Annotated in this window: 104 protein-coding genes and 1 pseudogene (2 of these 105 cut by a window edge); 49 read left to right on the top strand and 56 right to left on the bottom strand. The window is 55.7% G+C overall.

The window, feature by feature from the left end; all coding sequences use genetic code 11:
* From hisZ to P0119_12705, 7 genes and pseudogenes are all read left to right on the top strand, one after another.
* Positions 1-576: the final stretch of an ATP phosphoribosyltransferase regulatory subunit gene (hisZ, locus tag P0119_12735; GenBank protein MDF0666923.1), read on the top strand. It extends 738 nt beyond the left edge of the window; only the last 576 of its 1,314 coding nucleotides appear in the window; its start codon lies beyond the left edge, outside the window; the stop codon is at positions 574-576.
* Positions 573-1,925, top strand: a complete 1,353-nt coding sequence (dnaB, locus tag P0119_12730) for a replicative DNA helicase (protein MDF0666922.1) — start codon at positions 573-575, stop codon at positions 1,923-1,925. The genes hisZ and dnaB overlap by 4 nt, the downstream gene beginning before the upstream one ends.
* A gap of 158 nt (positions 1,926-2,083) precedes the next feature.
* Positions 2,084-3,862 (top strand): tetratricopeptide repeat protein, encoded by a 1,779-nt coding sequence (locus P0119_12725; protein MDF0666921.1) that lies wholly within the window; start codon positions 2,084-2,086, stop codon positions 3,860-3,862.
* A 349-nt stretch (positions 3,863-4,211) separates the two neighbouring features.
* Positions 4,212-4,301: pseudogene (locus P0119_12720) on the top strand (prepilin-type N-terminal cleavage/methylation domain-containing protein).
* Between the two features lie 577 nt (positions 4,302-4,878).
* Positions 4,879-5,862: a hypothetical protein gene (locus tag P0119_12715; protein MDF0666920.1), complete on the top strand. Its 984-nt coding sequence runs from the start codon at positions 4,879-4,881 to the stop codon at positions 5,860-5,862.
* Between the two features lie 5 nt (positions 5,863-5,867).
* The gene (locus P0119_12710; GenBank protein MDF0666919.1) at positions 5,868-6,830 is read left to right on the top strand and encodes an ABC transporter ATP-binding protein; all 963 of its coding nucleotides are present in this window, start codon (positions 5,868-5,870) and stop codon (positions 6,828-6,830) included.
* Positions 6,827-7,588, top strand: coding sequence for an ABC transporter permease (locus P0119_12705; protein MDF0666918.1), 762 nt, complete (start codon positions 6,827-6,829; stop codon positions 7,586-7,588). Before P0119_12710 ends, P0119_12705 begins: the two co-directional genes overlap by 4 nt.
* A gap of 7 nt (positions 7,589-7,595) precedes the next feature.
* Here P0119_12705 and ilvD read toward each other — a convergent pair whose 3' ends face one another.
* The 4 genes from ilvD to P0119_12685 all read right to left on the bottom strand — a co-directional run bounded on the left by ilvD (position 7,596) and on the right by P0119_12685 (position 12,118).
* Positions 7,596-9,269: a dihydroxy-acid dehydratase gene (gene ilvD, locus P0119_12700; GenBank protein ID MDF0666917.1), complete on the bottom strand. Its 1,674-nt coding sequence runs from the start codon at positions 9,267-9,269 to the stop codon at positions 7,596-7,598.
* Positions 9,270-9,286: 17 nt separating this feature from the next.
* Positions 9,287-9,937, bottom strand: a complete 651-nt coding sequence (locus P0119_12695) for a periplasmic heavy metal sensor (GenBank protein MDF0666916.1) — start codon at positions 9,935-9,937, stop codon at positions 9,287-9,289.
* 107 nt (positions 9,938-10,044) lie between these two features.
* Positions 10,045-11,106 (bottom strand): DnaJ C-terminal domain-containing protein, encoded by a 1,062-nt coding sequence (locus tag P0119_12690; protein ID MDF0666915.1) that lies wholly within the window; start codon positions 11,104-11,106, stop codon positions 10,045-10,047.
* Between the two features lie 76 nt (positions 11,107-11,182).
* Positions 11,183-12,118, bottom strand: coding sequence for an ATP-binding protein (locus P0119_12685; protein ID MDF0666914.1), 936 nt, complete (start codon positions 12,116-12,118; stop codon positions 11,183-11,185).
* A gap of 239 nt (positions 12,119-12,357) precedes the next feature.
* Between P0119_12685 and P0119_12680 the strand changes: the two genes are divergently transcribed.
* Together P0119_12680 and P0119_12675 are read left to right on the top strand one after the other, a co-directional pair.
* Positions 12,358-13,011, top strand: coding sequence for a TrkA C-terminal domain-containing protein (locus tag P0119_12680; protein MDF0666913.1), 654 nt, complete (start codon positions 12,358-12,360; stop codon positions 13,009-13,011).
* 112 nt (positions 13,012-13,123) lie between these two features.
* Positions 13,124-14,458 carry a Do family serine endopeptidase gene (locus P0119_12675; GenBank protein MDF0666912.1) on the top strand — a complete coding sequence of 445 codons (1,335 nt, stop codon included), beginning with the start codon at positions 13,124-13,126 and terminating at the stop codon, positions 14,456-14,458.
* A 5-nt stretch (positions 14,459-14,463) separates the two neighbouring features.
* On the opposite strand, the gene fusA is transcribed toward P0119_12675, so the two are convergent.
* Together fusA and radC are read right to left on the bottom strand one after the other, a co-directional pair.
* A complete protein-coding gene (gene fusA / locus P0119_12670; protein ID MDF0666911.1) occupies positions 14,464-16,566 on the bottom strand; it encodes an elongation factor G in 2,103 nt (700 codons plus the stop codon).
* Positions 16,567-16,647: 81 nt separating this feature from the next.
* The gene (radC, locus tag P0119_12665; protein ID MDF0666910.1) at positions 16,648-17,373 is read right to left on the bottom strand and encodes a DNA repair protein RadC; all 726 of its coding nucleotides are present in this window, start codon (positions 17,371-17,373) and stop codon (positions 16,648-16,650) included.
* Between the two features lie 185 nt (positions 17,374-17,558).
* Between radC and P0119_12660 the strand changes: the two genes are divergently transcribed.
* The 4 genes from P0119_12660 (at position 17,559) to P0119_12645 (ending at position 20,231) form a co-directional block, all read left to right on the top strand.
* Positions 17,559-17,732 carry a hypothetical protein gene (locus P0119_12660; GenBank protein MDF0666909.1) on the top strand — a complete coding sequence of 58 codons (174 nt, stop codon included), beginning with the start codon at positions 17,559-17,561 and terminating at the stop codon, positions 17,730-17,732.
* A gap of 251 nt (positions 17,733-17,983) precedes the next feature.
* Positions 17,984-18,556 (top strand): 16S rRNA (guanine(966)-N(2))-methyltransferase RsmD, encoded by a 573-nt coding sequence (gene rsmD / locus P0119_12655; GenBank protein MDF0666908.1) that lies wholly within the window; start codon positions 17,984-17,986, stop codon positions 18,554-18,556.
* Positions 18,553-19,041: a pantetheine-phosphate adenylyltransferase gene (gene coaD, locus P0119_12650; GenBank protein MDF0666907.1), complete on the top strand. Its 489-nt coding sequence runs from the start codon at positions 18,553-18,555 to the stop codon at positions 19,039-19,041. The genes rsmD and coaD overlap by 4 nt, the downstream gene beginning before the upstream one ends.
* Positions 19,038-20,231: a pyridoxal phosphate-dependent aminotransferase gene (locus tag P0119_12645; GenBank protein MDF0666906.1), complete on the top strand. Its 1,194-nt coding sequence runs from the start codon at positions 19,038-19,040 to the stop codon at positions 20,229-20,231. Before coaD ends, P0119_12645 begins: the two co-directional genes overlap by 4 nt.
* 217 nt (positions 20,232-20,448) lie before the next feature.
* On the opposite strand, the gene P0119_12640 is transcribed toward P0119_12645, so the two are convergent.
* The 4 genes from P0119_12640 to purH all read right to left on the bottom strand — a co-directional run bounded on the left by P0119_12640 (position 20,449) and on the right by purH (position 24,297).
* Complete coding sequence (locus P0119_12640) at positions 20,449-20,613, bottom strand: hypothetical protein (protein ID MDF0666905.1); 165 nt, start codon at positions 20,611-20,613, stop codon at positions 20,449-20,451.
* Between the two features lie 47 nt (positions 20,614-20,660).
* Positions 20,661-21,098 carry a hypothetical protein gene (locus P0119_12635; protein MDF0666904.1) on the bottom strand — a complete coding sequence of 146 codons (438 nt, stop codon included), beginning with the start codon at positions 21,096-21,098 and terminating at the stop codon, positions 20,661-20,663.
* 219 nt (positions 21,099-21,317) lie between these two features.
* Positions 21,318-22,592 carry a phosphoribosylamine--glycine ligase gene (purD, locus tag P0119_12630; protein ID MDF0666903.1) on the bottom strand — a complete coding sequence of 425 codons (1,275 nt, stop codon included), beginning with the start codon at positions 22,590-22,592 and terminating at the stop codon, positions 21,318-21,320.
* A 151-nt stretch (positions 22,593-22,743) separates the two neighbouring features.
* On the bottom strand, positions 22,744-24,297 hold the full coding sequence (gene purH, locus P0119_12625) for a bifunctional phosphoribosylaminoimidazolecarboxamide formyltransferase/IMP cyclohydrolase (protein ID MDF0666902.1): 1,554 nt from the start codon (positions 24,295-24,297) through the stop codon (positions 22,744-22,746).
* Between the two features lie 344 nt (positions 24,298-24,641).
* Between purH and P0119_12620 the strand changes: the two genes are divergently transcribed.
* Entirely contained in the window at positions 24,642-25,127 is a 486-nt protein-coding gene (locus P0119_12620) for a hypothetical protein (protein ID MDF0666901.1), read from the top strand.
* A 164-nt stretch (positions 25,128-25,291) separates the two neighbouring features.
* Here the strand turns inward: P0119_12620 and P0119_12615 are convergent, their stop codons facing one another.
* The 3 genes from P0119_12615 to P0119_12605 all read right to left on the bottom strand — a co-directional run bounded on the left by P0119_12615 (position 25,292) and on the right by P0119_12605 (position 28,227).
* Positions 25,292-26,011 carry an SDR family NAD(P)-dependent oxidoreductase gene (locus P0119_12615; GenBank protein MDF0666900.1) on the bottom strand — a complete coding sequence of 240 codons (720 nt, stop codon included), beginning with the start codon at positions 26,009-26,011 and terminating at the stop codon, positions 25,292-25,294.
* A gap of 417 nt (positions 26,012-26,428) precedes the next feature.
* On the bottom strand, positions 26,429-27,685 hold the full coding sequence (gene soxC, locus P0119_12610) for a sulfite dehydrogenase (GenBank protein ID MDF0666899.1): 1,257 nt from the start codon (positions 27,683-27,685) through the stop codon (positions 26,429-26,431).
* 65 nt (positions 27,686-27,750) lie between these two features.
* Positions 27,751-28,227: a hypothetical protein gene (locus P0119_12605; protein MDF0666898.1), complete on the bottom strand. Its 477-nt coding sequence runs from the start codon at positions 28,225-28,227 to the stop codon at positions 27,751-27,753.
* 310 nt (positions 28,228-28,537) lie between these two features.
* Here P0119_12605 and P0119_12600 point away from each other — a divergent pair, with 310 nt between their 5' ends.
* The 4 genes from P0119_12600 (at position 28,538) to P0119_12585 (ending at position 34,061) form a co-directional block, all read left to right on the top strand.
* Positions 28,538-28,741 (top strand): hypothetical protein, encoded by a 204-nt coding sequence (locus tag P0119_12600; protein ID MDF0666897.1) that lies wholly within the window; start codon positions 28,538-28,540, stop codon positions 28,739-28,741.
* Positions 28,742-28,769: 28 nt separating this feature from the next.
* Positions 28,770-31,253 carry a hypothetical protein gene (locus P0119_12595; protein MDF0666896.1) on the top strand — a complete coding sequence of 828 codons (2,484 nt, stop codon included), beginning with the start codon at positions 28,770-28,772 and terminating at the stop codon, positions 31,251-31,253.
* A gap of 304 nt (positions 31,254-31,557) precedes the next feature.
* Positions 31,558-32,418, top strand: coding sequence for an OmpA family protein (locus tag P0119_12590; protein ID MDF0666895.1), 861 nt, complete (start codon positions 31,558-31,560; stop codon positions 32,416-32,418).
* Positions 32,419-32,432: 14 nt separating this feature from the next.
* On the top strand, positions 32,433-34,061 hold the full coding sequence (locus P0119_12585; GenBank protein MDF0666894.1) for a hypothetical protein: 1,629 nt from the start codon (positions 32,433-32,435) through the stop codon (positions 34,059-34,061).
* Here P0119_12585 and P0119_12580 read toward each other — a convergent pair whose 3' ends face one another.
* The 3 genes from P0119_12580 to P0119_12570 all read right to left on the bottom strand — a co-directional run bounded on the left by P0119_12580 (position 34,062) and on the right by P0119_12570 (position 36,459).
* Entirely contained in the window at positions 34,062-34,355 is a 294-nt protein-coding gene (locus P0119_12580; protein ID MDF0666893.1) for a hypothetical protein, read from the bottom strand.
* Entirely contained in the window at positions 34,352-34,678 is a 327-nt protein-coding gene (locus P0119_12575) for a hypothetical protein (GenBank protein MDF0666892.1), read from the bottom strand. Before P0119_12575 ends, P0119_12580 begins: the two co-directional genes overlap by 4 nt.
* Before the next feature lie 767 nt (positions 34,679-35,445).
* Entirely contained in the window at positions 35,446-36,459 is a 1,014-nt protein-coding gene (locus P0119_12570; protein ID MDF0666891.1) for a toll/interleukin-1 receptor domain-containing protein, read from the bottom strand.
* 427 nt (positions 36,460-36,886) lie between these two features.
* Between P0119_12570 and P0119_12565 the strand changes: the two genes are divergently transcribed.
* The gene (locus P0119_12565; GenBank protein ID MDF0666890.1) at positions 36,887-40,351 is read left to right on the top strand and encodes a DNA polymerase III subunit alpha; all 3,465 of its coding nucleotides are present in this window, start codon (positions 36,887-36,889) and stop codon (positions 40,349-40,351) included.
* A gap of 52 nt (positions 40,352-40,403) precedes the next feature.
* Entirely contained in the window at positions 40,404-41,375 is a 972-nt protein-coding gene (locus P0119_12560) for an acetyl-CoA carboxylase carboxyltransferase subunit alpha (GenBank protein ID MDF0666889.1), read from the top strand.
* Positions 41,376-41,545: 170 nt separating this feature from the next.
* Here the strand turns inward: P0119_12560 and P0119_12555 are convergent, their stop codons facing one another.
* Positions 41,546-42,172: a hypothetical protein gene (locus tag P0119_12555; GenBank protein MDF0666888.1), complete on the bottom strand. Its 627-nt coding sequence runs from the start codon at positions 42,170-42,172 to the stop codon at positions 41,546-41,548.
* 137 nt (positions 42,173-42,309) lie between these two features.
* Here P0119_12555 and P0119_12550 point away from each other — a divergent pair, with 137 nt between their 5' ends.
* The gene (locus tag P0119_12550; GenBank protein MDF0666887.1) at positions 42,310-43,026 is read left to right on the top strand and encodes a hypothetical protein; all 717 of its coding nucleotides are present in this window, start codon (positions 42,310-42,312) and stop codon (positions 43,024-43,026) included.
* Positions 43,027-43,127: 101 nt separating this feature from the next.
* Here P0119_12550 and P0119_12545 read toward each other — a convergent pair whose 3' ends face one another.
* The 3 genes from P0119_12545 to P0119_12535 all read right to left on the bottom strand — a co-directional run bounded on the left by P0119_12545 (position 43,128) and on the right by P0119_12535 (position 46,361).
* Positions 43,128-43,883, bottom strand: coding sequence for an SDR family oxidoreductase (locus P0119_12545; protein MDF0666886.1), 756 nt, complete (start codon positions 43,881-43,883; stop codon positions 43,128-43,130).
* A 142-nt stretch (positions 43,884-44,025) separates the two neighbouring features.
* Entirely contained in the window at positions 44,026-44,934 is a 909-nt protein-coding gene (locus P0119_12540; GenBank protein MDF0666885.1) for an AraC family transcriptional regulator, read from the bottom strand.
* 185 nt (positions 44,935-45,119) lie between these two features.
* A complete protein-coding gene (locus tag P0119_12535) occupies positions 45,120-46,361 on the bottom strand; it encodes a TIGR03862 family flavoprotein (GenBank protein ID MDF0666884.1) in 1,242 nt (413 codons plus the stop codon).
* Between the two features lie 291 nt (positions 46,362-46,652).
* On the opposite strand from P0119_12535, the gene P0119_12530 reads away from it, so the two are divergent.
* Positions 46,653-48,275 (top strand): heme peroxidase family protein, encoded by a 1,623-nt coding sequence (locus P0119_12530; GenBank protein ID MDF0666883.1) that lies wholly within the window; start codon positions 46,653-46,655, stop codon positions 48,273-48,275.
* Positions 48,276-48,336: 61 nt separating this feature from the next.
* On the opposite strand, the gene sigZ is transcribed toward P0119_12530, so the two are convergent.
* Positions 48,337-48,963, bottom strand: a complete 627-nt coding sequence (sigZ, locus tag P0119_12525) for an RNA polymerase sigma factor SigZ (protein MDF0666882.1) — start codon at positions 48,961-48,963, stop codon at positions 48,337-48,339.
* A gap of 43 nt (positions 48,964-49,006) precedes the next feature.
* Positions 49,007-49,450, bottom strand: a complete 444-nt coding sequence (locus P0119_12520; protein ID MDF0666881.1) for an ArsI/CadI family heavy metal resistance metalloenzyme — start codon at positions 49,448-49,450, stop codon at positions 49,007-49,009.
* Positions 49,451-49,697: 247 nt separating this feature from the next.
* On the opposite strand from P0119_12520, the gene tenA reads away from it, so the two are divergent.
* On the top strand, positions 49,698-50,366 hold the full coding sequence (tenA, locus tag P0119_12515) for a thiaminase II (GenBank protein MDF0666880.1): 669 nt from the start codon (positions 49,698-49,700) through the stop codon (positions 50,364-50,366).
* A 90-nt stretch (positions 50,367-50,456) separates the two neighbouring features.
* Here the strand turns inward: tenA and P0119_12510 are convergent, their stop codons facing one another.
* The 5 genes from P0119_12510 to P0119_12490 all read right to left on the bottom strand — a co-directional run bounded on the left by P0119_12510 (position 50,457) and on the right by P0119_12490 (position 56,141).
* Positions 50,457-50,639, bottom strand: a complete 183-nt coding sequence (locus P0119_12510; protein ID MDF0666879.1) for a hypothetical protein — start codon at positions 50,637-50,639, stop codon at positions 50,457-50,459.
* A gap of 48 nt (positions 50,640-50,687) precedes the next feature.
* Complete coding sequence (locus P0119_12505) at positions 50,688-53,090, bottom strand: Tex family protein (protein MDF0666878.1); 2,403 nt, start codon at positions 53,088-53,090, stop codon at positions 50,688-50,690.
* A 138-nt stretch (positions 53,091-53,228) separates the two neighbouring features.
* On the bottom strand, positions 53,229-53,822 hold the full coding sequence (locus tag P0119_12500) for a CHAP domain-containing protein (protein ID MDF0666877.1): 594 nt from the start codon (positions 53,820-53,822) through the stop codon (positions 53,229-53,231).
* A 172-nt stretch (positions 53,823-53,994) separates the two neighbouring features.
* A complete protein-coding gene (locus P0119_12495; protein ID MDF0666876.1) occupies positions 53,995-55,431 on the bottom strand; it encodes a class II fumarate hydratase in 1,437 nt (478 codons plus the stop codon).
* Between the two features lie 437 nt (positions 55,432-55,868).
* Positions 55,869-56,141 carry a hypothetical protein gene (locus P0119_12490; GenBank protein MDF0666875.1) on the bottom strand — a complete coding sequence of 91 codons (273 nt, stop codon included), beginning with the start codon at positions 56,139-56,141 and terminating at the stop codon, positions 55,869-55,871.
* A gap of 939 nt (positions 56,142-57,080) precedes the next feature.
* Between P0119_12490 and P0119_12485 the strand changes: the two genes are divergently transcribed.
* The 7 genes from P0119_12485 to P0119_12455 all read left to right on the top strand — a co-directional run bounded on the left by P0119_12485 (position 57,081) and on the right by P0119_12455 (position 65,853).
* Complete coding sequence (locus P0119_12485; GenBank protein MDF0666874.1) at positions 57,081-58,250, top strand: sensor histidine kinase; 1,170 nt, start codon at positions 57,081-57,083, stop codon at positions 58,248-58,250.
* On the top strand, positions 58,243-58,887 hold the full coding sequence (locus tag P0119_12480; GenBank protein ID MDF0666873.1) for a response regulator transcription factor: 645 nt from the start codon (positions 58,243-58,245) through the stop codon (positions 58,885-58,887). The genes P0119_12485 and P0119_12480 overlap by 8 nt, the downstream gene beginning before the upstream one ends.
* A 283-nt stretch (positions 58,888-59,170) precedes the next feature.
* Positions 59,171-62,350: an efflux RND transporter permease subunit gene (locus P0119_12475; GenBank protein MDF0666872.1), complete on the top strand. Its 3,180-nt coding sequence runs from the start codon at positions 59,171-59,173 to the stop codon at positions 62,348-62,350.
* Complete coding sequence (locus P0119_12470) at positions 62,347-63,528, top strand: efflux RND transporter periplasmic adaptor subunit (GenBank protein ID MDF0666871.1); 1,182 nt, start codon at positions 62,347-62,349, stop codon at positions 63,526-63,528. The genes P0119_12475 and P0119_12470 overlap by 4 nt, the downstream gene beginning before the upstream one ends.
* 117 nt (positions 63,529-63,645) lie before the next feature.
* Positions 63,646-64,398: a hypothetical protein gene (locus tag P0119_12465; GenBank protein MDF0666870.1), complete on the top strand. Its 753-nt coding sequence runs from the start codon at positions 63,646-63,648 to the stop codon at positions 64,396-64,398.
* A 134-nt stretch (positions 64,399-64,532) separates the two neighbouring features.
* Complete coding sequence (locus tag P0119_12460) at positions 64,533-65,018, top strand: hypothetical protein (GenBank protein ID MDF0666869.1); 486 nt, start codon at positions 64,533-64,535, stop codon at positions 65,016-65,018.
* Positions 65,019-65,181: 163 nt separating this feature from the next.
* Complete coding sequence (locus P0119_12455) at positions 65,182-65,853, top strand: transposase (protein ID MDF0666868.1); 672 nt, start codon at positions 65,182-65,184, stop codon at positions 65,851-65,853.
* Between the two features lie 80 nt (positions 65,854-65,933).
* On the opposite strand, the gene tmpT is transcribed toward P0119_12455, so the two are convergent.
* Positions 65,934-66,581 (bottom strand): thiopurine S-methyltransferase, encoded by a 648-nt coding sequence (tmpT, locus tag P0119_12450; protein ID MDF0666867.1) that lies wholly within the window; start codon positions 66,579-66,581, stop codon positions 65,934-65,936.
* 243 nt (positions 66,582-66,824) lie between these two features.
* Between tmpT and P0119_12445 the strand changes: the two genes are divergently transcribed.
* Positions 66,825-67,850: a methyltransferase gene (locus P0119_12445; protein MDF0666866.1), complete on the top strand. Its 1,026-nt coding sequence runs from the start codon at positions 66,825-66,827 to the stop codon at positions 67,848-67,850.
* 957 nt (positions 67,851-68,807) lie between these two features.
* Here P0119_12445 and P0119_12440 read toward each other — a convergent pair.
* The 10 genes from P0119_12440 to P0119_12395 all read right to left on the bottom strand — a co-directional run bounded on the left by P0119_12440 (position 68,808) and on the right by P0119_12395 (position 78,164).
* Positions 68,808-70,049 (bottom strand): hypothetical protein, encoded by a 1,242-nt coding sequence (locus P0119_12440; protein MDF0666865.1) that lies wholly within the window; start codon positions 70,047-70,049, stop codon positions 68,808-68,810.
* Positions 70,050-70,855: 806 nt separating this feature from the next.
* Positions 70,856-71,584, bottom strand: coding sequence for an inorganic pyrophosphatase (locus P0119_12435; protein MDF0666864.1), 729 nt, complete (start codon positions 71,582-71,584; stop codon positions 70,856-70,858).
* A 199-nt stretch (positions 71,585-71,783) separates the two neighbouring features.
* Positions 71,784-72,374: a molybdopterin-dependent oxidoreductase gene (locus P0119_12430; protein MDF0666863.1), complete on the bottom strand. Its 591-nt coding sequence runs from the start codon at positions 72,372-72,374 to the stop codon at positions 71,784-71,786.
* Positions 72,313-73,176, bottom strand: coding sequence for a cytochrome b/b6 domain-containing protein (locus tag P0119_12425; protein MDF0666862.1), 864 nt, complete (start codon positions 73,174-73,176; stop codon positions 72,313-72,315). The genes P0119_12430 and P0119_12425 overlap by 62 nt, the downstream gene beginning before the upstream one ends.
* Complete coding sequence (locus P0119_12420; protein ID MDF0666861.1) at positions 73,152-73,469, bottom strand: cytochrome b/b6 domain-containing protein; 318 nt, start codon at positions 73,467-73,469, stop codon at positions 73,152-73,154. Before P0119_12420 ends, P0119_12425 begins: the two co-directional genes overlap by 25 nt.
* A 165-nt stretch (positions 73,470-73,634) precedes the next feature.
* Complete coding sequence (locus P0119_12415) at positions 73,635-73,952, bottom strand: hypothetical protein (GenBank protein ID MDF0666860.1); 318 nt, start codon at positions 73,950-73,952, stop codon at positions 73,635-73,637.
* A 244-nt stretch (positions 73,953-74,196) separates the two neighbouring features.
* Complete coding sequence (locus P0119_12410) at positions 74,197-74,481, bottom strand: zf-HC2 domain-containing protein (GenBank protein ID MDF0666859.1); 285 nt, start codon at positions 74,479-74,481, stop codon at positions 74,197-74,199.
* A 50-nt stretch (positions 74,482-74,531) separates the two neighbouring features.
* Positions 74,532-75,260 carry a sigma-70 family RNA polymerase sigma factor gene (locus P0119_12405; GenBank protein MDF0666858.1) on the bottom strand — a complete coding sequence of 243 codons (729 nt, stop codon included), beginning with the start codon at positions 75,258-75,260 and terminating at the stop codon, positions 74,532-74,534.
* Complete coding sequence (locus tag P0119_12400) at positions 75,257-75,526, bottom strand: hypothetical protein (GenBank protein ID MDF0666857.1); 270 nt, start codon at positions 75,524-75,526, stop codon at positions 75,257-75,259. The genes P0119_12405 and P0119_12400 overlap by 4 nt, the downstream gene beginning before the upstream one ends.
* Before the next feature lie 232 nt (positions 75,527-75,758).
* Positions 75,759-78,164 carry a sigma 54-interacting transcriptional regulator gene (locus P0119_12395; GenBank protein ID MDF0666856.1) on the bottom strand — a complete coding sequence of 802 codons (2,406 nt, stop codon included), beginning with the start codon at positions 78,162-78,164 and terminating at the stop codon, positions 75,759-75,761.
* 246 nt (positions 78,165-78,410) lie between these two features.
* On the opposite strand from P0119_12395, the gene P0119_12390 reads away from it, so the two are divergent.
* A complete protein-coding gene (locus P0119_12390) occupies positions 78,411-78,722 on the top strand; it encodes a YajD family HNH nuclease (protein ID MDF0666855.1) in 312 nt (103 codons plus the stop codon).
* 159 nt (positions 78,723-78,881) lie between these two features.
* Here the strand turns inward: P0119_12390 and P0119_12385 are convergent, their stop codons facing one another.
* Together P0119_12385 and P0119_12380 are read right to left on the bottom strand one after the other, a co-directional pair.
* Positions 78,882-80,573 (bottom strand): tetratricopeptide repeat protein, encoded by a 1,692-nt coding sequence (locus P0119_12385; protein MDF0666854.1) that lies wholly within the window; start codon positions 80,571-80,573, stop codon positions 78,882-78,884.
* A 106-nt stretch (positions 80,574-80,679) separates the two neighbouring features.
* Positions 80,680-81,498, bottom strand: coding sequence for a methyltransferase domain-containing protein (locus P0119_12380; GenBank protein ID MDF0666853.1), 819 nt, complete (start codon positions 81,496-81,498; stop codon positions 80,680-80,682).
* A 195-nt stretch (positions 81,499-81,693) separates the two neighbouring features.
* Between P0119_12380 and P0119_12375 the strand changes: the two genes are divergently transcribed.
* The 4 genes from P0119_12375 (at position 81,694) to P0119_12360 (ending at position 84,817) form a co-directional block, all read left to right on the top strand.
* Positions 81,694-82,710 carry an AraC family transcriptional regulator gene (locus P0119_12375; GenBank protein MDF0666852.1) on the top strand — a complete coding sequence of 339 codons (1,017 nt, stop codon included), beginning with the start codon at positions 81,694-81,696 and terminating at the stop codon, positions 82,708-82,710.
* A 190-nt stretch (positions 82,711-82,900) separates the two neighbouring features.
* The gene (locus P0119_12370) at positions 82,901-83,359 is read left to right on the top strand and encodes a rhodanese-like domain-containing protein (GenBank protein ID MDF0666851.1); all 459 of its coding nucleotides are present in this window, start codon (positions 82,901-82,903) and stop codon (positions 83,357-83,359) included.
* Between the two features lie 73 nt (positions 83,360-83,432).
* On the top strand, positions 83,433-83,735 hold the full coding sequence (locus P0119_12365; GenBank protein ID MDF0666850.1) for a putative quinol monooxygenase: 303 nt from the start codon (positions 83,433-83,435) through the stop codon (positions 83,733-83,735).
* Between the two features lie 86 nt (positions 83,736-83,821).
* Entirely contained in the window at positions 83,822-84,817 is a 996-nt protein-coding gene (locus P0119_12360; GenBank protein MDF0666849.1) for a hypothetical protein, read from the top strand.
* Between the two features lie 88 nt (positions 84,818-84,905).
* On the opposite strand, the gene P0119_12355 is transcribed toward P0119_12360, so the two are convergent.
* A complete protein-coding gene (locus tag P0119_12355; GenBank protein MDF0666848.1) occupies positions 84,906-85,076 on the bottom strand; it encodes a hypothetical protein in 171 nt (56 codons plus the stop codon).
* Between the two features lie 167 nt (positions 85,077-85,243).
* Here P0119_12355 and P0119_12350 point away from each other — a divergent pair, with 167 nt between their 5' ends.
* Both P0119_12350 and P0119_12345 read left to right on the top strand, forming a co-directional pair.
* Positions 85,244-86,119, top strand: a complete 876-nt coding sequence (locus tag P0119_12350; protein ID MDF0666847.1) for an alpha/beta hydrolase — start codon at positions 85,244-85,246, stop codon at positions 86,117-86,119.
* Between the two features lie 133 nt (positions 86,120-86,252).
* Complete coding sequence (locus P0119_12345; GenBank protein ID MDF0666846.1) at positions 86,253-87,077, top strand: hypothetical protein; 825 nt, start codon at positions 86,253-86,255, stop codon at positions 87,075-87,077.
* Here P0119_12345 and P0119_12340 read toward each other — a convergent pair.
* Positions 87,052-88,581 carry a type II CAAX endopeptidase family protein gene (locus tag P0119_12340; GenBank protein MDF0666845.1) on the bottom strand — a complete coding sequence of 510 codons (1,530 nt, stop codon included), beginning with the start codon at positions 88,579-88,581 and terminating at the stop codon, positions 87,052-87,054. The genes P0119_12345 and P0119_12340 overlap by 26 nt on opposite strands.
* Positions 88,582-88,689: 108 nt before the next feature.
* On the opposite strand from P0119_12340, the gene P0119_12335 reads away from it, so the two are divergent.
* From P0119_12335 to P0119_12325, 3 genes are read left to right on the top strand one after another with little or no spacing between them, the layout of a single operon-like run.
* Positions 88,690-89,874 carry an alanine--glyoxylate aminotransferase family protein gene (locus P0119_12335; GenBank protein ID MDF0666844.1) on the top strand — a complete coding sequence of 395 codons (1,185 nt, stop codon included), beginning with the start codon at positions 88,690-88,692 and terminating at the stop codon, positions 89,872-89,874.
* Positions 89,871-91,079: an amidohydrolase family protein gene (locus tag P0119_12330; GenBank protein MDF0666843.1), complete on the top strand. Its 1,209-nt coding sequence runs from the start codon at positions 89,871-89,873 to the stop codon at positions 91,077-91,079. The genes P0119_12335 and P0119_12330 overlap by 4 nt, the downstream gene beginning before the upstream one ends.
* 22 nt (positions 91,080-91,101) lie before the next feature.
* Positions 91,102-91,257 (top strand): hypothetical protein, encoded by a 156-nt coding sequence (locus P0119_12325; GenBank protein ID MDF0666842.1) that lies wholly within the window; start codon positions 91,102-91,104, stop codon positions 91,255-91,257.
* A 462-nt stretch (positions 91,258-91,719) separates the two neighbouring features.
* On the opposite strand, the gene P0119_12320 is transcribed toward P0119_12325, so the two are convergent.
* The 7 genes from P0119_12320 to P0119_12290 form a co-directional block, all read right to left on the bottom strand.
* Positions 91,720-92,085: a hypothetical protein gene (locus P0119_12320; GenBank protein MDF0666841.1), complete on the bottom strand. Its 366-nt coding sequence runs from the start codon at positions 92,083-92,085 to the stop codon at positions 91,720-91,722.
* Positions 92,086-92,160: 75 nt separating this feature from the next.
* Positions 92,161-93,810: a PLAT/LH2 domain-containing protein gene (locus tag P0119_12315; protein ID MDF0666840.1), complete on the bottom strand. Its 1,650-nt coding sequence runs from the start codon at positions 93,808-93,810 to the stop codon at positions 92,161-92,163.
* A 233-nt stretch (positions 93,811-94,043) separates the two neighbouring features.
* Positions 94,044-94,607 (bottom strand): hypothetical protein, encoded by a 564-nt coding sequence (locus tag P0119_12310; GenBank protein ID MDF0666839.1) that lies wholly within the window; start codon positions 94,605-94,607, stop codon positions 94,044-94,046.
* Positions 94,608-94,623: 16 nt separating this feature from the next.
* Complete coding sequence (locus P0119_12305) at positions 94,624-97,050, bottom strand: CHAT domain-containing protein (GenBank protein MDF0666838.1); 2,427 nt, start codon at positions 97,048-97,050, stop codon at positions 94,624-94,626.
* A 232-nt stretch (positions 97,051-97,282) separates the two neighbouring features.
* Positions 97,283-97,876 (bottom strand): DUF3365 domain-containing protein, encoded by a 594-nt coding sequence (locus tag P0119_12300; GenBank protein ID MDF0666837.1) that lies wholly within the window; start codon positions 97,874-97,876, stop codon positions 97,283-97,285.
* Between the two features lie 343 nt (positions 97,877-98,219).
* On the bottom strand, positions 98,220-101,411 hold the full coding sequence (locus P0119_12295) for a BTAD domain-containing putative transcriptional regulator (protein ID MDF0666836.1): 3,192 nt from the start codon (positions 101,409-101,411) through the stop codon (positions 98,220-98,222).
* A 52-nt stretch (positions 101,412-101,463) separates the two neighbouring features.
* Positions 101,464-104,535, bottom strand: a complete 3,072-nt coding sequence (locus tag P0119_12290) for a BTAD domain-containing putative transcriptional regulator (GenBank protein MDF0666835.1) — start codon at positions 104,533-104,535, stop codon at positions 101,464-101,466.
* Between the two features lie 168 nt (positions 104,536-104,703).
* On the opposite strand from P0119_12290, the gene P0119_12285 reads away from it, so the two are divergent.
* Both P0119_12285 and P0119_12280 read left to right on the top strand, forming a co-directional pair.
* Positions 104,704-106,065 (top strand): outer membrane protein transport protein, encoded by a 1,362-nt coding sequence (locus tag P0119_12285; GenBank protein ID MDF0666834.1) that lies wholly within the window; start codon positions 104,704-104,706, stop codon positions 106,063-106,065.
* 338 nt (positions 106,066-106,403) lie between these two features.
* Positions 106,404-106,643 carry a hypothetical protein gene (locus tag P0119_12280; protein MDF0666833.1) on the top strand — a complete coding sequence of 80 codons (240 nt, stop codon included), beginning with the start codon at positions 106,404-106,406 and terminating at the stop codon, positions 106,641-106,643.
* A 5-nt stretch (positions 106,644-106,648) separates the two neighbouring features.
* Here the strand turns inward: P0119_12280 and P0119_12275 are convergent, their stop codons facing one another.
* Positions 106,649-107,278 carry a DnaJ domain-containing protein gene (locus tag P0119_12275; protein MDF0666832.1) on the bottom strand — a complete coding sequence of 210 codons (630 nt, stop codon included), beginning with the start codon at positions 107,276-107,278 and terminating at the stop codon, positions 106,649-106,651.
* Between the two features lie 120 nt (positions 107,279-107,398).
* On the opposite strand from P0119_12275, the gene P0119_12270 reads away from it, so the two are divergent.
* The 6 genes from P0119_12270 (at position 107,399) to P0119_12245 (ending at position 111,507) form a co-directional block, all read left to right on the top strand.
* Positions 107,399-108,664, top strand: a complete 1,266-nt coding sequence (locus P0119_12270) for an MFS transporter (protein ID MDF0666831.1) — start codon at positions 107,399-107,401, stop codon at positions 108,662-108,664.
* 37 nt (positions 108,665-108,701) lie between these two features.
* Entirely contained in the window at positions 108,702-109,388 is a 687-nt protein-coding gene (locus P0119_12265; protein MDF0666830.1) for a hypothetical protein, read from the top strand.
* Between the two features lie 233 nt (positions 109,389-109,621).
* The gene (locus P0119_12260) at positions 109,622-109,990 is read left to right on the top strand and encodes a type II toxin-antitoxin system RelE/ParE family toxin (protein ID MDF0666829.1); all 369 of its coding nucleotides are present in this window, start codon (positions 109,622-109,624) and stop codon (positions 109,988-109,990) included.
* Positions 109,991-109,992: 2 nt separating this feature from the next.
* On the top strand, positions 109,993-110,331 hold the full coding sequence (locus P0119_12255; GenBank protein MDF0666828.1) for a helix-turn-helix transcriptional regulator: 339 nt from the start codon (positions 109,993-109,995) through the stop codon (positions 110,329-110,331).
* Between the two features lie 529 nt (positions 110,332-110,860).
* On the top strand, positions 110,861-111,097 hold the full coding sequence (locus P0119_12250; protein MDF0666827.1) for an antitoxin family protein: 237 nt from the start codon (positions 110,861-110,863) through the stop codon (positions 111,095-111,097).
* On the top strand, positions 111,097-111,507 hold the full coding sequence (locus P0119_12245; protein ID MDF0666826.1) for a type II toxin-antitoxin system VapC family toxin: 411 nt from the start codon (positions 111,097-111,099) through the stop codon (positions 111,505-111,507). The genes P0119_12250 and P0119_12245 overlap by 1 nt, the downstream gene beginning before the upstream one ends.
* A 416-nt stretch (positions 111,508-111,923) precedes the next feature.
* On the opposite strand, the gene P0119_12240 is transcribed toward P0119_12245, so the two are convergent.
* From P0119_12240 to P0119_12215, 6 genes are all read right to left on the bottom strand, one after another.
* The gene (locus P0119_12240; protein MDF0666825.1) at positions 111,924-112,097 is read right to left on the bottom strand and encodes a hypothetical protein; all 174 of its coding nucleotides are present in this window, start codon (positions 112,095-112,097) and stop codon (positions 111,924-111,926) included.
* Entirely contained in the window at positions 112,094-112,573 is a 480-nt protein-coding gene (locus tag P0119_12235; GenBank protein MDF0666824.1) for a type II toxin-antitoxin system VapC family toxin, read from the bottom strand. Before P0119_12235 ends, P0119_12240 begins: the two co-directional genes overlap by 4 nt.
* Before the next feature lie 139 nt (positions 112,574-112,712).
* Positions 112,713-112,943, bottom strand: coding sequence for a hypothetical protein (locus P0119_12230; GenBank protein MDF0666823.1), 231 nt, complete (start codon positions 112,941-112,943; stop codon positions 112,713-112,715).
* 378 nt (positions 112,944-113,321) lie between these two features.
* Positions 113,322-113,648 carry a DUF5615 family PIN-like protein gene (locus P0119_12225; GenBank protein MDF0666822.1) on the bottom strand — a complete coding sequence of 109 codons (327 nt, stop codon included), beginning with the start codon at positions 113,646-113,648 and terminating at the stop codon, positions 113,322-113,324.
* Positions 113,645-113,866 (bottom strand): DUF433 domain-containing protein, encoded by a 222-nt coding sequence (locus tag P0119_12220; protein ID MDF0666821.1) that lies wholly within the window; start codon positions 113,864-113,866, stop codon positions 113,645-113,647. The genes P0119_12225 and P0119_12220 overlap by 4 nt, the downstream gene beginning before the upstream one ends.
* Positions 113,867-113,978: 112 nt before the next feature.
* On the bottom strand, positions 113,979-115,343 hold the 3' portion of the coding sequence (locus tag P0119_12215; protein MDF0666820.1) for an NADH-quinone oxidoreductase subunit N. Its footprint extends 123 nt past the window's final position; only the last 1,365 of its 1,488 coding nucleotides appear in the window; its start codon lies off the right edge, out of view; the stop codon is at positions 113,979-113,981.

Here is a 115,343-nt window from a genome sequence, read left to right as displayed (position 1 = left end):
ACTGGCTTTCAAGAGGCCATCCTGCTGGATCTAGGAGAATTCCGAGGGTTTGACTACTATGACGGCATTGTCTTTGATGTCTTTACCGATGGGATTGGGGTGGAGCTAGGCGGTGGTGGGCGCTATGATCACTTAATCGGACGATTCGGTCGGAACCTTCCGTCAACCGGGTTTGCGCTGAGTGTGGACCGGCTCTTCCGCGGGCTAAATCTGTCCGAGACGACGAAGGCTGTGGACCCGGAGGTCTTGGTTGTTGCTCCCTTGGAAGAATCGATGCGACTGGTTTCGGTCGCTCAACAACTCCGTCGGGGCGGAATACGAACGGTTCAACGATCCGTAGATCCAACGGGGCGGGACTTGATCGGTGCCGCGGTCAAGGCTGGTCGTGAAGCAGAAATCGATACGATTATCGTCGTCGGTGCGGACAGCCTTGCATCCGAGCAGGTCGTCGTCCTTCATCAGGGCGACCGCCGGCGAGTCGCAGGATCGAGCAACCGCGCTCATGCTCGCAAGAGGACTGTGTCGGTCGAAGGTCTCATCGCAAGTTTGCGTGCCGACCTCGAAGAGGCGTTATGAATTCCCTCGGGACGGTGGATCTCTCCCAACCAAAACTACCCCCGCAGAACTTGGAGGCGGAGCAATCGGTGCTCGGCGCCATCCTGCTCGATAACGTTGCCATGCCGAAGGCAATGGAACTGCTGGTGGAGGAGGATTTCTATCGAACGGCCCACAAAAAAGTCTATCAAGCCATGCTTGAGTTGTCCGATACCGGCGAAGTGATCGATCAGATCACGCTGACCGAGCGATTGAAATCGCGCGGTGAGCTCGAGACCATTGGAGGCGCGGCCTATCTGGCTGAACTCGTCCAAGTCGTTCCCAGTTCGGCCAATATTCGGTATCACTGCAAAATCGTCCGAGATAAAGCCGTGCTCCGTCAGTTAATCAGCACCTCCACCGAGGTGCTGACCAGGGGTTATGAAGGCAGCGCTTCAATCGATGACCTGCTCGATTTTGCCGAACGGTCGGTCTTCAGTATTGCGCAAGGCAAACTCGAACGGTCGTTTAGCCCGATCAGTCAGGTCATCAAGGAAAGTCTGGATGTCATCGATAAACTCTCGAAGCGAAAGGAACACGTCACCGGAGTACCCACGGGGTACTACGACCTCGACGATATTACCGCAGGGCTTCAGGCCTCTGACTTGGTGGTGGTGGCCGGGCGGCCGAGCATGGGTAAGACGAGCCTTGCCCTAGGGTTTGCGACGCATGCCGCCATTCACGCCGATGCGGTGGTGGGAGTCTTCAGCTTGGAAATGTCCAAGCCGCAGATCGTCCTGCGCATGCTCAGTTCTGAAGCGAGAGTCGATTCACATGCATTGAGGACGGGGAAACTTCAAAAGGAAGATTGGTGGCGACTGGCGGAGGCGGCCGGCCGATTAGAACAGGCACCGATCTATATCGACGACACGGGCGGCATTACCGTCCAACAGATGCGCGGCAAAGCCCGCCGACTGAAGGCTGAGAAAGGACTTGATCTTCTCATCGTGGATTACCTCCAACTCATGCAAGGGCGAAGCGACTCAGAGTCTCGTCAGCAAGAGATCTCCGACATTTCCCGCTCATTAAAAGCGTTGGCGAAGGAATTGAACGTGCCGGTTGTGGCCCTGTCCCAGTTGAGTCGTGCGGTGGAGGCACGTAAGCCGCCGATCCCCATGTTGGCCGATCTGCGAGAGAGCGGTGCGATCGAGCAGGATGCCGATGTGGTTATCTTCATTTACCGAGAGGACGTGTACGACCAGAATTCCGAGCGCAAAGGGATTGCGGACATCATCGTCAGTAAACATCGTAACGGGCCTATTGGGAAAAAGGAGTTGTTTTTCCAGGACCGATTCGCCAAATTCGAAAGTCTCGATCTTCGCGAAGCATAGCCGGAGAGTCATTTGCGCATCGTCTTGACACTCGGTATAATCACTTCATAAAGCCGCTCTCTACAAGTCCTGATGTAAGGTTGTGCGGAACACACGAACGGTGTAGTACGGTTTGTATCTCAGATAGAAATGGTATACCCATGTTCATATTGAGGACGATGCTGCTCTCGCTGTTTCTCTCCGGTGTCATTGTCGGCTGCGCAACTTCTACTCCGTCACAAACAACGCTTCCTCCAACCGCCACAGAATTGTCACCTCCAGCCGCGGCACCTGAGTCAGATGCCACCTACCATTTTATGATGGGGCATCAAGCGGAACTCGCTCAGGATCTCGATACCGCATTAAAGGAATATCATGCCGCCCTGAAAGTCGACCCCAAATCTCGCGAGGTTAAATCGCGTTTGGCCGCTCTGTATTTCGCGTTGGGCGATGTGCCTCAAGCAGTCCAGTACGCGGATGAAGTCGGAGAAGGAACGGGACAAGAACCGCAAATGCTGACCCACATGGCCGGTATCTTAGCCAGTGCGGGGAAGCCGGAGCGGGCGTTGGAGCTATTGGACAAGGGCATCGAGCGCGATCCGGAAAGAGGTGAATCCTACTTTCCAAAGGGACTCATTCTCTTGAACCAAAAACGAATTGCTGAAGCGGAACAGGTCGTTAAGAAAGGGTTGCAGTATACCTCGGATTCGCCGATCGGCTACTACTATCTGGGCCGCATTTCAATAGAAGCGGGAAATGCCGAACAGGCCGTGGCCAACTTCGATCGGGCCATCGCGGTGAACCCGGCGTTCGAGCCCGCCTATTTAGCCCAGGCGTCAGTCCATGAATCACGTCAAGAGAAGGGCAAAGCCATCGACGTCCTCCAAAAGTATCTCCAACAGGTGAATCCTCGGAACCGGGATATTCGACAACACCTCGTCCAGTTGTATATTGCGACCAAGGACTATGCTGGAGGTCTTGCGGAACTCGAAAAGCTGTTGGAGGACAACCCCGGCGACCTCGATGCTCAGTTACGCATGGCGCTGATCTATGGGGAGAAAAAGGAATTTGCGAAGGCGATCAGACAATTGACCGAGATCTTAACAGCCAAGCCAGCTGAACTCAAAGTGAGAGATTACCTTGGGTATTTATACGAAGAGACCAAGGATTTTCCAAAGGCGATGGAAACCTATCGCTATAATATTCATCTGGATCCAAAATTCGCCGACAGCCATATTCATCTGGGCATTCTCCTCTATCGTCTCAAACAATTCCCGGAGGCGGTGACCCATCTCGATGAAGCCGTTCACCTCACCCCGACACAACCTGAACCGCATATCGTCCTAGGTTTGGCACATTTCCAGAGTGAGCAATTCGAAAAGGCGTCACAGGCGTTTGAAGAGGGGATTCGGCACAATCCGAAGAGCGCCGATTTGCATTTCAACCTCGGCACGGCCTACGACAAGCTGAATCGGTTTGACGATGTGGAGCGTGCTATGGAAACCGCGCTCTCCCTTGACCCGCATCACGCTGATGCCTTGAACTACCTCGGCTATAGTTATGCGGAACGAGGCATTAAGATCGACCAAGCCTTGTCCTTGACGAAACGTGCCGTGGCGCTCAAGCCTGAGAACGGCTATTATGTCGATAGTCTTGGGTGGGCTTTTTACAAATCCGGCATGCTTACCGAGGCGCTCTCGGAGATCAAAAAAGCCGTAGCGATGGTCGGTGATGATCCCGTCATTTACGAGCATTTGGGAGAGATTTATTTGAAGCAGCGGAAGGTTGCCGATGCTCGCGAAGCCTGGCTCCACTCACTGGAAATCGACCCCTCCAATGAAAAGCTGCTCCAACGCTTTCGCGAGCAGGGCCTGGCCAATCCGGCCTATGAAAACCGCATCCAGCAAGCCAAACGCCGCGCATCAGAAAAAGCCCAGGCTCAGCAAGCTATTCCTTAATCCTTCCCTCAGCGGTCCCTTCAACAGAACATCCGGATCATCACCAATCTGCTGAAAGCGGCATTATCGCTTTGATGCCGAAGATGTCATATGGGTACAAGTCTGAGGGAATTGCCAATTCTTGGCACTCTGAAGCACATTGCGGAAGGATAACGGGCTCATCACAGACCAATCGCCTGCTGATTCCTCGTAAGTTGTTGCATAGTCAAGGATCAATGCTAGGCTAGGTCTTGTCATTGATCGGCACCAAACCTGCTAGAGGGACCAGTAGGCGGCAATATGGCGCCGCAGGTTATCAACCGGGCCGTCAGTGAACCATCAACAAGGAGGCAGTACGATGTTGAAGGTATTGCGAAAACAAGAGGGGTTCACCCTCATTGAGTTGATGATCGTCGTGGCGATCATCGGAATCCTGGCGGCCATCGCCATTCCCAACTTCTTGCAGTATCAGATGAAGTCTCGGCAGTCGGAGGCCAAGACGAATCTCCAGGCCATCCGGACCTCTCAGATTGCCTTTCAAGGCGAGCGAGGCTGCTTCATCGGTCTTGGCCAATATGGTGTTGTTGCCCCGGCTGGTGGTACGAAGACGGTCCCATTTCCATGGGCGCAAGGTCCTGGCGTGACACCTGGTTTGCCTGTCTGGTGCGCAGGAGCTGGTGCAGTAGCTCTGGGTACGTTCAATGACATCGGATTTGTTGCAACTGGCAACACATACTTTCGGTATGTTGCCGATTCGTATCAGGCTGCGGCCATCCCAGTCACGCCGGCTGTGTCCTGTGCTTTGGCACTTGCCCCTCCTGCTGGTGCTGGTGCATTAGTGCAGAACAGCTTTGTTGCTGCTGCATTATCCAATCTTGACGGAGATAACAACGCACCAAACGGCGGTGTCTCTGTGTGGGATGCCACCAATGACCATGGAGCAACAGACTGCACGGTCGGTGGATTCTAGGTTCCGCTGATGTAGGCGAAATCCCGGCAGGCATTCATAAAGGCTGCCGGGATTTCCATTTCCAGACTTGGCCAATTCCATGATGTCTGTTTCCATCGCTCCCTCACTCAATAGTCAAATTTCTCGTCTTACCATCCAATCAATACTTGGGCTTGTTAGTCTTGCCTTGCTAGCGACTGTCGGATGGTTGCAAGAGTTTCTCGATACTAACCAGGATCAGACTTCGCTGCAGATAGATGAGCTTGCCAGGCTTCCCAAAGGCGAGCATTTGAAACCAGCATTACTTGGCTATCATCATCTTGGTGCTGATTCTCTTTGGCTTAAGCTGATTCAGATAATCGGCCAAAAACAGAATGACGAAGATGAGTACCAGTGGATATATACGGCATTGGACGTCATCACAACTCTCGACCCTCATTATGCGTACGCCTACTATGTTGGGGGGAATATTCTCGGAGATCTCGCCCAACGTCCGGACTTGAGTAATCGGCTGCTTGAAAAAGGATCTGGTGCAAATCCTCAGGTTTGGTACATTCCCTTCTTGCTGGGGTACAACTATTATTTCCTCATGGGTGACCCACAAAAAGGGGCCGAGTACATTATGCAAGCTGCCAATCTTCCTGGCGGTCCCTCGTATCTACCTGGGCTCGCGACGCGGATGGCAGCGGAAGGAGGGAAGCCAGAAACGGCTCTCCTATTTCTGGAAACTCGTGTGCGTGAGACGAACGATCTTGACGAACGAACGTATTTTGTCAATCGAATGAAAGAAGTGCTCATTGAGCGAGACATCCGCGTTTTGGAAGAAGCAGTAGGAATGTACCTGGCTAAATATCAGACTTTCCCGATGACACTCACAGACCTAGTGAAGACGCGGATTATTCTATTTTTGCCGAGAGAGCCGTTTGAGGGAACATATGTGCTCGATCAAAGAACAGGGACTGTCTCCAGCTCAACACACCCAGAGCGGTTGCGCACATTTCATAAACGCAAGCAACCACTTGTTGTGTACCCTCAAATAAAGCCCTCCTATGTTTTTCCGAAAACATGGTAGCGACGATGGATAACCACGATCTTGCTGTTCAAATTCAGCAGTTGCGCAAGATCTTCCACGTCGGCTTTTGGAGCCGACGTGTGACTGCTGTTGACGGAGTATCACTTGATGTGAGACAAGGCGAAGTCTTTGGCTTTCTCGGACCGAACGGCGCGGGAAAAACGACAACGATCAAGATGCTGATGGGCTTGATATATCCGTCTGGGGGAACAGCAACCTTGTTTGGCCGACCTATTGACGATCCATCCGGAAAAGCTAAAGTCGGATTTCTTCCGGAATCGCCGTATTTTTATGACTATCTCACCAGCCGAGAATTCTTGCGATTCTATGGGCACCTTTTTGGGTTGTTGGGATCTGTGCTCGATAAACGCATCGATGAATTGCTGGATCTCGTTGGAATGGCCCATGCGCGCGATCTGCAATTGCGGAAGTTCTCGAAGGGCATGTTGCAACGCATAGGGATCGCTCAGGCCTTGATCAATGATCCAGAGCTGGTCATCTTGGATGAACCCATGTCGGGACTGGATCCAATCGGGCGAAAGGAAGTGCGCGACCTCATTTTGAGGCTTAAAGAAACCGGCAAGACTGTGATGTTCAGTTCTCACATCCTGCATGATGCGGAACTGCTGTGTGATCGTGTGGCGATGATCATGAAGGGGAGATTGGTTGCCTGTGGGCTGGTCAGCGATTTGGTCGGACAGAGTGCCACGCAATCCGTGGAGATGGTCGTCGAGAGGCTCAGTGACGAAGGCATGGAGCACTTACGTCCCTTCGCGAAGAAGGTCTTGACGCAGGGGACTCAAACGTTGATTGTGCTGAAGGACCAGCATCAAGTGAGGCAGGCTCTCGAAGTCGTGCGAGCAACCAAAGGCGAATTGGTCTCGCTGACTCCTCATCGCAGCTCTCTGGAGGATCTCTTCATCCGAATGGCCACGGGACTGGAGTCTCGCTTGCAGGAGGCGGCATGAAAGTCTGGTCGATCGCCTTCAACACCTTCCGGGAAAACCTTCGGGATAAACTTCTGTACAACCTCATAATCTTCGCCCTGCTGATGATCGGAAGTTCGCTGCTGTTGATGCGGCTCACGCTTGGGGAGTTTCATCGCCTCATTTTGGACATTGGGCTGGGCAGCATCAACTTTTTCGGTGTCCTGATCGCTATCTTCGTCGGCATCGGCTTGGTCAGCAAGGAAATCGACAAAAAAACGATCTATACGATCGTGTCCAAGCCTGTCGCGAGGTATCAGTTCCTCTTAGGGAAGTACCTCGGACTCAGTCTGACGCTGGTGATCAATACAGCGATTATGGCGGCGGGGTTGTTGGCGGTGTTGTATTTCCAGGACGTTCCTGTTCATGCCGTGCTCTTCAAGGCGCTTGGGATGATCGTGCTGGAATTCATGGTCATCACAGCGGTGGCACTGCTATTTTCAACTTTCTCAAGTGCGACCCTCAGCGCAATCTTCACGTTGGCCATTTATGTGATCGGCCATCTGACGCCTGACTTGAAAGCGTTCGGTCAGAAAATGGAAGGTGTAGGACGGACGGTATTGGAGGGCATGTACTATGTCCTGCCAAATCTGGATCGGTTCAATCTAAAGGGGAACGTGACTCACCAACTAGACGTGCCAACTGGTGAGCTGTTGATGGTCGCCGCCTATGGAATGGCTTATACAGCGTTCCTTCTGATGCTCGCGTCGGTCATCTTTCAGCGACGGGATTTCCGCTAATTCTTTCCTAAGTCGTCACAGCTCCTTCCGAGGCAGACAAGACGTGTCGAGCATATTTCCCCATCACGCCAGAGGTATAGCGTGGTACTGGTGGTTTGACCTTCTTCAGGCGCGACGTTATTTCCTTTTGAGATAAGGCAACATCCAGGCGGCGTTTGGGAATATCAAAGGTGATCGTATCGCCGGTTTTGACCGCCGCGATCGGTCCTCCCTTCGCGGCTTCAGGGGCTACGTGCCCGGCCATCAATCCATGCGTTGCTCCGGAGAATCGACCGTCGGTCAATAGTGCGACGGAGTCGCCAAGTCCGGCGCCGACGATCGCGGCTGTTACACCCAGCATCTCACGCATGCCTGGCCCTCCCGCCGGGCCTTCATACCGAATGACGACGACGTCGCCAGGCCTGATCTGGCCAGCCTTGACCGCTACGAACGCATCTTCTTCCCGGTCGTAAACCTTTGCCGGTCCCTGAAATTTGGTCATCGAATGACCGGCAACCTTCACTACGCAACCTTCCGGTGCCAAATTGCCCTTTAGTATGACAAGCCCCCCTGTTGGTTTGATGGGGTGGGCCAGGGGACGCAAGACTTGTTGCCCAGGCGTTTCACGAGCCTGTGATGCCTCTTCACCAATTGTTCGACCTGTGACGGTGGGCTGATTCTGATGGAGGAGGCCTGCCTCCAGCAATCGCTTCGCCACTAGAGTTGTGCCGCCTGCCGCATAGAGATCGGCTGCGGCGAAGCGGCCCCCCGGCTTGAGGTCGGCGAGTAGAGGGACCTTGCGGTTGATCTTGTCGAAGTCGTCGATGGTCAGCTTGATTCCGGACTCACGGGCAATGGCAAGGAGATGCAATACGGCGTTCGTTGAACCTCCGGTCGTGGCGACGGCAGCAATGGCGTTCTCCAGCGACCTTCGGGTGATAATCTGACGCGGGCGCAGATCCTGCTTCACAAGCTCCATCACCATCTTGCCGCATTCAAAGGCAACATCGTCTTTCCGACCATCCATGGCGGGAACCCCATTGCGACCCATCGGTGAAATGCCCAGGAACTCAAACGCAATGGCCATGGTATTGGCCGTGAACTGGCCTCCGCAAGCTCCAGGCCCAGGGCACGCGTGATCTTCCAAGTCCTTCAGCTCGGCGTCGGTCATCTTTCCCGACGCATGTTTGCCGACTGCTTCAAAGACATCCTGAATGGTCACGTCATGTCCCTGAAACTGTCCCGGCAGGATCGAGCCGCCGTAGAGCATGAGCGACGGCACGTTCAATCGAGCAAGGGCCATGACCGTCCCGGGAATCGTTTTGTCGCAACCCGACAGGGCGACGACGGCATCAAACAAATGTCCACGCGCAACGAGCTCGATCGAATCCGCGATGACCTCGCGACTGATCAGGGAAGCCTTCATCCCTTCCGTTCCCATCGAGATCCCATCGGATACCGCGATGGTGTTGTATTCAACAGGAGTACCCCCGGCCGCTCTGACCCCTGCTTTCACCCTCTCGGAAAGCCGCCGCAAGTGAAAATTACACGGCATGATCTCGATCCATGTATTGGCCACACCAACGAGAGGTTTCGACAGGTCGTCGTCCGTAAAGCCGACGGCTTTCAACATGGCCCTCGCTGGAGCACGACCAGCCCCGACCAGAAGATCATGACTCCGAAGTCGAACTTCTTTTTTCATCGGTCCTTGTGTTCCCATTACTGGACAGACATGTTGCCGGGCGTGGTAGGGGGTACGGCCTCATGAGGATTCTTGCCATGCGGATTACCACCATACGGATTACTTCCATGAGGATTGCCCCCATGTGGGTAAGCGCCATAGGACATTCCACCACCATGAGGAGTTCCATAGCCTTTGTGCTGCTGCATCATTTTGTCATGCTCGGAGTGTTCTTTCGCACGTTGTTCCGGGGTCAGCAGGCTCATCACCTCACGACGTGTCTTGATGGAAGTCATCCGCAGGCCGACTTGCAAATCTTCGCTCTGCTTGAGCTTGGTTTCGATCGCAGCGAGATCGGATTTCTCTTCATCGGTTAGCGCTCTCAGTTCACGCTCCGCGATTTGGATCTCGGCCTCGGCCTTGATGCGTGTTTTGTCGAGATCGAGCTGGATGTCTTTCAGCTTGGTGACTTGGTCGGTTGTGAGTCCGATGTCCTTTTCGTGCTTGAGCAGGTGTCGGATCAAATGCCCGGTGCCGCTGTGCATCATCCCTTTTCCATAGCCATGTCCTCCTCCAGCATGGCCATGACCATAGCTGGGATCATTCGCCCAGAGGCTGGGGACGCCCAACACCATCAGACATACTGAAACTACCGCAGAGGCAGCGGTGGCCTTTATTGCAGACTTCATGCATTCCTCCTTGGTTGAGAGACCTCAAAGGTAAAGCTTGCCATAGCAATCAGCGCAACGCAAGCGAGTCTGTCGACTCACAACCATTGTCTACGCCGATCGTATTCTCAACGCCGTTGGGCACTGTAGAGAAGCTCCGTTCGCGGATCCGGATGTCGTTCCTTGCTCAAACGCTCGTACAGTATCCGTTCATCTTCGCTGATACCGACGGGTAGGACAATTTGCAGCGTCAGAAAAAGATCCCCATGCCCGCCTGTAGCGGAGGGAAGCCCCTTCCCCTTGAGCCGGAGTTTCCCGTCGGCCTTGCTGCCTGGTGGAACTTTGACTTTCACCGGTTCGGCTAAGGTAGGAGTGGTGACCTCTGCTCCTAGGATGGCTTCCCAAGGATAGACGGGCAGGGTGACATGTAAGTCCGAACCTTGCCGACGAAAGATGGGATCGGAGAGAATGACCACGTGGAGATAGAGGTCCCCGCGTTTTCCGCCATTTGTTCCAGGCTGGCCCTTTCCGGCGACTCTGACGCGCGTTCCGTCTTGAACTCCAGCAGGAATCCGCACTTCTATGGTTTTGTATTCGCTCATCATTCCGGTTCCCTGACAGGTCGCGCAAGGTCCGCCACGCGCGGTACCGCTTCCTTGGCAGGTCGAACACGTCCGGGGTTCACGCAGATTCACGCGCTTGGTGACGCCGGTCAACACTTCACGTAATCCCAATTGAACGTCAGTCTCGATGTCCTCTCCCGGCATTCCAGAACTAGCACGTCCGGCTCCACCGCGGCCGCGGTTTCCAAACAGGTTCTCAAAAAAATCGGAGAAGTGGTCGTTTCCGGATCCGCTACTGCTTTGACCGGCGTAGTCTCCTTCGGAACCCCATGGCCCGCCGAACCCTTGTGTCCTAGCCTGTTGACGAGCAGCTTTCTCAAAGGCTTGTGCTTGATCCCAATCGGCCCCATACTGATCATACTTCTTCCGCTTCTCCGGGTCGGTCAGAACCTCCTGTGCCTCATTGAGTTCTTTAAATTTCTTTTCCATCTCTGCCTTCTTCGCACCCGAGTGGAGATCGGGATGGTACTGGCGAGCCAGGCGTCGAAAAGCTTTTTTAATGTCGTCGGGCGAGGCGGTTCGGGGCACGCCCAGAATGTGATAGTAGTCGCGTGGGGTCGTGGCCATACGTGATTACGAGTGGGAAACGTGATGCTAGGATCAGCTTACGGAGTGTAGAAGCGGTTTGCAAGGGCCGAATGGATCAGCGAGCTGGCGAAGTCTTCGCCCGGGCCATCAGCTTACAGTAGGAGCAGGTCTCAGCCGTGGTCGGCTGCCCACAGTTGGAACAGGGGTACAGCGATGAGCGATCTTTTTCCGCGATAGTCGTGGATGTCTCGGTCGTGCCAGATTTTTCAAGAAACCCCCAGTAAAACATCTGCTTGGTGCCGGGCGACTCGGTTTCCAGGCGATTCAAAACTTCTTTGTAGAGGAGCGTGCGTGCTCCTTGCGCCATCGGACATTCCTCAACCACATAGTCGATCTTGTTCAGGACGCAATAGGCTGCCAATTCGCGCTCAGTCAATCGATACAGAGGCTTCACCTTCTTGGCGAATCCATCGACGGAGGCGGGCAGGCTGGGGCCTTGCTTTCCAAGGTATTCGGTCTGCCAATGCAACACATTCCCGAGCAACCGAGCCGCTTCATCATCCAAATTATGTCCCGTCGCCATGACATCATACCCATGCCGGATTGCCGCATGGTTGAATTGATAGCGTTTGATCGTGCCGCATGTCGAGCAAGTCGGACGGTTGGCTATGATGGCCAGCTCGCGAATGCCGGCGCCTTCTTCTCGGTCGACCGTATGGACATGGAGCACGGCGTCGTATTCCGCGGCCACGGTCTCGGAAAAGTGCACGACTTTCTGCCGTGATGATTCGGAATAGCCTCCGATCCCAAGGTTCACATACAGCGCATCGGTCTTGTAGCCTAGCTTCAGAAGAATGTCCCAGAGGGCCAAACTATCCTTGCCGCCTGAAACAGCGACAAGGAGACGGTCTGTCTTTTCGAACATCTTCTGAGATCGAATCGCTTTGTGCACCTGGTCATATACAAAACTGTTAAAGCAAGTCTTGCAGAATGCTGCATGGTGGCGGGGTAACTTGAGGGCTGCTTTGGTCTTACACTTCGTACAGTTCATCGCCCGGATCATACGGTGTAGCCGGGGTGATTGCAAACCGGTACCGCCACGGTATGAAGCAAAATGCTGAACGATCGAATGGGGCAAGCACCAGTGTCACGAACCATAAAAAATCTCCTGCACGATTGACCTCCGAATCATGATCCGCTATGAAGATACCGGTGGGAGAGGAGTTAGAAAAAGTCGGTGGGGGTAAGGGACAAAAAATTGTAAGTTTACATAATATAACTTATCAGACTATGACCTTCGAACTTCTCGGCCGTGTGCATCAAGAACTTTCAATTACCGGACATGCGTTCTACGAAACTATTCTCTCTATTTCTGAGCTGGTCAACCGAAAGGTTCAGGTTATTCGTCTCCATTGGCAGGCTTCCATTTTGCTGCAGCAAATTGACGATGTCGCTGCAAAAGTCGGTCAACAAATCGTCGCGCGGGTTTCTGATCGACTTCTGTACGAGAATCACACCGATTTGGTTGTCGGCGCGATCGATCAGATGCTTGCTGATACCACCTCACGCGTTCAAGAGTTAAAGCGGTCGTTGATCGGAGTTGATGCCCAGATACGTGAGCTCAAAATCGAGTCGGTCCGCCAGGACCTGCTCTCCCTCCAACGTGATTTGGCGCTTCGTTCGGGAGGTATGGAACGGCTGACCATCGTTCGTGGCGCTGCCGCCGCCGGGCAGCCACTCAGCGCGCTTCCACGCTATTCCGCTTCCTCCGCTTACGTGGCCGTGGTGTTTCGAGGACCTTTTCTGGTGGCTCCGACCAACGATCTCCTCTTCCGGCCCGGTGACATCGTAGTCTTGATTGGCGCTCAAGCCGAACTCGATCAACTCGTCTCATGGTTTACCGGCCAACGTCCCCTGACACCGTCGCTCACGAGATCGGCGTAGAAGATCGGCGTAGAAGAGTAGGCACATCGATAGAGATCGGCTACAATAACACTCGATGTCAGCTGCAGCATTTCCACGCTCATGCGTTTTACTCGCTTGTGTTTCTCTCCTCTTGTCCGCTGTCATCGGAGGCGTCCGAGCCGAGGCATTCTCGACCGACTCACCCGGCCTTCGCATGCTAGAGGAGATCCAAACCGTCATTACCGAACTTGCGGAGCAGACCAAGCCTTCTGTCGTCAACCTGTTTCCCATTACCAGAGCCGGTAGGCTCCGCGGAGGGCCTGGCGAACGTACGCCGAATGCGTCAGGTTCCGGTTCGGGCCTGATTGTCGACGATGAGGGCCATATCGTGACGAACAACCATGTGATCGGGGATGCAACTGAAATCGAAGTGCGGTTTTCCGATAAGACGATGCTCAAGGCTCAGGTGATCGGCAAAGATCCGGATACCGATTTAGCGGTGCTCAAAGTAAACACTGATCGACGGTTGCCTAGTGCTCGGTTCGGTGACTCTGCCGGCGTCAAGGTCGGCCAATGGGTGTTGGCTGTCGGGAATCCGTTCGGGTTGGACCAGACCGTGACGCTCGGTGTGGTCAGCGGCATTGGTCGTGAAAACATCAACCTTTCACGCTATGAAAATTTCATTCAGACTGACGCCTCGATTAACCCAGGAAATTCAGGAGGCCCGCTCTTTAACCTCCGGGGTGAAGTGATTGGTATCAATACGGCGATCATCAATTTTGCCCAGGGAATTGGATTCGCGATTCCCTCGAATATGGCCAAGCAGGTCATCGAGCAGTTGCTGGCCAAGGGCAAGGTCATGCGGGGTTGGCTCGGAGTCGGAATTCAGCCGTTGACGGCTGACTTAGCGAAACAATTTGGAGTGGCTGAAGGCGAAGGAGTACTGGTGAACGAAGTGTTCGAGAAAGACCCTGCGGCCCTGGCTGGGATCAAACCAGGCGATGTCATCGTCCGGATCGACGGTGTTGTCGTCGATTCACCAAATAAACTGTCTCGTCTCATCGCGACGGTGACTCCAGGTGCCAAGTCAAAGATAGAAATAGTCCGGGATCTAAAACGCTTGACGATGGACGTGCCCCTCACGGAACGGCGAGATACCCCTGTTGTTGCATCGGTTCCTCAACCAGAGGAGAAGCTAGGAGTCAGGCTTGGTCTTGACCTCCAAGACTTGACCGCCGCCCTGTCGGAGCGGTTCAAGCTCGGTGAGGCGAAAGGTGTGCTGATCGCAAAGGTTGAACCCAACAGCCTTGCTCAAGCCGAAGGTCTCCGTGAGGGCGACCTCATCAAAGAAGTCAACCGTATGGACGTGTCCTCCGTAGGAGAATTTAGGTCAGCCATTGCGCGATTCAGGCGTGGCGATGCACTGTTGCTCCGTGTACTTCGTGAAAACCACGCATTTTATGTCGTGCTTAAACCCTCCGACTGAAGATTTCAATGGGCCGTGGCGGCTTGCCCTTCTGCCTTATGTCGCTCGATGACCCGTACAGCCAACTCTCGTGGCACTTCATCATACTGCGCGAAATCCATGACATAGCTGCCCCGTCCTCCGGTCATGGCGTTGAGGGCCGTCGCATATCGAAGGAGCTCAGCAAGTGGAACCAACGCCGTAATCTGTTCCGCATGGTCTTGCGCGTTCACAGTCACGATCCGACCCCGTCGGGCGCTCAAGTCGCCCATGACAGCTCCAACCGCGTCGGTCGGTGTATCGATTTCGATCGTCATGACAGGCTCAAGTAACACCGGATGCGCCGTCTCGATCGCTTTCTTGAACGCCATCGATCCCGCGATCTTGAACGACATCTCAGATGAATCAACCACATGATAGGATCCGTCATAGACGGCTACCCGCACATCGACGACCGGAAAGCCGCTCAACGGTCCATCCTGCATGGCTTCGATGACCCCTTTTTCAACGGCGGGAATGAAATTTCGAGGAATCGCTCCTCCTACCACGCGATTCTCAAATGCATACCCGTTACCGCGCGGGAGCGGCGCCACTTCAATCCAACAATCGCCGTATTGCCCGTGCCCGCCGGTTTGCTTCTTGTACTTGCCCTGTGCCTGTGATTTCGTCTTGAGCGTTTCTCGGTACGGGACCTTCGGAGTGTGTAGGACGACATCCGCTCCGAACTTTCGATGGAGCTTCTCGAGCGCCAAATCGATGTGGAACTGCCCCATGCCGCTGAGCACCATTTCCTTGGTTTCGGCATTGCGCGCAAATTCCAGCGTCGGATCTTCTTCGATGAGTTTGTGAAGGCCAAGACTCACTTTATCGATGTCGGTCTTGGACTTGGCTTCGATCGCGAACGACAAGATCGGCTTTGGTAGGCTCAGCATAGGGTAGCAGATGGGAGCATTTTCTTGACACAACGTGTCACCGGTATGTGTATCTTTGAGTTTTGCGATGGCCACGATCTCTCCCCCTCTTGCAGAGTCGATGGCCGTGTGACGTTTGCCCAGGACCCTGTAGAAATGGCCGAGCTTCTCCCTCACATGTTTTGAAGCATTCAGCACCGTCGCATCGGTATGGATTGTTCCCGACAAGACCCGGCAATAGGACAACCGACCGATGAATGGGTCGATGATCGTTTTGAAGACATAGGCTGAAAACGGTTCCTGCTGACTCCCCTTCCGTTCACACACTTCATGAGTCTCTGGGTGGATCCCTTGCCATGGACGGGCCAGACCACGCTCGGAGGGTGCCGGCAATAAGGTCACAATGGCATCCAGCAGGGACCAGACTCCGACATTCTGGGTTGCGGAGCCGGCGTACACGGGAAGAAATTGCTGCGTGTGGATGTCGCGACGGAGTCCTTGTAACAGATCTTCCTGGTTTAAATCGCCCTGAGTTAAGTAGGTCTCCAATAAAGTTTCTCCGCTCTCCGCGACTGCCTCCACGAGCTGCTTGCGCGTTCCGCTAAGAATTCCTTCCAGGTCACTTGAAATCGGGAGCTGCTCGACGTGCGCGGAACTCGGTCCAGACCGTACAAGCTTCTCATGCCGCACATCAATGACGCCGTATAAATTCACGCCGGGGCTGACCGGCACCGTCATCGGGATGGGAGGACGACCGAGCTGCTGGCGGCAGATCTCCAGAACGTTCTCGAATGAGGCGCCTTCCTTATCAAGTCCGTTCACGAACACGAGACAGGGAAGATCCAAGGCTTTGATTCTTGCCCACAGCCGTGTCAGCTCCGTCCTCACCCCCATGTTTCCGCTCAGAAGAAGAATGACCGCATCAACGGCCTGCAGGGCGGCAAGCGATTCTCCAAGAAGATCGAGGGCACCCGGAGGGTCAAGTAAATTGATGCTGGCGTGATTCCACGAAAACTGCAGGAGACTGGTACTGGTCGAATTACGATGACGAAGCTCCTCCGGTTCGAAATCAGAAACGGTAGTACCCTGTGTCACAGAACCAAGCATGGGAATCGCTCCACCGGTATAGAGTAGGGCCTCACTGAGCGAGGTCTTTCCCGCGCCGGCACTGGATACGATCGCCACGTTTCTGATGGGCTCCAGACGGGCTGTTTCCATAGTCTACCCTCCTTGCTAAGTCGGGGTTTAGGCCATTCGCTTCCTCATATTCCTCGGGCCGTTGTTTCAGCCAACATGATTTCAGGGGCGCTCGTACTCGTTGCTTTGTCCTGTCATCCATCCTTCGTCAGCGAAGCTCACGTACCGACCATCTCCAATAATCAGATGGTCCAATACGCGGATCCCCAACAGTTTGCCCGCCGTTGCGAGTCGATCGGTCAATCGTCGATCCTCGGGGCTTGGAGTCGGATCTCCGCTGGGATGATTGTGAAGAAAAATGACGGCGGCGGCCGATTCACGCACCGCGAGCGCAAAGACTTCACGTGGATGCACGATACTGAGTGTGAGGCTTCCCTCTGAGATCGTGGTCTCTCTGATCACCATATTTTTTGCGTCCAGTAGCACGACTTTGAAAAGCTCGTGTTTTACATCGCGGAGTGCAGGGTGAAAATGTTTGAACAGATCCGCACTTGAGGCAATACGAGTGCCGGTAGACATTGGAACGGCCAACGACCGTCGCCCTAATGCCAACGCAGCCTTGAGTTGGGCGGCCTTGGCGGGACCAACACCGGGGATGGCGCAGAGTTCTTTAGTGCCGCAGGCCGCCAATCCTCCCAGCCCACCTACCCGCTCAAGGAGTTCGATGGCTACTTGCACGGCGGATGAATCGCGACGGCCGGTTCTCAGGAGGATGGCGAGAAGATGGGCGTCCGATAAGGCCTCAGGTCCCTTGGCAAGAAGACGCTCACGTGGACGTTCGGTTTTTGGCCAGTAGGCAATGCTTTTTCTCGGTCCCGTGTCTGCCACAAAAACCCTCAGGTGACAAAAAATTGACGGTCCGGACTCTTTTGTACCGACAAATCAGTGAAAATTACCTGCCTGCGGCAAATACGTAATTCATAACTCGTTGAAATATTGAAACACGACAAATTGGTGCAGCTCTTGCTTAACTTTGCCAACAGCTGTGAACGTAGTCACCTTGGGAGGGATCAATGGAATGTCCAAAGTGCAAGGGGATGATGATGTTGGAACGGTTCTCTGATTTCTTTCTTGTGTTCTATGCATGGAAATGTATCAATTGCGGTGCCATTATTGATCGCACGATCTCTAACAACCGTAGAAAGAGTCTCGCCGCCCGCGAATCTCAGAGTGTCGCGGCTCGGTGAATTTACACTTCGTACCATGAACCCTGGCCCTCGCTGAGGGCCGGCAGGGACTCGCAGGTCAATCATGTTCTCTTTGATCTACCAGGAGAGAACGATCGCATTATAGTCTTCCGTAAGCAGACGGTCAAAAGAGTACCGCTGATCCTCCTGGAATCAGTCGTGGCTCACTCCGACAGCCATCCCTTCCGCATTTCTTGACCCCTGCAAAAACGCTATGTTAGAGTCTGACGCTCACGACGATGTTGTCTTCCATGCGTGTAATCGCCGGGACCCTCCGAGGTCATCGACTCTACGGGCCTCGAAAATTGGCTCTTCGTCCAACCTCCGACCGGGTTCGGGAGGCCCTGTTTTCAATTCTCGGTAATCGGCTTACGAACAGCCGGCTCTTGGACCTGTATGCGGGGACCGGAGCCGTGGGAATTGAAGCCGTTAGCCGTGGTGCCAAGCACGTGACCTCCGTCGAGTCGAACCGGGATGCACTGAACCTGCTGCGGAAAAATCTGGAGCTCTGCCATATTGGTGGTGATAAAATAGCCGTGCTGGGTTGCACTGTCCAACAATTCCTGAATCGCCCCGAAGAGTGGAACGGTCCCTATGATCTTGTCTTTGCCGACCCACCCTATGACGAGGCGTCGGCGCTCCCATCATTATTTGCTGAGTCCAGGACCGATGAGCTGTTTGCCCTGGACTCATGGCTGGTCATCGAACACACTGCGAAGATCGCCTTACCCACGCCGCTAGGATGCACCACGTTTTTGCGACTCTATCGCTACGGTGATACCGCCTTGTCTCTCTACTCGTACCTCCACGCTGTGCAGGCATGAAAATCGGTATTTATCCAGGGACATTTGATCCCATTACACATGGTCACACGGACATCATCACACGCAGCCTCCGAGTGTTCGACAAGGTGGTGGTCGCTGTCGCTCCGAATCCTTCCAAACATCCACTCTTCAATTTGGCGGAACGCCTTGATATGGTAAAGCTGGTCGTGAAGGATGTAGGACATGTCGAGGTGACACCGTTCGACGGATTGCTCGTCGACTATGTCGAGCGTTCAGGTGCCCATGCGATCATCCGTGGCCTGCGTGCCATTTCCGACTTTGAACATGAGTTTCAGATGGCGCTCGTCAACCGAAAGCTTGCCAAGACGGTGGAGACCGTGTTCTTAATGCCCAGCGAAGAGTACTCGTACTTGTCCTCGACCATCATCAAAGACGTGGCACAACACGATGGAAGTTTAATGCACTTTCTTCATCCGGAAGTAGCTCGGCGCCTACAAGCTCGTATCAGGAGTCTCAAACCATGAGATTGGCAGCACGTGTGGGTCGTATTGCACCCTCTCCGACGTTGGCGATGGCTGCAACCGCCAAGGCCATGGCCGCGCAAGGGCTGGACGTCATCGACTTTTCTGCCGGAGAACCGGATTTTGACACGCCGGAACCGGTGAAGGCCGCAGCAGAAGCGGCCATGCGCGAGGGGTTTACCAAGTACACCCCGTCGTCCGGGATCGATGAACTGCGAGGAGCGATTATCGACAAGCTCCAGGCTGAACTGGCTCTTCGGTATGAAAAATCTCAAATCCTCGTCTCCTGCGGGGCGAAGCATTCGCTCTACAATTTAGCAGAAGCCTTGCTCGAAGCAGGTGACGAGATCATCATCCCGATCCCCTACTGGGTTTCCTATTCGGATCAGGCACTTCTCAACGATGCCACACCGGTCCTGTTGCCGACTAAGGAGGAGGACGGTTACGCAGTCCATGCATCAGAGTTGGAACGACTCATTACACCGAGAACGAAAGCCATCATCGTGAATAGCCCGTGCAACCCTACCGGCGCAACCTATGATCGGGCGGCGCTGGAGCAGATCGCGTCAGCCGCGGTCCGGCATGACCTTCTTGTCATTTCGGATGAGATTTATGAAAAGGTGCTCTACGATGGAGCCACGCATCTCAGTATTGCATCATTGGGATCGGAGATTGCTGCGCGAACGGTCATTATCAACGGGGTATCGAAATCGTATGCCATGACAGGGTGGCGAATCGGATACGCGGCTGGTCCCAAAGATCTGATCACGGCGATGGCCAATATCCAGAGTCAGAGCACCTCGAATCCCTGCTCGATCTCACAGAAGGCCGCGGTCGCTGCCTTGCGTCTTGGGGAATCCTTCACTCGCAACATGGTGGAAGAATTTTCCCGTCGCCGAATCACCATTGTGAAAGGATTGAACAAGATTCCGGGAGTGTCCTGTCGAATGCCGAGCGGGGCTTTTTATGCTTTCCCGAATATCAAGGGTATATTGGGGAAGCGCGGTCCCTCGGGTGTACTCAAGACTCCCAATGATGTGGCTCATTATCTCTTGAATGATTCCCGGATTGCGGTCGTTCCGGGTGAACCCTTTGGAAGTCCGGAGCATCTCCGGCTGTCCTATGCTACCAGCATGACGAACATTACCCGAGGACTTGAGCGACTGGAGCAAGCGTTCGCGAAGTTAGGGTAAGTGAGGACTGGGTTATCTCGCGCTATGCAAAGCCAAGAGGGAGGGAAGCAGTGCCGATTTACGAATATCAGTGTGACGGCTGTTCGTATCGTTTTGAAGTGAAGCAGAGCATCAAGGACGATCCGCTCTCAATATGTGAGCGGTGTGGAAAGACGGTCAGGCGGCTGATTTCATCGCCTGGAATCATGTTTAAAGGAAGTGGCTGGTACGTCACCGACTACTCCGATAAACTCAAACCGCCGTCGATCTCAGGTAATGAAACCGGTACGACGAAGACGGAAGAGAAGAAGGAGTCGGCCCCTTCAGCGCCCGCACCCACAACATCTTCAGCTCCAGCTGCGACGCCGGCGGCATCGGCCGGCTCGTCATCATCCACATCCAATACGACGACGTCTTCCTCTTCACAATAGGAAGGAGGATCGAGGGCTGTTATCGGATGCCGACTGCCTTTGGAGCCGGACTTTTGTTGGCCGGTGCCTTGGGCGCCGTTTTGGAAGCCGGTCTGGCTGCGGCCTTCGCAGCGGGTTTTGCTGGTTTTTTATGGGGCGATGTCTTCGGAGCCATCGCTTTCAACGCCCTCGCGCGAGTCGCATCCAACTGATTTTGAAGACTGGTGATCATTCCGGTTTTCTCCCGGTTGATGCGACTCAGTTCATCGACCTGCCCCTGCAGTTCCTGTTTGATCTTGGACAAGTCGGCGACCTGAGCCTGAAGCTGAGTCGTCTCCATCGTCAGGGTTTGGATCTCAGAACGCAATTGTTCGATCTCGGCTTGCAAGGCTGGAGGCCAATAATCGCATCCCACAAGGCCTAGGGCGAAGCTGAAACCGACAACTGTTTGGATCAACCGCATCAGCTGGCATTTCATGGCCCCTCCCATTTCATCAGAAATGATCACTCCACACAACGTGTTGGTATCGTCGTGGGAGGGTATTCTAACAGATCATATGAATTGGCTAAGAAAAAGAACGGCCCAGGCTGTTTGGATCTAGGTGTGCTGGGATAAGTAGCTCTATGTTGGCAGCCGATGGGACGCGATCGACGTCATCGCTGAATCGGTCGTTCGAGAATGGTGGACTGTCCGTGCTTATATCGTGAGAGCCCGGTGTGCGATGTCCGTCCGGAAGTGACAACCTTCAAAGGAGATCATCTTGACGACTCGGTAGGCTTCGCGTTGTGCCTCAGATAAGGTGCCTCCTCGACCGAGAACGCCGAGGACGCGGCCTCCGGCTGTCACAACCCCATCCCCCTGCTGTGCCGTTCCTGCGTGAAAGACCACCGAAGAGTCCGATGAAATGGGTGTCGGAGGGAGTCCGGAGAGTGGCATTCCTTGCTGATAGGAGCCTGGATAGCCGCCCGATGCCATCACCACGCAGACCGTCGCGGTGGGATGCCACTCAACGGAAAGTTGGTCCAGCCGATGTTCGACCACCGATTCGATGATGTCGAGAAAATCGGTCTTGAGCAAGGGTAGCACAACTTGTGCTTCAGGATCGCCCATGCGAGCGTTAAATTCGAGCACGTAGGGTGTTCCTCTCACCACCATCAATCCGGCGTAGAGAACTCCCTGAAACGGAGAGCCAAGACGCGCCATGGCATCCACCACCGGCTGTAAGACCTCGCGACGGACTCGATCTTGGAGCTCGGGAGTTCCCAACGGCGCCGGGCAATAGGCTCCCATCCCTCCGGTGTTCAGGCCCGTGTCACCATCACTCACCCGCTTATGATCCTGCGCGGGCGGCATCGGTATGACCGTGTTGCCATCGGTAAACGCCATGATCGTCAGTTCCTCTCCGTCGAGATACTGCTCGACCAACACCTGTTTACCGGCTTGACCGAACAGGGCCTTCTGCATCGAATCCACGATCGCCTGCTGTGCCTGTTGGTGTGTGGTCGCAATGATTACGCCTTTCCCTTGAGCCAGCCCATCCGCTTTGATGACGATCGGTAATTCCTGCCCTTCGACATAGGCAAGTGCGTTCGCGAGCTTTTCGAAACTCTTGGCGTGGGCCGTCCGGATCTTCGCTTGTGCCATGATCTCCTTCGAGAAGATCTTGCTGGCTTCCAAACGAGCGGCGTTCCTGGTCGGCCCAAACACTCTAAGCCGAGCTTTGCGAAATTCGTCAACGATCCCCAACGCAAGCGGTGCTTCAGGCCCAATTACCGTCAGATCAATCTGTTTTCGAAGGGCGAAGTCTTTCAGACCTGCAACGTCGTCCGACTTAATTGGGATGCATTCCGCCAATGACGCAATTCCCGCATTGCCGGGGGCACAGAAAAGGACCGGCCTGCGGGGACTCTGCGCGAGTTTCCATACCATCGCATGCTCACGTCCTCCGCCGCCGACCACGAGTATTTTCATAGATTTTCTTTAGGTAGGAAAGATAAGGAGGTTGCTCAAAATGGCCTGTCGCAAGCCCGCAGGAAGCTCGGGCACCGAGGCGTACGTTTTCTGGCACGTTGAGGTGGACGGGCGACCGAGAATGCAGCGGGAGGCCATTGTCAGCTGCCGATCAATGGCGGAAATGGCGCATGCCGGTGAGAATCATCGCCATCCCATGTTCATCCGCAGCTTTGACCACTTCTGCGTCTCGGATCGATCCGCCCGGTTGAATGACGGCCGTCACGCCGACTTCGGCTGCGGCATCCAGGCCATCGCGGAACGGAAAGAACGCATCCGAAGCCATGACACAGTCCTTGACCGGTATTTGCGCTTTCATGGCCGCCAGCTTCACGGAATCCACGCGACTCATCTGTCCGGCCCCGATGCCGACGGTCTGGCCAGGCTTGGCATAGATGATGGCATTGGACTTGACGTGTTTACAAACTTTCCAGGCAAACGCACAAGCGGCATATTCGTCATCCGTCGGTTTCCGGATGGTCGGCACGGCGAGCGTCCGAAGATCCGACAAGACACCGAGGTCCCGATCCTGTACGATGAGCCCGCCGACAAGTTTTTTCAGATCGAACCCTTCCTGCTTCACCTTCGTCAACGGGCCCACATCCAACAAACGCAGATCCTTCTTTCGCCTCAATTCGGCCAATGCCTCTTCAGCAAACCCTGGAGCAATCACGACCTCAACAAACGTGGAGGTGATTTCTTTGGCAGTTGCCAAATCCACGGGTCGGTTGAAGGCAATCACACCGCCGAAGGCAGACACGGGATCTGTCTCCCTGGCCTTGACGTAGGCCTCCACCGGTGTCCCACCGAGCGCCACCCCACAGGGATTATTGTGCTTGATGATCGCGACCGCCGTCTCTTCATACTCCTTCACCAACTCGAGTGCGGAATTCGCATCGAGGAAGTTATTGTAGGACATCGCCTTGCCGTGCAAGATCTTCCCACGAGAAACAGAAGGCTCCTTGCTGTCCAATTCTCGGTAGAACGCGCCTTGCTGGTGAGGATTCTCCCCGTAGCGGAGGGACTCAGCCAACTCAAACTGAAGCGACAACACTTTCGGGAACTTGACCTCCCCGCCTTTCGCATGTTGCTCCAAATAACCCGCGATCAATCCATCATAGCGTGACGTATGTTGGAAGACTTTCATCGCCAACTCACGGCGCAACGCCGGTGTCACCGTCTTGCTGTTCACCGCCTCCAACACCCGAGAATAATCGGCTGGATCGACGACGACCAACACATCGTCATGATTCTTGGCTGCCGACCGCAACATGGACGGGCCGCCGATATCGATATTTTCGATGGCGTCCTCGAAACGGCAATCTGGTTTGGCGATGGTGGCTTCGAAGGGGTAGAGGTTGACTACCACCACATCGATCGGGCCGATCCCATGTCGATTCATCTGCTCGACATGCGCCGGAAGCGACCGGCGTCCCAGCAAACCGCCATGAATCTTGGGGTGTAACGTTTTCACCCGACCATCGAGAATTTCCGGTGATCCCGTATAGGCCGCGACATCCGTGACGTTCACTCCCGCGTCGCGCAACGCTTTGGCCGTTCCTCCCGTGGACAAAATTTCCGCGCCAAGCGCTTCCAGCCCCTTGGCCATCTCGATGACTCCGGTCTTATCTGAAACACTGATCAACGCCCGCTTGATGCCGGCCATGTGAGTACTCCTTCAGAATCGTGTGTGATGTGGAAGAGATCCGTCGGCTACGAATGGTGAGCGAAGGATAGCAAATGGGTGGGGTAAGTTCAAGGCGACCTGTGGCCGGCTGCCCTATCTGAATGGAACTCCTTATGTCAGGATGGGGTCGCCGGAGCCGGTCGAAGCTGGTGTTTCCCTCACATCGCAGGTCCTCGTACATCGAGGCGGGAATAGGGCATTTACGAGTCTCAACCCCGGCAAACGTGTCATTGACGTTGGTGCTATCATTCAAGTAATGTTTCCTCGGCGATGAGGAATCCCCACGCATTCCATTACATAACCACGCACCATGGAGGTACGTTATGCTGGCTGGCCGGCTGGTGAAACTGATCGAGAAAAACTCCGAACAGCTTGCTCGCGAGCTCAGCGAGAAAGTGTGGAGCTCTCACCGCTGTAGCGATCTGCGCAAGGTTCCACCAAACGAACTCCAAGCGCGCACCCGTGAGATCTACCAGAACTTGAATAATTGGTTGATGGATATGACGGAGGCCGAAATCGAGCGCCGCTACACAGAGCTGGGCGCCCGTCGGGCCTCGCAAGGTGTTGCCTACAGCCATTTCCTCTGGGCGATCACCGCGACCAGGGAGCACATGGTGGCCTTTGTCAGGCGCGAAGGGTTGTCCGACAGCGCTGTCGAGTTGCACGGTGAGTTGGAACTCATGCAGGTGCTCAGTCAGTTTTTTGATCGTACGCTGTACTATACGGCCCTCGGGTATGAAACAGAGCGGGCCCGCATCGGAACGAACCTTCGCAGACGGAGGGACGATCATCAGAAAGTGCGCACGTAAGGTTCTGCTCGAGCGAAATTCGTGTTATCACCACACCGACGGGCTCGCTGCTTGAAGGGTGAGCCCATACCTATCTCAACCGAGCTGTTCTCCCAGTGATGGCGACCTCCTGTAGCCCGTCATTGCCATCAGGACAGAGAAGTCTCGTTCTCGTTTGAGCCCCTTCACCACTCAGCGCCTAACCGATCAATAACAATCTGATGTACCACAGCATACTTTCCCAGCGTCGAGAGGAACACCGCAGCTTCAGCCACATCGAACGGGCCGATCTTTTCGCTGCGCTCGATGTCCGCTGGAGATGCGTCTACCAGCTCGTCTGCAACGCCGCCTGGACAGATGGCGCTGACTTTGATGTGATAGGGTCGGCCTTCATCGGCCAATGATTTGGTCAATGCCATAATGCCGTGTTTTGAGGCGCTGTAGGTTCCGGTGCCAGCCCAGGCTTGCAGCCCGGCCACGCTCGACATGTTGATAATCACGCCGCCGCCCTGCTGCTTCATCTGCCGGAAGCCGGCCCGGCAGCAGAAGAAGGTGCCTCGCAAATTGACGTTCATCACCCGATCGAAGGCCTCGGTGCTTGTGTCAGCCAAACGCCCCCCACCGCCGATCCCAGCATTGTTCACAAGAATATCGATCCGGCCATAGCGGACCACTGTGTCAGCAATCAATCGTTCGACCTGTCGCTCGTCGGCGACATCGGTCTGGATCGGCCAGGCTTCCCCACCCTGCTTCTTGATTTGTGAAACGGTCTGCTCACACAAAGGCAACCGTCTCGCAGTTACGACGACCTTCGCCCCTTCCTGGCCGAACCGAAGCGCAATGGCCTTGCCGATGCCGCTGCTGCTTCCCGTAACAATTGCAACTTTGTCCTTGAGTCGTGACATGTGGTTCCTCATGCTTAACATGAAAGCGGACATGCTATTTCAAGATTCTGTGGTGTGAAAAGGCCATGAGCGTCACAGGCCTCTCCCCGGACAAATAGCTCCCGATCGTCTTGAGCGGCTCGGATGTTTCCAGACTGTTGTGTCCGGCCACTAGTACATCATTCGGTCCTTCTTTTCCTCTATCTCCTTGGCAGCCGGTGCATTTCGTGGCATGGCCCTGTGCTCCCTCTTTGCCCGTGCCCCGTTCCGGCGGCAATCCTTGTCGTCCGGCGAGACATCGATATTCCAAGCTTGGATGTCTGGGATCGTCGCAGGGCGCCCATGTCTATAACCCGGTTCTTGCTGATCAGCAGCCCAGACCGCCGAGGCGATCGAGAACGCGAAACCCATGAAGGGAGCGGAAAGACTGGCGAAGAGCTATTCATAGACGTTCGTCACAACACCATCTCGTCCGATCTTCCAACTCTGAATGCCGTTGTAATGGTAGCTCGAATGGGTGCCTCGCACCTTGATGAGGGCATCACGCGACGGCTGCAGGTATCCCGTATCATCGGTGCAACGACTCTGGATGATGGCCTCTTGACCATCCCATCTCCAAGGGAGACGGAAGCGGGTATGACACTTGGGTAACACAGGTTCTTGCAGGCGTGCTGCCTGCCAGGTCCTACCAGCGTCAACCGTGACTTCCACGGTCGTGATGCATCCTCGTCCGCTCCAGGCGAGCCCCTGAATTTCGTGGAAACCCGGGCGTAGTTGCTGTTGTCCGGACGGTCTCGTGATCACGGACTTGGCCTCCATAACGAGACTGAATTGATAGGCTTTCCCGTCCGGCATAAGATCGGTGTAGGTCGCGGTCTCCCATCTGGTCATGAACGGCGCCGATCCCAGCTTCAACCGCCTCAGCCACTTCACATTGATGTTACCCTCGAAGCCGGGCAACAACAGGCGGAGCGGGTAGCCCTGCTCAGGCCGGAGCGCTTCGCCATTTTGCCCATAACACACCATCGCCTCGTTCAGGACCTCATCGGTCAACGGCACACTGCGGGCGAGTGCGGCCGCATCTCCCCCTTCAGCCAACATCCATGTCGCCTCTCGCTGCATCTCTGCCGCTTCCAACAAGGTCGAGAGTTTGATGCCGGTCCACTCACTGGTGCTCGTTAAGCCATGCAGTTGCTGGACAGTCAAATTCTCCGCCTCATCCCACCCATCTCGGCTGTTGCCCGAACATTCAACGAAGGCAAAGCGGGAGACCGACGGAAATCGCTTCAGCTCCTCGACCGTGAAGATCATCGGACTGCCCACCAGGCCATGCACCAGCAGGCGATGGCGGGCCGGATCGATGGCTGGCACACCATTATGGTGCCGTTCGAAATGGAGAGCGGAGGGTGTCATGTTTCCCTGCAGGTCCTGGAGCGGAGTGGTGGAAGAGGACCTGGCGACTAAGCGCGTCTGTTCTTCAAAAGGCGAACGCTCACCATAGGGCCTGGGTGAGGCTCCCGGCACGCGCGTGGGATCGATCGCTTCGCTTCGTTCCTCGGCTTGCACACCAGTCAGCGCCGCCGACGCGCTGATCATCAACAACGAAGCGCCGCCGGCAAGGAACTGACGCCGGTTTAATAGCGAGGCCGGCGCTCTATTCGATACCTGGTTGTCATACCGCCTGTCTTTGCTCATCAAGCAACGCTCCGCCACCCGTTTATGCTGGTGTATGACTTATTACCCGACCGTTATCCGCCCGGTCACCTCAGTCGTTCCATCTTTGTGTGACAGAAGGCACCTTCGCTAGGCAATCGGATCTTGCCGTCCGGTGAAACCACGAAACCGTTCGCCTCATTCTCATACTCGCCCTTCGGAATTGACCAGACTCCATCATCCTTCCTCGCCCCGAACGGGCCGCCGGGATGGACCAGCAGTGCTTGGATCGTGCGGGTGCGTAATCGATAGAGCAGGATTCCCGCACTCTGCTTCCTCACCATGTCTTGGCTTACGCCGAATGGGTTCACAATTCCAGTGAGAAAATTGAGACAAGCGGTTGAAGACTCCGTCAAAGAAGGCATAGGCCCGAACAGATAGACGAGCGCGAGCAAGGCGGCAACCGGCATGAAGCACGCAATGATGCCGAGGAGAATGCCGAGCAACCCACGGAGCATGATCGCCCACCAGAGCAGAGGAAGTCGTTCCAGCTCATCTTCGTGTAGGATGGCAGGCGGTACCATCAGAAGAGCATATCGTTCCTACGTCCATGATGAAGCTGATGAATTCCCCGGTTGTTCTGTCCTTCCGATCGACCGAGATGTGTAAAGAGATACGCGCTGTACCGGTGCCCTACCAGGATCCTCCGCATTGAACCCCATACAGTGACCATTCGTAATCCTCTCGGATGAATGATAGAGGTCCTTTCCCTCACCAGAGTCTGTGCAGCCGCCTGCTTGAGTGGCAAATCTTAGCCTAGTACATTTATTATCAAATGTGGTACCGTGACGCCTCGCACCCTAGTCGTCACATCATCCACAGTGGAACGAGCTCATGAGGCGTGCGGGGATTCTCACCGGCGGTGTCGTTGCCCTGATACTTCTCGCCGTCGTGTGCATCCCACCTCCCGCCGAACCTATCAAGCTGTACATGACCAGTCACAGGTTCACGAATCCGTTGATCACCACGAGTCATAATTCGACAGGTCCCCATCATATGGGAGACCCCACGCAAGCCTTCAAAGGAACCATCACGTAAAATTGTTGATGCAAGGACTGAATACACTATGAGCACACTAGGCAGATGGTTGCAGCCTCCCCCCAAGGATTCTCTCGAGCAACAATACCAGGAGCTTGCCAATCTGTTGCGGGCTAAGGAACGGGTATTGGAGACGACGTCACACGATTTGAAGGTGAAGACCGCAGCCTTGCAGGTTCTCGAACAAAAGATCATGTCGTCCGAAACACAGTTCTCCTCAGCCCAACGGGAGCTGACCGCCCGTGGCGAGCAACTGAAAACGCTCGAAACAGAAGCGTCTGTACGGTCGAAACGGCTGACGGACGTGGAAGCTGAAGGAGTTGCGGCACGCCAACGCGTGAGTGAGCTCAATTCGACCATTGCCGCCCTGGTCAACGAACTTCGCGGGGCTCAACAGGCTTGTCAGGCTGCCGAACAGACCCACGAGGTCTTGAAGGAGGAAATCCGCGTTCTACGAGAGCATATCGCTCAACTCAACGAGGGGCTCGCCGACCGCGACCGACTCCGTACCCAGGTCGAGAGGCTGGAGTCCATGCAAGACCGTGTTCATCAGTTGGAGGTCGAACTGAGTGACCGGGAAGTCGCCCATCGCAGGACACTCCAGCAGTTCGAAGGAGTCGTCGTGGAGCGAGACCGGCGGATTAGTGAGGTCGAGGCGACTGCGGCCGCCCAGAGAGACGAACTGCAGGGAGCGCAGCAGGCCTGTCGGATTGCCGAACAGACCCACGAGGTCTTGAAGGAGGAAATCCGCGTTCTACGAGAGCATATCGCTCAACTCAACGAGGGGCTCGCCGACCGCGACCGACTCCGTACCCAGGTCGAGAGGCTGGAGTCCATGCAAGACCGTGTTCATCAGTTGGAGGTCGAACTGAGTGACCGGGAAGTCGCCCATCGCAGGACACTCCAGCAGTTCGAAGGAGTCGTCGTGGAGCGAGACCGGCGGATTAGTGAGGTCGAGGCGACTGCGGCCGCCCAGAGAGACGAACTGCAGGGAGCGCAGCAGGCCTGTCGGGCTGCCGAACAGACCCACGAGGTCTTGAAGGAGGAAATCCGCGTTCTACGAGAGCATATCGCCCAACTCAACGAGGGGCTCGCCGACCGCGACCGACTCCGTGCCCAGGTCAAGAAGTTGGAGTCGATGCAAGGCCGCGTCCATCAGTTGGAGGTGGAGCTGAGTGATCGGGAAGCCGCCCATCGGAACACGCTCCAGCAGTTCGAAGGGGCCATTGCGGAGCGAGACCGGCGGATTAGTGAGGTCGAGGCGACTGCGGCCGCCCAGAGAGACGAACTGCAGGGAGCGCAGCAGGCCTGTCGGGCTGCCGAACAGACCCACGAGGTCTTGAAGGAGGAAATCCGCATCCTACGAGAGCATATCGCCCAACTCAACGAGGGGCTCGCCGACCGCGACCGACTCCGTGCCCAGGTCAAGAAGTTGGCGTCGATGCAAGACCGCGTCCATCAGTTGGAGGTGGAGCTGAGCGATCGGGAAGTCGCCCATCGGGGAGTGCTTCAGCAGTTCGAAGGGGTGATTGCGGAGCGAGACCGGCGGATTAGTGAGGTCGAGGCGACTGCGGCCGCCCAGAGAGACGAACTGCACGGGGCTCAACAGGCTTATCGGACTGCCGAGCAAAGTCACGAGGTCTTGAAGGAGGAAATCCGGGTCCTGCGGGAGCATATCGCTCAACTCAACGAGGGGCTCGCCGACCGGGACCGACTCCGTGCCCAGGTCAAGAAGTTGGAGTCGATGCAAGGCCGCGTCCATCAGTTGGAGGTGGAGCTGAGCGATCGGGAAGCCACCCATCGGGGAGTGCTTCAGCAGTTCGAAGGGGTGATTGCGGAGCGAGACCGACGGATCGAAGAGCTGATGCCTGTCACCCACCTGCTTCGCGAGAAGGGAGTAGAGCTCAAAGAATGGGATAAAAAATACGCGCGCACTGTTCAAGAACACAAGACAGAAATGACAAAGCTCCAAGAGCAATGCGCGGCACAGGACCAACTCCGCGAGCAACTTCTCCTCAATGAGCAACAGCTCCATGAACGAGACGAGCAAATTGCAAGTCTCCACCGTCAGTTACAGGACCTTCAAGCGGAGCATCACAATCTAGTACAAGAGGTACAGAGCATCCCAGGGAAAGATGAGCAGATCGATCGTCTGCAAAAACGACTCAGGGAACTGCGAACGGCACATCGTGCGAACGCAGCTCCAACAACCGCAGCGCCTCGCCAGTCAAGCCAGAATGGAGCTGGGTCGAATGCTCAAGGCAAACAGCCCAAAGTCAGTAAAAATGTTCAGGAAGACGATCTTAAAAAGATCTGCGGGATCGGACCGGTCCTCGCTGACAGCCTCCATAAAATGGGCACCCGCACATTTGTCCAAATCGCTCGTTGGAAACCGGAAGATATCGAAAAAATCGCAAGGAAGCTCGATGCCGATCCAGAGCGCATTAAACGGGAGAATTGGATCGCGGACGCCAAGAAGCAACACTACCGAAAATACGGGGAACGGGTCTAGAAGCACTTCATTGCACGGTTTTTTCCCGGTCATCTGTGAGATGATCCTCTGTCTGGCCTGCCAGGCCAAATCCCTCAACCAACCGGCTGGGCCAATGACGACCATGGCAACACATTTCACGTGGATGGCTTCATCGTCTAACCTCTCAATGGATCAGCCCTGACCGGGCAGCAAAGAGAACCTGTGCGCCCTTCTGCTGAGTCTGCTTGACTGGTCGAATCTCACCCTAGCCCGCAGATCATCAATTATGGTACCGTGCCGCGTCGCACCCCGATAGTCATCTTGTCTACAACGGGCTGATCTCATGAGCCGTACGGGGATCCTCATCGGCGGTGTGGTGGCGCTGATAGTCCTCGCCCTGGTGTGCATCCCAAGACATCTCTCCTCGCCATCACAGCCCACGGCCTTGATTCCTGCCACCTTTCACGCCAGCCTCGAACAAGGCAGTTTGGTGCTTCGAGGTTCGTTGCCCAATGAACGCAGCAAGCTGACCATTCTTGATCAGGCTCATACACTCTCTGCGAAAACGCGAATGCGTGTGATCGACCAGTTCATCGTCGATAAGCAGGTCAAAGCGGCTGTGTGGGTGGACCAGGTTCCGCAACTCTTGCCGATCTTGGGTTTGATGGTCAAGCGGGGTTCCATCATCATCGATGGGCGCTCGCTGGTCGTGACCGGTCAGGTTCCCGGACATCGCGAAAAGGCTGAGGTACTACAGGCCATGGCTCCGGCGATACGGGCGGGCTTACGAATTGAAGACCGTGTGGTGGTCGTGCCGACGACAGCATCGACCTCCACCACTGTTCCCCTGTCGGCATTACAGCTGTTGCTGAATCAGGTCCTGGCGAAATCCTCGATCGAATTTGAGCCGAAGAGTGCCACGATCACGACCAAAGGACAGCTCGTGCTGGACCAAATCATCGTTCTCTTGCGAAGAACTCCGGACACGCCGATTGAAATCGGGGGCCATACCGATACCGTTGGTGAGGCGGAGTACAATATGCAGTTGAGCCGGCGACGTGCCGAAGCGGTAAAGCAATACTTGACCAGTCATGGGCTCACGAATCCGTTTACTACCATCGGCTATGGTTCGACACGCCCTCTCACCCATGGGAGCCAGCAACTGGGCCTCCAACAGAATGAACGGATAGAAATACTGATGTAAGGACGGAATGACCTATGATCACACTCATGAGTCAGATGGTCGGATGTCTCCTCGTCGCCGCTGGAATCGGTCTCGCGGTCGGCTGGTTGTTGCGTGGCCTCCCAAAACGTTCGATTGAGCAACCATACGGGGATCTCGCCAAACAATTGAGAACCAAGGAACAGGCGCTGGAGACGATGTCGCACGATTTGAAGGTAAAGACCTCGGCGATGCAAGTGTTCGAACAGAAACTCATGTCATCCGAGATGTTGTACTCCTCAGCCCAACGTGAGCTCACCGCGCGCGGCGAACGGGTGAAGGCGCTCGAAGCAGAATTGGCTGTACGATCAAGACGACTGACGGACTTGGAGGCTGAGGGAGTCGCTGCACGCCAACAGGTGAGTGAGGTCAATACGATCGCGGCTGCCCACGATGAGGAACTCCGCGCGGCCCAACAGGCCAGTCGTACGGCCGACCAAGCCCGCGAGGTCATGGAGCAGGAAGTCCTGGTCCTGCGGGAGCATATCGCCCAACTCAACGAAGGCCTCGTCGATCGGGACCGACTCCGAACTCAGGTTGCGAAGCTGAGATCGGCGCAAGACCGCATCCATCAACTGGAGGTGGAACTGAGTGATCGGGAGGCCGCCCATCGGGGCGGGATCCAGCAGCTCGAACGGTCCATCGCTGAACGCGACCAACAGATCAGCGAGTTCGATGCGATCGCGACCGCCCAGACTGAAGAACTGCGTGCGGCCCAACAAGCCTGTCGGACCACCGACCAAGCCCGCGAGGTTATGGAGGAGGAAATCCGGGTGCTGCGAGAGCATATCGCCCAACTCAACGAAGGCCTCGTCGATCGGGACCGACTCCGAGCCCAAGTCAAGAAGCTGGAATCGGCGCAAGACCGCATTCATCAGCTGGAGGTCGAACTGAGCGATCGGGAAGCCGCCCATCGGGGCACAATCCAGCACCTCGAACAATCCATTGCTGAGCGGGACCGGCGAATTGAGGAGCTTGTGCCGGTGACTCATCTCCTTCGCGAGAAGGAATCAGAGCTCAAAGAATGGGAAAGAACATCCGCACGCACCGGTCATCAACATGACGTGGAGGTGGCGAAACTCCAAAAACAATGTGTTGCACAAGGCGAGCTCCGTGCACAACATTTGCGTGATGAACAACTGTTGCATGATCGGGACGAACAGATTGGGGGTCTTCGCCGTCAGTTGCAAGACCTTCAAGCGGAGCGTCAAGATCTATGGAGAGCGGTGCAGGGTATTCCAGAGAAAGATGAGCAGATCGATCGCCTGCAAAAACGCCTCAAAGAGACGCGGGCGGCATTTCGCGGTAAAGCATCCCCAGCCGCCGTAGCGTCTCGTCAGAGCCGACAGAATGGAGCCGAGCCTGATTCCCCGATAGGACAGTCAAAAGTGAGTAAAGACGGTCAGGGAGACGATCTCAAAAAGATCTCTGGGATCGGACCTGCCGTCGCACAGACCCTCAATAAGATGGGCACCCGCACGTTTATCCAAATTGCTCGTTGGAAACCGGAAGATATCGCGAAGATCGCAAAGAAGCTTGAGACCGATCCTGAGCGCATTAAACGGGATAATTGGATTGCCGACGCCAAGAAGCAACACTACCGAAAGTACGGGGAACGGCTCTGACTAAAGAAAGTTTGCGGCGGCGCTAAGAGAAGCACAGCTTCCCACTGCAGAGGGGCTCTGACCGGTTCCTCCGGCACTACCGGCAAGGAGTGCTACACCGTTCTTCCAGCACCGAGTTAGCTTCCGGTTGGTTTTAGCCGCAATCTTGGTTGTCTCGACACAACAGGATGACCAGATTCTTTTTCTTTCTTTCTTTCTTAGGTCACTGCAGATCGCAAAGAGGTCATAATTAAATTTTGCTGCATGCGCTTCTCGTGTCTTGCGCACTTCATCCACAATTGGATCGGGTTTCATGACTCGATACCTCCCAGTTCTTCCGGTGAGCAGATGATGAGACACTCGTAGCCTAGCGCCTCAATAGCAGATCCAATCCGCGCTTTCGCCTCCGCGTTGTTGATGTGGCGGAAATTCCAGGTCAAGAGGAAATCCATTCCATGGACCGTCGCCAACGCGATATGTAACGCATCTTCAACGCTGGATTCGGGAATCAGTCCCCCATCAATCAAATGTCCGGCCACTGACTCAGCGGCATCGTTCATCTCCAGAATCGGCAGCCCACCCAGAGCATCAGATCGCCTCTGCGCTGCGGCGGCATCACCCGCTTTGGCTTCCTCCACGACCAGGACGGAAATGTAGATCTCATATGCCCTCTCGCCTCATTCCACCACTCCTGAGTGATGGTTTGCCGAGCCGCAGTCACAATATCTCGACTCGGTCTGGCGGCGTAGTGGCTGATTACGGGCGTTTCTACGTACACTGAAAATGCCATAACATATCAGTTTAGCAGCAAGCGGCTGCTGGAAGCTAACGGTGGCGACGACGCGATCGAGTACCTCAAGGTATGGCTGTCGGCCCTTATCGTCCGTGAAGATGGTTTGTCGGGCGTTGACCCAGACAGTGACGTGGGAGAGAGCGCCAGGGAATTCGATATGCAATGGGCGAGCTATGGGGCATAAAGTAACTCACCCGTTGCATAAAACAAGATCTGACTTTGTAATGTGGGGGATTTACGGCTCACTGAAGGGAATCGTGGCTGACAAACGTGACGTATGCTGAAGTATTCGGTGGCGCGATCGAATATATTTTTCTACACTATGCACGATTCAAGATCCGACCCTCAACTTCTTTCTTGACCTCAGGCAATGACAAACAGTTTCCCGACTTCCCAACCCTCTTTCGTGGCTCACAAAATCCTCCTGATGCCGGCACAGTTGCGCTGTGTCGAAAACCGCCCCAGCTTGACCTTGCCTGCGAGTGGTCCCCGAGAAGCCGCATAGCGCTATGCCCTGCAGGAGATTGAGACCCTGAAACTGTGACGCTCTCATTTTTCACGCCGGATTCGGGATAAATATAAGTACGAAGCTCTCGCAAACGCCCTGACCGATTAGCCCTCGCGCTTAAAACGCGGTTCCACGCCGAGCTGCTCGGCGAGTTTCTCCGCAACATAACGAATGTCGTAAGTCCACCGTGTATCTCGGATCTCCATGGCGTTTCTCCGAGCGACGCCCTGAAGTTCTGTTGGAAGTTGATCTTCGCGTGGCATTGCAGCACCATCGATCAGTACTGGGATAATGGGAAGATTGTGCTCAATCGCGGTTTCCAGCTCTCGCCGAACCAAGTCTGCAGGGTTCGTTAGACGGTGACTGCCGAAATCATCCTTAGCGAAAGCCCAGTCCTTGCCGATCACTGCAAGGAGGAGGCAGGAGTCGGCAACAGCACGCAAACTCTCCGCGACAAAGTCGACCCCCGGGGGAATGTCGTCTTGGTCGAAGAATACATTCCGGTCGCCAAGAAAAAGTCTCAGGTTGTCCGCAAGTCGACCGCCGCGCCCCTGAGCATTCTCGCGGCGATAGTTTACAAAGATCCTTGGCGCTTGCTCGCGCTTTGCACTTTGCAGCCCGGCTTTCCGCTTAGCCGTCTTGCTAGTCTGTCTCTGACTAGAACGGAGTCGTTCGCGTGCTGGTGGCGTAACGTCTTGATGTCGTGGGCTAAATTCTCCCCTCCAGCGTCCGAGAACTTCAGACAGTGCTAGAAGCGTGGGAAGAGGCGCTTTCCGGTCTAAGGTAATGAATTCTGTCCCTTCAGTAGCTCCGCCGCCCTCAACGCCATCTTCCACTAGAGCCAAGGCCGGTTTGTTGATGCTCCTGACATAGACATATTCATCACGGACCCAGGCGTGGGTGGTCCAGGTGCCGTCTGCGAGCAGGTCGCGCCTCGTAAACAGTGCAACAAGAGCATCTGTTTCCTGTAAGCACCGCTTAATCGCTTCTGAGATGTTTTCACCCGCAAGGGTTTGGCCGGATACGATGCGCGCACCGTGACTGGCGAGTATTCGCTCGACGACATTCACCAGGTCGTGATCTTCCTCACGGAAGGAGAACGACAGGAATATTCGCATTCAACATCCAGTTCGTCCTGACTGGCTCTCAGATCCCCCTGGTCGGGCTAATAATAATTAGCTGTACCCACATATGTCGCAGATCTTCGAGTTTCTGTCCGTAGAACACGCCGCGTGTTTTCCTGCCGAGAGACTAAGAACTCTTTTCTCCTCAATGGCTTCCTCCTCGTTCGGTCACTTATCACGGGTCCTTATGTGGATCGGCCTAAACATCTCCTGGAATGGGTTCACATCCCGTCCGGCGGACTGCGGACACCCCGCTGGCTCTTGATGCAACACATGCGTAGATCATAGCCCGCGACACTCACACAAATGTCCTGGCGCGGCACATTCTCAGACGATTCGTCGACTCCGTCAAGTGCCTCTTAGCCACACCGCATCCTCCAACGTTTGACTTCCCCTCCCCATCTCCATAGAATCGCTCGCCATGGCTTCATCCTTCGTGCACCTGCATCTCCACACCCAATTCAGTCTCCTCGACGGCGCCAATCAGATTGAGCCGCTGGTTCGGCAGATCAAGTCGTTCAATCAGCCGGCTGTGGCGATGACGGACCATGGCAACATGTTCGGCGCGATCGAGTTTTATCGCAAAGCCAAAGAGGTGGGCGTCAAGCCGATCATCGGCTGCGAAGCCTACATGGCGCTTGGCAGTCGACATGCCAAGAAAGACAGCGGCCTCGCGCATAATGATTACTATCATCTGATTCTCCTCGCGAGAAATCTGACCGGTTATCAGAACCTCATTAAGCTCGTCAGTAAAGGATATCTTGAAGGATTCTATTATAAGCCTCGAATCGATAAGGAACTGTTGAAGTCACATCATGATGGCATCATCGCCCTTTCAGGCTGCCTGAGCGGCGAGATTCCCTATCTCATCGGCCAGCAAGATATGCAGGGAGCCATGGCGGTCGCCGGTGAATTTCAGGAGATCTTTGGGAAGGATCACTTCTACCTCGAGGTGCAGGCGAACGGACTCGATCATCAGCGGGTGGCCAATGCCGGCTTGATGGACATTCATAAGAAGCTCGGGATTCCGCTGGCTGGCACGAATGATTGTCATTACTTGAACAAGGAAGACGCGCGGCCGCATGAGCTGATGCTGTGCCTGCAGACAGGAAAGACGGTCAGCGATCCCAACCGGATGAAGTTCGACACGGATCAACTGTACGTCAAATCAACGGAGGAAATCGCTCCCGCGTTCGCGGAGTTTCCCGGCGCCGTGACGAACACCTGCCGCATCGCCGACCATTGCGAACTCGACCTCCCGCTGAACAAGACTCATCTTCCACAATATCGGGTCCCAGATGAATTCAAGGATCGTGAGTCCTATTTGGAACATCTCGCCCTCGCCGGTTTGAAGGAACGACTAAAAGAAAGGCCCAGTCGGGTGGCTTCTGCTGCCTATGATCAGCGCCTCAGGGAAGAATTGATGGTGATCTGCTCGATGGGGTTTGCAGGCTACTTTCTCATCGTGTGGGACATCATCCGCTTCGCTCGTTCAAAGGGGATCCCGGTAGGGCCTGGGCGGGGTTCTGCCGCCGGTAGCCTTGTGGCCTATGCCCTGCGCATTACCGATCTCGATCCACTCGTCTATACCCTATTGTTCGAGCGTTTCTTGAACCCCGAGCGCGTCTCGCTTCCTGATATCGATATGGATTTCTGCATGGATCGTCGTGGGGAAGTGATCAATTACGTGGTGGACAAGTATGGAACCGACCATGTCGCTCAAATTATTACGTTCGGCACACTCGGCGCGAAGGCTGCGATTCGCGACGTGGGGCGCGTGTTGGAAATGCCCTACGCCGACGCGGATAAAGTTGCGAAGCTGGTCCCCAATCAATTGAACATCACGCTGCAGCAGGCATTGGACACAGAGCCTCGCTTACGCGAGCTGGTGGAGACGGACCCCAAGGTCAAAGAGCTCATGACCAATGCGCAATCCCTCGAAGGCCTGGCTCGCCATGCTTCGACCCATGCAGCGGGCGTCGTGATTTCCGAAGGACCGCTCACCGACCACGTGCCCCTTTATAAGGGTGCCAACGACGAAATTGTGACCCAGTACTCGATGGGGGACGTCGAGAAAATCGGGTTGGTCAAATTCGACTTTCTCGGTCTCAAGACCCTCACGATGATCAGGCGTGCCGAAACCTTGATCAACGACACGCATCCCGAGGCGCCGCAGCTCGTGATCGATCAGGTGCCGTTCGACGACCCGGCCACATTCGCGCTGTTGAGCTCCGGAAAAACAACGGGACTGTTCCAGCTGGAAAGCTCAGGCATGCGGGATCTCCTCACCGGACTGAAGCCCGATCGATTCGAAGACATCATCGCCATTATCGCGCTCTATCGCCCCGGACCGATGGACCTCATTCCTGATTTCATCAAGCGAAAGCAGGGTAAGGTACCGATTACCTATGAGGTTTCAGAATTGGAGCCGCTCCTCAAGGAGACCTATGGTGTCATCGTCTATCAGGAACAGGCCATGGCGATTGCCAACAAGATGGCCGGGTTCTCGTTGGGCCAAGCCGATATTCTTCGTCGTGCGATGGGCAAAAAGAAGCCGGAAGAGATGGAAAAGTTGCGCGCCAAGTTCCTCGATGGCGCGAAGCAGAAAAAGATTCCTGAGAAGAAAGCCGAAAAACTCTACGAGTTGATTCAAAAATTCGCCGGATACGGCTTCAATAAATCACACGCCGCCGCCTATGCTGTTGTCTGTTACCAAACGGCCTATTTGAAGGCCCACTACCCGACCGAGTTTATGGCGTCCCTGATGACGACCGACATGGGCAACCAGGACAAGCTGGTTGGCTATTTCACCGAATGTCGTGATCTGGGCATCAAAGTGCTGGGTCCGGACGTGAACGCCAGCCACACGCACTTTGCCGTCGCCGGTGGGGCCATCCGGTTCGGTTTGGCCGCAATCAAGAACGTCGGCGAGGGGGCCGTGGAGTCGGTCCTGGAGGTGCGGATTCAGGGTGGCCCCTTCGGATCGTTATTCGACTTCTGCCGGCGGGTCGATCTCCATAAAGTAAATAAGCGTATGTTGGAAGGCCTCATCAAGTCTGGCGCTTTCGATTCCACTGGTGCCAAGCGTGCGCAATTGATGGCGGTGCTCGATCAAGCCGTGGAAGAAGGCGCGGCGGCCCAACGCGAGCGGGAGCTCGGGCAGATCAGCATTTTCGGCGAAGAGGTGAATGGGCACCCCACCTCAACCGCCTTGCCGACTCCCCCGCTGCCCTCGCTTGAGGAATGGGATCAAGCGCAACGATTGAAGTATGAACGGGAGCTGACCGGGTTCTATATTTCCGCCCATCCCCTTGCCCGCTACGAAGCGACCCTGAGCGCCTTATCGACCACCACGACAGTGGGATTGAAGGAATGCCCTGACGGCGGCGAGGTGAAGATCTGCGGCATTATCGCCACGGTCAAATCGATGCTGACGAAGAAGGGCGATCGAATGGCCTATCTCACGGTGGAAGATCTGCAAGGCACCATTGAAGTGATCGTGTTTCCCGATTTGTTCAGGACGGCAGGTGAGCTGATCGCACCCGAACGGATTGTCCGCATCACCGGCACCATCGATCGAGGAGACAAGGGTACGAAAATTCGGGGCAGTAAGATCGAACCGCTCGCTGAGGTCCAAGCGCAGTCCATCAAACGGATCCGTATCCGCCTCAGTGATTGTCCGGAGGTCCGTGAGCAGTTGCCTCGATTGTTGGACATCTTTCGACGGCATCCCGGTAGTACCTCGATCTCGATGTTGTTTCGAACCGACGGCACCTTGGAAGCCGAGACCGCTCCCCTCCCTCATCTCACCGTGTGCGCCAGCGACCATTTTATGTCGGATGTTGAGGAAGTGCTAGGCAAAGGGACCCTCTCTTTGCTATCTTAAAAGGCTCCAGTTGGTCAATGTGGCCGATCGTGGTACGGAGTTGAACAGGACTATGCGCGATTACCTCGAATTTGAAAAGCCGATCCGAGAGATCGAAGAGAAGATTGAGAAACTTTCTGACACAGCCACCAGCGGGAAATCGTCCATCCAAAATGACATCCGCAAGCTTCGTGCAAAGCTTGCGCAAACCGAACACGAACTCTACAAAACTCTGACCCCCTGGCAAAGAACCCAACTGGCCCGACACCCTCAACGCCCAAGCACGCTGGACTATATCAATGAACTGACGAGAGACTTTCTTGAATTTCATGGCGACCGTGTGTTTGGAGACGATCGGGCCATCGTGGGAGGGTTTGCCCGATTCAACGACCGCCCCGTGATGATTATCGGTCATCAAAAAGGCAAAACTCTCAAAGAGCGCATGCAACGGAACTTCGGCATGCCCAACCCGGAAGGGTATCGAAAGGCGCTGAGGCTCATGAAAATGGCGGAAAAGTTCAACCGCCCGATCATGACCTTTATTGATACGCCTGGTGCCTATCCTGGTATTGGTGCCGAAGAACGTGGACAAGCCGAAGCCATCGCCCGCAATCTGTTTGTCATGTCTCGATTGACCGTGCCGATTATCTCCGTGGTCATCGGTGAAGGGGGAAGCGGAGGGGCCTTAGCCCTCGGCGTCGCCGACCGCATCCTGATGCTGGAACATGCGGTCTATTCGGTCATTTCACCTGAAGGCTGTGCTGCGATTCTTTGGGACAGCCCGGAGAAGGTTCCCGATGCCGCCTCTGCATTGAAAATGACCGCACAGGATCTGATGGCGCTCGGAGTGATCGACACCATTGTTGCCGAACCGCTGGGTGGTGCCCATCGCGAGCCGCGAGCCGTCTGCAGCCTGGTGGGAAAGGCGCTGACCAACCAACTATTCGATCTGCTTGATCTTCCCGTCGAACAACTCCTTGCTCAGCGGGATCGGAAATACCGAAAGATGGGGTCCGTCACGGGTCTTCTCCAACATCAAGCCTGACCGGCGGCATCATCGTCGTTTCCTTCCTCTAACAGGTAACAGGCTGCGGAAAAACCCTCCGCTCATCCTTCGAGAGCCTCAGGAGGTACGGATCGGTCATTGAGTTTGCTGAAGTTTTTCGTTCGTGCTGAGCCCGTCGAAGCACGCAAATCGAGTTTTTCCGCAGTCTGCTAGAGAAGTCCTGTTCCACGAAAGCGCTGTTCGATAGCAGCCAGAATCTGCATTGCCAGTGCCTTCCGATGGGGATCGAGCACCGCCGCATCGAGATAGCGATCGACCGTTCGCGGTAATTTCCGCCACCATGCAAGCGCGGAGATCCTGGCTTGTTCGGCACCAGTAGCCTCGCCTCTGAGCAGTCGGTGAATCTCTTGTTCAAAAAATTCCACATGGACAAGTTCGTCCTCCCGGATCGAGGCTAAGTCCGGCCGTAGCGTGACGAGTAACGTCGCGAGTTCAAGTCCCAGAGACTCATACCCGTAGAGCTGAACGGCCAACGCGGGCCATTGTCTTGGGACGGAGGGAAGCCGTTCCCGTTCGCGAGGCCGGCGACCAATCATGTTTTCAAATTGTGCCAGATGTTGCTGCTCATCTTCCTCGTGTTTTCGGAGAAAGGCATAGACGTTCGGAGGAACATCTTGTTGTAAACGTGCCGACCGTACCGTCCAAAGCGCCATGGCCTCGGCTTTGAGAAACCGTTCCAATAGAGCGGTCTCGCACGCCGGTGGGAGTCGAATGACCGTAGCTGCGTCGGACGACATGATCGCGCCATAGTACGCATACTCCGGCTGATTGTCCAAGCTGTCTTGGAGGAGAGGTTGCGGAGGGTTGACTGATCCCCATCATCTGTGTACATCTTACGCGCAGCTACTCACCGGACCGACTGCCGACTCCGGCACAAGGGGTTTCGATTTAGTCAACCCATGAGGCAACAGCTATGACAGGTCCTAGCGGTGCAACGTCCCTGGCCGCTCAACAGGTTGTTCTCTCTGTGCTCGTCGTGACCTTGCTCTTGGAAGTCGGCTGTGTCAGTCGGCAAACGTACGATAGAGTCAAGGCGGAGACCTTGGAGCAGACCCAAGCCTTGGAAGCGGTACGAGAGGACGTCAGAGAGCTGGACCAGGAGATCGTGAAATTGCAGGCCTCGAATCGACGAGAAGAGGCCGTCAGGTCCGAGCTGCAGGCTGCCATTCAGCGGGAAGAAGAACAGTTGCCGATCCTGAGACAGGGGGCGGAGGACACCTTCGCGTCGCTCAAAACACAGGTGGCAACCTTAATGAATCAAAGTTGGGATTTAGCGCGCAAGATCGTGGACATTCGGCAGGAGAGTACCTCGTTGCAAACCAAGGTGGCTCAGTGCAAGGAGGAAATGAAACAGGCCCAATCGTCCTCGTTGATGGCATCAAACGCGAACAGGCCGTCCGTACCTCAGCCCCCCGTCATGGAACCGAGTCCCTCTGCGGTACCGACCGATTCAGGCGCGACATCACCACACATGGAACAAGCCGATCCGACTCCTCCAAACCCATCTCCTGTCACACCGACGGTATCCTCACCTTCCGTGAAGGTTGACCCACCTTCGGCAAACGACGACTCGTGGATCGGAATGATCATGAGCTGGTTCTTCAAATTCTGGAATTGGCTGTTCGGCTAAAGACCTCATCGGCCGTCCATCGCTTCAGGGAACGCTCCGTTATGCCACGGAAATATCTTGCGCACGAGGCACATTAACGGTGTTCCCAGAGATTCTCGAACCTATCGTGTTGTGTAGCCGCCGTTGGCGAAGATGGTCTGTCCGGTAATCCACCAGCCGTCTGTCGCCAGAAATTTCACGATCGGCACGATGTCCGAAATGTCGGTGAGTTTGCCGTTCATGCCTTGGGACTTGTGGTAGGCCACGGCTTCCGGTGATTCGGCAGGATAGAAAAACGGCGTATCCATCGGGCCTGGTGCCACGCTCGCCACGGAGATGCCGCGCGGGCCGAACTCTTTGGCAGCTGCACGGGTAAAGTGTTCCACAGAGGCCTTGGAGCCGGCGTAGGTGGAATAGAGCCCGGTAAAGGCAGCCAGTAGTGAGGTCAAGATCGTGATGATCTTTCCACCATCGCTCATCCGCTTGCCGGCTTCCTGTATGAAAAAATATGCGGCTTTTGCGTTGATGGCAAACATCTCGTCGTAGTCCTTCTCGGTCGTCTCGACAAACGGCTTCTTGAGTACCTTGCCGACCGTGTTGACCGCGATGTCAAGTCGTCCATACCGTGTGATCGCCTCGTCGAACAGTTTCACAACATGGCCGACTTTCGTAAGGTCGCCTTGGATGGCAAATGCTTTCCCTCCAGATGCTTCCACAGCCCGTACAGTCTCATCAGCCGGCGCTTTTGTCGATTCACTGTGGTAGTGAACCACGACCGATGCGCCGTCTCCGCCGAGCGTCCTACTGATGAGTCCACCGAGATTCTTGGCTCCGGCTCCGACAACCACCACCTTTCCTCGCAACATGTTATCCGCCATATCTGACCTCCATTGGTAAGAGTAATGTTTTTCCCGCTTATCGAGAAGCTGTTTACGGCAGAATAGGTAGTGTGTCAGGAAGAAATCTTGAACACAATCACTGCGGTTGGAATATTCTCACGGTTCTCGATGAGAAATCGAATCATGTGCCGCGCACAAGGCGAGGCGTGAGGCCCGTATGGCGACGCATGAGCCTCGTCAAATGACTTTGATCGGCAAAACCGGCTTGAGCGGCAATTTCGACGATAGGTAGCTTGGTCTGTGCGAGCAACGCCCTGGCTCTTTCGATACGTTTTGCCATCAGATACTGATGAGGGGCGAGGCCGGTCGATCGTTTGAACAACGTCAAGAAATACGACGGACTCATTTCGGCGACATGTGCGATCGCTCTCAATGAGAGGTCCTCGCCGAGATGTGTGTCGATGAATTCGACGACTCTTGCTAAGGTGCGTTGAGGAAGACCATGTCTGGCGGTCTGCGGACGGATGCACGTCCCTGAGTACTTTTTGATCAGGTGGACGATGAGCGTATGGGTCAATGAATCGGCGTAGACCCCATCTGCTGACGATGCCTGCTCGAACTCGGCAATCAGACTCTTGGCCAACTGCTCCACTAACTCGTCGCGAAAGTGAAATCGCGGCTCCAGTTCCACTGGCCTGCCCGAACCCATCTCCCTCGCGATCTGATTCACCAGACCTGGATGGATGGCCATCAAGAGCAGCTCCACTGGGGCCTTCCAACGAGGGGCCACGAACAATCCGGCTGGATTGATAATGGCCTCACCTGCTGAAAAGAAAGCTTCCTTTTGCTTGCCATTGATTCGCCATTCCAGTGTGGCTGGATGAGCTGAATGCAGGACCACAATGTGTTTGGGAGTATGTCCGGTCGGACGGTATATGCCGGAATTCGGCTGCTCCAAATCCCGCTCAATGATCAGGCCGTCCAGCTTCGTTCCACTCCCGGAAAGATTTTTGAGATGCGGCTTGATCAACGAACCCGTCGGCCGTTCTTTCTCAAGCTGCACCTTAGTCCCTGGAACAGTAGTCGGCATTGTTGCCCTCTAACAAGGATCAATTTCCTTCAGTTGCTGTGGCGTCTCAGATTAAGGAAGTCGCCCCAAATTATATATGCACCGCTCCGGGGAGAAGCAACTGCATGGAGTCGCTGTTTGCTTACAAGAGACTATGGAGGTCGATTGATGCAGATGTGTCGACTGAGCCGGTGAAGGGGCGATGTTTATTCGGCTCGCGATCTTCCATTTTCTGTCATCCACATCACCGCTCCGCTGCCGGCAAGACGCCCCGTAGCCAAACATGTCGTCAGGAGATACCCGCCGGTCGGTGCCTCCCAGTCCAGCATTTCGCCTGCGCAAAAGACGCCGGGGAGCGAACGAAGCATCAGCCTCACATCAAGCGCCTCAAACGAGACGCCGCCGGCCGTGCTGATGGCCTCTTCCAGCGGGCGCGGGGCCACCAGTGTCAGCGGCAGGGACTTGAGTACCGTGGTCAGGCGAGCAGGGTCCGTGAAGACCTCTTGGGGTATCACCTCGCGGAGGAGACCCGCCTTGACTCCCATAATACCGGCTCGTCGTTTGAGATGCGTCGCGACCGTACGTTTACCACGCGGCTTCGAAAGATCTTGTGTGAGTCGCTTCAGTGGTCGATCAGGTACGAGATCGAGAGACACCGTAGCCGTGCCGGTCTGTTCGATGGCATCACGGACATGGCTTGAGACCGTATAGATAATCCCTCCTTCCACACCGGTCTCCGTGATCATAAACTCTCCCAGTCGATGAACCTCGCTGCCATCCGCGGTCTTCACGGTGATTTCGACGGTCTTCATCGGATGCCCCGCGAACCTTGTCCGAAAATACTCGCTCCATCGCACGTCAAATCCACAATTCGCCGGCTTCAGAGGAGCGATCAATATATTTTGTTCGGTCAGAATACGAACCCATGCGGCATCGGAACCGAGATGCGGCCAACTGCCTCCGCCCAGCGCCAATACGACAGCGTCCGCCTCAACGCTCTGCGGCCCTCCTGGGCTGGTGAACAAAAGATTCCCCTCTTGATCCCACCCACACCATCGATGCCTGACATGGAGCTGTACGTTGGCGTTTCGCAACCGGCGCAACCAGGCGCGCAGGAGCGGTGCAGCCTTCAGATCAGTTGGAAAGATCCGTCCGGACGTACCGACGAATGTTTCCACGCCAAGCTCGTGAGCCCAAGCCCTCAGAGCCGCAGGGGGGAAAGATCTGATCGCTGGTTCGATCAACGCCCGGCGAGTGCCATAGCGCGAAAGGAAGGACTCCATCGGTTCCGAATGAGAGAGATTCAAGCCGCCTTTCCCTGCCAACAGGAACTTTCGGCCCACCGACGGCATGGCATCGTACAGCTCGACGGTGCAGCCCGTACTCACTGCCGCTTCTGCCGCCATGAGCCCGGCGGGACCGCCGCCGACAACCACAATTCTAGACATCCAACTCTCAATACTTTGTGAGGAGAAATGTTGACCAATTCACCTACATGCATTCAGTGAAGGTCGTTAACCGTAGGAATTCAGCTACGCATGAACACAACTACACTACTACGCCCTGTTCGAACATAACTGAACACGTTCGTAGCCTGTGATGGGCGTTTTTCGAGATTTTGCATTGATTCCATCATGGCCTGACTCTTGCTGGTATGCAACAACTCCACAGCGATGGCCATCGCGGTGAGGAAAGGATGGATGCTTTTGTGTTCACACTCAAACGTAGGAGGATTCCTCATGCGCGTTCGAGCGGCATATGTTGTAGCGGTTGGTCTGGCCGGACTGTTATCCGGCACGACTGAACCGGCGGGAGCTGCCGAAGATCTATCGGAGAAAAATAATCTACATGTGACCAAACCCAATCGTCCCCGCTTTCCGGATGATGTCTTTAGCCGCATGTTTCCTGGCTTGCCGCCCTATGCCCCCGCGACCGATGAAGCGCGAGAGCTGGCGAAAAAGCTTGGCGTCAAAGGTGGAGTCATCGACGCTTTGGATCTCCTCACGGATCCGAAAGAGTCGATTGTGAATCCTGGTCCGAACAACCCTGATAATCCGAATATGACGGCCGGGGTGACGTTCTTTGGGCAGTTTCTGGATCACGATCTGACCCTCGCGTTGAAGGCGCCGCTGACAGAACCCACCCTTCCCCGACGGACCACCAATTTCCGGACCGCCGAGTTCGATCTCGACAGTGTGTATGGCGACGGTCCCGACGGGTCACCGGAACTGTACGACAGCAGTTCAGGAGACATCAAATTCCGCATCGAAGCCATTCCCAGTTCCGAGCAAGTGTCTCGAAAGGGGGCAACGCGATATGACCTTCCGCGTGATCACAACAACAACGCGATTATCGCAGATAGCCGGAACGATGAGAATCTTGTCATCAGTCAATTTCACCTGGCCATGTTAAAGTTTCACAACGCGGTGGTCGATCGGTTGCGCGCCGATCCGGCCCAGCAGCATCGTTCGGCTAGGGATATTTTTAGAGAGGCGCGCCGTCAGGTGACTTGGCACTACCAATGGATCATCGTCAACGAGTTCTTGCCGATGACCATCGGACAAGATCGGACGGATGAGATCTTGCGGAACGGGCCGCTGTTCTATAGGGTTCACGATCGAACTCAAGACTCGCGATTCCGCAGCCCGAGACGAGAGCCGTTGATCCCAGTGGAGTTCGCCGTGGGTGCCTATCGCTTTGGCCATTCGCAAGTTCGTCCCAGCTATCGGCTCAATTTCGGAGCAGCTCCCGGCAGCGAGTTCTTCGCCTTCATCTTCGATGATTCGGCCGATCCGAACGATCCCGATCCCAACGACATGCGCGGCGGCAAGCGAGCTGCACGTCGGTACATCGACTGGCAGACGTTCTTTAAGTTGGACGAGAACTTCAAGCCCAACAAGCGGATCGACAGCAAGCTCTCAACCCCACTGATGCTTCTGCCAGGATCACGCGGTCCCGCTCCCGGTTTACCGAATGACGGAGTCCAGTCGCTGGCCTCGCGTAATCTCATGCGCCATGTGAACTTCGGCATTCCGTCGGGACAAACGATTGCACGGGTGATGGGAGCTCAGGTTTTGACTCCGGTACAACTTGCAGAACTTGCTCCCTTCGGCATGGACCGGAGTACCCCGCTCTGGTACTACATTCTGAAAGAGGCGGAGGTTTTCGAGAATGGTATGCGATTGGGACCGGTTGGAGGCCGTATTGTCGGGGAAGTGTTCATAGGTTTACTCAAAGCCGATAAAGACTCCTACCTAGGCGTCGATAAGAACTGGAAACCGACCTTGCCGTCGGCAAAATCCGGCGATTTCGAGATCACCGACTTGCTGATGTTCGCCGGTGTGGTTCCCCCCTTAAACTAGATAGATCCTGCCTTATCCTGTTGGGTACCCTCTCGGCAGAGGGTACCCAACTCATCTACGTTCAGAGTTTCGGTTCGGGTGGCTTCTTCTCAGCTACGCAGACATCACACTCGGTTTTGCGAGAACGATACTCGACCACGCCTTTCCGGCGATCCAGCTCGATCACACAGCAGTCGTCGAGCATCTGTCTGAGCTGTTTGCGCCCTCGCTGGACCCTGGATTTCATGCCGGATAGTGAGATGCCCAGCTGTTTGGCAGCCGCTTGTTGCGTCAGTCCCTCGATCTCCACAAGGGTGATCGCGTCTCGATAGTCTTGTGACAATCGCTCGATCATCGGGCGAAGGCAACCGGCGAGTTCGGCCCGAAGCTCACCTGCATCGCCATCAGGTGTCATGTCTGACATCGAGAGAACTTCGTTCAACACTTCAAGTTCTGAGCTCAATCCAGCCGGGACCTCTCGCTGTCTTCCTGGTTTCCGGTAATGATCGATGATCGCATGACGAGTAACTTGATAGATCCATGAGACGATCCGGTGAGGATCGTTTACCGTATCCAGACGTCGATGGACTCGCACGAACACGTCTTGCAGAATATCGTCGACATGCCCCTTATCGTTGATACGTTTGGCGATGAAGGCACGGAGGCCATCACGAACAAGTTGCCAGAGTTCTTCCGTCGTCTTTATCATGATGGCCTCTCCACCCTTCGCATCCATCCGGTACTGTTCCGGCTTAGGCTCCGCAAGTAACCGGCTCTGAAGCACCGGCCTTCTTTGGCACGCAGCACCCTGTTTGACTCAGTCGTCCTGTGACCTTCAATTGCTCATGAACCGTAAAGATCTCCCAGGCATTCCCGTCCGGGTCGGTAAACCAGAGCTTATCCTGTCTGGCAAAACAACAAGCGATGTTATCCTCTACTCTTTCAAGTATTCCTTCATGTTGCAAACGGGTCTTCCACTCCGCGATTTCCTCGACCGTCTCGACCTCGATTCCCAAATGATCCACGGCACTCACATCTCCGGTGGAGGAAACCAGAGAGAAGTTCAGCGCCGGAGCCTGCAAGTCAAACTTGGCATAGTCCATCACCTGTTTCTGTGGCGACACCCCAAACACTTTTTCATAGAAGACCACCGATCTGGACACATCGCGGACATCAAGCGAAATATGGGGACGCATGGAAAACCTCCTCGTTATCGAGCTACGGGTCATTCCGCACTCACCCCTATGGACGAAGGACCTCAGGAAAGGACGCAGCTATGACAAAAGGAGCATTATGTAACGAAGGAACAGGTACGTTCCGCTCTGATTACCTTGAGCTATGAGTATTGAATTTTGAGTTGAAACTCAACCGTAAAAACTTGAAACTAAACACTGCATATGTCGTGACCACACACCAGAGGCGAAGATCTCTAGGAAGGCCTGTATGTCCTATTCAAGCCATCTACGCAAGCTCGCCACGTCGATCTGGGATGCCCAACTACACCATCCCTTTGTCGTGGCTCTCGGTGACGGAACACTGCCTGAACATAAGTTCAAACATTACATTCTGCAGGATGCGAGATTTCTTGGCGATCTGGCTCGTGTGTTGTCCGCCGCCGCACTGAAGGCCCCTGATTCAGAATCGGCTTTGCGGTTCAACAAGTTGGCCGAGGAAACGATTGTCGTCGAACGGAGCCTGCATGAGAACTATGGAAAGAAATGGGGGCTGACGGCCAAACAGATGACATCCGTGCCGATGGCACCGACGAACTATGCCTATACCAGACATATGCTGGCTGTCGCGGCTTCAGGCACTGCGGCGGAGATCACGGTCGTTGCCCTACCCTGCGCCTGGGTCTACTGTGTCGTCGGACAACACTTGTTACGGAAAGGCTCTCCTGCGAAGAGTCATCCCTACCGCGAGTGGCTGATGCTCTATGCCTCGCCGGAATTTGCCGAAGTCCAACTCTGGATGAGAAAGAAAGTCGATCAGTGGGCCAAGACCGCCGGTAAAGCAGAAAAACAGCGGATGGAGGACTCCTTCATCATCAGCTCACGGTACGAGTGGATGTTCTGGGAGATGGCGTGGAACGAGGAACAGTGGCCGGTGTGAACAGACGGCATTCGTTCGACGCCCACGTGCTACGGCATCTCACTCCAGGCTCACATTACAAGCGGCTTAGGCGGTTCCAGATCAGACCAGTCATTTAAGGAGCTGACGAACTGCATCTACATGGGCTATAGTTTCGCCGCTATCAGACTGACGAATCCCCGCTTCAACCTTTGCCAGAAAACAGAGCCGTTCGATCGCATCCTTAAATGTGACCGTGTTTGGAAACCCTTCCACCACCTGCAGAATCTCTTGCTTAAGAGTATCGATTGCCATTCGTGCAAGGTCCCTGTAAGGCGGTTTCCTTTACGCAGTACCAATTCTCTACGACTTCTGCCTGGCCTTGGCCAGTGCCCGAGCCATGGCACCGATCGGTTGTGAAGCTCGTGCAGCTGCCTGGCCGGATGCCGACGGTCCACGTCCGCGCGAGTCACGCGTTGCCTCACCACCAGATTGTGTCGGACCAAATGGGCGGCTCGCGGAATCTTCCAGACGCATGGTTAAGGCAATACGCTGGCGCTTCAGATCGACATCGATCACCTTCACCTTGACCACCTGCCCCGGTTTGACCACCTCGTGCGGGTCCTTGATGAATTTGTTGGCCAGCGCGGACACGTGCACGAGCCCGTCTTGGTGCACACCAATGTCGATAAAAGCGCCGAATGCCGCCACATTCGTGACGACTCCCTCCAACACCATGCCGAGCTGTAAGTCACTCACAGATTCGACTCCCTCACGAAACGTTGCAGTCTTGAATTCAGGACGTGGATCGCGGCCTGGTTTTTCCAATTCGGCAAAAATATCCCGCACCGTCGGTAAACCAAACTGTTCATCGGTAAAGTCACTGGGTGACAACTCTTTCAAGACAGCCGGGCGGCGCATCAGCTCGGCAATCCCGGTTTCCAACCGCGTCAGAATACGTTCGACCACCGGATAGGCCTCCGGGTGCACAGCGGACCGATCCAAGGGATTGTCGCCGTCAGGGATGCGCAGGAAGCCCGCCGCCTGTTCGAAAGTTTTTTCGCCAAGACGCGGCACCTTGCGGATCGCAGCGCGGTTTGAGAACGGTCCGTTCGCATCTCGATAGTCCACAATATTTCTGGCCGACGCCTTGTTGAGGCCGGAGACCCGTTCCAGCAAGGGCACCGACGCAGTATTGACGTTCACGCCGACGGCGTTCACGCAATCTTCGACCGTGGCATCGAGCGACCGAGCCAAGGCCCGCTGATCGACATCATGTTGATATTGTCCGACTCCGATCGCTTTGGGTTCAATCTTGACCAGCTCGGCCAGCGGATCCTGAACACGCCGGGCAATGGACACCGCGCCTCGTAGGCTGACATCCAACTCGGGAAACTCTGCCGCGGCAGAGGCAGAGGCAGAATAGACCGACGCTCCTGCTTCACTGACCACAATTTTCGCCACCTCGTGCTCAGACTTCTGAGTCGTAATCAGTTTGATCACCTCACCCACCAACTTATCCGTCTCCCGACTCGCCGTGCCGTTGCCGATCGCCAGCAATTCCACGTCAAGGCGAATGACCAGACGTGCCAGCGTCTCCAAGGCTCCCTGCCAGTCGTTGCGAGGCTGATGCGGAAAGATGGTCTCCGTTTCCAATAATTTTCCCGTCCCATCGACCACCGCCACTTTGCAACCGGTGCGAATGCCGGGGTCCAGGCCGAGGATGGCCTTTGGGCCGGCCGGCGCCGCCAACAACAATTCATGGAGATTCCTGGCAAAAATCTTGATTGCCTCGGCCTCGGCCACATCGCGCAGCTGTACGAACAGTTCGGTACTGAGCGTCAGGTGAAGCTTGACACGCCATGTCCATTCGCATACGCCGGCCAGCCATTTGTCTGCCGGTCGGCCGCGATCTTCGATGCCCACCTGAACCGCGATCATCGCGACGCAGGGATGGGGGACAACCGTCTCAAGCGCCTCTCCCAAACCTAACTCCAGCTTCAACACCCCGAGCGTACGACCTCGGAACAATGCGAGTGCCCGATGCGACGGAATAGTCTTGATCGGCTCAGAATAGGCGTAATAGTCTCGAAACTTTTCCGCTTCGGCCGTTTCCTTGTTTTTCATCACAGTCGAGGTCACAATGCCTTGGTCCCACAGCCGCGTCCGAAGCATGGCCAATAAGTCGGCCGTTTCAGCGAACCGCTCCATGAGAATATCTCGTGCCCCTTCCAGCGCGGTTTTAGCATCGGGCACATTGATCGCCTCTACCCCCTCAGCAGCTGGCACGAGGCGGAGGTACTTGAGCGCTTCCTGCTCTGGATTCAGCATGGGATCGGCCAACAGACCCTCGGCCAACGGCTCCAGTCCCGCCGCTCGCGCGATCTGGGCACGCGTGCGTCGCTTCGGTTTGAAGGGCAAGTACAGGTCTTCGAGGGCTTGCTTGGTCGTGGCGGCCTCGATGGTCGTGCGCAACGCATCCGTGAGCTTGCCTTGCTCCGCAATCGAGGCGAGCACGGCGGTCCGCCGCTCTTCCAGTTCGCGCAGGTAGCGCAGGCGATCTTCCAGTGAACGGAGTTGCGTGTCATCCAAGTTACCGGTTGCTTCCTTACGATACCGCGCGATGAATGGGACCGTGGCCCCTCCGTCGAGCAGTGTCACTGCGGCAGCCACTTGAGGAGCACCGACGCCGAGCTCCTTGGCAAGGAGAGGTACAATCCTGAGCTGAGTCGCGTCTGTTGAAGTCTGAGTCGTTTCAGTTCTCATCGGTATTGATCGCCTACGTTTCCGAGCGCGCCATCAGCTCACGCTCTCTAAAAGTTAGAAAATGAGAAAGCCAACGTGAGAAGGACAGGCTGTTCGAACTCAGGAGGACATGACAGGAAGTTCGTGGACAAGGTCAGGTTAGTGAGCAAGCGTTCCAAAAGCAGCGAACAATCGCCCGGTAAGATAATAGGTTCCTTGAGCGTCTCCCACATGCCTGCGTCGTAAGAAGTCGTTCAAGACTCGTCCATCAGCATCCTTGTGCCTATCGGGATGACTGAGGTTCATCCTGTACCGTTTAATTCCCTCTGAAACCGAACTGACGAACAGGACGGTCCCATCACGGTCCACTTTCTCGACGACGCCGACGTGTGTGAGCGGGTCGTTCGGCAATCCGTCGCGGTTGAAATCCCAGGTATTGTGGAAAAAGACCAGATCACCTGGATGGACGGTTGGGCCGTAGTGAATCCGGCCATGCTCCACTACGTGGGTAAAGATACGCCCGACGCCGTTACCTCCATCCAGTTCGCCCAGCCCACCATACAAGTCCACACGCTGCGTGGCGTACACGCCTCGAACGAACCCGGAACAATCGGGAGCGTAGCTCCGACCACCAACCTGAATGCGGGATTGCCCGACAAATCGCACGGCTGTCTTCGCCAGCGCCGTCTGTTGCGGAACTGCCTTGGCCATGATGCAGCAATGCGCCCCGCGCGTGCCCACGGTGGGAGTCACGTTCCTCTCATCTTGTACCGAGGAACGTCCAGTCGCGGCACAGCCAGAGAGCAGGCCTGAAACCAGCAAGGCCAAAAGGCCGATCATGAACGAGTGACTCTGGCAGGCTGAACGCATGGTGCTTTCAGTATACAGCCCGAGCGCGATAAGACAATACCTAGGTGTCGTTCAGCTATCCTCCCGCGCTCCCCACTGGCCCGCCTGGTTCAGTCATGCGCCATGGATCGAGAAGTTCAGCGAGCCTTCGGTCGGGTAATACTTTTTGTTCTTTGGCGACCTGTCTCACCGTCTTTCCTGATTTATACGCTTCCTTGGCCAATTTTGCCGCTGCTTCATAGCCGATCTCCGGAGCAAGGGCCGTACACATCGCCAAGCTCTCTTCGATAAGGCTCTTACAACGTTCTTCGTTCGCCTGGATCCCTTCGATGCACTTGACGGAGAAATTGTTGGAGGCTGTTGCGAGAAGCTCGATGGACTGGAGAAGATTGTAGGCCATGACCGGCATCATCACGATGAGTTCAAAATTTGCCGCCTGGCCGCCGACCGTGACCGTGACGTCGTTGCCGATGACCTGCGCACAGACCATCGTCACGGATTCGGCGATGACCGGATTGACCTTGCCCGGCATGATCGACGACCCAGGCTGCGTCTCGGGTAAATTGATTTCGCCGAGCCCGCACCGTGGCCCGGACCCAAGCCAGCGAATATCGTTGGCAATCTTCATGAGACTGACTGCAAGAGTCCGGAGATGTCCGCTCGCCGCAACAAGAGAGTCTTGCGCCGATTGTGCTTCAAAGTGATTCTTTGCTTCCTTGAACGAGCAGCCGGTCTCTTTGGAGATGATGGCCATGACCTTGGCCGAAAATCTCGGATGGCAGTTCAAGCCGGTGCCGACGGCAGTTCCGCCCAATGCCACTTCGCTCAGAGCCTCCTGCGCCTGTTTGACCCGCTGGATACCGAGTTCAATTTGTCTGGCGTACCCTCCGAATTCTTGGCCAAGCCGAACCGGTGTTGCATCTTGAAGGTGCGTACGTCCGATCTTCACGACCTTATCGAACTCCTTGGCCTTGATCTTCAGCGCCTTGTGCAATCGAGTCAGCGCCGGCAAGAGCTGTTTCTGCATCATCTCTGACGCGGCGATGTGAATGGCGGTCGGAATCACGTCGTTGCTCGACTGCCCAAGATTCACATGGTCGTTCGGATGGATCAATTTGCTGCCGCGTGCGCCACCGAGCAGCTCCGTGGCACGATTGGAGATGACCTCATTGGTGTTCATGTTGGTCGACGTACCGGACCCAGTCTGGAAAAGATCGACAGGAAACTCAGCATCTAATTTACCATCGACCACTTCAGTCGCTGCTTGCTTGATGGCCTCCGATGGTTTCTTTTCCAGCAAACCAAGAGAGTGATTCACGGTGGCCGCAGCACGCTTGATCATCCCCATAGCCCGAATGATCGACCGCGGCATCCGTAGCGAGCTGATCGGAAAATTCTCGATGGCGCGGGCAGTCTGTACACCATAGTAGGCCTCGGCAGGAACAGCCAGTTCCCCCATGGTATCTCGCTCAATTCGAGTCGTTGACGACGGCTTATTCTGATCCTGTTTCATGCACGGTGCTCCATGTGTAAGAGGTGCTCACTCCTTGCGCGCGTCATGATAAACTCAGCTCGGCGACTTTCACAAGGGCATGCCTCCATGACTCTTCCGCATGTCACGGTCGAGCCCTACGCAGGCTATAGCTGGATCAGGTGAAGAAATGCCCCGCGCATTCACACTCGGTCGGTCCGCTTATCCGTAGATGAGATTCTCGGTCACCGGTCCCCCGAGTCGCATAGCTGCTTTCACATCCGCGCAAGCGACGCTCAGCGATACGTGTCGCAGTATGACCGACACGAAGAAGTCTGGGAATTGGTGATGCAGGAGCGGAGTATGAACAAACAAGAAGGCCCACCTGATCAGGGCGGGCCTTCGCGATAATCAACCAATCAAACCATTGCTTCGCCTAGCTTGTCCCTGTAGAGCCGAGCAGAGTGACGTGCTCTCTCTCAGATCATCAGATTCGAGCGACCTCTCTCTCGACTCTTTTTGACGGATTCGTCTCCTGCTGGGAACAAGTAGGCTGGTTCGCGTTTGACGATCCTGAACAAGTGCATGATGTCTATCCCCATGCCTGTCAATGCAAGACACCATCCACCGACGATCATCCACCAGGCCATAGAAAACATGTCCGAAGGCTGGTGGAAGTCGAAGACGGCCATAACGCCCCCGAGCGCCAGCACCATTCCAACAGTCATCAGCGAATAGATTAGAGTTGTCATCTTCGCCTCCTTAATCATGTCAGGTGTCCGAATGGGTTCGACAGCTAGGCAGAACGTCTGCACGCCTCCTTATTCGTGCATGACGGGTTATCAACGTCTCCTCTGCGTGTGGTCATAGACGGCCTCGGCGAAAGTCTGATGATCCTGGAGGGAGAACTCTACTCGTTTTCTTCAAATAGGCAATCCTGTAAGATGCCCCTGTCGAGTAGATCCAATCGGACCTTCATTTTCGATGTGCCGAAAGGCCCGATAAGCGATGGCGGGAACCAACAGTCCGACCCGCTCCTGGCAAACTCAGTGGAGAAGCCCTTAATTGAATCATTGGATGGTCGATTACACGGTGAGTTCTTGCGTGTCTTCCAGTTTGCTTCGCTCACGGAGACGCAGCTGATCATCGACGTCTGACCCGTGAGCGACAGACCCGCCCACACCGTTCATTCGGGCACCTAACGTCGAGCGAGTTCGTCGACCAACCTCGGGCACCCCCGAACCTCGAAAAAGCCCTGCACTCTGTTAAGAGTTATCTCGGAATGGGGTCAACGTCAGCTTCGCCGGATCTTGCTTTCACCCCTGCCCTCACCGAGCAGAGCACTTCAATAGGATTCGCAGGATCAATGGTAGGTGGGCACCTCGGAAACCTCGTAACTTACCGAGCAAGGACCTGTTGATTTCCTCAGTGGCTTTCGTTTCGTGAGTTCACTAATTTGCAAGCCTGACATCTACTGTTTCAGCAGCAGGCTGATGCAGACGATCCGCACAAACCCCAGGAAGTTTGTGGCAGAATACTCCTAACGGATCAGCAAACGCCGCTTCCACCGGAGGAGTCGATCCAAGTGCAGAAGTGTTCTACGAGCCACCAGGGATGCTCATAGTGTGATGAAGTGTTAAGAATTGTTAAATAGATTCTAGAGTTTCGTTCCATTACGTGAGGCTCACGTCATGACCTATGGCACCAACAGAGCCTTGCTCTCCCTCATCATCGGCATCGGTGCTGGTCTGTTCTGCCTCGATCTGTATCTACCAAGCGGCATCAGTACCGGGGTGCTCTACGGCGGACTGGTTATCCTCTCATTTCTGCTGCCGTACCGAAAAGGCCCACTCATTGCTGCGGCAGTCTGTTCCGTGCTTGACTTGGCCGGTACCGATCTCGGCTTGACCATCGTCGGCGTACCGCATTGGATGGGTGTGGTCAATCGTCTGTTCAGCCTCACGGCTCTCTGGCTACCGTTGCTGTTTTTTTTACATCGCCGCAGAGCCGAGGACGAACTTCGGCAAGCGCACGACGAACTCGAGGCACGGGTGCAAGCCCGGACACAACAATTGGCCACGCTCAATCAATCCTTGATCACCGAGATTGCCGACCGCAAAGAAACCGAACAGTCGCTGCGCGCCAGCGAAGCCGCGCTTCAAGCCAGGGAGCGGCAACTTCAGCAGAATCGAGAGGAGTTGCGGGCGCTGGCCGGACAGCTTCTCACGGCGCAGGAAGAAGATCGTCGGAGGATTTCCCGCGACTTGCACGACCATATCAATCAACGGCTTGCGATGCTGTCGATGGATCTGCGACAGATAGAGAAAGGCATGTTTACCGATCATGACCATCTACGGGATGAGATTCGCCGGGTGTCCGAATGTCTCACCCTCATTTCCGACGATGTGCGTCAAATGGCCTATCGCTTTCATCCATCCATCTTGGATGATTTGGGCCTAATAAAAGCGGTGCGCGGCCTTGTCGATGACTTTTCAACCCATACAGGTATCCAGAGCACCTATGTGCACAATGATCCGATCGCGGCACTGCCGGACGAAGTCACCATCTGCATCTATCGGATCGTGCAAGAAAGTCTCAGCAACGTCGTCCGGCATGCCCAGGCTTCACAGGTCGAAGTGGAGGTGATGTGCGACGATGAGACGATCGACCTGTCCATTCGGGACAATGGAGTTGGGTTTGACCTCGGACAGTCCAGCAAGCTCGGTGGACACCTGGGATTACTGAGCATGAAGGAACGCGTACGCTTGGCACAGGGCACGTTGGAGGTGGAGTCGAGACCAGGACGCGGCACCCATATCCGAGTTGCCATCCCGCTGATTCAAGGAGGACGACATGTCTAAGCCGCGCGTGCTGTTGGCGGACGATCATCTCCTGGTCTTGGAGGGGTTTCGACGAATTCTCGAAGGGCAGTATGAGTTGGTCGGCGCCGTCGAAGACGGGCGCGCACTCTTGGATGCCGCAGAGAAGCTTCAGCCAGATATTGTGATTCTCGATGTGTCCATGCCGCTGCTGAACGGTATCGATGCGGCGGCCCAACTGAAGAAGATCTGCCCCGGTACCAAAATCATCATCGTCACCATGCACGCCGACAGGGAATACATCCGGTCCGCCTTCGAGGCGGGAGCATCGGCCTACGTGCTCAAGCGTTCGGCGGTGGATGAATTGGACCAAGCTATTCGGGCGGCGGTTGCGGGACATTCCTATATTACCCCGTTGATTACCAAAGACATGCTCGATGTCTTTCTCTCAACAGCATCGGACACGCCGGGTGAGACGCAGCGCCTCACCACGCGTCAGCGCGAAGTTCTGCAACTGTTGGCCGAGGGGCGGACGGCAAAGGAAATTGCGAATATCTTGAACATCTCTTCACGGACGGTTGAGTTTCATAAGAGCCAGATTTTGACGCAGCTCAATCTCCAGACCACCGCCGATCTAATCAAATACGCTCTCACCCACGGAATCATGTCTACCTCATAGATGACGGCCGTTCATGTACTGTCATTTTTACCTGACCTCGTAATATTTTCCCTGTCCCCTTCGGAATTCCCGAGTTCCTCCCATCGGGGCTGTTCGGTATAACGCTATATAAGATGCAAGTGAAACACCGAGGGTTTCGTGTGCGAGGGTTTCTTGTAACGGGGAAGAAGAATGTCAGCGATCATGGATCAGATTCTGCACTAGGGCCATCGCAACGAGTGGACTGTCATTTCTCTCAGGGGTAGACCAGATATAGAAAAGTAGCCGTAGAGGAGGCAGACGTATGAATCAGCTTGTCCTCATTGCACTCCGCAGACCGTACACCTTCGTCGTCATGTCCATTCTCATCTTGTTTTTAGGGACCAAGACGATCCGTCACATGCCGACCGACGTCTTTCCGAATATCACAATTCCCGTCACCTCCGTGGTCTGGATCTACTCCGGCATGATCCCACCACAGGTGGAAGGGCGCATCACGTACATGTTCGAACGCTTTTTGACCTCGACGGTCGAAGGCATCAAGTATATTCATAGTCATTCTTATTACGGCAGCAGCATCACCAACATCTTTCTCCAGGACGGAATCGACGTGGGCAGGGCCGAAGCGGATATCGTGGGTATCGCGCAAAATGTCGTCAAGGCTCTACCGCCCGATATTTCTCCGCCCATGGTCATGCGTCTTGCGCCTTCCTCCATCCCGGTGGCCATGCTTGAAATCAGCTCCGAGGATCTGACGCCCGCAGAGCTCTACAATCTCACCTACATGCGAATCCGCCCGCTGATGGTCACCGTACCGGGGATCGTCCTCCCACACCCATACGGGGGGCAGGACATGCAGGTCATGGTCAACCTTGATCCCCAGAAAATGCTCGCTCGTCACCTCACCCCGTCGGATATTCACGATGTTCTGATGAAGCAATATCTCGTGTTGCCGTCCGGCGATATCAAGATCAAGCAGACCGACTGGGTCGTCTTGACGAACGCGTCACCGTTGAAGATCGATGATTTTTCGAATATTCCGATCAAGCGGGAGGGCAACGCCTACGTCTACCTGCGCGACGTGGCGTCGGTGCGCCTCATGGGCCGGGTGCAACAGAACATGGTGCTGGTGAAGGGCAAGCAAACCGTCATCCTCGTTGCGATGAAGAGTACGGAGGCCTCGACGCTCGACGTGGTCGAGGGGATCAAAAAGATGATCCCGCGCGCCGAACGAGTCTCTCCGGAGGGCGTGAGGATCCGGCTCCTCGACGACGCCTCAACCTTCGTGAAAGATTCGATCTCCGACGTGCTCCACGAAATGCTGACCGCCGGCGCGCTGGTCGGCCTCATTGTGCTGCTGCTGCTCGGCTCCTGGCGTGCCACGGTCATCGTCTGGGTCTCGATCCCGCTGTCTATCATGACCGCCATCATCGGCCTGCATTGGCTCGAGGAGACGATCAACGTCATGACCTTGGGCGGTCTGGCGCTGGCCGTCGGCATTCTGGTCGATGATGCCACCGTGATGATTGAGAATATCGACCGCCATCTCGAGATGGGCAAGCCGCTGGAACAGGCCATCATCGACGCCGCTAATCAGATCGTCGTGCCGACCCTCGTTGCCACCCTGTGCATCGCGATCGCCTGGTTCCCGCTCTTCGATCTCAGCGGCGTCGCCGGCTATCTGTTTAAACCGATGGCGGAGGCCGTCATGATCGCGATGATCGCCTCCTTCATCTTCTCGCGCACGCTGGTGCCGACCATGGCGAAATACATGATGAAGAGTCACCATGAGCAACCGCATGAACACCAACCTCACGGACAGCCGGCTGCGGAGCCGTCGCGGAACGTCTTCGTCCGTTTTCAGCAGGGGTTCGAACGCCGCTTCAACCGGTTCCGCGACAGCTACGAGGTGTTGCTCAAACGGATGATCGCTCGTCGCCGTGCCTTCGTCACCGTTTCGCTCGCCGTCGCGGTCGGCTCGATGGGCCTGTTTTTCTTCCTCGGTCGCGACTATTTCCCGGAGATCCGGTCTGGGGTCATTCAGATGCACATGCGGGCTCCGCTCGGGACGCGTATCGAGGTGTCAGGCCGCATTACCACGCTCGTCGCCCACAGCATCGAGGAGTTACTGCCCAATCAAGTCGAAAACATCGTCAGCAACTGCGGTCTGCCGGTCGGACCGCACAATCTCGCGTTCATTCCGACGCCGACGATTGGTTCTCAGGATTGTGACATGACGATTCTCCTGCATAATGAAAAATCGCCTGTGTGGGACATCCGAAAGACGCTCCGCAAGGGCTTGAAAGAGCGGTACCCGGGGACCGAATTCACGTTTCAGCCATCCGATCTGACCGCCAAGATTCTCAACTTCGGTGCGCCAGCGCCGATCGACGTGCAGGTCAACGGCCCGGATACGTACCCTAGCTACGAATACACTCTCAAATTGGCCGACGAGTTTCGCAAAATCCCCGGGGCGAAAGACGTGGTGGTTCACCAGACGATGCGTACGCCGACCATGATGGTCGAAGGAAATCGTACGTTCGGGCTTAACGTCGACAGAACCGAGAGGGACATGGCCGAAAATCTCCTCATGACCACCGCCGGCAGTCAACAAATCGATCAGATCTATTGGCTCGACCCCAGTACCGGCATGTCGTACCTGATCAATGTCTATACGCCGCAGCCGTTCATCAATAGTGTCAATAGTCTCAAGACCGTTCCGGTCGATTCCTCAAACGACCTGAGGGGTGATGTCCAGTTGCTCGGCAATTTGTCCGACTTGATACCGGAGGGGACGCCGGGCGTCATCACACACGGCAACATCATGCCGCTCTTCGACATCTATGTCTCCGTTGAAGATCGCGACCTCGGCGGGGTGTTGGCGGATGTACAGAAAGTCGCCAAGAGCATGGAGGACCAGAAGCCGCGCAGCGCGGAGGTCGAAATCCACGGCCAAGCCTCATTGATGTACGACGCCTATGCCGAGTTGATTTTCGGGCTACTCGTCGCGATCATGCTGATTTATCTGTTGATCGTCGTCAATTTCCAATCCTGGCTCGATCCCTTCATCATCATTACCGCCTTGCCCGGCGCGCTGGCGGGCATCGCCTGGGCCTTGTTTCTCACCCATACGCGTCTGTCGGAGCCGGCGCTGACCGGCGCCATCATGTGCATGGGCACGGCGACCGCCAATTCAATCCTCGTGGTGTCCTATGCGCGCGAGATGCTTCAAGAGCACGGCGACGCGCTGCGAGCCGCGATCGAAGCAGGAACGACCCGCTTCCGTCCCGTGCTCATGACCGCCGCAGCCATGATTTTCGGGATGGTCCCCATGGCGACGGGCTATTCACAGAACGCGCCGCTGGGCCGCGCCGTCATCGGCGGCTTGCTCATGGCCACGCTCTTCACTCTGCTTTTCGTACCCTGTGTGTATGCCATCGTTTACAGCCGGCGTACGGCTAAGCTACCGAAGGAGATCATATGATCGCGACACTTGTTCGATCACGTATCGCCATTGCAGCCATTGTTCTGTGCGGATTCTATCTCGGCTATCGGATATATGAGTCCCAAAGCGAGGCCGCTTCGCTGCGCGACAGGACGCTCGAAGAGGCCGTCCCCACGGTCGCGGTCGTTTCTCCCAAGCCGACTCCGAAGTCCGAGTCCATTGTGCTTCCCGGCACTATCGTCGGCTGGTACGAAGCGCCGATCTACGCGCGCGTCACGGGCTATGTGAAAATGTGGTACAAGCGCTACGGCGACGAAGTGAAAAAGGGCGATCTCCTCGCCGAAATCAGTACGCCGGATCTCGACGCCGAATATCTACAGGCTCAGGCGGATTTGGCATCAGAGCGCGCCAAGTACAAACTCGCCGACGTGACCGCGAATCGCTGGATCGCGCTGCGTCCCAATCATGCGGTGTCCGAGCAGTCGATCACGGTGCAAGAACAAAACTTGAAATCTCAGGCCGCGGTGGTCAGGGCCGCGGAGCAAAAGGTCAAGAACATCGAGGCGTTCATTGGATTTAAAAAGATCATCGCGCCCTTTGACGGTGTCGTCATCCAACGTAACATCAACGTCGGCGACTTGGTCAGTAAGGAGGGCAACCTCAACACCCCCAATGCAAAATCGAACCTGTTTACAGTCGCCGTCGTCGATAAATTGCGTCTCTTCGTCAATGTGCCACAGACGTTCGGGCCGTTTCTCCGTCCAGGCTTGACGGCCGACGTGACCGTGGCGCCGCTGCCTCACCGGCATTTCAACTTCCAGTTTCTGACCGTCGCCAAGGGATTTGAAATAGGCACACGCACGGCCACCACTATTTTCACGATCGAGAACGAGGACCGTGCGCTCTGGCCCGGCACCTATGCCCAAGTCCACATGACGACGCCGATCGATCAAGAAGCCTTCATTCTGCCGTCCTCCGTATTGATCTATAAGGAACATGGCACACAAGTGGCCGTGGTGAAGGAGGATGACCATCTGCGCTTGCAACCAATCACTGTGGACAAACTCTTCGACAACATCATCCAAGTCTCAGAGGGGATCGGCCCGAACGACCGCATCGTGAACAACCCCAGCGCAGCGTTGCTCGAAGGCTCCAAAGTGCGCATCGTGACGCCGGAGCTCGGATACGACCTCAACCCAGAGGAAACGACCACATGATAGGAAGATCCCATGACGGGGAATAGGCTCCACAAAATAAAGGTCTTGTATCAATAAGACCGGGTTGCAGCACGGCAATCTGTCGACCGACTGTGAACTGCTTCAACTTGTGGTGACGTGGTAGGGCGCGTCAAGAAATCCGATTCACAGGGGACGGGACATGGGGCAGGGTCTAGCGCTTCGAAAGTCGCAACGCAAGTCCTGCCCCGTTTTTGTACCTCCGCAGTAGGCTGCGTCGCCGATAAACGAGGGTCGCTCAAGGTCATCCAGGCCTGTCGCAAGGAGCGGTACTTAACGGTCAGTCCGATCATCATCGGCCTCTGCCTATGCTTCTCTGCATGCGCAAGCGTGGATACCATCTTGCTCACCAATGACAGCTTTCCTCCCAAGACGTCTGGGGAAGAGGTCGCTGTGTTGAGACAAACTCCGACGAGGCCTCATCGCGACCTCGCGGAGTTACGGATCAGCGACAGGCGGCTCAGTTTCGGAAGCCTGCAACGCAAGTTCTTGAATCGAGCGGCTGCCCTTGGCGCCGATGCCGTGGTGTTTGCACAGCCACAAACTCAGACGATACGCAGAGAGTCCTATCCACCCCTCTATGGCCCGTGGGGCTACAACAGCCCGTACTACGGCAACTCCTGGGGATATGGCATGTATGGTGGTCCTTATGGGGGTTGGGGTCCTGGGGGCGGACTCCCGATCGGCAGCATGGCGGTCCCGTATGAGTATGATGAAACCAAGCGAATCCTCATGGGAGCGGCCATCCGTTATTCCGGTGCGGTCAACCTGGAGAACGACCATACATCCGACAAATCAGGGCCACGGGACATTACCTCGGAGAATAGCGGAAGGGAGCAGTTTTCACCGTAGGCGTAGAAGATGGGACGATCTTGGCCCGCGAAGGTATCAGACATGGAAAGTAGATCGTTCACGTGACCGGAGGAGGATTCGACAGAACATGTGTAATCGGAACGATGTCATGGGGCTTTCATGCGGGAGGACATATGAACCGATCTGAACTATGGATGCTTGTCGGAACTGTACTTGCTCTCAGCGCCGCAGCTTGTGTCGGCTCCGGCTCGGCACAGCGCGAACCTGCCGTTACCGATGATCCAGTCATCGACCTCTTGGGCAAAGGCATCACGCAACTGAGCGTCAACATCGATACGGTGCCGAGGCGCATCAACGATGTTCAGCAGGAGTCGGTAGGAACCGATCCGGCCCTGCAGGAACTGCAGGCGCTGGACTTGTCCGGCTGGCAGCTTCACCAGCAGCAATGGGTGTTACGGCGCGATCATCTCGTTCTGACGCGCGACACCCTTGAACGGGTTCAGCGGAGTCAAGAGGAGAAAGCACAATTGCTTAATCAATGGCAACTGCACCGCCGACAGTACGTGAAGGCATTGGAGAACCTTCGTCAACAGCGGCACCAGCTGGAGAGTAAGCATTTGGAGGTTGAAGCCAGGCTGATTGAACGCAGGCTCCAGTGACAACCGTCACTTGCAACGCAATTGGTTGTCGAAAAGGAATCGCAGGCGGGCTCGCAAAACTATAACGGAGTCGGGAGTGCACTGTAGAAAACCTCTGAAAACTACAAAGGGGTCGGGAGTCGTTCCTTGACTTGACCATCCGGGATCAGATACAACATGCGTCATGCCACGCCGTCCGCGCCTCGCAGCCGGAGACCTTGCCTACCATGTCCTCAATCGCCGTGTCGGACGCCTGTCGCTGTTTGAGACACGGACCGACTATGTCGCCTTCGAAAAGATTTTGGCGGAAGCGCATGCACACTCTCGGATTCGTATCGCCGCCTATTGTCTGATGCCGAATCACTGGCATCTGCTCCTCTGGCCGAAACGCGATGGAGAACTTTCCGAAGTGGTCCGCTGGATCACCGTGACGCATACCCAACGTTGGCACGTTCACCATCAAACAGCCGGCACTGGTCCGGTCTACCAGGGCCGATTCAAGTCATTTCCGGTGCAAATGAATGAGCCCTTCCTCGCGGTTGCTCGCTATGTGGAGCGCAATGCGTTGCGGGCGAGGCTGGTTAGGCAAGCCGAAAATTGGCAATGGTCCAGCTTATGGCGCCGAACGCAGGGGGACCCGAAGCTGACCACATGGCTGAGCGACTGGCCGATAGACCGCCCACGGAATTGGGTGGCGCGGGTGAATCGTCCTGAAACCGGCGAGGAACTGGAGGCCCTTCGGGTGAGTGTGCAACGTGGCCGTCCCTTTGGCGAAGAAGCCTGGGTGAAACGGATGACTAGACGATTCGGAATGGAATCCACATTGCGGCCACGTGGACGTCCGAAAGGCTCGTAAACACAGTCTGCCGATCCTTTACGACTTCTTGTGGTTGATGACCTTGCTACAGGAAAGCACAATATGAGCGAGCTCGATGTTCAGCTTCTCCCCGACCCTTTCAGCAGCCAGACATTCTCTTTGGCAGGTGCCTTTCCCTTCAACCCGCCGGCAACCTGCGTGCCGGCAATGAGCCTGAGATCATACGTCGTGGCGTAGTGCCGGTGAACCTCTTCATTACTCACTGAAAACGGAGGACCTTCCATCAGGCTCTGGTTGTAGTCATAGGTAATCAGTAGCTGTGGCGCCTTGCCGGTTATCTCCGTGAGGTGTGCTGTATATCGCTTGCGCATTTCTGCGGGAAGCGCCACCAATGCGGCCCGGTCATAGACGGCATCAACTGGGCCGAGCATCTTTCCAGACAGCTCGAAGATATCGCCGACAAAGATGTCGAGATTGTTCGCGCTCCACTGCTCGATGCCGCCGACGGTCGCGATTTCCGGTTTCATGCCGAGTCCCATAAATAATTGCTCGATGGCGAGTCGACTCAATTCAGCTCCAGCCACACGATAGCCATGGGACAGTAGCCAAGAAATATCCAGCGTCTTTCCACACAAGGGGACAAAGATCCGACAGCCTTTGGCTACCGACAGCTCATGGAAATGGTTGACCAGGAGTGGATTGGCGTTGTCTTCGTGGAAGCCAATTTCATTCTTCTCCCACCGTTGTTGCCAAAAATTTGGGTCCATGTCAATCCCCTTTACACATGACCTATTGGGAAACTGATCAGCATCATATCTACCGTCAAGTTCCGCGCCGACGCGAGATATTTGATGTTGTTTCATCAATTGTCAAGCGGCATCCAGCTCTGCATGAGTGAGTTACCTCTCGATCACCTTTCCGGTTTTCTCACTTCAATAGTGCATACACCTCCTTCATTGCGGTACACTCCTCCGCGTCACACGACACGCCTTGATCCCGGAGGCCACCCGATGCCCGAACCCGATATCAGCGCTCTTCCCCCTCATGCACGACTCGTTCAAATGGGCACTGCGCATTGGGTGTCGCACATCCTCTACGTCGCCGCAAAGTTGAGCCTGGCAGACCATCTGGGCAAGGGACCGACCCCTGTGGATGATCTGGCCGCTGTGACGAACACCCATCCCCCTTCCCTTGGCCGTTTCCTGCGGACGCTCGGATATCTTGGCCTCGTAACCGAGGACAGCGCAGGCCGCTTCATGTTGACCACTCTTGGTGCGGCTCTGAAGACTGGCGCCCCTGGTTCGGCTCGCGCAGCGATCCTGACGCTGGCGAGCCCGATCATGACGCAAGGATGGGGACGTCTGCTTGAGTCAGTCCAGTCAGGAAAACCCGGCTTGGAGCAGGCGATGGGCATGCCCATCTTTGAGTGGCTGGCTCAGCATCCCGAAGAAGCCTCCCTCTTCAGCGAGACCATGGTGAGTTTCCATGGAGCGGAACCGTCCGCCGTGGCCGCTGCGTACGACTTCTCCGGCATGCGCACGATCGTGGACGTCGGCGGGGCGACGGGCAATCTGTTGGCCACTATTCTGAGCCGACATCCCAAGCCGCGCGGTATCCTGTACGATCTTCCCCATGTTATCCGCGACGCTCCGACACTGCTCCGGTCTCACGGCGTGGCCGATCGGGTGACGATTGAGTCCGGCAGTTTCTTCGATCGTGTACCCAGCGGCCACGATGCGTACCTGCTCTCGCACATCATTCACGATTGGACCGAGGCCCAGTGCCTGAGGATTCTGGGGCATTGCCGGCGAGCCCTCGCACCAGCCGGTCGTGTGTTGGTGATCGAGATGGTCCTACCGGAAGGCAACGCGCCGCACCCGGGAAAAATGCTGGACATGATGATGCTCGTCGGCCCCGGCGGACAAGAACGGACAATCCCCGAGTATCGCGCGCTCCTTGACAAGGCCGATCTTCGACTGACGAAGGTTGTACCCACGGAATCAGCCGTAAGCATCGTGGAGGCGATGAGCTTCTGATCGATACGTTCACGGGTTCTTCCGCTTCGACGACTTGCTCACCTTCTACAGAACCCTCTTCTGTTCGCACGTAGCCTGAGAATCCATAGAACTGGGCGAGTGACCTACGGTAGATTCCACGCCCTTTCGGGCGGGGACCTCCCCCTGGAATAGAGCTAACAGGCTGCTGAAAAACTCGATTTTTGTGCTTCGACAGGTCTCAGCACGAACGGAAAACCTCAGTACATTCAACCAGCGCTCCGTTCGTCCTGAGGCTCTCGAACGATGAACGGAGGGTTTTCCCGCAACCTGCTAAAGATGAGAAACACTTACAGTGCCTCTCCTTTTTGGCGGTGTAGGGGGTATCGTCTAGCCTAGCCGCTGCGCATGAAGCACCCATCGCACACCGAATGTCAGTCCGACATGATGGCCTTGAGCAGCTGAGTTTTCCATCGCGGAGAGAGCTAAGGTGCTGGACGTTACGCGACAGGCTATGAATAACTTGGTCAGCGGAAGAGCCGGAATTTCAGCAGAGATGGCATTCTGTCTGGGAAAAGCATACGGGGGCGGCGCGGAGACCTGGTTGTGAATGCAGGCCGCCTCTGATCTTGCACGAGCAGAAAAACGAGCTTGGAAGATCAAGGTCCGGCGCGTCACAAATGTCTCGGCACCTGCTTAAACCGACGACTCTGGGGCAGACTCCATTCTCGTGAGAGCCTTTGGACACTGTAAATAAGACCCCCGGCCCCTTTGCATTTTGGAATCCGAGCTTAATCGCTCTGTCGGGCGGCTACCGTGGGCCGCCATTGGGCTTTCCGCTCCGCTTTCTGACTTCGACCCAACGTCTGTAGCTCCTCCCACGGCGCACGACGTGTCAGGATCAACCGTAACCGACGTGAAGTATCGTGTGCTCCCTGACCTAAGTCTTCACGATGGGTACCCCATTTTTTTGTTCTGATCGAAGGGCCAATTCCAGGATCACTGGCTACCTGCTTTAACTACAATGACCTGGCGAGTGACTTCAGTCCCATTGCTTACCACACGCGCCTCAATGGTGTAAAACCCGAAGGGCCTCAATTTCGCAAGGCAATGCACGCCGTCGTCAGCACCATCGAACGGGCAATAGGGGGCAAAACCTTCGACGCGATTCACGGTGTTGTTGATCCAGAATTGCACTGAAACGGTTCCCGTCGCGTTGGCGAGGTACGCCTGCACGGTCCAGGGCTGCCCCTGAGTCGGTGATCCGAGAACAGTCAGCGTCACCGTTGGACCAGAAGTTGCCGAGGGCGTTGTAGATGCCTGGACTGTAACGGCCTGGCGAACGACTTCTATCCCATTGCTCCGCACACGCGCCTCAATAGTGTAGGACCCAAATGGCCTCAAGGCCGTACGGCAATTCGCGCCGTCCGCACCGACGAACGCGCAATAGGGGGCGTACTGTTCAATGTGATCAAGGTCGTTGTTGATCCAGTATTCCACTGAAACGGTTCCCGCCACGTTGGCCGGGTACGCCTGCACGGTCCAGGGCTGCCCCTGAGTCGGCGATCCCAGAACGGTCAGCGTCACCGTTGGACCAGAAGTTGCCGGAGGAGCTGGAGGAGCCGGAGGAATTCCCGAGGGAGTTGCGGATGCTTGAACTGTAATGGCCTGACGAGTGACCTCGATCCCATTGCTCCGCACACGCGCCTCAATAGTGTAGGACCCGAATGGCCTCAAGGCCGTACGGCAATTCGCGCTGTCCGCGCCGGCGAACGCGCAATAGGGGGCGGCATCCTGAATGTGATCAAGGTCGTTGTTGATCCAAAATTCCACTGAAACGGTTCCCGTCACGTTGGCCGGGTACGCCTGCACGGTCCAGGGCTGCCCCTGAGCCGGCGATCCCAGAACGGTCAGTGTCACCGTCGGAGGGGATGTTGAAGTCCCGGATGGGGTATAGGTGGCGACGCTGCTCGGGCTCGACTCGATGTTTGCAGAGTTGTACGCGGTAACCACATAGTATTGAACGACGCCCGGTGTTCCAATATTGAAACTGGTGCCAGTCCCTAGTGTAGCGAGCAGCGTCGCTGTGGCAGCCGATGGTGAGCATGGTAGCTGACTGCAGTTATAGACGCGATATCCCGCTAGGTTCGGCCCACTGCTCGCGTCCCACGTCAAGGTGGCACCCCATGCAGTACCGGACCACAGCACAAGAACAGTAGTGATTGCCTTTATCCAACTCATCTAGATACCCCTTCCACATAACTAATACTTAGTATGTTATACTACAACAAGCTCCCCTCACGAGATGCGAACATCTCATGTGCAGGAACCTATGACGACTTGTTTAACTGACGTGGCCAGCCGAGAAGAGGCTGGAGAGCAGAATCGTTCACCACGTCAGGGTGACAGCTAAGCAAGATGTGAGCCGCTGGGCTACGAAGGTGAGTAGAAAAAATCTCGGAATATCAGTAGTGCTGACATGAAGATCACTGGTGCTGTGTACGCAGAACACAGGGTCTTGTGACCGATTGCAAGCTAAACGCAATGTTTCCTGGAAGATAGACAATGTACGCGCCTGCCTACAGATTTAACAGTTTAGTACATGATGTGCGGTGGTGGTCTTGGCTCGGGAACAAATAAGGGTGTAAACTGGCTGTATATGAGAAAAGGGGTCGGGGGTAATTTATTGACTTGAACCCTTGGGATCAGATACAACCTCCGTCATACCACGCCGTCCGCGTCTCGCTGCTGATGACCTCGCCTACCACGTCCTGAACCGCCGCGTCAGACGACTGTCGCTGTTTGGAACACGAACCGACCATGTCGCTTTCGACAAGATTTTGACGGAAGCGCATTCAAACTCTCGCGCCTGTATCGCTGTCTGTTGCCTGATGCCCAATCACTGACAGCTCCTTCTCTCGCCTCGGCAGAATGGGGAAGTCTCCAAAATCTTGCGCTGGATCATCGTCACGCATACTCAACATTGGCGCGCCCACCACATAAGAAGGGCTGGGTTCCTGAGCCATGCATGAACGCCATCGCATGCCCTACAGATTCTTTGGCCACAAGGAACTCAGCTCCGGATACTTCGCGCGATAGTCGGCGTGGCTAGCGCGGATGACTTTCAGCGCTTCCTCCCGTCCATACACGCTCGTGATCTCCACCTTGTGATGAATCGTGCCCGGCGCACTCTTATAGGTCAGAAAATAGTGTTGCAATCGATCCATGAGCGCCTTCGGACATTGTGAAACATCCGTGAAGTTGCCATACACCGCATCGTCCCGCATCACGGCGATGATCTTATCGTCGGCTTCCCCGCCATCGGCCAGGCTCAACCCACCGATCGGCAGCGCCGTCAGGAGGATATCGCTGTGCGGAATGCTCTTTTCCGACAACACGCAGATGTCGAGGGGATCGCCGTCCCCGATCATGTCCTTGCGACGCGCTCGCTTGGCGAAGATGCCCGCCACCTGGCTTCCGGAGTACGTCTGCGGAATCAGCCCGTAATAGACCGGGCAGAAATTGGAAAACCGCTGCGGCCGGTCCACCTTGAGAAAGCCGCTGCTCTTGTCCACTTCATACTTGACTGTATCGGTCGGGACGATTTCGATGTAGGCCGTCACCACGTCCGGGGCTTCCTCCCCGATAGACACACCGTGCCACGGATGCGCCTTGAACATCAGCCCGAGCAGACGCTGAAAAGGATCGCTTCCCCCGCGTACCTCAGGCGTCTGGCTTGTGTCTTCTCCCCTTCTCTTCCCATTCTTCTCTTTCATGTCCCCTCCGCATTTACCGACCATCCCAGCGACATGCGACTTCCTTCCATCGCACGCTAGTATCTCCCAGGAGGTTAATAGGGAGCAATGGTTTCTCGGCAAGGGACTTTACGAGGGCTTCCGCAATCAAGGCATACAACTCGTATATGTCGCAAGGTCAGAAGGAGCGAGAACAGAGCTGAAAGTCTGTTTCAGCACCCTATATACCGGCATACCACTCATACCCCTGATCCTCCCAATAGCCTCCCTTCCCGCCACCGATGCCGGCAAGGGAGTCGACCAGTTCGATCTTCATCACATATTTCGCCTGCTTATACCCGAGCTGTTGCTCGAATCGGAGACGGAGCGGGGCACCATGTGGAATATCCAATGGCGCGTCATTTAACTCATAGGCCAGAATCGTTTGTGGATGATAGCAATCGGCCACCGCCATGCTCTCGTAGTAGGCGATTCCTTCGTCGTCCACATCGGCGCAGTGAAATACCGCGTAGCGGGCATTCGGCAACGGTTCGACTTGGCGCATCAAATCACCGACCGGAACACCGGTCCACTTCCCGATAGCGCTCCAGCCCTCGACACAATCGTGGCGGGTGATTTGTGTCCGGGAGGGCAGCTCTTTCAGCGCGGCCAGGGACCAACTTCTCGGCGCCTGCACCAAGCCGACCACGTCCAGCGTCCATTCAGAAAAATTCTGTGCAACGTGCTCGGCGTATTGTTCGGTACCGGGATCACTGTTGCCATTGGCCGGAAATACTGTCGAGATGTCGACCTTGCGGTATTCTTTTGCCAATGCATCCCTTGGAGTGACCGCCCGTTGCACTGTTTCGGTCCACCGCTCGGCTTTGCGGAGAATAGCCGGAAACCAGCTGCTCTGCGTGAGCTTGTCGCAACCGGAAAGCGCAACCAGGCTCGCTGCCCCCAGGGTTCCCTTGAGGAAGCTGCGTCGTTCCATCGTACGTGCATGCTTCATGACTTACTCCTTCATGTTTGACGATGAGCCACCCAGTGACCATCGAGCGGATATTGTTGAAGAACCCGGTGAGGACCACCTGGAGGACGTGAATGATGATGAATCCGACGAATGAAAAACAGGCGAGAAAGTGAATCGTCCTCGCCGCTTGACGTCCGCCGAAGATGGTCAATAGCCATGGAAAGGTCGTATCGATCGTGGGCGACATCGCGAGACCGGTCAGCACAATCAACGGTGCCACGATGAACAAGATGCTTGCATAGGCCAGTTTCTGAAGGACGTTGTACCGTTTGGCTTCGTCACCGGTGGGATGCCGAAGAATCAGATGATCTTGGATCGACTTACCGATACCACGGAGATCCTTACCTGTCGGAGTCAGATCGCGCGTGACATGTCGACTCGCCAAGACATAGGCGATGAAAATCACACCGTTGATCACAAAAAGCCAGGCAAAGAACAGGTGCCATTGTCGCCCCATGGCGAGCCATCTAGCGCTTGGAATGGTCGCCCAGGCTGGAAAGGCCCTTCTCATGCCGTTGGAGTAGCCGAGAACACCGGTCGTATCGAACTGATGACCAAGAATTGTCGTGACGCCTTTTATTTCGCCACTGCCAGTTTGCACGGGCCTGATTGAGAGTAGCGAACGGTCACGATCAGAACGATCGCCCAGTAGAGAGCCGGATGGGCGTTGAAGATCTGCAGGCCGCTCATGATCAGGATGATGAGGAACGGAACATTCAGCCAGTGGCTGATCCGCACCGGTAGCCGATGGCGGTACACCCGTTCGATCGCGGGAGGAGAAGAACCCCTGTGATCATTCGCTGCCGACGGTGCCTCAAGGACTGACGGCTCTGCAATCGGTATCAGCTCCCCTTCCCGACTGACGACCTCTTCAGATTGAATGTGCAACGCCATAACCCCACCTCCCAGCCCAGTAGATGCGCAACCTACCGTTTCGTCGGAAGTAGGTCTGGTTTCTTACAGCTGAGGAATGAGTTGGGCGAGAACACACAATGGCCTGCGCTTGGATCAACCGAGCGCAGGCCGTGGCAGATAACAGCGAGCAGGGCTCTCTATTTATTAATAACCCGACAATCCTTTCATGTCGCCTTTCATCGCATCTTGTGTGGCTTTCATGTCGTTTTTCATGGCATCCTTTGACGCTTTCATCGAATCCGTCCTTGCCTTCATCTCTCCTTTCAGCTCACCCTTCATCGTGTCAGCGTTACCTTTCATGGCGTCAGTGCCGGACTTCATTTCGCCCTTCATGGCGCCGACATCGGCCTTCATCTCGCCTTTCATCTCGTTTGCCATCTTGTCCATCTCGCCGGCAAAGGAATAGGCGCTTACGCACATCACACATGCGATCGCTGCAAGGGAGACCATCATCTTCTTCATCGAAAACCTCCTGGTTGGTATTAGTGAATTGACACGATCAGAGAGCTGAATTCGGCTATTCCTGCACCTTGGTCTGCTTCTGAACCTCCGGCCAGTTGGCATCAGCCTTCTGCACATAGCCTGGAATATCCGAGAGCCACCGGGAGCGGACAGCTTCACTATTGTTGAGATACAGCTTATCACGGACAACCGCTGAGAAAAGAAACTCTTACACAGACATAAATCGAGACAGCAGCGTAGAACATCAACTACCGGCTGGTGATGGGCCTGCCCGCTCAGCAAAGGCCTGGCGCAATCGGTGAGAATCGGATGGTTGTTCGACGGCCTTGGGCAGTAATCTCAGCAGTGCTCGAACCGTCGCAATCTGTTTCACATAGCTCTCGCAACCGGCACAGATGGCCAAATGCATGGCTATTTGACGCTTCCGCTCGTCTCCGACATATTCATCGAGGTAGGCCGAGGCCCACTGCACGATCTCTCGGCAGGTTATCTCTGAGAGAGTCGGTTGCCCCTCTTCCTGTGCCATCATAAAGGCCCTCCTTCAGTACTTATGACTGAGTCGGTCCTTACGGCGTTTCCTTACACAGTAGATTGCCCTTCCAGATAGGTCTCCACTGCCTGGCGCACCCGCTCTCTGGCCCGATGGAGCCTGACATACAGATTTGTTTCAGTAATCCTCAAGGCTTCGCAAACCTCCGTTGTGCCGACTCCCTCGACATCACGCAAGATCAAGACGTCCTTCAAGGCCCGTGGTAACGCCTCAATAGCCCGATTCATGGCATCGACCGCCTGCTGTGATGCCAAGAGCTTCTCCGGTGTCTGGTCGTCCCATGGCTGAGGCGGAAGGGCCCAGGAGCCGGCCCATTCACCGGACCGGTGAAACCGAGATGGATCAACCGCTTCCTCGCTGTCATCGTCGGCAGACTCGAAGGAGGAGAAAGTCCTGTGCCGTTTTTCGCGCACTCCTCGATCCTTGGCCTTGTGAATCATGATCCCAAAGATCCAGGTCCTGAGTGATGACCGGCCTTCAAATCGATTTAACCCTTCGATCACCGCCATCCAGGTATCCTGGACGACTTCTTCCGCCGCTTCCCGATCCGCCACATACCCTATGGCCATGCGAATCAGTACGTCATGATGCTTGTTGACCAACTCGTCGAAGGCTCGCTCCTCTCCCTTCCGAAGCCTGGCGATCAGCTGGTGTTCGGCAGTGGTTACTACAGTCCTCATCGATATCGATAAGGACTGACCATCAAGAGACGAAGGGCGCCCAAATGGTTCTGTATAGGTCGTGGTTGCTGCGTTCATGACCGGCCTCCAATCTGAAGCAGCTCCGTCACGAGGGCCGGAGCGCTCATTATGATCACGTGTCTGTGAGGGAGGTTATTCACCGCCTCAATTCCTCTCATATCGATGTACTCGACGTGGGAACAATCCAAATACACGGACTTTCTCTTCCGCAGATAGGAACGGCATTCCTCATCAAGCAGCGCCGCCCATTGATCCGTTATCTTGCCTTCCAGCTTCAGGAGCACATCGTTCCCGCTCTCCTGAACCTTCGTGATCTTCAGCATCGTCTCCTCATCTCCTTCAGCATCAGTTCGATGGCAGGGTATTGAGCAACAGAGATGCCACAGAGCGATGAGGCAACGAATTCGGTCTAAGCTATAGATCTACGGCGATTATTTGGCACGACCGGCAAGGAAGATCGAATCAGCACAGATGAGGCAATTCCCAAGATATTGGGACCGTCACGAAATGTTGGGAAATTTTCTTGGGAGAATGGGGAAAAGGACGAATTCGTGGCTAGTGTTTCGTCTTGCGCTCGATTCCAAGCCTCTTCATCCTGGCTTCCAGCGTGGTGGGATTGAGTCCGAGGATTTTGGCCGCGCCCTTGTCGCCGCTAACGCGCCAGCTGGTCTGTTCCAGCACATCGAGGATGTGCTCTCGTTCCATTTCTTCCAGCGTCATCGTCTTGGCGTATCCGCCTTTCCCGTTCGATGATGAGAGCCAGTCGATCGGCTCCAACTCATGCCCCTCACTGAGGATCACGGCCCGCTCGATCACATGCTCCAGCTCCCGGATATTGCCCGGCCACTGATAGCGCTGCAGTGCCGTGATCATCCGCTCCGGGATCCGGTCGAGCTTCTTGCCGAGATTTGCGGAGAACTTGCGGACAAAATACTGCGCCAGCAATGGAATGTCTCCTTCGCGTTCTCTCAGCGCAGGCAAATGAACAGGAAATACGTTGAGACGGTAATAGAGATCGGGCCGGTATTGACCGGTCTTGGCCAGCTGTTCGAGGTCTCGGTTCGTGGCGGCGATCACTCGCACATTCACCTTGAACGTCTGTATGCCGCCGACCCGTTCGAACTCGCCCTCCTGCAAGACACGCAACAGTTTGGATTGCAGGTCCAGCGGCAATTCACCGATTTCGTCTAGAAAGATCGTGCCCTTATCGGCCACTTCGAAGCGGCCCATCTTTTTTGTCAACGCGCCGGTGAAAGCGCCCTTCTCATGCCCAAAGAGTTCGCTTTCGATGAGGCCGGCCGGAATCGCCGCGCAGTTGACCTTCACCAGCGGCTTGTGTTTGCGAGGACTCAGATTGTGGATCGCACGCGCGATCAGCTCCTTCCCGGTCCCGGTCTCACCGGTCACGAGCACCGTCGAATCAGTCGGAGCGACTCGTTCGACATATTTCAGCACTTTCTTCAGCGAGGTGGACGACCCGATCAATTCCTCGAAGTTATGCGTCCCTTTGATCTCTTCTTGGAGATACAGGGCCTGGGCTTCGAGCCGGGCCTTTTCCTGCTCCATCAGCACCTGCTCAGTGATGTCTACAAACATCGTGCGGGTGTAGATGCCGCTCGGGTCAGGTCGCGACCACCACTTGATCCAAAGCGGCTTGCCATTGTCCTTTCGGCGGAGCTCGAGCACCACACCGCTCGTGTCGATGCCCTTGCCGATCGAGTCGAAGGCTTCCTTGAGACGTCGTTGAGCGTCCGGTGTGTTGGGTATGAATGAGAACCCATAGGTCCCATCCACTTGATCAGGCGTAATGCCCAGCGTCTTCATGGCCGTTCGGTTGGCGCGGATGAACCTGGAATCCAAGCCTTCGTTCACGTAAGCGATCGGCGCCTCGTCGAACAGGTCGCGCAACCGTTCTTCGTTGTCTTTGAGCTGGGCGTCCATCCGTTCTCGTTCCAGTTCGGCGCCGGCTCGAACGCCGAAGATCTTGAAGACCGACAGCACACGCGGATCATCGTGCATCGGCTTGGTATCCATCACGGCCAGGTGGCCCATCACTGTGCCGGAGCGGTCCGATACCGGAATTGCCAAGTAACTCTCGACGCCCAGTTTGGCCAGGTCTTCCCGATGCGCTGGAAAGCAGTCTTGGACGTTCTCCGGAAACAAACACACCTCGCCGCCCAACACGCGCTCGCAGGGGGTGTGCGACAGGTCGTATTCAAAATTGTCGAGGAAGCCGTTGCCGTTCCAGAACGCCAGCGTCCGCACGCGCGCCCGATTGCCCTCGACGAATTTGGAGACGAACGCGTATTTAGTCTGGAGGGCCTCGGCCAGATTTCTGACCAGCGACGGAAAAAACGCGGCTCCGGTCGCGGCCGCGGTACCTTCATCGATCTTGCGCAGAGTCAAGTCGCTTTTGCGCAGAGCACGTTCGAACCGCAGCCGTTCGAATTCGGCAGCGGCGCGCATCGCGAAGATGCCTAGGATGGAGGTCGCACGCACGTGATCCGGCATCGGTCGGGAATCCATGATGGCCAGATGCCCGACGACACGGGCGGAGGCATCGACGACCGGAACGCCGCAATAGCTCTCGACACCGATATCCTGAATCAATCGGACATGGGGATAGAGTTCGCGGAGCTTGCTTGGATGGTGCACACACCGGCCTGTCAAAACCGTCTCACAGGGACCTCGAGCCGGGACCTCGAACGGCGGCAGCGACTGGCCTTTGCCCCATCCCGCTTTTGAGCGGAACCGGCCATCGTCTTCGTTCAGTTCCGAGATATACGCGTAGTCTACTCCCAGCCAGGTCGCCAACTGTTGCACAAGAGTCGGGAAAAACTGTTCGCCGACTTTGGCTCCCACTCCCTCGAGGATACTCCGAAGGATCGTTCCAGTCTCCGTTGTGTTGTCGGTGATATAGTTCTGCGGTGCAGCGGATTCACCTTCAAGAGACGGTATCATATTCGACCACCGATTGAGTGACCGGGGGAGGAATCACGGGAACGGAGTCTAACACCGAAGGGGAAAATGTGGCAACGCAAGCGTTTGGGGTCCGAGCATGGGTCTTCCGCCCCCATTCAAGAGTCTGACGCGGGTGCCCCACCACCGGTACAAAGGAGTGGTATCGTGGATCGTTGATAGTGCATGGTACGGCTGATTTGGTATAGTAGGGCGCTGTAACGAGTGGCCTTTTTCATGGAGGCTCGCATGGTACGGAGCAACCACGAGCAGCCCTACCGATCGCGTGCGCTGAAAATACTCCCTTGGATCTGCGCCCACTGCGGACGAGAATTTGACGGCAAAAAGCTGAGCCAACTCACGGTCCACCACAAGGACCACAACCATCACAACAACCCGCCGGACGGCAGCAACTGGGAATTACTCTGCCTCTACTGTCATGACAATGAGCATCAGCGCGATCAGGTAAGTGGCGGGCCACATGAGTCTCCCTCGAGTCGAGAGCCGGACAGACCCTTCACACCCTTCGCCAACCTGCTCAAACGCAACAACGCATCGTGACCAAGCCGACCCAGCGTCCTGCTCCAAAACAGGAGTTCCAAAACTGAGGGTTTCGCGCACGAGCGCTTTTCAAACCGGCAGGAATGTAACAAGGGGTCGGAAGGCTTACGCCGATCCGACCCCAGGCGCTCCGCCCCGTTTTCTGCAGTTCTCCGTTAGCTAGAACCTCGATGCAGTGAGCGTTACATCGGCGTCTGGCCACGCTCGGCGGAAGCGAGCGTCCACTGCAGCCGCCTCGGTGTCCTTCCCCTGTGCCCGGAGTGCTTGCGCCAGTCCAAACAAGGACCAGCCGTTCTCGGGGAAGCGACGAAGGTCCTCCTGATACACCTTCTCGGCCTCGGCATGGCGTCCCGCTTTCAACAGAGCGGCACCGAGCGAGTGCCTGATTGGGTAGTACCACTTGGGCGGTTCGAAGTAGAGTCCCGCGTCCTCGATCTTGGCCGCATCCCGGAAGTGATCGATGCCTGCGTCGAGGTCACCACGGCGAGTTGCGACCTCGCCGGACAGCGCATGTACAGCGACCGAGAGCGACGTCTTGCCTTCAGCACCGTCGGGCGTCGCTGCGTCGATCGTCTTCACCACGTCCAGCGCTGCCTGCGCCTCTGCCCACTCTCCTTTGGCGGCATGCGCTACGCCTTTGGCGTAGGAGGCCATGCCGTACGAGAATCGGATGTCCTCCGGCGGAAGCGGTTCAGCAAGTACCTTGTCCCATTTTCCAAACGTTGTGAGCGTGAGTGAGTGGTACGGCAGCATTTCCTGCAGCATTCCGACCTGGCGCGCAGCGTCGAGGTTCACCTTGGTGGTGAGTGTGTTGGCCGCCTCGATCGCCTGGGCACTACGGCCCGCCATTGTGGAAGCGAAGGCGAGAAAGTGGATGTTGTGGGGGTAGTACGCGAGCGGATAGACGCCCATCGGACGTTGCCCGTCGATGAACTCCTCGTCGGAGTGGATGGCATGGTGGTTGGCCTGCACGGCATCGTTCCACCGCCCGACACGGATGAAGATGTGCGAGGGCATGTGGACCATGTGTCCTGCTCCGGGCATGAGCTTAGCAAGTCGTTCGGCGCAGGGCACGGCGGCCTTTGGGTTCACTGCTTCGACTGCGTGGATGTAGTAATGACAGGCGCCGGGGTGATTTGGGTTGCCCGTGAGGACCCTCTCCAGCTGGCGTACGATTTCCTTGGTCTCGGGGTATGGAGTACCGTCAGGACGCCAGTAGTTCCATGGGCGGAGGTCCATCAGCGATTCGGCGTACAGTGTTGCAGCATCGAGGTCCTTGGGGTAGGTCTTGGCGACCTGTCCCATGGCGCGTGAATACGACGCGTCCAACCTGGCACGATCCACAGGTGGGTCCGCCTCGTAACGTTGCGCGAGCGCCTCGATGTACGCGCGCTCCTGCGCCGTGGCGTGGGACTTGAGCGCCAGCGCTCTCTGCAACGCCGCATAGGCCGCAAGTCCGCTCGCCTTGTCCATCGGAGCGTTGACGTGGGGCCCGTAGGCGAGTGCAATCCCCCAGTAGCACATGGCGCAGGTGGGATCGAGCTCTGCAGCACGTGTGAATGAGCGGATCGCTTCCGCATGGTTGAATCCGTAGACAAGTCGCAGGCCCTGGTCGAAGTACTGTTGTGTGGCCGCGACTCGCGTGGAAATGCGTTTGTGGTGAGAGCCGAGGTCCGTATAGAGAGGAACCGTGTCAGAATGGTCTTGCGTTGGCGCATGCTCCGCCGTCGGCTCTGTGGCCCAACTGGGAGCGACATATACAAGTAGAGCAGCTGCGGCAAGTGCGATGACCTGAGAGCACTTCATGGCCTGCTTCCTTCTAATCAACCCGAGCAATCGTAATGGTTTCATGACAGCCTCCTTGCGAATGGTAGACGATGGATTGTCTCCGACTTTACGTCATTATGTTGTGCACGGAACTGGAGTGCGATCTTGTCGTATTGTGGGCCACTTCCTGTCACGCTCGAACACCGATGACCTCAAGATATTCTCCGTACACCGTGGTGCAATCGGCCCCGGCTCGGTTGTGGGTAGTCCAGAGCGATTCGAGGTCCCGGCGCAATTGAGCTTGGCCGTCGGTATCGAGCGAGGCGAACGCCCTATTCGTTGGACCATAATAGAGGCGAAAGACCTCGACGACCTCCGACGGTGGAAAGGGATAGGTGAAGAGGTACTGCCGCCTCGTGAGGTTGAGGTCCGAGAGTCCGTGGCCAAGCCTCTCACGGACTGTGGCTTCGTCGCCCCACAGTACCGGGGACGGCATCCCGGACGGCGCGATGAATTTCGAGACGGCCTTGAACATCTGCCCGACGAATCCCTGTGGGGTCCAATTGGCCATGGCAATGGTGCCTCCCGGCACGCACACTCGCAGCAATTCCCTGGCGACCAGTTCGGGTCGCGGGGCGAACATCGCCCCGATCAGACTGGTCACGACATCGAAGCTCGCGTCATCGAACGGAAGCGCCTCTGCATCGGCCTCCTCAAAGCGAGCCTTCAGCCCCTCCCCTTGCGCGCGAGCCCGCGCCCGCTCTACTAAGTTGCTTGCGATATCGACGCCGGACACTTCAATACCGTCTTTCGCCGCCAGCAGCGCCAATTGCCCGGACCCGCAGGCGACGTCCAGCAACCGTGATCCCGGCGCGATGTTGAGCCGGTCGTAGAACTCTCGTGCGCCGCCTTCCATGTATCGTGAGAATCGATCGTAGTCTCCCGCTGTCCAGATCGATTTGAGCCGCGTTTTTACATCATCCATTTCACCCATCGCTGTATTTGTCATAACGGCCTCCTCCTTGTTTGATCGATATGCGGCATGTCTCATACGCCGCGCTGTTTCTGTTTGCACCATACGCGAGACGCGTTCTGGTGTCTTATCAGCGCGTCTGGCTCTCTTAGCAAGAGCATGCTAAGCTGCGGCTCGTTTATCCGAGCGTCCGATTCGCTTAGCAGGGACCCCTTACTCGTAGCAATCGATATGGATGTACTTTCAGAAGTCCTGAAAGCCGTGAAACTGGACGGCGCGGTGTTCTTCTATGGAGAATTCTCGTCGCCCTGGTGTGCAGGCCAACCCGACGGAGGTACAATAGCATCGTATCTCCCCGCCCATCCAAAGCACGTCATTATCTTTCACATGGTCACCGAAGGACGAGGTTACGTTCGTACCGAAGAAGACGGCCGGACAGTACCCCTTGAAGCCGGCGATATTGTGATGGCCCCGCACGGCGATGCGCACTTAATGGGCAACGGACCTCCCATCACACCGATCGACAGTACGACACTTCTCCGACCGGTGCTGGCCGAAGGACGTATGATCTCTCAATTTGGAGGTGGAGGAGAGCTTACCAAGCTGATCTGCGGCTACCTGACCTGCGACTTGCAACTCGGTCAGGTCTTCCTGGCCGGACTCCCCCCGATCGTCAAGGTCCATATACGGGACAGCCCATCAGGACAGTGGTTGGAGAACAACTTTCGATATTCCGTCGATCACGCTGAGGCCGCAGGCCCAGGCGGCGCCGCCGTCATCGCCAAATTGTCCGAAGTGTTGTTCATAGAAACGTTGCGCCGGTACATCCAGAAATTGCCGCCGACGCAAACGGGCTGGCTGGCCGGCGTGCGCGACCCGGATGTGGGAAAGGCCCTCGCGCTCCTGCATAAACAGCCGGCTCAGCCCTGGACAATCGCCTCCCTCGCGAATGAGGTCGGTGTGTCTCGTTCCGTGTTGGCTGAACGATTTCGGCATTATCTGTCAGACACGCCGATAGGATATCTCACACGCTGGAGGCTGCAACTCGCCGCCCAGCTGTTGGCGTCAACCAACAAGAGCGTGGCCGAAGTGGCAAACGATGTGGGATATGAGTCGGAGCCTTCCTTCAATCGAGCGTTCAAACGCCAGTTCGAGGTGCCCCCGGCACGGTTCCGCAGCCACGTGAAACGGGCTCACGCTTCCTCTGTTGCTCCCGATCAACGAACGGATCGGACGGCTCACCGTTAAGCTGGCCTACCCTGCGAAAGCTCTCTCAGGACATCTGCCTCGGGCAAATTTTCTTCGGGAGCTGTACCAAATTACCTCCTGAGAGCAGATTCTTTCCCTCGGCCACAACCATCCCTTGAGTTGAGGATAGGATAGCGCTACATTATGTTTCATTTTTCTGAGATCAACGGAACATCTTGAAGGAGAACCTATGAGCACATGGATTCTGCTACCACTGGCCATCGTTGTGAGCACAGCGCTCTTTTCCCCTTCACCGGTTTTCGCCCAGGGTTTGCCTCCTATCGTGAAACAGAAAGTTGAAGCAGCCCAAAAGCAGGTGAAGACGATCGGCATGGAAGAGTATCGGAAGCTCGTGGAGAATCCAGGTGCCGCCGTGATTGTGGACGTACGGGAGCCGCAGGAGTACGCCGCAGGGCATGTACCCGGAGCAATCAATATTCCTCGCGGTCTGATCGAGTTCAAAATCTGGAGCCACGTCGGCTTTCCAGCCGACAACGAGATGGGCCGTCCTCTCATTCTGCAATGTCAAAGCGGCAGTCGCGCCTCCCTTGCGGCACAGTCGCTGCAAGGTCTGGGGTTCACGCAAACGACAGCCGTTGTCATGAACCTCGACGACTGGCAGAAGGCCGGCCATCCATTGACAAAGTAACCGACCCGCACCCCGGAGCAGGTTCGCCTCTCGTTCAGAGCAGCATGTATCGCCTTATGCCATGGAGCACGACATGATCTCAGACCCTTCCCTCCGAGTGATTGCACGTGTCAGGGCTAAGACTGAGCATGTCGCACAAGTTCGGGAAATCTTATCTGCGCTTGTTGAGCCGACACGCCGCGAATCGGGATGCCTCAGTTATGAGCTTCTGCAGAATGGTTCCGATCCAGCCGACTTTGTGTTCGTCGAGAAATGGGCGAGCGCCGCGGCTGAGCAGGCACATTTCGCCACTCCGCACGTTTCCGTTGCGCTGCAACGGTTGGTGGGACTTCTGGCCGGCGAGCCGGAGATCTGTCGGTACAAGGTCCTACAGTGACGTGATGAGATGAGAGTCTGTTATGTCCAGCTTTGTTCAACCGTACGCCTCAGCCATCCATTGCTGCAGGGCGATACTGCACGACCATGACGCCTGCCACACCGGATACTGAACTCTCCATCACTTTTGAGAACCAGCGTGCGATTGTTTCGCCATGGGGAGCCTTGTTACGACGGTATCTGCTGATCGACGACGGAGGACGAGAAACGGATATCCTGTGGGGTTATTCGGGTGGTAAGGGGAAGCGAGGTGGACAGGGCGACGTACTCATCCCGTTTCCCGGCCGCGTCAGCGATGGACGCTATACATTCGAGGGACAGTCACTGCAGCTCGAATGTAACGACAAGGAAGGTCCGAATGCCATTCATGGATTTGTTCGCAGTCTGCCGTGGCATATGCAGGAAGCACACTCAAATAAGGTGACGTTCGAGATTCGTCTCGACGCTGATACATACGCTGAACGAGGCTATCCCTTTTCACTTGCCGTATGGGTGACATATGAACTGGGTGCAGCCGGGCTCACCTGTTCATTCATCGTGAAGAACGTCGGGCAACAGGCAGCACCGGTCGGAATCGGATTTCATCCCTACTTCACCGTTGGAACGTCCTTAATCGACGAGGCCGAGGTGCAGATCCCAGGAACCGCCTATTTGGAATTCAACGAGCGGCTCGTTCCGACAGGGACGATTCTGAGCGTGACCGGCACATCGTGGGACTATAGACAGTTTCGCGCGATCGGCCGGCAGCGCTTCAACCATTGCTATGTGCAGCTCGAACGCGACGCGAAGGGAACAGCCACTGCGTCTCTGCGACATAGCGCCAGCGGCCGGGTAATCGACGTTACGATGGATCGCGCGTTTTCCGCAGTGGTCGTCTATACCGGAGATGCCATTACGGACGCGCCCCGAGCCGCGCTTGCCATCGAACCGATGACCTGTGCGAGCGATGCGTTCAACCATCCGGACTGGGGGCTGAAGCGGCTTGTACCCGGTGAGTCATTCTCTGGACGTTACGACGTGCAGCATCGAGCCATAGGAAATGATTCTCTGGGCCCTCGGCATGAGCCTTTGTTTCGGCCATGACTGACGCTCGTTGGATGTGTCGAATGAGCGTTCAGGCCGACGAGGGCACGCCGTCGACTCAAGTCTTGCCGCGACGGCAGACTATCTCTCAGGCGATCTTCCGGAGGTTGGAAGGCTTGTCGACGGCTCGTTCACGAGAGAGGTGACGAAGTTTGAACTGCAGCTCCTCGAACGACTCCCCTTGAACCTGCTGGTCGGGAGACCCCTGCAGACAGCCGCGCCACATTCCCTGATCTTGCCAAATCACGTATTTCGTCATGTCGCCGAGTATAGCTGCCGGTCGAAGTTCCGAACAGAATTTTGCACATTTTCACCGAGGCGCGGGATGGAACGAGACGGAAACTCCTCTGTGCGAGGCTGACTCCTCCGTCGACCGAGCTTTCTGAGACTCCGTGCATGGTTCTCAATACGGTTGGTGCACAAGCAATGACGTTTCAACAAGTATTCACAAACCGACTGTCCTTTCGAGTGGCGACGGCCGGGTCCGGCGATCGCTTGATACTCTGCCTACATGGGTTTCCGGAATCTGCCCTGTCATGGCGATTTCAGATTCCCCCGCTGGCACAAGCAGGATATCGGGTCTGGGCTCCTGATCTACGCGGATATGGTGGTACGACACGACCAACAGGCAGCGACGCCTACCGAATTGAATCCCTGATGGACGATGTCACCGGACTCCTCGATGCCGCTCAAGCTCAACGTGTCATTCTAGTGGGACATGATTGGGGTGGAGTCATCGCCTGGTACTATGTGATGCGGCAGGCCGCTCGCGTGGAAGCCTTGGTGATTATGAATGCGCCCCACCCAGCCTGTTTTGAGCGGGAAGTGCGACACTGGCGTCAGTTGCACCGTTCCTGGTACATGGGCTTTTTTCAAATTCCCTGGCTTCCCGAAGCGGCACTGTCGGTTGGCCATGGTTATGTGATCGGTAAGATCTTTAGCCATATGGCTATTCATCGTGAACAGATGCCCGATGATTTCATTCGATCGTATCGACGACAGGCTTGCGAGCCGGGGGCACTCACGGCCATGGTGAATTACTATCGTGCGGCCTTACGCGGCGGCGGAGCAATGCGTCAACGAAGGTTGGGGTATCCTACTGTTGCCGTCCCCACGTTGGTGATCTGGGGCTTACAAGATCATGCGCTCGTCCGTCAGAATCTTGACGGGCTGAATGATTTCGTCACCGATCTGACGGTGGTAAAAGTCGCCGATGCCGGACATTTCGTGCATGAAGACAAGCCCGAACAGGTCACGCGTGAAGTGCTGACTTGGCTGGATCTGAAAAAGGAGGGTAAATAGAGGACGATGTGAACGTCGATTGTTCGTATAGCGCGAGAAAATATGGACACCAATGAAATGGCTTTTTTCGTTGGACTCCGCTCGCGACTCGCTGGCACACTGCACTGCCGACCAACAGGGAGTATGATCGATCTTGCATCACTCACTTGTCATTCTCGGATTCGGTTATACCGCCAAATTTCTCCTGCCGCTTGCCCAGCATCGCTACTCTCATGTCTTCGCCACCAGTCGGGATCCGGATCGGCACCTCACAGATCTGAGACTGGACCAACGGATACGATTCGATCTGGCACGGCCTGAGACATGGCAGGAGATCCCGACATCGGCCGATATCGTGTGGTGCTTTCCCGCAGTACCGATCGAGCTGGTTCAGCAGTTTGCCGACGCTGCATTTCTACGAACCTGCCGCTTGGTGGTACTCGGCAGTACCTCCGCCTACGACGCTAGCGCCTCGGCCGAGTATCCTCCACCATGGATCGACGAAACAGCTCCGGTTGACTTGACAAAACCTCGTGTACAAGGTGAGGGACTATTGCGAAGCTCTTATGGCGCTGTCTTATTACGAGTTGCAGGAATCTATGGCCCAGGCCGCAATCCTATCGATTGGATTAAGACAAGACGAGCGAAGGGCTCACAAAAGTATGTCAACCTTATCCATGTTGAGGATCTGGCCGTGACGTGTCTCGCCGCTCTGGCACATGGTGAGCCAGGGAGTGTCTACAACGTCAGCGATGGAGATCCGAGGACCTGGATGGAGATCTGTAAAATGGTCGAGCAACGATGGGATATTCGAGCTGCTGACTCTCGGGATGCCGACTCTCCGGGGAAACGCGTGTCAAACAAGCGTTTGTGCGAACTACTGAAATTGCACGGGACAGGTCTGCGCTACAGGGATTTATTCGAGTGGCTTGAAGTGATGCAGCGGAATTCGCTCAACGAAGCAGAGCCATCACGGTAAGACAGACGAGCAAGTTGTTCATTGCGTGGGCGACCATCCCGGGAATCAGGCTCCCTGTTCGTTCGTAGATCCAAGCCCAGAGGAATCCGCTCCAAAAGACGCTGAGAAATCCAATCAGACTATAACCGTGGGCCAGAGCAAAGAGACTGGTACTGATCAGCGCGGCAGGAAGGAATTCGAACCGGCGGCGAAGCATCGCGAACAGCAGTCCACGAAATGCCAGTTCCTCGAAGATCGGCGCAAACAAGACGTACTCGATCACGCTCACGGCCATGACGGGAAGAGTGCCCCGCACAAGCTCCTGATCAAACCATTCCGTCCAGTGATCATTCAAACTCAGGAATTCGGCAGCCTGTCCTATGACCCATTCACCCCAGAGTCCGGCTGCGACAATCGCGAGGATGCTGCATGCCAGCCGTCCAAGGTTCTCTCGCTCAATCCTTAGACCAAAGCCGTCTCGGAAAGTCAGACCGGCCGGCTTGAGCAATTGGACATACGCAAGGATAAGCAGCGGTAGGTTGGCCAAGGGAATGGCAAATGCGCGCAACGATGCATGCAGAAATGACGAACTAGACAGAATGACTACGGTCGTGACGACTTCTAAGGCACCGCCGCGGAGGATGACCGCTGCGGCAGTTTCTCCAGGCCAAGGGGGCGGAACGCCAGGTAAATGGAGACGCAGACTGTCTTTCCGTCGTCCCCACAGTCCGGCAATACCCACAAGCATGATCGACCCAATCACCAGACAAATCAATTCGAACACGATCAACGGGCTGATCCATCGTTGCTCCCGATCCTGCCTGAGCCGACCATGCTCTTCAACCGTCACCAGCAGATCCTGATCGTCCGCACGTCGGGCCAGCCTCACGGCAAGATGATCATAGAACCATCCACCCGGCAACGCCTCGGCCAACGTAGCCTGTAATTCTGCTTCATGTGTCCTATCAAGCGGCTGTGGTCCATACGCAGCTTCTATCAGTTGTTCGAATAACAATGCAGACGTCCCACGGCTTTGCCACCCTTTGCTTTCTGCGAGTGCCGCCGTTTCTTGCCCGGACTCCCCGAGTAGGATAGCCAGCCGAAGTTTGGAGAGAGGATCACCGGTTGTCTCAGCCAGTTCCCGGTACCACTGGATGGCCTGCCTCCTCGCTTCATCCTGGCTGTCCATCGTCCAATCAGCCAGCCATTGCTGCCATTGCGGCGCTCGACGAAGGCTGTCTTGTGCGGCCAACATACGGCTGACCATCAGATCAAGTGCGCGATCCGGCTCCTCAACTTGCTGAAGTTTTGGCTGGGTCGCCGCAAACCACAGAATAGTGCCCAACGCCGCGATCAGGACGCCGGCGCATACCCCGCTCACGATCAGAGACCATCGAGAGCGATAGGGCGAGATCGATTGTTTGGGACCCGCCGGCTGGTCGGACGGCGGAAGATCCGGCAATTGTTGGATTGAAAGGGTCTGTTCGCTCATGAATTGCCGACTATACCATTGACCGTCACCCACTGGATCCCCTCAAAGTAGCTATCGAACAATTCCGATAGGTATTTCTCACATAGCCTTAGTCATCGTACTTGGCTATACTAACCGCGCGATTTAAGGAGCCAATTTGCGATGGAGAATTTTCTTGCCCCACGACGGTTGCTCCTGGGACCGGGTCCCAGCAACGTGCATCCTCGGGTACTACAAACTCTGGCAACTCCGCTTGTCGGGCATCTGGACCCGGCATTCCTGACGGTCATGAACGACATCCAAGCGCTGCTGCGCCGCGTATTCTCAACAAACAATCAATTTACGATTGCCGTCTCAGGGACTGGATCAGCCGGTATGGAAGCTGCGGTCGTGAATATCGTCGAGCCAGGTGACGCAGTCATCGTTGGCATCAACGGGGTGTTCGGGACTAGACTCGCGGCAATCGTTGAGCGCTGCGGAGGGAAAGCCATTCGAGTGGAGGTTCCGTGGGGGCAGGTCATCGAACCGGATATGATTGCCGCAACGCTCCGGCAGTCTGGTCCGGTCAAAGCCGTTGCGCTCGTGCATGCCGAAACTTCGACGGGGGCCTGGCAACCTCTTGAGCAGATCAGCGCCCTTTGTGGTCCACACAACGCCCTGCTGATCGTCGATGCGGTCACATCCCTTGGCGGAATCCCTGTGGAAGTCGATCGGTGGGGCATCGATGTGTGCTACAGCGCCACGCAAAAATGTCTCAGTTGCCCGCCTGGCTTGGCTCCCTTGACTGTAAGTAAGCGCGCCCTTTCCGTCGTCAAGAATCGCCGTTCTCCCTGTCAAAGCTGGTATTTGGACCTGTCCCTCATCGCGGAGTACTGGACGGAGCACAACCGTGCCTACCATCATACGGCGCCGATCTCAATGCTCTATGCCCTGAGGGAGGCGTTGCGCTTGATCGAGGAAGAAAGGCTTCCAGCCAGATTTGCTCGCCATCACCTGAATAGCCGTGCGCTGCTCGCTGGATTGGCGGCTCTGGGTCTCGATCCCTTACCTCCCCCTGATCGGCGGCTTCCGACGCTGATCTGCGTCAGCGTTCCAGCGCATATCGATGAGGCAGCCGTCCGATCTCAGTTGCTAGGGATGTACGGCATCGAAATCGGAGGAGGCCTTGGCCCCCTCAAGGGGAAGGTTTGGAGAATTGGACTGATGGGAGAATCATCGACTGAGGCCAACGTCCTGACCCTGTTGAACGCCATGGAGGAAATCGGTATTCGGAGCGGGTGGGTTTCGACTCCCGGCGCCGCGCTGCAAGCCGCTGCGCATATCTATAGTAGAGGCGATAAGTTGTGACGATTGCCATTCATCAGGTACGCCTCATCGATGGGATGGGAGCTGTGCATGACCGTGTGACGCTCCTCGTACGCGGCACCAAGATCTTGGCGGCCGGCCCAAGCAAGGAGGTCAGGATCCCAAAAGGGGCTGTCCGTATCGATGGCCGTGGTCTTACGATCATCCCAGGCCTCATCGACTGTCATGTCCATCTTTGCTTGGGCGGAGAGCCGGATGTCGTCGGCACACTCGAATCAGAGCAGCCTTCCTATACGTTGCTGAAGTCGGCCACACATGCACAGGCGACAATCGACGCGGGATTTACGACGGTACGCGACGTTGGATCTCGGGATCATTCTATTTTCACGCTGAAACAGGCTATTGAAGCGTGCGTGACACCTGGACCACGCATCGTGGGTGCAGGACGCGCCATTTGCATGGTCGGTGGCCACGCAAGGTTCATCGGCCAGGAAGTGGAAGGCCCGGCGCAGGTTAGGCAGGTTGTGGCCGAACAGGTCGCAGCCGGTGCAGGGGTCATCAAGGTCATTGCTTCGGGCGGAGTGCTGACGCCCGGCACCTCGCCGGACGAGGCTCAAATGACCATGGAGGAGTTGGCTGCAGCGGTCGATGCGGCACAGCAAGCCGGGAAACGAGTCGCCGCCCATGCCCACGGTGCCACCGGAATGAAGAACGCGATCAATGCAGGGGTACGATCGATTGAACATGCCACGTTGTTGGATGACGAGTCCGGAGCGCTCATGAAGCAGTATGGGGTCTACATGGTCCCTACCCTTTCTGCTCTGGCGACCACCGCGGCTTGCAGATCCGGCTGCGGCATTCCCGAAAGTGCGTTAACGAAGGCCAAGTCCATGACCAAGCGCCACCAGGCCAGCTTCAAAGCAGCCCATCGAAGCGGCATCGCCATCGCCATGGGCACCGATGCCGGAACTCCATTCAATTACCATGGAGACAACGCCCAGGAACTTGAACGGATGGTCGCTTTTGGCATGACGCCCATCGAAGCCATTGTCGCCTCGACTGCCACGGCAGCCCGGCTCATCGGGATTCAGGATTCTGTCGGAACACTGACCAAAGGAATGGAAGCCGATCTTGTGATCCTCAAAGGAAACCCGCTTCGACGGATCGAGGTGCTACGAGACCGGGACAAGATTATGGGTGTGATGAAGGCCGGGAAGTTCGTGTCGGGACCGCTTGCCAGGACATAAGTGGTAAGGGGTTATAGGCTGTATGATGAGCGAATCAAATCTCAAAGACCTCACAGTGGATGAAGCCGGCGCAGCGCACCTGCGGCAGGAAGTCCATGAATCTGTCCGGCGCTGCACGACAGCCGATAGACGAGAGCATGAGGAACTCGCCCAGGCTGCCGACTATAGACGTGAATAGTGAAACACTACACGTGAAAAGTTCAGAGTCTACTGCAATTCATCCGGGCTACTTCCCCCCTGGGGTATACACTCCTAAAACTCTAGGACCAAACTCGCATACAGGTTTGTTTCTGTTGGATCAGGCTGCTCTGCCTCTCCCGACCTGGGACTTGCCGTACAGGCTGAGCAAATCCTGTGTTGTCGTTGGTATTCACACTCGATCCTCTGAACAGCACAACCACCATGGAAATCATGTGATTACGTGCGACCTCACTCGGTCGGGCTTGGCCGCTCTAGACTGACTGCATAGAATCGACAGAATCTGACCCGATACATGTGGATCCCATCAGATTCACGTAACGTGCGGCGAGCCTCATTTCACCAAATGGCCGCAAGGCAAACGTTGGCGTACAACCTAGAAAGCAAAGAATCGTCGTGCCAATTTCTCTTGATCGATTGCATACGAAACGAGCCTACTGTCCTAATCCAGGAAAAGTCCCATAGAGGCGGCCTCAGCACGCATGTCCCCAAGTCTCAACTCTGACTGCTGCCGCCGGAGATCATCGAGTTGGTTCAGCTCGTTCTGTGCCTGGTGAAAAGCGTTGATAAACTGAGTGCGCTGACCGGAAGAGATATTACCCGATGATTGAGCCAACACCTCCATTAATAGCTGCAGATCCATCATGCCCGCAGTGAGTATTGGCTGTCCCAGGGCCGTTTGCTTTCGTGACTTCCAGACCATCCAAAAAATGAAGCACATAACCGCTAAAGGGAGAAGGAAAGCTAGGAGGTTCCAAATCGCACCTGCCATCAAGAATGCAGATAAGACTCCTTCATTTCCATACATGGGCTGGCCCTCCTCGTGATAAAAAAATCAGGCCGATTTCCATCAGAACTAACTGATCCTTGTCCTAGCCAACGACTATAAGTACAGGTCGAAAACCCCAGAGTTCTTATTAAGCCATCCGTTATAATTGGCCTTGTATAGCTTTCCATTCTCCGGGCAGAGGACTTCGATCTTCTTAAGCTGCCAAGAAGACCCTCGGCTCTCGCCGCGGCCATCATGGATGACCTTGATCTTGGTTAGCTCTCCCACATCAAGCAATCCACCGAACTCGATGGAATCGACTGCATTCTTGTTGTGGTTATCGCGCGAGTCGTCATGCTTAAGTTGACGTGTTTCGTGGGCATTTCCCAGGCGATCGACCCCATACAGGACGACCCAGATTCCAGCGTCTGTGCCAGCACCATCTGCGGACCCCGTGTAGGTCTTGACCACGTATGTAACGGTCTTTCGGCTAGGATCAATGGCATGCTCACCCATAAACTGACGGGTGATATAGTTTTCGTATTCCGATGCCCTTGCTTCGAGTTCAGCGCGTCTTGTACCGGTTGCCAAAGTCCAGATTGGTGTGAGAGGCTTCTTGGTGGACGGTATGGTGAAATCGAGAAAACCTGGGTTGTTCGCTATGGAGTCCTTCCAGCGCTGGTAGGAAGATTGATCGACGATAGAGCGGCCTCCTATAGTCGGGTCACCGCCCAAGGTTGCTGTTTCGGATACCGAATGCTTTTGGTATGTTGCAAAACTCGAACTGGATTGCACGCCGGTCTGTCCCCCGACGATATCGCGAAAGTCCGCTTCAGCCATGGCTCGAAGGTCAGTATTTGACGCTAGATAAAAAGTGTCCACATAGCTCCAGTGGTTCAACCGTCCACCCATGACAGCCCCGGTCAAGAAGTAAAGCCCAAACTCATCAAACAGACGATCCGGCAGCCATTGCCCATCGGGGTTGTCAATTGCATTCAGTGCTTCGTCTGTCAGATAGGTACGCAGATCGTTGCGATCTTCCAAGTGCAAAGCAAACACCTGCGTGGTATCCATCACGTTAGTGAACGCATGGTACATATTTCTGGTTGTCGACGTGTTGAAATCCATTTCTGTCTGAGCGTGGAAGCCAAGGAAACCAGCCTCCAACCCTGTGGAAATGGAGAGGCTTTCGGCGTATTTGGTTGCCGTCTCTCCAACGATGGTCTGCCTCTTCGATGACGAGAGTCCGTGCACTGTAACAATCGGCCAGTGGTTGTATGAGGTATTTCCAATGCGGGTCTGCTCTAAGCCCGGCATCTTGTCCACGTCGAATAGACGGCGCTTCAACGACGATGCCTCCGCGTATAGACCAAAGATGTTATAGCCGCAGCCGATTACCTCAAGGCCCGGAACAGGGCGAACGCTTGCGTATCGGGCTGCAAACCGTGATGGGAATTCTCGATAGTCCTGCAAACCTCTCGTGTCGCTTATAATCATCGTTCTTGCGCCGGCATGAAGGGCGGTGCGAAAGATAGGCTTTCCCACCTTTCCGACTGCTACCTGAGGACTTACGGTTGTCGAAATCCCAGGAGCAAGAGTGATAGTTCCTGTGGGACGCAACACATCAATGCGAGTCGCATCCCAATCCAGATCTGTTACTGGTATGTCAGAAGAAATTGCGACCGGCTGGCGGGCAACAGGGACGCCCGGACGTGGCGTATAAGTCACGTCCGGCTGATTGATATGGAATTTTTGCTTAAGCATAGTAGCCTCCTTTCAGAATGGCGATTTGTATGGCAAATTTCAGCTTCTAGTTTCGTAACAATGCAGCAATGCTTGCATTACTCACATCCTTTCCACGACAAATCGGCCGAACAGTCCCGCAGTTCAGTGGCGGGCCTGTAAGGACTGTACCGCTGCAATTGTTAGACGGCTCGCCTTGTCCCCAGACCAACGATCGTGGCTTGTCCGAAAGGATATTGCGGACATGTCTTCCTTCAATTTTGGGAGCGATTAAGTACAACCTGTTTATGATTCGAGGACTTCTGGATGGAACCAACCTCGCCATGGTTCTTCAACCAGTCACCGAAGATCTTCGGCAACAATGACTTACCCAATTCCACCTGGCGTGCGGCGGGAAGGCCCTTTTTCTTTATCTTGAACCAGCCCAGATCGAGGTCGAGGTCGGAGACCACGGCGATGTAAAAGAAGCCGGCGGCGATCGGTATGGAGAGTAGCCCCAGATCCTGATCTTCCGACGGGAACTCGTCGAGTGCTGCAGCGACAAACTCGGCCCCATTTCCCGGCGTGGCGAGGGCATGTAACAGTTCGCGCGCTACCTCACCCGCCTGCTGACTGTCCACCGTCGCCTCGACCCAATTTGTCGGCAGATCCTGCAGCGATGTACCTGTCTCCCGTGCCACCGAGTCGAGTACCTGGGGTAGGTCGTCAGCCGTCTCGACGCCTGGCATCTTCCTCAGGATGCTCGAAGTGAGCTGATTCACGACATAGAGGGCGTCTTTGTCATCAACGGAGTCAATACGTTCGTGGATTGTCTTCATCTTATTATTCTCCTTTCTAGTTCCAGTGACCAAAGAGCACGAAGGGAGCCCAGAAATACGGGTGCGAACGCCGGCTGTCCGCCTTTAGCTCGCATATCGCCTGTCGCAATGCTTTCCACTTGGGTATTCCGTCCAACCAAAGCTCGTAGAAACGCACCATCAAATCCGTGGTCGCTTCTCTGTTCGCGTTCCAGCATGCGCCGAGCACCGATCGAGCGCGACCCCGCAAGAGTCCCCAGATCATGCCGAGCGCCTCGCCCGGCGCGATCTGTGCGCTGCGACCGCACACGCAGGCGGAGAGCGTGACATGAGAGCCCGCGATTTCTAACTCCGCTGCATCGTCTGCGGTAAAGAGGAAACGCTGCTGCTCTTTGGCGGACGGAAGCGTTCCGCGATCCGCGATAAAAATACCGGATCGCTTCAGCGGCGCAGTGGGTTCAAAATGACCGTGTGAGGAAAAATGTACGAGCCGATGCGTTAGGGTTGACTCGGTAAGCAGTTGTCGATCGATACGCTGCGCCTCGATTATCATCCGATCAGGAATACGGTGTTCAATCGCCGCAGCGATGCGAGCAAAGGCTGTCGCCTCTTCCTCACTGCGAGGACCGTCACGCGGAATGCTGAAGATGCTCGCGTCTTCAAGCGGTCCGTACAAGGCGGCATCACGAGCGCCGGCGCTCAGCAATTCCGCGCCGGGCGCATGCACCACTCCGACGCGATCGATCAGCGGCTTCCCATGCCAGTGCAGCATGTGGGCGGGGATTGTGCTGACCTCGTGCGGAAGATTGACGCAGAGTAACCCAATCCCGTCCAGTTCCAGCCAGTCAACCAAAGGCGACAGCGCCTGAATCACTGGTTCATATGGGCTCTCCTCAAGCCGCTTCGGATCGATCTTAGGTCGGAATGAACGGACATTTCCGTCATTGATACGCTGCAATTCCAGCGCCGCCTCCGTAAGGTGCGCTGCGCCAAGCTCGATCCGTTTGATCGAAACCTTCCCGTCGCCTCCAACCGTGACCGCGTAAGTGCAATCGTCGTCTGCAAGATAGTTAATGTACAGGGCTTCCGCTCCTATGGCCGGCAGTGTTTGTCGTAGATCGTTGAGCGTCCTGCCCTCCAGAATCGCCAGATCTGTGCAGGTGTCTTGGCGGGTCGCGACGAAGGGATGTGCGCGAGTACTCTCAGTGAGGATCTTCCACTTGGCACTCTCGATGACGTGGAAGATTTCTTCCTCTTGTCCGGTATTGAGTGCGAATAACACCTCTGCGTTGCTTCGGTAGAGATAGTTAAAGTAACCGGCCAGGCGCCCCCTCATCAGAGGATTCTCGATATGAGTGCGGCGGTCCTCGATGTTTAGTCGTAGGTCACGGTGCGCTACAGCAGAGGCCTCAAAGTCTTCTAGGCGTTTTAAGACAATGCACTGCATCCACTTGGCGGTGGCGTAGTCATCCCATTGATCGAGCGCCTCAGAGTAGGCGATTATCTCGGTGAGAGTCGCCAGCAGCCGTCGAAGGATTACTTTGTCGTGCCCGTGCCCAGAAGTCAGCACTTCTCCGGCAAGGTCCATGCACTGGATGAGGCTTGGCAGGGGGCTGCGTTGGCTCCACAGGTCGGAGGTGAGCTGCTCAAGCCTTTCGATAACACTCAGGCCCTGCGCCGTCACTGCCGCGCCTATCAGCGTCGCCAAATGTCCACTGCCCGCGAGCGTCCCTGTTTGATCTCGAACGAGAGCTTCAGCTGCCTGCATCATCCGAGCCGACTCGGCACCTTGCACACCGAGAAGTGCTCCTAAAGCATCGAAGATTTGTCGCTGCATGTCGTCTACCGTCAGCGACTTGGGCTTGACCTCGTCTACGCGGCCGTAGAAATCCTGCAACTTGCGTCCAAGTCTCTCCGCCTCGATAATCTGACTGGACTCAATCCCACGAGAACGTGCCTCTTCCAGCATCCCGATCGCACGTTCGTACTCTCCGGCGTGGAATAGCGCTTCCACTAGTGCTAGGCGCAAACCGGAGGCGAAAGACGGATCAATCTGAGTGCGCTCCGCCACGGCCAGCCAACGCGGGTACTCGAGGATCAATTCCCGATAACGGCCAGAATGTGACAGCGCGAACTTCAGGAGATCCAACACGTTGTTCACCATGTGGCGTTCTGCCTGCTGCCCATGAACGAATGTGAGGTCGTGTTCCAGCGCGCGGAAGAGTGCACCGGCGACCTCCGCGCTTGTGATCATGTCTCCTTGGCCACGCAGGCTGTTCGCAAGAACCTGGACACCGAGAAAGCGCGTCTGCAGGTCAACGCCTTCGAGTAGGAAGTAGCGAGCCTGGGCTGCCGTGTCGCCGAGAGGCTCAAGCAAAGTCTTGAGGTGCGGTTGGTCATTCACCCGAACGGATTTCAGCAAATCCCAAACGTCGATTCTTGGCTGTGGTAATTTACGGATCATAGTGACTCCCATCCACGGTTACCGGGCAGCATCTGCACGACAGCTTCTCTAAAGACCTCTTACCCAAGCCGTTGAACCATTCGACAGGTTTATCCTTCGGCCAGCCGACCAATGGGCAACGTTCGTTCACTATCTTGGGTCATGCCCTCATCAATACTGCTCCGTATTCACGTAACCACGAACGCACCCGTCAACAAGTTCAGCACCAAGGCTCCTCGAAGCCGCCGGACGGCTACTGCTCCAACTGAATGCTGACCACGATCGCACCCATGACGTCATTGAGCTTGAAGTCCCGCTTCGGACTGTCGGGATGGGCATTGTGGCAACCGGCACAAGACTGAGCGACGGCCAGATCGGCATACACCGCTTCAAAATACCGGGTGTCGCCCACCTTCGTAACGCCCTTGTAGGGACGATCGGGATGATTCGCGACGGCGCCGAGCCCGATCCTTTCAAGCGCGTTCGTCGCCACATTGCGTTTGTTGATCGGCCAGAAACTGATCAGCCGGTACTGCATCCCAAGGCCCTGCTTGTCGGCGTAGCGTCCGGATTCCAGCAGGAATTGAGCCGGGAGGGGCAAGGTGTTCCTTTCTTCCCATTTTTCTGACGTCGCAACGACCCCTTTCGTTTGCATGCGTTCGACGGCATGCTTGGTATACACCGCGCGGTCAGCCTCGATGACGGCGTGGATGTAATCGACCACCGCCTCGATCGGGAGGTTTATCGATGTGGCTTCAGGCAACGCCCGAGCGGGCCACAGCACCGTCGCGCCTCCTACTACCCATACCACTAGGGCTTCCCACAGCAATTTCCTAGAGGGTGTCATAGAGACCTCCTTGTGTGCGGGCGGATGGATCGCCTGACCGGCCGCACCTCGCGATCCTGTCCGGCATCAATCCGAGCTTGCCTTGGTTGCATACGATGGATCATTGCTTCGTCTCTAAGTGTCTTTTCCGCCGACCATCTGACTGACGGATGCACCTTCATACCATGCGAACTCGGACACATAGGGGGACACATTGCCGTTCCAGCCCTTCTTTTTTTGTTTTAGGGAACGCGGCATGAGATATGAACGCCAATTTTTTGACAGCGAGTACTGCCAGGGCAGAGTCAGGTGCACTTTTTCCAACAGCAAACAGGATGGTCGCAAGCTGAAGAGGATGAGCAGATTAAGATGCTGAAAGGTTCTTGGCAAGGCGTTGCATTTCTACAGAAGGTTCTCTCCCAGCCATAATCACTGCCTTATGATAGCGAACCAAGACCTTTTTAGCCTCGCTCTGGCGATCTAAGTCAAAAAGAAATCTGATCAAACGTGGGTAAAGCGGCTCAGCCAACGGATCGGCTTCCACTCCGTTTTCCAAACAGGTCAACGCGGCTTCATTCGTGCCATCCGCCTTCTTCCACTCGCTCAGTTGTTGCACTGCTTGGACAAACTCCTGTCTGAGACCCTCCCTATAGCGATCGGCCCATCCACAAGCACCATCTGCTTCAAGGAATGGCCCCCGGTACAAGGCAATCGCCTGCTCATAGCGCTGGACCCTGACATCCGGCTCAGCTTGTCGAGGCTTGGAATTGTCCGTGCTGTTGAGCAGGGTCTGAAATGCCATGGCATCGACCCAACAGTGCTGTCGGTTCAATGACACCTTACTCTCTTTCATCTGAATGAGGCCCTCATGACAGACCAGATGCCGCAAACGCTGGAGCGTCTTATGGAAGGTCTCCTCACCTACATCACCTTCCGCGTCCGGCCATAGCGCATCGATCAGCCGTGACGTTGGAATCTCACGACCACCCAACGCAATCATCGCCTTCAGCAACGTCAGCACACGATAGGGCGCTTTCCGTCGCGGCGGCAGCGGCTTGCCATCCACATGAATCTCAAAGCGACCCAGGGTGTAAATCTTGACTGGCCAGGGCCAGGTTTCGTTTGCCGACGTGTCGGCGTCCGGGACCAGCCGGGTTTTACGAATCAGATCTCGCACGTAGTCGACTTCAATATCAGCTTCCAAGGCCCTGACACAGAGGCGGGCCATCATCTGCGGAATCCACCAGGGAAAGTAACTGAAGCGCTTTTCTCTGCCTATGGCTAAAGCCTCCCGTAAGACCGCCAAGCCAGCCTCCTCCCGTCCCTCGTCCAGGGCAAAATGAGCTTCGAGTAAAGAACTCATGAACTGTAGCAGGCCACTTCCCATCTGCTCGCCAATCAGTTTGACCTGATCGAGATACTGATGCGCGCGTGGATCACCGCGTGGGTGAAGCAGGATCGCTGCCGCGTAAATGTGGTGCGCTTCCGCTGCAGAGGTTCCCTTCACCCACCGCAACTCGGAGCATTGTTGAACTAGATCCCAGGCTCTAGTCGTATCGCCTTTCAGTCTTGCGAGCCACGCGTGGCACATCAACCAATTCCCGTGCATCACATGACTGGGATTCGCCACCAGTGGAGCGGTTTGGGCCAGATAGTGCTCCGCTCGAATGAGATCATTCTGGAGCAATGAACCATAGATGGCCGATGCCAAGAGGGCGGCGTCGAAGAGATGCACACCGGTCGTCTGTGAAACGGCAAGCGCTTCATCTGCCACCCGGCAGGCAACCTCGGCATCCCCTCGATTCCAAGCCAACACCGCGTGATTCTCATAAAAGAGCATTCTGGTCAGAGGAGGAGCCGCTTGGGATGCAGCGGCAACTCCCAGCATGTCGTTATATTTCTCTGCCGATGCAAAATCTCCGATCCAGACGAAGAGATGAGTCATGACCGCACTCAAGGCCATGCCCTTTGACAGGTCCGGTGATTTCGCGATGAGCGTTTTCGCCCGATCGATCCAGGGATTCATGAGCGCGCGTTGAGGGCGCCTCCACATCAGCGCGGTGAAGATACAAAACGTCATTTGAGTCTCAATCTCGACGGAAGGAAACGATACATCCGGTGGCATGAACTCGGGCAAAAGATCGATCCATCGATCGAGTCTATCGATATCGAGCCAGGAATATTGAATGGCTGATACAGCCCCGGACCAGGCCATGCACATGCCTGTCGTGTCGTTCAGAGCTTTGAAGTGCTCGAATGCTGCCGCAAAGATGCCTTCACTTTCCAACGGATTAAAGGGCAGCCGGCACGAGCCCAACCAAAAGAGGAGCCATGGCTCCTGGTCGCGTAGCTCTGTCGGTACCTGACGAATCCATTCCTCCAGCGTGTGGGCTCGTCCCTGCGCCAGAAGCTCAGGTCCTTTTGACAGAATCATGCGGACAATCTGATCTGTTTCGCCGGCTTCTTGATACAAGAGGACCGCATCCTCGATCCTGCCCGCTTCCTCCAAGAGTGTGGCAGCAGTCTGCTGGGTCGCCTGGACATCCAAGGCCGGCAGGGTGGCTTTCGCATGGGATCGCAAAAACTCCTTGAATAATGGATGGTACTGATACACCGATCCGGCACCCATGCGTCGTTCGGTGAAATAGCGAGATTGATAGAGACCCTCTAGTATGTCACCTGCCGTCGCCTCTCCCGTGAGCCTGGCAGCCGTCGCAGCCGTCATGTCCGGCAAGAAGGCTGTGTGCAACAAAAAACTCTGCTTGTTCAAACTAAGCTTCTGTAGGACCTCCCGTGCCAAGTAGTCGAACACGACTTGCGGCGTTGCGACGTGTGGGATTTCCTGGGTTTTGGCTTGTTCGAGTTGCAGTACCAAACCGGCTACCCAACCTTGGAACTTGTCATGCACCTTCCCTATCGATTCGTGGGATTTTCGCCTCTGGGATTTCTTATGTAAGCGCACGATGGAGCGTGATTCCTGCTCCGTCAGCCGCAGAGACTCTTCTCCAATGAAGTTCATTTGCTGTCTAGCTTGGGCTTGTGCCCACGCCGCCGGAGGGAGAGTTCGGCTGATCACCAAGATATTCACTCCCGGCGGCACCGACGAGATGCCAAGGGCGAGCATCTCGTGCAAGGCAGCATCTACCGGCACTTCTTGATAGTTATCGAACACCAGCACGACAGGCGACCTGAGCCGCCGGTAGAGTTCCTCGAAGAAGCGGCGCGTGAAGGTGGACAATCCTTTCAAGTATTCGGGGGTCAAATGGGCCAATGGTTTCTTGAGGCGCGGCGTCCCCTTCTGAACCGCGAGCCCGAGATAATGGAAGAAGGTGGCCAGGTCGTCGTCGCCTTCATCCAGCTGATACCACAGCGACCGCAGCTTGTGAGTTCGCAGGTAGCCGGCGACGAGGGTCGTTTTGCCGAATCCCGGTGGAGCGTTAATCCAGACAGTCTGTCGCCGCCGAGCCCGATCGAGTAATCGATACAATCGGGGACGTTCGACGATGGCAGGAAGGCGCGGTGGCGTGAGCTTCGCGAGGTGAGCGTGACGGTTCATGGCTGCTTTGACTCAACGAGCACCGTCGAATCACAGAGGTCGGGCTACATCTCTACTCCACCTCCGCAGGTTCAACGTCATAGGTCCTTGTCATGTTTGCAGTTCTTGTAGAATCACCCAACTCTGTCCAATGCACGCGCAGCCGTTCGGTCGCATCCAGGAATTTCTGACGCAGGCGATTCTGTTGCGCCTGCGCCCAGGTCGCCTCATCGCCATTCAGAAAATGCCCGCGATAGAGCGCGACGGCTTGTTCGTAGGCATTCACACAGGTAGCCGTTTCGTCCTGCGCCCTCTTGTTCGATCCGTCACGATGACTGAGCAAGCCTTCAAACGCCAGGGTATCCACCCAACAGACTTGTCGGTTCAGGGACACTTTGTTGCCCCTGACTTGGATGACGGCGTCCTGGTTCAGCAACCGCCGAAGGCGCTGGAGCGTCTTATGGAAGGTCTCCTCACCTACATCACCTTCCGCGTCCGGCCATAGCGCATCGATCAGCCGTGACGTTGGAATCTCACGACCACCCAATGCAATCATCGCCTTCAGCAACGTCAGCACACGATAGGGCGCTTTCCGGCGCGGCGGCAGCGGTTTGCCATCCAGATGAATCTCAAAGCGACCGAGCGTGTAAATTTTGACGGGCCAAGGCCAGGCTTCGCTGTCCGACGCATGGTCATCTGGAATAAGGCGGGTCTTACGAATGAGGTCCTGCACGTACTCGACCTCAATATCGGCTTCCAACGCCTTGGCGCAGAGACTGGCCATCGTTTTTGGCAAGAACCAATGGAGAAAGCTGAATCCCCTTTCCCGGCCTATGGCAAGGGCTCGTCGCAATGCAACCAAACCAGCTTCTTCTCGTCCTTGGTCAAACGCGAACTGCGATTCCAGCAGGTAGGCCCTGAACTGCAGGTTAAAACTTCCCATTTCGTTTCCAGCGAGCTTGACGTGGTTGAGGTATCGCCTTGCCTGTTGATCGTCACCGAGTCCGTGAAGCACTTCCGCAGCCGCGCAATTTATTATCGCTTCTGGATGCAAACTTCCTTTCAATCCTTTTACCGCTAATGCTTCCTGGATGAACTCCCAAGCCGTTGTCAGATCTCCCTTAACTCTCATAACCCATGCGTACAAATAAAGGTAATTGGCACGCATCACATGCGCAGGGTGTGTCACTAGGGGAGCACTTTGTTTGAGGTACTGCTCAGCGGAAGCCACATCATTTCGATACAGCGACGCGTAGGCCCCTGCTGCGAAAAGAGCCACATCAAACACATGCACCCCAGCTTTCCTGGAGATTGCAAGCCCCTGTTCGACGAGACGCATAGACTTCTCCTGATCTCCGAGGTTCATTTCTACGACCACTCTGTTTGCATAAGAGACCAGGCGCATCAATGGCGGGCTGGCTTCTGATTCAGCGGCAGATTTCAAGGTCCTCGAATATTTGTCGGCAGACTCTATGTCACCAAGCCACGTGAAGAAGTTGCCTAAAACGGCTACGAAAAAAGAATATTTCTCAACGTCCGGCACTTCCTCAAGAATATGCTTGGCGCGATCAATCCACGGCGTGATGGATGAGCGTTGTGGCCGCCTCCACATCAATGCCGTCAGCAAGGAAAATACGACTTGAATCTCGATCTCCTTTGAAGGGAAGGAGGTATCAGGAGGGACTGTCTCAAGCATGATCTCGATCCACCGATCAAACCGGCTGATATCGATCCAAGAGAATTGTATCGACGAGATGCTGCCGACTAACGTCAGCAGCACACCCGCCATATTCCCCTGTTCCTTGAACAACTCGAACGCGCGAGCGTAAATGTCCTCGCTTTTGAGCGGAGAAGTCGCCAATCGGCAGGATCCCAGCCAATACAAGAGCCACGGTTCTTGCTCATAGCAAACATCCGGGATGTGGGCGAGCCATCGTTCTAACGTTTGATAGCGTCCCTGTTGGAGTAATTCCGCCGCGCGTGTGAGGATAATCCGGATGATCTCTCCGACCTGGCCGGCTTCGGCATACAAGGCCACGGCGTCTTCGACGCGATCCGAGTTTTCCAACAGTGCCGCCGCAGTGTTCTGGATCTCCGTCACCTCGTCGTGATGGAGGATCGCGTGTGCGCGATCGCGCAAGAATCCTCGAAACAACGGATGATATTGGTAAATATATTCCGTCCCTGCGCGCCGCTCCGTGAAGTGTCGCGACTGATACAAACCCACCAATATGTCAGCGGCCGACGCATTTCCCGTCAGTTTCGCAGCCATGGCCGTCGTCATGTCGGGTAGAAAGGCCGTGCACATCAAAAATTCCTGCGTCTCTGGACTGAGACGTTGCATGACCTCACGCGCCAAGTAATCGAATATGACCTGCGGTGTTTCTCCAGAAAGAATCGCGTCCCGCTGCTTGTCCATTTTGGCCTGCTCCAGCTGGAGCACCAGGCCTGCGACCCATCCTTGCAGTTTGTCATGCAGTGCTGCGAACTTAGGTATGGGTACCTTCAGTGATTTCATATGTAAGCACACGATGGCTCGGGTCTCGGACTCGACAAGCCGAAGGGCCTCTTCATCAAGAAACTGGATATGCTGGGCTGCTTGCAGGCGCGCGAATGCCGGGGGCGGCAAGGCGCGGCTCATGACGATCACGTTCATCCGTTCCGGTAGTGCCTCGACGCTCAGCGCCACGGTCTGATGGAAGAGCGAATCCAGAGGTGCTTCCTGATAATTGTCGAGAATCAAGAGCGTGGGCGGCTTGAGTCGCGTATACAGTTGTTCGAAAAACCGGCGGGTGAACGTGGGCAGTCCTTGTAAGTATTCCGGCGTCAAGTGAGGAAGAGGCGTTCGACACCGTGGCGCCGCTTGCTGAACCGCAAGGCCGAGATAGTGAAAGAAGGTGGCGAGGTCGCTGTCGCCTTCATCCACTTGGTACCACAAAGGGAGGATCTTACGAACTCGTAGATAGCTCGCGACGAGCGTAGTTTTGCCGAATCCCGGCGGGGCGTTGATCCAGATGACAGGCCGTTTGCGGGCTCGATCGAGCAGCCGATACAATCGTGGCCGTTCAACGATGGCAGGAAGACGCGGCGGATGTAGTTTGGCCAGAGATGTGGAAGGATTGCGGGACCGAAGCACTCGTGCCATTCGGCATCCTCGCACTGATCGGCCACAAAGCTCACCCATCATGGCACGACTGTCTCGGCAACTCAATATGCAATTTGTGAAATATTGATTCCCTATACGTAGTTATGATACCGAGTCACACCAAGTGCCTGAGCGCTAGCATTGAGACTTCTGTGCGAGCAGGCCGAGATGCCGGGAAAGTATTGTGAAATACGGTTCCTGCTTCTGCCGAGCATCGTTCTTTTTATTCTGCTTGGGTGGTCCTCTTCTTCCCGTGCCGACGGTATCCGCAATCCCTTCCAAGGCGCAGCCGCTATCGCACAGGGAAATGCTTTTGCCGCTCAAGCGGACGACCCTACGGCCGTTTTTTATAATCCCGCCGGGATGACACAGCTGCATGGCGTTCAGCAGACGGCCGGCGTGCAATTCGTCAGCGTCAATACACACTTCACGAGTCCTACCGGTGTGACCACCAGAAATGAGCAGCCGTTCCCGATTGGTCTTCCGCCGCCGGGGCAGCTGTTCATCACGGCCAATCTCAAGGATCTTGGGATTCATGCGTTGGGAAATTTGTCGGTCGGTCTCGGGTTGCAGAACCTGTTTGGTTTCGCGGCGAAGTATCCGCAGAATGGCCCATTTTCCAGCGCCGTCACGTTCGCGCAGTTTCCTCTGATCGATATCAAACCGACGTTTGCCTACAAAGTGACAGACAGACTTTCTGTCGGCCTCGGCGCCGATATCTTTATATTTGTCCCTTTTCTTGGCGAGGGACATTTGGAACAGCAGTCTGTCCAAGGGGGCAGCACCGTTGAATTGAATGGGAAGGGTGCCACGGCCGGGCTCAATGCCAGCATCTTGTATACGCTGCTTCAAACCGATGCAGGTAAGCCTCGCCTCAATCTGGCCTTTATTTGGCGCAGCCAAGCGGTGCTCCCTATCGAAGGGGTATTCCTGGTGAATGGCGCCCTCGTGGCGAACGCTTCCTCGTCCATTCGTCTTCCTGAAATCTATACCTGGGGCGCGGCCTTCTGGCCTATCCGAAACGCTGCGCGTGAATGGAAGATTGAGGTCGATGTCGATTATGCACGATGGGCGTCGATTCGAGATTTCGATGTTCATCTCTCGAACGGCGTGACCCTGGCAAACCCCCAACAGTGGAGCAACGCCGTCAGCATCGGCGTCGGCACAGAATACCGATGGCTGTCATTCCCCAGCCATCCCGCTTGGAACGTCGCCTTGCGCACCGGCTATCTCCATTCTCAACAAGCGATCCCGGATGTGAATTATAATCCTGCTGCGCCGGACGCCCAGTCCCATACCCTGTCTGTCGGTGTCGGCCTCCTTTGCAAGGAGAATGGAAGATTTTTAGGTCTTTTGACCTGCGGCTCAGAGGCAGGCTTCTTCGGTCGGAATGCCTTGGGAATTGATCTGGCGTACCAGGCGCTTCTGTTCGAGTCTCGAACCGTCACCGGCAATCTGAATCCCGCGGTGAATGGCACCTACCAGACCACCACGCACGCCGGATCGATTACCATGCGGGTCAACTTCTAGCTGAAGAAGCCTTGCATTCATTTACAAAGAGCGCCGCAGTGTTGTATGGTCCCATATAATTATATGGTATTGTGAAGTGCCAAAGGCAAGTTTTGAATGGGATGAGGGAAAAGACCTCCTCAATCAAAGAAAGCACGGTGTTTCTTTTGAAGAAGCTCAAAACGCCTTTGACGACCCCAAGCGCATCATTATTCGAGATCTTGATCATGAAAAAGGCGAAAAGCGATTCTTCTGCCTCGGATTGGTCAAGGGAAATGTTCTAACGGTACGATTTTCTTATAGGAGAAATCGCGTGCGAATTTATAGAGCAGGATACTGGAGGCAAGGGAGAAAACGCTATGAGCAAGAAAATCAGATACACCAGTGAGCGATTGACTATGGGGGAACGTGTCGCAGATTTTCTGCCGCCACCTTCGGCCTTAGTTAAGCGTGAGCCAACCACGAAAGTCACGCTCGAACTGACGCAGAGTAGTCTTGCGTTTTTCAAGAAACAGGCCAAGCGTGCACATGTACCCTATCAACGCATGTTACGTGGTCTCATCGATGCATATGCAAAGCAATACGATGTGGCGGTGTGAGAGGCCTACCGCCTCTCGTAGAACAGCTCCAGCGCCGAGGCGATACCATGCACGCGGCCGTTACGAAACGCCGTGTCGAGACGATTTCGCAGTGCTCGAATCCCGCTCTCATCCCCACGCTTCGTCACTCCCTGTGACACCATCATCTCCACCGCCACTTCAACCAGACGTTGTTTTCGTCCGTCCATATCACTTGTCACAAAGTCACCCACAATTGCCGCCGCGCGCGCGGTGACTACGTGTTCCAGAAATGAATCGTAGCCCTGCTCAGCCACAACCTGTTCTCGGACGAGAGCCAGCTCCGCCTTCACTCGCTTCACATCTTTCATCAAGATCGCGAACAATTCTTTCCTGCCTTCGTCGAAGAGCTTCCGCTCCATTGCATCGAGAATAACGCTGGGATCGACTGTTTCAGCCCGTGGCTCAGGTCCCCAAGACAATCGATCGTAGGTTTTGCGCTTTTCAGGATCTCCGACGATCTCATAGGCAACATTGATCGCTCTGATCCGTTCGTCCGCATCCTTCCTATGAGGATTCCTGTCCGGATGATGCTCAAATGCCAGCTTTCGATAAGCCTTCTTGATGTCCTCGTCGGACGCCTCACGTGGGACGCCGAGTACTTCGTAGTAATTCATCCGTGGCATGCGAAGGACTATAGCACGCGCCTTTAGCGGCCTTCACCTTGACTCCTGCATTGAACAACTCTAGCCTGACGCAACTCCTTGGGACATGAGGTGTGGAGCGACGATGGTGTGATGAAAACATCCTGGCGATCCGGTGTCACACCCTACCAGTGGTTAGTCTTGTTCGTGGCCTGGCTGGGCTGGGTCTTCGATGCGATGGACGCGACGATCTATGCGATCGTCCTCCATCCAGCGCTCCACGATCTGTTGCATTCTGCAAGCGGCGATCCTCCGACCACGGAAGAAATCGGCTGGTACGGCGGGATCATCTTTTCGATTTTTCTTATCGGCTGGGCCATCGGTGGCATCACGTTCGGGGTTATGGCCGATCGATTCGGACGCACAAAAATCCTGATCGCTACGATCATCATTTATGCCGTCTTCACCGGCGCCGCTGCACTGGCAGAAACCTGGTGGCATCTCGCGATAGCCAGGTTTCTGACCGCCCTCGGCATCGGCGGTGAGTGGGCGGCAGGCGCTTCAATCGTGGCTGAAACATGGCCGGAAGAGAAGCGTGCCAAAGCGGCAGGCATTCTCCAATCGGCTTGGGCCATGGGGTTCTTTTTGGCCGCCACGATGAATTTGACGTTGAGAGATGCCTATGGCTGGCGAGGATTGTTCGTCATCGGTATTCTTCCGGCGTTCGTCGCCCTTCTTGTCCGCTGGTGGGTCAAGGAGCCGGACCGCTGGACCCATGCACATGAGCAGAAAGCCATCCCCCTGACAGCCATCTTCCAAGGTGACTTACGACAAGCCACGTTGGTGGGTTCCGCGCTCGCGTTCGTCGCCGTGTTCGGTCTCTGGGGAGCGACGAATTGGGCCCCGACCCTTATTCGTGAATTGCCGGACCTAAAGGGACAAGAGCCGGCAACCCTCACCAAGTATGTGAGCTACGCCATCATGGCGTTGAACGCCGGGGCGATCTTCGGCTATCTCGGCTTCGGCCCCCTCGCCGACCGGTTCGGCAGACGACCGGTCTTCGCCTTCATGTGCCTCGGCAGCCTCATCATGTTGCCGGTCACCTATTTGATGCCTTCGAGTTACACGGGAGTTCTGATGCTGCTGCCGATCCTTGGGTTTTTTAATAATGGAATTTTCAGTGGATTTCCGATCTATCTCCCAGAGCTATATCCTACACAGTTACGCGCAACTGGAGCAGGCTTTTGCTTCAACGCGGGTCGCGTGATGGCCTCAGCCTCTCCATTTTTAACCGGCTGGCTCGTCACGACACTTGGCTCCTTTGGGCGGGCAGCAAGCACCGTCGCGATGATCTATTTACTCGGACTTATTGTGCTTTTGTTCGCTCCAGAAACGAAGGGCCGTCGCCTGCCCGACTAGCCCTTGACTTGTGGATGTCCGAGCTTATCTCGTGGCTATGGATACAACAAATACCCCACGAGTGCTCACTCACGATGAACAAAAAGCCGCAGAAGCGGCTTTTTCACGTCGGCCTCTTAATCCCGCCTGGTCTGAATCCGCGAAAAGAGTGTATGAAGGCCTTATCCAGGCGCTTCCCGCTCTGCCGGATGAGCCCGTTGTCCCACCAGATCAGAACGTTGCAAACAATGAATCGTCTACCGAAGTGGCTCCACCGTTACCGACAACAGAGGAACCGAAACTCGAAAGCCCGATTGATCCGGGCAAAACGCTCGAAGCACGGACCGACATTCCAGCCAACCAGTTGATCACGAACCGCCACCAAGCGATTCTAGCCGGATTCCTGATCGATGTGTCCACGGATGCCCAAAAACTCGGCCTAACCTTCCCTGTCACTATAACGAAGCCTCTCTGGGAAATCGGGATCGCGCCTGGTGAGTCGATGTCGGATCAGGAGAAGGCTGAACGGTTGCGGGATGTGTTGATGGCGTTTCGACTTCGCATTGCCAGCCAGGCTACGCTCTCGCCGCTGATTGATTTTCCGGCTATTCTGGCCCTGCCGCCCGGCGGCGTGCCGCAGGCGGTGCCGCTGTTCGCGTTGATTCAACCGGACGAAGAACATCGCGCGGCGGTGACCCTCCTCCTACCTAATGAAGTCTCCGCGACGATCATTCCGATGAACTGATCCATCTCAGGCTCTCCTCAACTTCACCCGCCTACGCAGGAAGCCACGGTGGTCAAACTGTGAAGCTCAGCCTCGTACTCCCGAGCCGCCGCACAATGGATGCAGCATGGGACCTCGTCCCTCTGGAAAACCTGCCTGTTCCCGTTTCTGTCGCTCATTGGACAACCTCTCACGTCGTGCTTGAATGATATTCTCAAATATGTGAACATACAAGTCACGAGAAAGAGGAGACATTGCCGAGGACGCGAGTCGTTTTCTATCAGGAACGAGACGGTCATGTGCCGGTATTGGAATGGCTGGACACGTTGCCTGCAAAGATCCAGGACAAATGTGTCGTGAAAATCGAACGGCTGCGAGAACTCGGTCATGAGCTGCGGCGTCCTGAAGCGGATCTTTTGCGAAACGGCATCTATGAACTGCGTATTGGGCGGGAGGGGATGGACTATCGGATCTTGTATTTCTTTCATGGCCGTATGGCCGCCGTCCTGGCCCACGGCCTCGTCAAGGAGCGTGAGGTTCCGGCAAAGGACATTCAAGCGGCACTGGAGAGGAAACGGCTCTTTGAGCAAGATCCGCACAGGCATACCTATCGGGAGGAATAACCATGGCAAAACGAAAACACGCAACCACGGCGGATGCCGTGCAGATTCTTTATCGCCGATACTACGAAGGGAGGCCGGACCGTATACGAGGGTTGGAGGAAGCGCGGGCACACGACAATGTGGCACGGAAGCTCACCGCATTACGGCTTCGGGCGGGATTCACGCAACGGCAATTGGCCGACTTGGTCGGTACGACGGCCTCAGCCATCTGTCGGCTGGAAAATGCGGACTATGAGGGACATTCCCTTGCCATGCTGAATCGGATCGCAGCCGCCTTAAAGCAGCGCGTCGAAATTCGCTTTGTTCCGGTCGCGCAAGGCAGAGCGTTGAAATCGGCCTGATGCATTGGCGCTTGGTGCAAGAGCGAAAGCCGTTGAAGAAAATCCAACCGTTGGAGTAGCCCGATGCCCTTTCGTCTGATCGATGCACGGTAGGTCCAGGGTTTTATGCTGTGGCTCAAGTTCAGCGACGGCGTCGAAGGGGAAATCGATCTCCGAGACGAACTGACGGTCCCATCTTTGAGTATTAAGGAATGCCGACGTGTTCAAGCAGTTCCGCATCGATCTCGATCTCCATACTCTGGTGTGGTCCAACGGAGCCGATTTTGCGCCGGAGTTTCTGCATGACAACGTCCTGGGCACCGCCTAACCGGCCCCCCTACGCTCGCTCAAGCAAGTAATCTCATCTTCCATGCCCAGTCCTCGCAGCCCACAGGGAACTTCGTCCCTCTGGAAAAGCTGCCTGTCCCCGTTTCTGTCGCTTGAGCTGAGCTGAGAAAGTTGGGCTAAAGAGCATACGATAGAGATGCGTTTTCTTCTGATTTTCGGTAGGATGATCATCGAGAACGTGCCGACATCTGGAGGAGGTACAATGCGCCAGACCATCAAAGCACGGTATCATGATGGGGTTTTGCAGCCACTGGAGCCATTAATTCTTGAAGACGAGGCGGAAGTGCAGCTCACGTTGGAAACGGAGAGTACAGCGAGTGTTGATGATATTCTGCAACGGGCGGCGCGCGTCTATCAGGGCCTCACCCCTGACGAAGTCGCGCAAGCGGAAGCCATCGCGCTCAACCGGCAAGCGTTCTTCCGTGAGCCTGCCGCCTGATGCCTCAACCGCTCGCCCTCCTCGACACCGATATTCTGTCCGAACTCTTGAAGCAACATCCGTTGGTCGTCCAGAGAGCCCGAAGCTATTTGCTCGAGCACGCACAGCTCGCTTTTTCGATCATCACGCGGTATGAACTCTTGCGTGGACTGAAGGCAAAAGATGCCCATGCCCAAGAAGCGGCGTTTCACCTCTTATGCCAAGGCAGCCTTATACTACCCCTCACCGACCGGATCATCGAGCGAGCCGCCACACTTTATGGAGAACTGTATCGCCAAGGGACGCTGCTCCCTGACGCCGACCTACTCATCGCAACCACCGCGCTCGATGCGGAACGCACCCTCGTCACAAACAACCTCGGGCACTTTCAGCGCATTCCACAACTGACGATTGAAACCTGGAAACGGTAAGCGCAGATCACGTCCGAATCGGGCAAGTCAGTCAATGGTCGTACCAGACCCCATTTGAGGCTTCGCCGCGACCATCGGTGGCAAGGACGCTTCTTCCCATGCGTGCGATCCCCACATCACGCCCCTCAATTCAAACAATAGTTCCTGACACCTGTTTCTTTCCGCCGAAAGGTCACGTGCCGCCGGTTTCCTCGGACCACGACATGATAGAGCACCTGCGGAGCGAACACCTGGGCCCGGTGCGCCAGGTGCACGAACCCTAGCGGAAGAGAAACAGATAGTCACGGTATCAAAGCCTGCCCCCTCTTGTCTTGTCCACAGAGAAACTCCAGCACGAGATTCATGGGCATTACGTCTGTCTAACGTTCCAAACGGTGGGCGCCGGGCTTTTTGCGATGTCCCTTTCCAGCGCCGAGTTAAGTTCCGGTGGGTTTTAGCCGTAACCTTGGTTGTCTCGACACAACAGGATGACCGGATTCTTCTTCCTTCTTTTTTAGGTCACTACAGATCGCCAACAGGTCATAATTAAATTTTGCCGCATGCGCTTCTCGTGTTTTGCGCACTTCGTCCACAATTGGATCTGGTTTCATGACTCGATACCTCCAAGTTCTTCCGGTGAGCAGATGATGGGGCACTCGTAGCCTAGCACCTCAATTGCAGCTCCAATCCGCACTTTCGCCTCGGCGTTGTTGATATGTCGGAAATTCCATGTCAACAGGAAATCCATTGCATGGACAGTCGCTAACGCGATATGCAACGCATCTTCAGCGCTGGTTTCGGAAATCAGTCCCATTTCGATCAAACGCCTGGCCAAGGATTCAGCGGCATCGTTGATCTCCAGAATCGGCAGTCCAGATATAGCGTCCAACCGCCTTTGCGCTGCAACGACATCACCCGCTTTGGCTTCCTCCACTACCAGGACGGAAATGTAGATCTCATAGCGCCCTCTCGTCTCATTCCACCACTCCTGAGTGATGGCTTGTCGAGCCGCAGTAACAATATCCCGGCTCGGTCTTCCCGCGTAGTAGCTGATCACAGACGTTTCTACGTAAACTGAAGATGCCATGACATGTCCAGTCTAGCAGCAAGCGGTTGCTGGAAGCTAACGGCCCGCGGCTCACCGGTAGGTGCTGAGCAACGGGAAGTTGTGCGGCGGCACACCGCAACGTATCGCTGCCGATCCTTAACGCAGTAGACTCAGGTTTTTATCTCGTGATGATCCTGGACAGCCGATTCAGATCCCGTTGAGTCATAGGCTCTTTTCGCAGGCGGGCGGCGAAGCGCGTCAGCAAGGCACTCACCGTCGCCGGATCTCGGTCGAGCACTGCTGCAACATCGCGCGCACGATAGCCCCCTCGCCGGATCAGCAGATACGCGGTCAGCGTACGCTGCTTCGAGATGACCCAACTCCGATCGGCACTCTGGAGCTGCACCACGTCCACCCCCATCCCTGCCGCTACAGAAAGGTGACGTCCCGCTGGTTCTCTCGGACCATGACATGATAGAGCACCTGCGGAGCGAACACCCGGGGACGGCGCGCCATGATGCAAGACCTCCGCTATAGATACAAGACTTTTATCTCTTAACCATCATGAAGGTACCAGTCGCCATCAGTCGCAACGCAACCAAACAGGTGTGTTGACAGGCGAAAGGCGATCAAGTGGTTGGCCAGCCTGTGCCAGGCCGACCTACTCGACCCATGCGGCTCAGTTGTTGGTCTGAAAGCTCGGGTATATCCGAGAAGTCAATCCATGAATCGGGACTATGCTTGATGTTCATTGCCACTGACTTACGTCTTGCCTTCCGCTTTCGTTTCATGGTGAGAGACTCACCCAGCGGACTTGGCCTTTGACGAGCATCGGCAACACGGTTTGTAGTTTCGGTGCCAACAGTCGAAGGTCCTGTAAACGGTTGGTTGGAGCCTGGAGCACGACCACGGCTATGGTGAACTGCGAAAGGTTCTGCTGGAAGGAGAGATGCTGGTCGACGGTCACGAACACATCAAACTGTTCCTGAGCGAGTGTCAGCAGTTCACCGTTCTTGATACCCGTCCATCCCGCTTGCGAGACGGTCACAACCTCATGCCTCGTGATCTCCTTGGCAAACCGGCGGTCAACGCACTCGTCCAGTAGAATTCTCACGAGGCGACGGGGAGCATCCGCGCTTTTGCTTCTTCCAGAAAGGCGATCACTTGCTCCCGCGTGACAGTGGGAAAACCTTCTAAGAAGTCGTCGATCGTCTCGCCGCCTTCCAGGTATTCAATCAGCGTTTGTACCGGCACACGTGTTCCCGCGAATACTGGAGTCCCGCCGAGCACTTCGGGTGATGTAGTGATGAGCGGGCGCTTGGGAGCCGACATCGCTGTCTCCTTCATTGTGTCTCGTGATTCTATGCCAGCCCTCTGAACAAAGCAATTTCAAGGAGACCTTGGAGCAACAACGGGCACTGTCCTCGCGCATCAGTTATATTATTCATGGTCTCTGCACAACCACCATGACCAGATTGCTGACAGAATCTCGGATGAACTCCATCAGTGGTCCTGGATAGACTCCTAGCAACAGAATGATCGAGGCGACAAGCCCCAGAGAGAAGACGGCCGTCCAGCCTGCCGCCTGTGGCGATTGCACAGCCTGCCCTTGAGGGATGGTTGCCGGTGCCGGCTCGTCGGCGAACAAGGTCACGATCAATCGAAGATAATAATACAGGCTGATGACGCTGTTCCCAATCAGCGCCAACACGAGCCACCAAAGGCCGGCGTCAACACCAGCCGCAATCGCATAAAACTTCCCGATGAATCCCGCCGTTACCGGGATACCGGCCAGCGACAACAGGCTCAGCGTTAACATGGCGGCCAGCCAGGGACGAGCCCAAAACAATCCGCGATAGTCCTCGAAACGTTCTGCATCCCCTCGTTCGCTTGAGTAAACGATCACCACACCGAAGGCACCTAAGGTCATGACACAATAGACGACCACGTAGAAGGTGACGGCTTCAGCGGCTGCAGAGCCACCGGCCAGCAGAGCCACGAGCAGGTACCCGAAGTGTGCGATCGATGAATAGGCCAAGAGCCGCTTGACATTCTGTTGGAATAGCGCGAGCACGTTCCCCGTGACCATCGAAGAAACAGCGAGAAGAGCGAACAGATGTGCAAGGGCGTCGATTTTCAATGCCTCGACATCGGTCGCGAAGCGGAGCAGCAGCGCCATGACCGCTCCCTTGGACACCGTCGCAATGTACGCCGTAATGGGAGTTGGGGCTCCCTGGTAGACATCTGGAATCCACATATGAAACGGTGCCAAGCCGAGCTTTAATGCGATGCCGACAAGGACCAGGACAAAACCTCCCAGCCAGAGGCCTGGAACTGTTTGCGCCATTTCCACCACCCTACCCACCCCGCGAAACGTCATGGAGCCGCTTTCGAAATAGAGAAGGGCCATGCCGAACAGCAGAAAGGTTGAAGCGGATATGGAGATCAGCAGGTATTTCACGGCTGCTTCCAACGGATGGCGTCTGGTCCGTAAATACCCGATCAAACTGCACAGGGACACACCGAGCACTTCGAGTCCGAGGAAAAAAGACACGAAGTGTGCAGAAGCGGTAAGAACCAGTCCGCCGAAGGTGGCGAGTAAGAGGAGCAGGTAGTATTCTTCCACTCCTTCCTGCTCAATAAAATGAAGCTTCAAATATCGGTACGACAGTGAGATGACGACCATCGTCGCGCTTAGCAAGAGTCCCATGTACAACAAGGCATACTTATCCACGATCAGCAACGCCGTCACGGATCGCGGTGTCGACGTCGCCGCCCAGGGCAAAGTGGCAAGGGTGAGCAGGCACGA

It is taken from the genome of Nitrospira sp., assembly GCA_029194665.1.
GTDB lineage: Bacteria > Nitrospirota > Nitrospiria > Nitrospirales > Nitrospiraceae > Nitrospira_D.
Note: the sequence above shows the minus strand (reverse complement) of the source record. Positions and strands in the feature narration are given on the sequence as shown.

Excerpts from the sequence above, each read along its gene's own strand:
- P0119_12335 (MDF0666844.1), top strand. The coding sequence starts at position 88,690 with ATGGAGAATTTTCTTGCCCCACGACGGTTGCTCCTGGGACCGGGTCCC.
- tenA (MDF0666880.1), top strand. The coding sequence starts at position 49,698 with ATGTCCTATTCAAGCCATCTACGCAAGCTCGCCACGTCGATCTGGGAT.
- P0119_12605 (MDF0666898.1), bottom strand. The coding sequence starts at position 28,227 with ATGGTACCGCCTGCCATCCTACACGAAGATGAGCTGGAACGACTTCCT.
- P0119_12680 (MDF0666913.1), top strand. The coding sequence starts at position 12,358 with ATGACCTTCGAACTTCTCGGCCGTGTGCATCAAGAACTTTCAATTACC.
- P0119_12570 (MDF0666891.1), bottom strand. The coding sequence starts at position 36,459 with ATGCGAATATTCCTGTCGTTCTCCTTCCGTGAGGAAGATCACGACCTG.
- tmpT (MDF0666867.1), bottom strand. The coding sequence starts at position 66,581 with ATGGACCCAAATTTTTGGCAACAACGGTGGGAGAAGAATGAAATTGGC.
- P0119_12375 (MDF0666852.1), top strand. The coding sequence starts at position 81,694 with ATGGATGTACTTTCAGAAGTCCTGAAAGCCGTGAAACTGGACGGCGCG.
- P0119_12600 (MDF0666897.1), top strand. The coding sequence starts at position 28,538 with ATGAGGCGTGCGGGGATTCTCACCGGCGGTGTCGTTGCCCTGATACTT.
- P0119_12295 (MDF0666836.1), bottom strand. The coding sequence starts at position 101,411 with ATGAACCGTCACGCTCACCTCGCGAAGCTCACGCCACCGCGCCTTCCT.
- P0119_12685 (MDF0666914.1), bottom strand. The coding sequence starts at position 12,118 with ATGAACTGTACGAAGTGTAAGACCAAAGCAGCCCTCAAGTTACCCCGC.
- P0119_12435 (MDF0666864.1), bottom strand. The coding sequence starts at position 71,584 with ATGAAAGAGAAGAATGGGAAGAGAAGGGGAGAAGACACAAGCCAGACG.
- P0119_12645 (MDF0666906.1), top strand. The coding sequence starts at position 19,038 with ATGAGATTGGCAGCACGTGTGGGTCGTATTGCACCCTCTCCGACGTTG.
- P0119_12705 (MDF0666918.1), top strand. The coding sequence starts at position 6,827 with ATGAAAGTCTGGTCGATCGCCTTCAACACCTTCCGGGAAAACCTTCGG.
- P0119_12235 (MDF0666824.1), bottom strand. The coding sequence starts at position 112,573 with ATGGCATCTTCAGTTTACGTAGAAACGTCTGTGATCAGCTACTACGCG.
- P0119_12560 (MDF0666889.1), top strand. The coding sequence starts at position 40,404 with ATGCGCGATTACCTCGAATTTGAAAAGCCGATCCGAGAGATCGAAGAG.
- P0119_12385 (MDF0666854.1), bottom strand. The coding sequence starts at position 80,573 with ATGAAACCATTACGATTGCTCGGGTTGATTAGAAGGAAGCAGGCCATG.
- P0119_12420 (MDF0666861.1), bottom strand. The coding sequence starts at position 73,469 with ATGGCGTTGCACATTCAATCTGAAGAGGTCGTCAGTCGGGAAGGGGAG.
- P0119_12370 (MDF0666851.1), top strand. The coding sequence starts at position 82,901 with ATGAGCACATGGATTCTGCTACCACTGGCCATCGTTGTGAGCACAGCG.
- P0119_12695 (MDF0666916.1), bottom strand. The coding sequence starts at position 9,937 with ATGAAGTCTGCAATAAAGGCCACCGCTGCCTCTGCGGTAGTTTCAGTA.
- P0119_12275 (MDF0666832.1), bottom strand. The coding sequence starts at position 107,278 with ATGAATTACTACGAAGTACTCGGCGTCCCACGTGAGGCGTCCGACGAG.
- rsmD (MDF0666908.1), top strand. The coding sequence starts at position 17,984 with ATGCGTGTAATCGCCGGGACCCTCCGAGGTCATCGACTCTACGGGCCT.
- P0119_12540 (MDF0666885.1), bottom strand. The coding sequence starts at position 44,934 with ATGCCGACTACTGTTCCAGGGACTAAGGTGCAGCTTGAGAAAGAACGG.
- P0119_12360 (MDF0666849.1), top strand. The coding sequence starts at position 83,822 with ATGACGCCTGCCACACCGGATACTGAACTCTCCATCACTTTTGAGAAC.
- sigZ (MDF0666882.1), bottom strand. The coding sequence starts at position 48,963 with ATGATAAAGACGACGGAAGAACTCTGGCAACTTGTTCGTGATGGCCTC.
- P0119_12490 (MDF0666875.1), bottom strand. The coding sequence starts at position 56,141 with ATGACAACTCTAATCTATTCGCTGATGACTGTTGGAATGGTGCTGGCG.
- P0119_12290 (MDF0666835.1), bottom strand. The coding sequence starts at position 104,535 with ATGGCACGAGTGCTTCGGTCCCGCAATCCTTCCACATCTCTGGCCAAA.
- P0119_12350 (MDF0666847.1), top strand. The coding sequence starts at position 85,244 with ATGACGTTTCAACAAGTATTCACAAACCGACTGTCCTTTCGAGTGGCG.
- P0119_12310 (MDF0666839.1), bottom strand. The coding sequence starts at position 94,607 with ATGAAGACAATCCACGAACGTATTGACTCCGTTGATGACAAAGACGCC.
- P0119_12460 (MDF0666869.1), top strand. The coding sequence starts at position 64,533 with ATGAACCGATCTGAACTATGGATGCTTGTCGGAACTGTACTTGCTCTC.
- P0119_12320 (MDF0666841.1), bottom strand. The coding sequence starts at position 92,085 with ATGTATGGAAATGAAGGAGTCTTATCTGCATTCTTGATGGCAGGTGCG.
- P0119_12480 (MDF0666873.1), top strand. The coding sequence starts at position 58,243 with ATGTCTAAGCCGCGCGTGCTGTTGGCGGACGATCATCTCCTGGTCTTG.
- P0119_12405 (MDF0666858.1), bottom strand. The coding sequence starts at position 75,260 with ATGAACGCAGCAACCACGACCTATACAGAACCATTTGGGCGCCCTTCG.
- P0119_12495 (MDF0666876.1), bottom strand. The coding sequence starts at position 55,431 with ATGAAACAGGATCAGAATAAGCCGTCGTCAACGACTCGAATTGAGCGA.
- P0119_12270 (MDF0666831.1), top strand. The coding sequence starts at position 107,399 with ATGAAAACATCCTGGCGATCCGGTGTCACACCCTACCAGTGGTTAGTC.
- purH (MDF0666902.1), bottom strand. The coding sequence starts at position 24,297 with ATGGCCGGCATCAAGCGGGCGTTGATCAGTGTTTCAGATAAGACCGGA.
- P0119_12400 (MDF0666857.1), bottom strand. The coding sequence starts at position 75,526 with ATGCTGAAGATCACGAAGGTTCAGGAGAGCGGGAACGATGTGCTCCTG.
- P0119_12530 (MDF0666883.1), top strand. The coding sequence starts at position 46,653 with ATGCGCGTTCGAGCGGCATATGTTGTAGCGGTTGGTCTGGCCGGACTG.
- P0119_12615 (MDF0666900.1), bottom strand. The coding sequence starts at position 26,011 with ATGTCACGACTCAAGGACAAAGTTGCAATTGTTACGGGAAGCAGCAGC.
- P0119_12305 (MDF0666838.1), bottom strand. The coding sequence starts at position 97,050 with ATGATCCGTAAATTACCACAGCCAAGAATCGACGTTTGGGATTTGCTG.
- P0119_12220 (MDF0666821.1), bottom strand. The coding sequence starts at position 113,866 with ATGTCGGCTCCCAAGCGCCCGCTCATCACTACATCACCCGAAGTGCTC.
- P0119_12485 (MDF0666874.1), top strand. The coding sequence starts at position 57,081 with ATGACCTATGGCACCAACAGAGCCTTGCTCTCCCTCATCATCGGCATC.
- P0119_12280 (MDF0666833.1), top strand. The coding sequence starts at position 106,404 with ATGAGCAAGAAAATCAGATACACCAGTGAGCGATTGACTATGGGGGAA.
- P0119_12535 (MDF0666884.1), bottom strand. The coding sequence starts at position 46,361 with ATGTCTAGAATTGTGGTTGTCGGCGGCGGTCCCGCCGGGCTCATGGCG.
- P0119_12390 (MDF0666855.1), top strand. The coding sequence starts at position 78,411 with ATGGTACGGAGCAACCACGAGCAGCCCTACCGATCGCGTGCGCTGAAA.
- P0119_12300 (MDF0666837.1), bottom strand. The coding sequence starts at position 97,876 with ATGACACCCTCTAGGAAATTGCTGTGGGAAGCCCTAGTGGTATGGGTA.
- P0119_12240 (MDF0666825.1), bottom strand. The coding sequence starts at position 112,097 with ATGAAACCAGATCCAATTGTGGACGAAGTGCGCAAAACACGAGAAGCG.
- P0119_12635 (MDF0666904.1), bottom strand. The coding sequence starts at position 21,098 with ATGAAATGCCAGCTGATGCGGTTGATCCAAACAGTTGTCGGTTTCAGC.
- P0119_12580 (MDF0666893.1), bottom strand. The coding sequence starts at position 34,355 with ATGAAACCCGATCCAATTGTGGATGAAGTGCGCAAGACACGAGAAGCG.
- P0119_12410 (MDF0666859.1), bottom strand. The coding sequence starts at position 74,481 with ATGATGGCACAGGAAGAGGGGCAACCGACTCTCTCAGAGATAACCTGC.
- P0119_12445 (MDF0666866.1), top strand. The coding sequence starts at position 66,825 with ATGCCCGAACCCGATATCAGCGCTCTTCCCCCTCATGCACGACTCGTT.
- P0119_12395 (MDF0666856.1), bottom strand. The coding sequence starts at position 78,164 with ATGATACCGTCTCTTGAAGGTGAATCCGCTGCACCGCAGAACTATATC.
- P0119_12595 (MDF0666896.1), top strand. The coding sequence starts at position 28,770 with ATGAGCACACTAGGCAGATGGTTGCAGCCTCCCCCCAAGGATTCTCTC.
- P0119_12505 (MDF0666878.1), bottom strand. The coding sequence starts at position 53,090 with ATGAGAACTGAAACGACTCAGACTTCAACAGACGCGACTCAGCTCAGG.
- fusA (MDF0666911.1), bottom strand. The coding sequence starts at position 16,566 with ATGGAAACAGCCCGTCTGGAGCCCATCAGAAACGTGGCGATCGTATCC.
- P0119_12415 (MDF0666860.1), bottom strand. The coding sequence starts at position 73,952 with ATGAAGAAGATGATGGTCTCCCTTGCAGCGATCGCATGTGTGATGTGC.
- P0119_12585 (MDF0666894.1), top strand. The coding sequence starts at position 32,433 with ATGATCACACTCATGAGTCAGATGGTCGGATGTCTCCTCGTCGCCGCT.
- P0119_12455 (MDF0666868.1), top strand. The coding sequence starts at position 65,182 with ATGCCACGCCGTCCGCGCCTCGCAGCCGGAGACCTTGCCTACCATGTC.
- P0119_12550 (MDF0666887.1), top strand. The coding sequence starts at position 42,310 with ATGACAGGTCCTAGCGGTGCAACGTCCCTGGCCGCTCAACAGGTTGTT.
- P0119_12510 (MDF0666879.1), bottom strand. The coding sequence starts at position 50,639 with ATGGCAATCGATACTCTTAAGCAAGAGATTCTGCAGGTGGTGGAAGGG.
- P0119_12245 (MDF0666826.1), top strand. The coding sequence starts at position 111,097 with ATGCCTCAACCGCTCGCCCTCCTCGACACCGATATTCTGTCCGAACTC.
- P0119_12255 (MDF0666828.1), top strand. The coding sequence starts at position 109,993 with ATGGCAAAACGAAAACACGCAACCACGGCGGATGCCGTGCAGATTCTT.
- P0119_12440 (MDF0666865.1), bottom strand. The coding sequence starts at position 70,049 with ATGAGTTGGATAAAGGCAATCACTACTGTTCTTGTGCTGTGGTCCGGT.
- P0119_12285 (MDF0666834.1), top strand. The coding sequence starts at position 104,704 with ATGCCGGGAAAGTATTGTGAAATACGGTTCCTGCTTCTGCCGAGCATC.
- P0119_12365 (MDF0666850.1), top strand. The coding sequence starts at position 83,433 with ATGATCTCAGACCCTTCCCTCCGAGTGATTGCACGTGTCAGGGCTAAG.
- soxC (MDF0666899.1), bottom strand. The coding sequence starts at position 27,685 with ATGAGCAAAGACAGGCGGTATGACAACCAGGTATCGAATAGAGCGCCG.
- P0119_12325 (MDF0666842.1), top strand. The coding sequence starts at position 91,102 with ATGATGAGCGAATCAAATCTCAAAGACCTCACAGTGGATGAAGCCGGC.
- P0119_12520 (MDF0666881.1), bottom strand. The coding sequence starts at position 49,450 with ATGCGTCCCCATATTTCGCTTGATGTCCGCGATGTGTCCAGATCGGTG.
- ilvD (MDF0666917.1), bottom strand. The coding sequence starts at position 9,269 with ATGAAAAAAGAAGTTCGACTTCGGAGTCATGATCTTCTGGTCGGGGCT.
- P0119_12660 (MDF0666909.1), top strand. The coding sequence starts at position 17,559 with ATGGAATGTCCAAAGTGCAAGGGGATGATGATGTTGGAACGGTTCTCT.
- P0119_12475 (MDF0666872.1), top strand. The coding sequence starts at position 59,171 with ATGAATCAGCTTGTCCTCATTGCACTCCGCAGACCGTACACCTTCGTC.
- P0119_12545 (MDF0666886.1), bottom strand. The coding sequence starts at position 43,883 with ATGGCGGATAACATGTTGCGAGGAAAGGTGGTGGTTGTCGGAGCCGGA.
- P0119_12315 (MDF0666840.1), bottom strand. The coding sequence starts at position 93,810 with ATGCTTAAGCAAAAATTCCATATCAATCAGCCGGACGTGACTTATACG.
- P0119_12565 (MDF0666890.1), top strand. The coding sequence starts at position 36,887 with ATGGCTTCATCCTTCGTGCACCTGCATCTCCACACCCAATTCAGTCTC.
- purD (MDF0666903.1), bottom strand. The coding sequence starts at position 22,592 with ATGAAAATACTCGTGGTCGGCGGCGGAGGACGTGAGCATGCGATGGTA.
- P0119_12380 (MDF0666853.1), bottom strand. The coding sequence starts at position 81,498 with ATGACAAATACAGCGATGGGTGAAATGGATGATGTAAAAACGCGGCTC.
- P0119_12690 (MDF0666915.1), bottom strand. The coding sequence starts at position 11,106 with ATGGCCACGACCCCACGCGACTACTATCACATTCTGGGCGTGCCCCGA.
- coaD (MDF0666907.1), top strand. The coding sequence starts at position 18,553 with ATGAAAATCGGTATTTATCCAGGGACATTTGATCCCATTACACATGGT.
- P0119_12590 (MDF0666895.1), top strand. The coding sequence starts at position 31,558 with ATGAGCCGTACGGGGATCCTCATCGGCGGTGTGGTGGCGCTGATAGTC.
- P0119_12725 (MDF0666921.1), top strand. The coding sequence starts at position 2,084 with ATGCTGCTCTCGCTGTTTCTCTCCGGTGTCATTGTCGGCTGCGCAACT.
- P0119_12355 (MDF0666848.1), bottom strand. The coding sequence starts at position 85,076 with ATGACGAAATACGTGATTTGGCAAGATCAGGGAATGTGGCGCGGCTGT.
- P0119_12250 (MDF0666827.1), top strand. The coding sequence starts at position 110,861 with ATGCGCCAGACCATCAAAGCACGGTATCATGATGGGGTTTTGCAGCCA.
- P0119_12620 (MDF0666901.1), top strand. The coding sequence starts at position 24,642 with ATGCTGGCTGGCCGGCTGGTGAAACTGATCGAGAAAAACTCCGAACAG.
- P0119_12710 (MDF0666919.1), top strand. The coding sequence starts at position 5,868 with ATGGATAACCACGATCTTGCTGTTCAAATTCAGCAGTTGCGCAAGATC.
- dnaB (MDF0666922.1), top strand. The coding sequence starts at position 573 with ATGAATTCCCTCGGGACGGTGGATCTCTCCCAACCAAAACTACCCCCG.
- P0119_12265 (MDF0666830.1), top strand. The coding sequence starts at position 108,702 with ATGGATACAACAAATACCCCACGAGTGCTCACTCACGATGAACAAAAA.
- P0119_12470 (MDF0666871.1), top strand. The coding sequence starts at position 62,347 with ATGATCGCGACACTTGTTCGATCACGTATCGCCATTGCAGCCATTGTT.